At 46.0% G+C, this 115343-nt stretch carries 112 protein-coding genes, 15 tRNA genes, 2 rRNA genes, 1 pseudogene and 1 riboswitch (2 of these 131 running past the window's edge); of the genes and pseudogenes, 33 read left to right on the top strand and 97 right to left on the bottom strand.

What is annotated here, in order from left to right; all coding sequences use genetic code 11:
- Positions 1-41, top strand: the 3' end of a protein-coding gene (gene ylbJ / locus MHB46_RS19580; protein ID WP_341163160.1) for a sporulation integral membrane protein YlbJ. Its footprint begins 1258 nt before the window's first position; the window shows 41 of its 1299 coding nt (coding positions 1259-1299); the start codon falls outside the window, past its left edge; it ends in the stop codon at positions 39-41.
- Positions 42-107: 66 nt separating this feature from the next.
- Entirely contained in the window at positions 108-911 is an 804-nt protein-coding gene (locus tag MHB46_RS19575; RefSeq protein ID WP_013372943.1) for an NAD kinase, read from the top strand.
- Positions 912-969: 58 nt separating this feature from the next.
- Here the strand turns inward: MHB46_RS19575 and MHB46_RS19570 are convergent, their stop codons facing one another.
- Both MHB46_RS19570 and lipA read right to left on the bottom strand, forming a co-directional pair.
- Positions 970-1821, bottom strand: a complete 852-nt coding sequence (locus MHB46_RS19570) for a YutD-like domain-containing protein (RefSeq protein WP_341163159.1) — start codon at positions 1819-1821, stop codon at positions 970-972.
- Between the two features lie 24 nt (positions 1822-1845).
- On the bottom strand, positions 1846-2748 hold the full coding sequence (gene lipA / locus MHB46_RS19565; RefSeq protein WP_190297926.1) for a lipoyl synthase: 903 nt from the start codon (positions 2746-2748) through the stop codon (positions 1846-1848).
- Between the two features lie 247 nt (positions 2749-2995).
- Here lipA and MHB46_RS19560 point away from each other — a divergent pair, with 247 nt between their 5' ends.
- From MHB46_RS19560 to MHB46_RS19535, 6 genes and pseudogenes are all read left to right on the top strand, one after another.
- Positions 2996-4102 (top strand): M23 family metallopeptidase, encoded by a 1107-nt coding sequence (locus tag MHB46_RS19560; RefSeq protein WP_341163158.1) that lies wholly within the window; start codon positions 2996-2998, stop codon positions 4100-4102.
- Between the two features lie 87 nt (positions 4103-4189).
- Positions 4190-4759 carry an IS3 family transposase gene (locus MHB46_RS19555; protein ID WP_341163157.1) on the top strand — a complete coding sequence of 190 codons (570 nt, stop codon included), beginning with the start codon at positions 4190-4192 and terminating at the stop codon, positions 4757-4759.
- Positions 4760-5510: 751 nt separating this feature from the next.
- Positions 5511-6263, top strand: a complete 753-nt coding sequence (locus tag MHB46_RS19550) for an SDR family oxidoreductase (protein ID WP_341163156.1) — start codon at positions 5511-5513, stop codon at positions 6261-6263.
- Positions 6264-6401: 138 nt separating this feature from the next.
- Positions 6402-7022, top strand: a complete 621-nt coding sequence (locus MHB46_RS19545) for a TetR/AcrR family transcriptional regulator (RefSeq protein WP_341163155.1) — start codon at positions 6402-6404, stop codon at positions 7020-7022.
- 142 nt (positions 7023-7164) lie between these two features.
- Positions 7165-7488, top strand: a complete 324-nt coding sequence (locus tag MHB46_RS19540; protein WP_341163154.1) for a helix-turn-helix domain-containing protein — start codon at positions 7165-7167, stop codon at positions 7486-7488.
- Between the two features lie 195 nt (positions 7489-7683).
- Positions 7684-8166 (top strand): annotated as a pseudogene (locus MHB46_RS19535) (IS3 family transposase); the annotation flags it as partial.
- Between the two features lie 139 nt (positions 8167-8305).
- Here MHB46_RS19535 and yunB read toward each other — a convergent pair.
- The 14 genes from yunB to MHB46_RS19465 all read right to left on the bottom strand — a co-directional run bounded on the left by yunB (position 8306) and on the right by MHB46_RS19465 (position 22892).
- Complete coding sequence (gene yunB, locus MHB46_RS19530; RefSeq protein ID WP_445667615.1) at positions 8306-9112, bottom strand: sporulation protein YunB; 807 nt, start codon at positions 9110-9112, stop codon at positions 8306-8308.
- A 129-nt stretch (positions 9113-9241) separates the two neighbouring features.
- The gene (locus MHB46_RS19525) at positions 9242-10174 is read right to left on the bottom strand and encodes an aldo/keto reductase (RefSeq protein WP_254326693.1); all 933 of its coding nucleotides are present in this window, start codon (positions 10172-10174) and stop codon (positions 9242-9244) included.
- Positions 10175-10263: 89 nt separating this feature from the next.
- A complete protein-coding gene (locus MHB46_RS19520) occupies positions 10264-10953 on the bottom strand; it encodes a DNA alkylation repair protein (RefSeq protein ID WP_341163152.1) in 690 nt (229 codons plus the stop codon).
- Positions 10954-10972: 19 nt separating this feature from the next.
- Complete coding sequence (locus MHB46_RS19515; protein WP_341163151.1) at positions 10973-11590, bottom strand: DNA-3-methyladenine glycosylase family protein; 618 nt, start codon at positions 11588-11590, stop codon at positions 10973-10975.
- A gap of 63 nt (positions 11591-11653) precedes the next feature.
- A complete protein-coding gene (locus MHB46_RS19510; protein WP_160789237.1) occupies positions 11654-12469 on the bottom strand; it encodes an SPL family radical SAM protein in 816 nt (271 codons plus the stop codon).
- Positions 12459-13001 carry a methylated-DNA--[protein]-cysteine S-methyltransferase gene (locus MHB46_RS19505; protein WP_341163150.1) on the bottom strand — a complete coding sequence of 181 codons (543 nt, stop codon included), beginning with the start codon at positions 12999-13001 and terminating at the stop codon, positions 12459-12461. The genes MHB46_RS19510 and MHB46_RS19505 overlap by 11 nt, the downstream gene beginning before the upstream one ends.
- Positions 12982-13587: a bifunctional transcriptional activator/DNA repair enzyme AdaA gene (locus MHB46_RS19500; protein WP_341163149.1), complete on the bottom strand. Its 606-nt coding sequence runs from the start codon at positions 13585-13587 to the stop codon at positions 12982-12984. Before MHB46_RS19500 ends, MHB46_RS19505 begins: the two co-directional genes overlap by 20 nt.
- Positions 13588-13774: 187 nt before the next feature.
- On the bottom strand, positions 13775-15265 hold the full coding sequence (locus tag MHB46_RS19495) for an alanine/glycine:cation symporter family protein (protein ID WP_341163148.1): 1491 nt from the start codon (positions 15263-15265) through the stop codon (positions 13775-13777).
- A gap of 220 nt (positions 15266-15485) precedes the next feature.
- Positions 15486-17375: a beta-glucoside-specific PTS transporter subunit IIABC gene (locus MHB46_RS19490; protein ID WP_209949699.1), complete on the bottom strand. Its 1890-nt coding sequence runs from the start codon at positions 17373-17375 to the stop codon at positions 15486-15488.
- 250 nt (positions 17376-17625) lie between these two features.
- Complete coding sequence (licT, locus tag MHB46_RS19485) at positions 17626-18456, bottom strand: BglG family transcription antiterminator LicT (RefSeq protein WP_061829908.1); 831 nt, start codon at positions 18454-18456, stop codon at positions 17626-17628.
- Between the two features lie 276 nt (positions 18457-18732).
- A complete protein-coding gene (locus MHB46_RS19480) occupies positions 18733-20172 on the bottom strand; it encodes a 6-phospho-beta-glucosidase (protein ID WP_341163147.1) in 1440 nt (479 codons plus the stop codon).
- A gap of 839 nt (positions 20173-21011) precedes the next feature.
- A complete protein-coding gene (locus MHB46_RS19475) occupies positions 21012-21131 on the bottom strand; it encodes a transposase (protein ID WP_165179240.1) in 120 nt (39 codons plus the stop codon).
- Positions 21132-21359: 228 nt separating this feature from the next.
- The gene (locus MHB46_RS19470; RefSeq protein WP_341163146.1) at positions 21360-22151 is read right to left on the bottom strand and encodes a TrmH family RNA methyltransferase; all 792 of its coding nucleotides are present in this window, start codon (positions 22149-22151) and stop codon (positions 21360-21362) included.
- A 78-nt stretch (positions 22152-22229) separates the two neighbouring features.
- Positions 22230-22892: a potassium channel family protein gene (locus tag MHB46_RS19465; protein ID WP_013311886.1), complete on the bottom strand. Its 663-nt coding sequence runs from the start codon at positions 22890-22892 to the stop codon at positions 22230-22232.
- A gap of 163 nt (positions 22893-23055) precedes the next feature.
- On the opposite strand from MHB46_RS19465, the gene MHB46_RS19460 reads away from it, so the two are divergent.
- Positions 23056-23289: a small acid-soluble spore protein SspI gene (locus tag MHB46_RS19460; protein WP_341163145.1), complete on the top strand. Its 234-nt coding sequence runs from the start codon at positions 23056-23058 to the stop codon at positions 23287-23289.
- A 150-nt stretch (positions 23290-23439) separates the two neighbouring features.
- Here the strand turns inward: MHB46_RS19460 and MHB46_RS19455 are convergent, their stop codons facing one another.
- From MHB46_RS19455 to MHB46_RS19445, 3 genes are all read right to left on the bottom strand, one after another.
- Positions 23440-25020 carry a peptide chain release factor 3 gene (locus MHB46_RS19455; protein ID WP_029518174.1) on the bottom strand — a complete coding sequence of 527 codons (1581 nt, stop codon included), beginning with the start codon at positions 25018-25020 and terminating at the stop codon, positions 23440-23442.
- Positions 25021-25328: 308 nt separating this feature from the next.
- Positions 25329-26885: a glucose-6-phosphate dehydrogenase gene (gene zwf, locus MHB46_RS19450; protein ID WP_023990232.1), complete on the bottom strand. Its 1557-nt coding sequence runs from the start codon at positions 26883-26885 to the stop codon at positions 25329-25331.
- A 187-nt stretch (positions 26886-27072) separates the two neighbouring features.
- On the bottom strand, positions 27073-27837 hold the full coding sequence (locus MHB46_RS19445) for a YwmB family TATA-box binding protein (protein ID WP_134903075.1): 765 nt from the start codon (positions 27835-27837) through the stop codon (positions 27073-27075).
- A 247-nt stretch (positions 27838-28084) separates the two neighbouring features.
- On the opposite strand from MHB46_RS19445, the gene MHB46_RS19440 reads away from it, so the two are divergent.
- Positions 28085-28528, top strand: coding sequence for a hypothetical protein (locus tag MHB46_RS19440; RefSeq protein WP_341163144.1), 444 nt, complete (start codon positions 28085-28087; stop codon positions 28526-28528).
- Between the two features lie 71 nt (positions 28529-28599).
- On the opposite strand, the gene MHB46_RS19435 is transcribed toward MHB46_RS19440, so the two are convergent.
- The 9 genes from MHB46_RS19435 to MHB46_RS19395 all read right to left on the bottom strand — a co-directional run bounded on the left by MHB46_RS19435 (position 28600) and on the right by MHB46_RS19395 (position 35448).
- Entirely contained in the window at positions 28600-29250 is a 651-nt protein-coding gene (locus MHB46_RS19435; RefSeq protein WP_013372995.1) for a response regulator, read from the bottom strand.
- Positions 29228-30307: a sensor histidine kinase gene (locus MHB46_RS19430; RefSeq protein WP_023990236.1), complete on the bottom strand. Its 1080-nt coding sequence runs from the start codon at positions 30305-30307 to the stop codon at positions 29228-29230. The genes MHB46_RS19435 and MHB46_RS19430 overlap by 23 nt, the downstream gene beginning before the upstream one ends.
- 16 nt (positions 30308-30323) lie before the next feature.
- Positions 30324-30971, bottom strand: coding sequence for a cell wall-active antibiotics response protein LiaF (liaF, locus tag MHB46_RS19425; RefSeq protein WP_341163143.1), 648 nt, complete (start codon positions 30969-30971; stop codon positions 30324-30326).
- A gap of 149 nt (positions 30972-31120) precedes the next feature.
- Positions 31121-31825, bottom strand: coding sequence for a PspA/IM30 family protein (locus MHB46_RS19420; RefSeq protein WP_061829898.1), 705 nt, complete (start codon positions 31823-31825; stop codon positions 31121-31123).
- On the bottom strand, positions 31825-32313 hold the full coding sequence (locus MHB46_RS19415) for a PspC domain-containing protein (protein WP_209949687.1): 489 nt from the start codon (positions 32311-32313) through the stop codon (positions 31825-31827). The genes MHB46_RS19420 and MHB46_RS19415 overlap by 1 nt, the downstream gene beginning before the upstream one ends.
- A 7-nt stretch (positions 32314-32320) precedes the next feature.
- Positions 32321-32992, bottom strand: a complete 672-nt coding sequence (locus tag MHB46_RS19410; RefSeq protein WP_013311897.1) for a PspA/IM30 family protein — start codon at positions 32990-32992, stop codon at positions 32321-32323.
- Between the two features lie 86 nt (positions 32993-33078).
- Positions 33079-33390, bottom strand: a complete 312-nt coding sequence (locus MHB46_RS19405; RefSeq protein ID WP_134903078.1) for a LiaF transmembrane domain-containing protein — start codon at positions 33388-33390, stop codon at positions 33079-33081.
- Positions 33391-33523: 133 nt separating this feature from the next.
- Complete coding sequence (locus MHB46_RS19400) at positions 33524-34783, bottom strand: MFS transporter (protein ID WP_341163142.1); 1260 nt, start codon at positions 34781-34783, stop codon at positions 33524-33526.
- Between the two features lie 113 nt (positions 34784-34896).
- Positions 34897-35448, bottom strand: coding sequence for a TetR/AcrR family transcriptional regulator (locus MHB46_RS19395; RefSeq protein ID WP_039272741.1), 552 nt, complete (start codon positions 35446-35448; stop codon positions 34897-34899).
- Positions 35449-35589: 141 nt separating this feature from the next.
- Between MHB46_RS19395 and MHB46_RS19390 the strand changes: the two genes are divergently transcribed.
- Complete coding sequence (locus tag MHB46_RS19390; RefSeq protein WP_341163141.1) at positions 35590-35787, top strand: ParA family protein; 198 nt, start codon at positions 35590-35592, stop codon at positions 35785-35787.
- A gap of 46 nt (positions 35788-35833) precedes the next feature.
- On the opposite strand, the gene MHB46_RS19385 is transcribed toward MHB46_RS19390, so the two are convergent.
- From MHB46_RS19385 to MHB46_RS19365, 5 genes are all read right to left on the bottom strand, one after another.
- Positions 35834-36073, bottom strand: coding sequence for a NifU family protein (locus MHB46_RS19385; RefSeq protein ID WP_341163140.1), 240 nt, complete (start codon positions 36071-36073; stop codon positions 35834-35836).
- A gap of 321 nt (positions 36074-36394) precedes the next feature.
- Positions 36395-37792, bottom strand: a complete 1398-nt coding sequence (gene sufB / locus MHB46_RS19380; protein WP_023990245.1) for a Fe-S cluster assembly protein SufB — start codon at positions 37790-37792, stop codon at positions 36395-36397.
- 43 nt (positions 37793-37835) lie between these two features.
- Positions 37836-39143, bottom strand: coding sequence for a Fe-S cluster assembly protein SufD (gene sufD / locus MHB46_RS19375; RefSeq protein ID WP_445667596.1), 1308 nt, complete (start codon positions 39141-39143; stop codon positions 37836-37838).
- Between the two features lie 23 nt (positions 39144-39166).
- Entirely contained in the window at positions 39167-39943 is a 777-nt protein-coding gene (gene sufC, locus MHB46_RS19370) for a Fe-S cluster assembly ATPase SufC (protein ID WP_061829905.1), read from the bottom strand.
- Complete coding sequence (locus tag MHB46_RS19365; protein WP_341163139.1) at positions 39924-40445, bottom strand: MarR family transcriptional regulator; 522 nt, start codon at positions 40443-40445, stop codon at positions 39924-39926. Before MHB46_RS19365 ends, sufC begins: the two co-directional genes overlap by 20 nt.
- A gap of 219 nt (positions 40446-40664) precedes the next feature.
- On the opposite strand from MHB46_RS19365, the gene MHB46_RS19360 reads away from it, so the two are divergent.
- The 3 genes from MHB46_RS19360 (at position 40665) to MHB46_RS19350 (ending at position 42272) form a co-directional block, all read left to right on the top strand.
- On the top strand, positions 40665-40880 hold the full coding sequence (locus MHB46_RS19360) for a hypothetical protein (protein ID WP_341163138.1): 216 nt from the start codon (positions 40665-40667) through the stop codon (positions 40878-40880).
- A gap of 681 nt (positions 40881-41561) precedes the next feature.
- A complete protein-coding gene (locus tag MHB46_RS19355) occupies positions 41562-42059 on the top strand; it encodes a tyrosine-type recombinase/integrase (protein ID WP_341163137.1) in 498 nt (165 codons plus the stop codon).
- An 84-nt stretch (positions 42060-42143) separates the two neighbouring features.
- The gene (locus MHB46_RS19350; protein WP_258012605.1) at positions 42144-42272 is read left to right on the top strand and encodes a hypothetical protein; all 129 of its coding nucleotides are present in this window, start codon (positions 42144-42146) and stop codon (positions 42270-42272) included.
- Positions 42273-42316: 44 nt separating this feature from the next.
- On the opposite strand, the gene MHB46_RS19345 is transcribed toward MHB46_RS19350, so the two are convergent.
- The 32 genes from MHB46_RS19345 to MHB46_RS19190 all read right to left on the bottom strand — a co-directional run bounded on the left by MHB46_RS19345 (position 42317) and on the right by MHB46_RS19190 (position 62399).
- Positions 42317-42395, bottom strand: a tRNA-Leu gene (locus tag MHB46_RS19345).
- An 11-nt stretch (positions 42396-42406) separates the two neighbouring features.
- Positions 42407-42481, bottom strand: a tRNA-Cys gene (locus MHB46_RS19340).
- Between the two features lie 12 nt (positions 42482-42493).
- Positions 42494-42565, bottom strand: a tRNA-Gly gene (locus MHB46_RS19335).
- Positions 42566-42572: 7 nt separating this feature from the next.
- Positions 42573-42647, bottom strand: a tRNA-Gln gene (locus MHB46_RS19330).
- 10 nt (positions 42648-42657) lie between these two features.
- Positions 42658-42730, bottom strand: a tRNA-His gene (locus MHB46_RS19325).
- Between the two features lie 17 nt (positions 42731-42747).
- Positions 42748-42821, bottom strand: a tRNA-Trp gene (locus MHB46_RS19320).
- A 7-nt stretch (positions 42822-42828) separates the two neighbouring features.
- Positions 42829-42914 (bottom strand) — tRNA-Tyr (locus MHB46_RS19315).
- Positions 42915-42919: 5 nt separating this feature from the next.
- Positions 42920-42995: transfer RNA gene (locus MHB46_RS19310), tRNA-Thr, on the bottom strand.
- A 22-nt stretch (positions 42996-43017) separates the two neighbouring features.
- Positions 43018-43090: transfer RNA gene (locus MHB46_RS19305), tRNA-Phe, on the bottom strand.
- A gap of 37 nt (positions 43091-43127) precedes the next feature.
- Positions 43128-43204, bottom strand: a tRNA-Asp gene (locus tag MHB46_RS19300).
- A gap of 15 nt (positions 43205-43219) precedes the next feature.
- Positions 43220-43296: transfer RNA gene (locus tag MHB46_RS19295), tRNA-Met, on the bottom strand.
- A 26-nt stretch (positions 43297-43322) separates the two neighbouring features.
- A tRNA-Val gene (locus tag MHB46_RS19290) sits at positions 43323-43398 on the bottom strand.
- 68 nt (positions 43399-43466) lie between these two features.
- A tRNA-Glu gene (locus tag MHB46_RS19285) sits at positions 43467-43538 on the bottom strand.
- Between the two features lie 17 nt (positions 43539-43555).
- Positions 43556-43647: transfer RNA gene (locus tag MHB46_RS19280), tRNA-Ser, on the bottom strand.
- Positions 43648-43650: 3 nt separating this feature from the next.
- A tRNA-Asn gene (locus tag MHB46_RS19275) sits at positions 43651-43726 on the bottom strand.
- A gap of 68 nt (positions 43727-43794) precedes the next feature.
- Positions 43795-46722: ribosomal RNA gene (locus MHB46_RS19270) — 23S ribosomal RNA — on the bottom strand.
- A 338-nt stretch (positions 46723-47060) separates the two neighbouring features.
- Positions 47061-48616 (bottom strand): 16S ribosomal RNA (locus MHB46_RS19265).
- Together the 16S and 23S rRNA genes with 15 tRNA genes alongside form the textbook arrangement of a ribosomal RNA operon.
- Before the next feature lie 499 nt (positions 48617-49115).
- The gene (locus MHB46_RS19260; protein ID WP_341163136.1) at positions 49116-49994 is read right to left on the bottom strand and encodes a nucleotidyltransferase-like protein; all 879 of its coding nucleotides are present in this window, start codon (positions 49992-49994) and stop codon (positions 49116-49118) included.
- Positions 49995-50106: 112 nt separating this feature from the next.
- Entirely contained in the window at positions 50107-51825 is a 1719-nt protein-coding gene (locus tag MHB46_RS19255; RefSeq protein ID WP_341163135.1) for a glycosyl hydrolase family 18 protein, read from the bottom strand.
- Positions 51826-52010: 185 nt separating this feature from the next.
- Entirely contained in the window at positions 52011-52442 is a 432-nt protein-coding gene (locus MHB46_RS19250) for a Fur family transcriptional regulator (RefSeq protein WP_013311903.1), read from the bottom strand.
- A gap of 109 nt (positions 52443-52551) precedes the next feature.
- A complete protein-coding gene (locus MHB46_RS19245) occupies positions 52552-53955 on the bottom strand; it encodes a DUF4097 family beta strand repeat-containing protein (protein WP_341163134.1) in 1404 nt (467 codons plus the stop codon).
- A gap of 7 nt (positions 53956-53962) precedes the next feature.
- Positions 53963-54616, bottom strand: a complete 654-nt coding sequence (locus MHB46_RS19240; protein ID WP_069290370.1) for a hypothetical protein — start codon at positions 54614-54616, stop codon at positions 53963-53965.
- Between the two features lie 83 nt (positions 54617-54699).
- On the bottom strand, positions 54700-55413 hold the full coding sequence (locus tag MHB46_RS19235) for an MgtC/SapB family protein (protein WP_341163133.1): 714 nt from the start codon (positions 55411-55413) through the stop codon (positions 54700-54702).
- A 98-nt stretch (positions 55414-55511) separates the two neighbouring features.
- On the bottom strand, positions 55512-55982 hold the full coding sequence (locus MHB46_RS19230) for a GNAT family N-acetyltransferase (RefSeq protein ID WP_341163132.1): 471 nt from the start codon (positions 55980-55982) through the stop codon (positions 55512-55514).
- A gap of 130 nt (positions 55983-56112) precedes the next feature.
- Positions 56113-57558, bottom strand: coding sequence for an Asp-tRNA(Asn)/Glu-tRNA(Gln) amidotransferase subunit GatB (gene gatB / locus MHB46_RS19225; protein ID WP_322174847.1), 1446 nt, complete (start codon positions 57556-57558; stop codon positions 56113-56115).
- 26 nt (positions 57559-57584) lie between these two features.
- The gene (gene gatA, locus MHB46_RS19220; protein WP_023990257.1) at positions 57585-59042 is read right to left on the bottom strand and encodes an Asp-tRNA(Asn)/Glu-tRNA(Gln) amidotransferase subunit GatA; all 1458 of its coding nucleotides are present in this window, start codon (positions 59040-59042) and stop codon (positions 57585-57587) included.
- A gap of 27 nt (positions 59043-59069) precedes the next feature.
- On the bottom strand, positions 59070-59357 hold the full coding sequence (gene gatC / locus MHB46_RS19215; RefSeq protein ID WP_013311910.1) for an Asp-tRNA(Asn)/Glu-tRNA(Gln) amidotransferase subunit GatC: 288 nt from the start codon (positions 59355-59357) through the stop codon (positions 59070-59072).
- 304 nt (positions 59358-59661) lie between these two features.
- Entirely contained in the window at positions 59662-60048 is a 387-nt protein-coding gene (locus MHB46_RS19210) for a hypothetical protein (protein WP_061831452.1), read from the bottom strand.
- A gap of 80 nt (positions 60049-60128) precedes the next feature.
- Positions 60129-60338: a hypothetical protein gene (locus tag MHB46_RS19205; RefSeq protein ID WP_341163131.1), complete on the bottom strand. Its 210-nt coding sequence runs from the start codon at positions 60336-60338 to the stop codon at positions 60129-60131.
- Positions 60339-60580: 242 nt separating this feature from the next.
- On the bottom strand, positions 60581-61210 hold the full coding sequence (locus MHB46_RS19200; RefSeq protein ID WP_061831454.1) for an MBL fold metallo-hydrolase: 630 nt from the start codon (positions 61208-61210) through the stop codon (positions 60581-60583).
- A 3-nt stretch (positions 61211-61213) separates the two neighbouring features.
- Complete coding sequence (locus MHB46_RS19195; RefSeq protein ID WP_061831455.1) at positions 61214-61783, bottom strand: thioredoxin family protein; 570 nt, start codon at positions 61781-61783, stop codon at positions 61214-61216.
- A gap of 1 nt (position 61784) precedes the next feature.
- Positions 61785-62399, bottom strand: a complete 615-nt coding sequence (locus MHB46_RS19190) for a DedA family protein (protein ID WP_013311915.1) — start codon at positions 62397-62399, stop codon at positions 61785-61787.
- 144 nt (positions 62400-62543) lie between these two features.
- On the opposite strand from MHB46_RS19190, the gene MHB46_RS19185 reads away from it, so the two are divergent.
- A complete protein-coding gene (locus MHB46_RS19185) occupies positions 62544-62867 on the top strand; it encodes a hypothetical protein (protein ID WP_013311916.1) in 324 nt (107 codons plus the stop codon).
- Positions 62868-62947: 80 nt separating this feature from the next.
- On the opposite strand, the gene MHB46_RS19180 is transcribed toward MHB46_RS19185, so the two are convergent.
- Together MHB46_RS19180 and MHB46_RS19175 are read right to left on the bottom strand one after the other, a co-directional pair.
- Entirely contained in the window at positions 62948-64162 is a 1215-nt protein-coding gene (locus MHB46_RS19180) for a class I SAM-dependent methyltransferase (RefSeq protein ID WP_341163130.1), read from the bottom strand.
- Positions 64149-64805 (bottom strand): DUF6483 family protein, encoded by a 657-nt coding sequence (locus tag MHB46_RS19175; protein ID WP_103050297.1) that lies wholly within the window; start codon positions 64803-64805, stop codon positions 64149-64151. The genes MHB46_RS19180 and MHB46_RS19175 overlap by 14 nt, the downstream gene beginning before the upstream one ends.
- 395 nt (positions 64806-65200) lie before the next feature.
- Here MHB46_RS19175 and MHB46_RS19170 point away from each other — a divergent pair, with 395 nt between their 5' ends.
- Positions 65201-65767 (top strand): pyridoxamine 5'-phosphate oxidase family protein, encoded by a 567-nt coding sequence (locus MHB46_RS19170; protein WP_341163129.1) that lies wholly within the window; start codon positions 65201-65203, stop codon positions 65765-65767.
- Between the two features lie 91 nt (positions 65768-65858).
- Here MHB46_RS19170 and MHB46_RS19165 read toward each other — a convergent pair whose 3' ends face one another.
- Positions 65859-66653: an alpha/beta fold hydrolase gene (locus MHB46_RS19165; protein ID WP_160789562.1), complete on the bottom strand. Its 795-nt coding sequence runs from the start codon at positions 66651-66653 to the stop codon at positions 65859-65861.
- 88 nt (positions 66654-66741) lie between these two features.
- The gene (yyaC, locus tag MHB46_RS19160) at positions 66742-67332 is read right to left on the bottom strand and encodes a spore protease YyaC (protein WP_341163128.1); all 591 of its coding nucleotides are present in this window, start codon (positions 67330-67332) and stop codon (positions 66742-66744) included.
- Positions 67333-67452: 120 nt separating this feature from the next.
- Between yyaC and MHB46_RS19155 the strand changes: the two genes are divergently transcribed.
- Positions 67453-67680: a DUF1128 domain-containing protein gene (locus MHB46_RS19155; protein WP_013373034.1), complete on the top strand. Its 228-nt coding sequence runs from the start codon at positions 67453-67455 to the stop codon at positions 67678-67680.
- A gap of 194 nt (positions 67681-67874) precedes the next feature.
- On the opposite strand, the gene MHB46_RS19150 is transcribed toward MHB46_RS19155, so the two are convergent.
- Positions 67875-68594: a pirin family protein gene (locus tag MHB46_RS19150; RefSeq protein WP_341163127.1), complete on the bottom strand. Its 720-nt coding sequence runs from the start codon at positions 68592-68594 to the stop codon at positions 67875-67877.
- Between the two features lie 231 nt (positions 68595-68825).
- Here MHB46_RS19150 and MHB46_RS19145 point away from each other — a divergent pair, with 231 nt between their 5' ends.
- The 4 genes from MHB46_RS19145 (at position 68826) to MHB46_RS19130 (ending at position 70947) form a co-directional block, all read left to right on the top strand.
- Positions 68826-69530, top strand: a complete 705-nt coding sequence (locus MHB46_RS19145; RefSeq protein WP_341163126.1) for a phosphatase PAP2 family protein — start codon at positions 68826-68828, stop codon at positions 69528-69530.
- A 137-nt stretch (positions 69531-69667) separates the two neighbouring features.
- Entirely contained in the window at positions 69668-69925 is a 258-nt protein-coding gene (locus MHB46_RS19140) for a GlsB/YeaQ/YmgE family stress response membrane protein (protein ID WP_069011991.1), read from the top strand.
- A gap of 51 nt (positions 69926-69976) precedes the next feature.
- Entirely contained in the window at positions 69977-70378 is a 402-nt protein-coding gene (locus MHB46_RS19135) for a YtxH domain-containing protein (protein WP_023990268.1), read from the top strand.
- 92 nt (positions 70379-70470) lie between these two features.
- Entirely contained in the window at positions 70471-70947 is a 477-nt protein-coding gene (locus tag MHB46_RS19130) for a DUF5665 domain-containing protein (RefSeq protein WP_165179367.1), read from the top strand.
- Between the two features lie 115 nt (positions 70948-71062).
- On the opposite strand, the gene MHB46_RS19125 is transcribed toward MHB46_RS19130, so the two are convergent.
- The 11 genes from MHB46_RS19125 to MHB46_RS19075 form a co-directional block, all read right to left on the bottom strand.
- Positions 71063-72022 (bottom strand): magnesium transporter CorA family protein, encoded by a 960-nt coding sequence (locus MHB46_RS19125; protein WP_165179366.1) that lies wholly within the window; start codon positions 72020-72022, stop codon positions 71063-71065.
- A 120-nt stretch (positions 72023-72142) separates the two neighbouring features.
- Positions 72143-72916 (bottom strand): sigma-70 family RNA polymerase sigma factor, encoded by a 774-nt coding sequence (locus MHB46_RS19120; RefSeq protein ID WP_013311929.1) that lies wholly within the window; start codon positions 72914-72916, stop codon positions 72143-72145.
- On the bottom strand, positions 72913-73365 hold the full coding sequence (gene rsbW / locus MHB46_RS19115; RefSeq protein WP_061831463.1) for an anti-sigma B factor RsbW: 453 nt from the start codon (positions 73363-73365) through the stop codon (positions 72913-72915). Before rsbW ends, MHB46_RS19120 begins: the two co-directional genes overlap by 4 nt.
- Before the next feature lie 18 nt (positions 73366-73383).
- Positions 73384-73722 (bottom strand): STAS domain-containing protein, encoded by a 339-nt coding sequence (locus tag MHB46_RS19110; RefSeq protein WP_220030189.1) that lies wholly within the window; start codon positions 73720-73722, stop codon positions 73384-73386.
- Between the two features lie 99 nt (positions 73723-73821).
- Positions 73822-75492 (bottom strand): response regulator, encoded by a 1671-nt coding sequence (locus MHB46_RS19105; protein ID WP_341163125.1) that lies wholly within the window; start codon positions 75490-75492, stop codon positions 73822-73824.
- A gap of 19 nt (positions 75493-75511) precedes the next feature.
- Entirely contained in the window at positions 75512-76381 is an 870-nt protein-coding gene (locus MHB46_RS19100) for a CheR family methyltransferase (RefSeq protein ID WP_023990274.1), read from the bottom strand.
- A 79-nt stretch (positions 76382-76460) separates the two neighbouring features.
- Complete coding sequence (locus MHB46_RS19095; RefSeq protein WP_341163124.1) at positions 76461-80180, bottom strand: response regulator; 3720 nt, start codon at positions 80178-80180, stop codon at positions 76461-76463.
- Positions 80164-81345, bottom strand: coding sequence for a PP2C family protein-serine/threonine phosphatase (locus tag MHB46_RS19090; protein WP_028541849.1), 1182 nt, complete (start codon positions 81343-81345; stop codon positions 80164-80166). Before MHB46_RS19090 ends, MHB46_RS19095 begins: the two co-directional genes overlap by 17 nt.
- Before the next feature lie 235 nt (positions 81346-81580).
- Positions 81581-81922 carry a general stress protein gene (locus MHB46_RS19085; protein ID WP_023990277.1) on the bottom strand — a complete coding sequence of 114 codons (342 nt, stop codon included), beginning with the start codon at positions 81920-81922 and terminating at the stop codon, positions 81581-81583.
- A 97-nt stretch (positions 81923-82019) separates the two neighbouring features.
- The gene (locus tag MHB46_RS19080) at positions 82020-82538 is read right to left on the bottom strand and encodes a hypothetical protein (RefSeq protein ID WP_028541848.1); all 519 of its coding nucleotides are present in this window, start codon (positions 82536-82538) and stop codon (positions 82020-82022) included.
- 51 nt (positions 82539-82589) lie between these two features.
- Positions 82590-83111 carry a DUF948 domain-containing protein gene (locus MHB46_RS19075; RefSeq protein WP_069290384.1) on the bottom strand — a complete coding sequence of 174 codons (522 nt, stop codon included), beginning with the start codon at positions 83109-83111 and terminating at the stop codon, positions 82590-82592.
- 260 nt (positions 83112-83371) lie between these two features.
- Here MHB46_RS19075 and MHB46_RS19070 point away from each other — a divergent pair, with 260 nt between their 5' ends.
- Entirely contained in the window at positions 83372-83539 is a 168-nt protein-coding gene (locus MHB46_RS19070) for a DUF1328 domain-containing protein (protein ID WP_028541846.1), read from the top strand.
- Positions 83540-83664: 125 nt separating this feature from the next.
- Here the strand turns inward: MHB46_RS19070 and MHB46_RS19065 are convergent, their stop codons facing one another.
- Positions 83665-84831, bottom strand: coding sequence for a C40 family peptidase (locus tag MHB46_RS19065; protein ID WP_061831469.1), 1167 nt, complete (start codon positions 84829-84831; stop codon positions 83665-83667).
- Positions 84832-85022: 191 nt separating this feature from the next.
- Entirely contained in the window at positions 85023-85892 is an 870-nt protein-coding gene (locus tag MHB46_RS19060) for a cation diffusion facilitator family transporter (protein WP_341163123.1), read from the bottom strand.
- Between the two features lie 410 nt (positions 85893-86302).
- Between MHB46_RS19060 and MHB46_RS19055 the strand changes: the two genes are divergently transcribed.
- Entirely contained in the window at positions 86303-86488 is a 186-nt protein-coding gene (locus tag MHB46_RS19055) for a hypothetical protein (RefSeq protein ID WP_029517162.1), read from the top strand.
- Positions 86489-86644: 156 nt separating this feature from the next.
- Here MHB46_RS19055 and MHB46_RS19050 read toward each other — a convergent pair whose 3' ends face one another.
- The 8 genes from MHB46_RS19050 to isdC form a co-directional block, all read right to left on the bottom strand.
- Positions 86645-88273: an ABC-F family ATP-binding cassette domain-containing protein gene (locus MHB46_RS19050; protein ID WP_013311942.1), complete on the bottom strand. Its 1629-nt coding sequence runs from the start codon at positions 88271-88273 to the stop codon at positions 86645-86647.
- 282 nt (positions 88274-88555) lie between these two features.
- On the bottom strand, positions 88556-89335 hold the full coding sequence (locus tag MHB46_RS19045) for an ABC transporter ATP-binding protein (protein ID WP_165179355.1): 780 nt from the start codon (positions 89333-89335) through the stop codon (positions 88556-88558).
- A complete protein-coding gene (locus tag MHB46_RS19040) occupies positions 89325-90308 on the bottom strand; it encodes a FecCD family ABC transporter permease (protein ID WP_069290386.1) in 984 nt (327 codons plus the stop codon). Before MHB46_RS19040 ends, MHB46_RS19045 begins: the two co-directional genes overlap by 11 nt.
- A gap of 14 nt (positions 90309-90322) precedes the next feature.
- On the bottom strand, positions 90323-91282 hold the full coding sequence (isdE, locus tag MHB46_RS19035) for a heme ABC transporter substrate-binding protein IsdE (protein WP_341163122.1): 960 nt from the start codon (positions 91280-91282) through the stop codon (positions 90323-90325).
- 282 nt (positions 91283-91564) lie between these two features.
- Complete coding sequence (locus MHB46_RS19030) at positions 91565-95923, bottom strand: NEAT domain-containing protein (protein WP_341163121.1); 4359 nt, start codon at positions 95921-95923, stop codon at positions 91565-91567.
- 98 nt (positions 95924-96021) lie between these two features.
- Positions 96022-96519 carry an NEAT domain-containing protein gene (locus MHB46_RS19025; protein WP_039273678.1) on the bottom strand — a complete coding sequence of 166 codons (498 nt, stop codon included), beginning with the start codon at positions 96517-96519 and terminating at the stop codon, positions 96022-96024.
- A gap of 32 nt (positions 96520-96551) precedes the next feature.
- Entirely contained in the window at positions 96552-97019 is a 468-nt protein-coding gene (locus tag MHB46_RS19020) for an NEAT domain-containing protein (RefSeq protein ID WP_341163120.1), read from the bottom strand.
- 72 nt (positions 97020-97091) lie between these two features.
- The gene (gene isdC, locus MHB46_RS19015) at positions 97092-97607 is read right to left on the bottom strand and encodes a heme uptake protein IsdC (protein WP_341163119.1); all 516 of its coding nucleotides are present in this window, start codon (positions 97605-97607) and stop codon (positions 97092-97094) included.
- A 399-nt stretch (positions 97608-98006) separates the two neighbouring features.
- On the opposite strand from isdC, the gene MHB46_RS19010 reads away from it, so the two are divergent.
- From MHB46_RS19010 to isdG, 4 genes are read left to right on the top strand one after another with little or no spacing between them, the layout of a single operon-like run.
- The gene (locus MHB46_RS19010) at positions 98007-98987 is read left to right on the top strand and encodes an ABC transporter substrate-binding protein (RefSeq protein WP_341163118.1); all 981 of its coding nucleotides are present in this window, start codon (positions 98007-98009) and stop codon (positions 98985-98987) included.
- 9 nt (positions 98988-98996) lie between these two features.
- The gene (locus MHB46_RS19005; protein WP_341163117.1) at positions 98997-99995 is read left to right on the top strand and encodes a FecCD family ABC transporter permease; all 999 of its coding nucleotides are present in this window, start codon (positions 98997-98999) and stop codon (positions 99993-99995) included.
- A complete protein-coding gene (locus tag MHB46_RS19000) occupies positions 99992-100783 on the top strand; it encodes an ABC transporter ATP-binding protein (RefSeq protein ID WP_341163116.1) in 792 nt (263 codons plus the stop codon). Before MHB46_RS19005 ends, MHB46_RS19000 begins: the two co-directional genes overlap by 4 nt.
- A gap of 1 nt (position 100784) precedes the next feature.
- Positions 100785-101135, top strand: coding sequence for a heme oxygenase (isdG, locus tag MHB46_RS18995; RefSeq protein ID WP_061831483.1), 351 nt, complete (start codon positions 100785-100787; stop codon positions 101133-101135).
- A gap of 219 nt (positions 101136-101354) precedes the next feature.
- On the opposite strand, the gene MHB46_RS18990 is transcribed toward isdG, so the two are convergent.
- The 4 genes from MHB46_RS18990 to MHB46_RS18980 all read right to left on the bottom strand — a co-directional run bounded on the left by MHB46_RS18990 (position 101355) and on the right by MHB46_RS18980 (position 105068).
- Positions 101355-102365 carry an MBL fold metallo-hydrolase gene (locus tag MHB46_RS18990; protein ID WP_341163115.1) on the bottom strand — a complete coding sequence of 337 codons (1011 nt, stop codon included), beginning with the start codon at positions 102363-102365 and terminating at the stop codon, positions 101355-101357.
- 211 nt (positions 102366-102576) lie between these two features.
- Positions 102577-102687 carry a cytochrome bd oxidase small subunit CydS gene (gene cydS / locus MHB46_RS26265; RefSeq protein WP_007432143.1) on the bottom strand — a complete coding sequence of 37 codons (111 nt, stop codon included), beginning with the start codon at positions 102685-102687 and terminating at the stop codon, positions 102577-102579.
- A 6-nt stretch (positions 102688-102693) separates the two neighbouring features.
- Entirely contained in the window at positions 102694-103725 is a 1032-nt protein-coding gene (locus MHB46_RS18985) for a cytochrome d ubiquinol oxidase subunit II (RefSeq protein WP_103050321.1), read from the bottom strand.
- Positions 103722-105068, bottom strand: a complete 1347-nt coding sequence (locus MHB46_RS18980; RefSeq protein WP_341163114.1) for a cytochrome ubiquinol oxidase subunit I — start codon at positions 105066-105068, stop codon at positions 103722-103724. The genes MHB46_RS18985 and MHB46_RS18980 overlap by 4 nt, the downstream gene beginning before the upstream one ends.
- Before the next feature lie 351 nt (positions 105069-105419).
- Between MHB46_RS18980 and MHB46_RS18975 the strand changes: the two genes are divergently transcribed.
- From MHB46_RS18975 to MHB46_RS18960, 4 genes are all read left to right on the top strand, one after another.
- Entirely contained in the window at positions 105420-105974 is a 555-nt protein-coding gene (locus MHB46_RS18975) for a MarR family winged helix-turn-helix transcriptional regulator (RefSeq protein ID WP_165179344.1), read from the top strand.
- Between the two features lie 90 nt (positions 105975-106064).
- Positions 106065-107297 carry an MFS transporter gene (locus tag MHB46_RS18970; protein ID WP_341163113.1) on the top strand — a complete coding sequence of 411 codons (1233 nt, stop codon included), beginning with the start codon at positions 106065-106067 and terminating at the stop codon, positions 107295-107297.
- Positions 107298-107625: 328 nt separating this feature from the next.
- Positions 107626-108759, top strand: a complete 1134-nt coding sequence (locus MHB46_RS18965) for a virulence factor (RefSeq protein ID WP_250260418.1) — start codon at positions 107626-107628, stop codon at positions 108757-108759.
- Positions 108760-108880: 121 nt separating this feature from the next.
- Positions 108881-109083: riboswitch (Lysine riboswitch) on the top strand.
- 134 nt (positions 109084-109217) lie between these two features.
- Positions 109218-110684, top strand: a complete 1467-nt coding sequence (locus tag MHB46_RS18960) for an amino acid permease (protein ID WP_069290395.1) — start codon at positions 109218-109220, stop codon at positions 110682-110684.
- A 118-nt stretch (positions 110685-110802) separates the two neighbouring features.
- Here MHB46_RS18960 and MHB46_RS18955 read toward each other — a convergent pair whose 3' ends face one another.
- Together MHB46_RS18955 and MHB46_RS18950 are read right to left on the bottom strand one after the other, a co-directional pair.
- Positions 110803-112179 (bottom strand): MFS transporter, encoded by a 1377-nt coding sequence (locus tag MHB46_RS18955; RefSeq protein WP_341163112.1) that lies wholly within the window; start codon positions 112177-112179, stop codon positions 110803-110805.
- 47 nt (positions 112180-112226) lie between these two features.
- Entirely contained in the window at positions 112227-113354 is a 1128-nt protein-coding gene (locus MHB46_RS18950; protein WP_341163111.1) for a transglutaminase domain-containing protein, read from the bottom strand.
- Between the two features lie 280 nt (positions 113355-113634).
- On the opposite strand from MHB46_RS18950, the gene MHB46_RS18945 reads away from it, so the two are divergent.
- A complete protein-coding gene (locus MHB46_RS18945; RefSeq protein WP_016820309.1) occupies positions 113635-113880 on the top strand; it encodes a FeoA family protein in 246 nt (81 codons plus the stop codon).
- A protein-coding gene (feoB, locus tag MHB46_RS18940; protein WP_341163110.1) for a ferrous iron transport protein B crosses the window boundary here: on the top strand, positions 113871-115343 show its 5' portion. 537 nt of this gene lie beyond the right edge of the window; the window shows 1473 of its 2010 coding nt (coding positions 1-1473); its start codon is at positions 113871-113873; its stop codon lies off the right edge, out of view. Before MHB46_RS18945 ends, feoB begins: the two co-directional genes overlap by 10 nt.

The raw sequence follows: 115343 nt of genomic DNA, 5'->3' as shown, positions 1-115343 counted from the left end.
GTCGCTTATACGTACGTTTGAGAAGAACACACAGGCAATGAACGATTGTGTTCTTGCTCATAATTGATTATGATCGATATATACCCATGACAAAGGAGCTTTTCATCTTGAGATATTATGTTCTGGATCGCGGGGATCAGCACTCCATGGACTTGAGTCAGCAATTTCACCGTCTTGCCCAAGAAAAGAATTTCAAGCTGGATGCCGAATCGCCGGAAATCGTCGTGTCTATTGGAGGCGATGGTACGATGCTTCATGCGTTTCATACCTTCATCGACCGCATTCCGGATATTGCCTTTGTTGGTGTACATACCGGTCATCTGGGCTTTTATGCTGATTGGCGTGCGGACGAGCTGGAGGAGCTAATCCACCTGATGAGCCAAAGCGGATCTGAGGGACCGCTTAACCCGAGAATCGTTAAGTATCCACTGATTGAGTTGGAAATTCACAAGAAGTCAGGCAATGCTTCTTTTATTGCCTTGAATGAGTTTACGTTAAAAGGGGTAGATGGCACTGTCGTTGCCCAAGTAGATATTAACGATATCACCTTTGAAATGTTTCGCGGTGACGGTATATGTGTTTCTACCCCCTCAGGAACGACCGCCTATAATAAAGCACTTGGCGGAGCTATGGTTCACCCCACCATTGAAGCATTGCAATTGACTGAGATCGCTTCCATTAATAACCGCGTGTATCGGACACTGGGATCGCCATTGCTACTGCCCAAACACCATCATTGTGATATTTTTTCACGGAAAGATCAGCGTCTTTTATTGACAGTAGATCACCTGAACTTTCCTGTCGATGACTTAATCTCTGTTCGATGTCAGGTCGCAAGTCAGAAGATCAGCTTCGCTCGTTACCGTCCTTTCCCATTTTGGGATCGAGTACGCAACGCTTTTCTTAATTAGAACCTATAAAAGAGCCGAATTCGGCTCTTTTTTTACAAACAAAACGGTTCCTGAAAATTCAGGAACCGTTTTGTTGTGGAGCTGTAAATGATTTATTCTTTTTACTACCCTCAGCTCTTTCGGCTTTAGCAGCTGGCTGGGTCTGACGCTGGCCCTCAGGTTCACGAGAGACACGAACTTGCCGTCCCTCCCGATTTTCCTTTGATTGACGCTCATAGCGTGGTCCACGCGATTCCTTTTTATCGAAACTCCCTTGCTGATTGCGCTGTCTACGTGGTTCACGGGTTTGCTGCCCTTCACCCGGATTCCGTCCATCCTTTGCTTCACGTCTTTCTCTGGATGGACGACTTTCGCGAGCTTCACGCGGCTGTCGTTCACGTACTTCCTGGGCATCCTTCGGTTCCCGACGTTGCATCTCACGTGGTTCTCGGGATTCTCGAGGCTGCTCCACTCGCGATTCCTCCGTAGCTGTGGAATCCTGCTGTGGTTGCGGCCACTCCTGTTCTCCAGCTGTATGTTGCAATACTTCTTGCTGCTCTTCGGGTTCTAACGTTCCCGCTTGTTCCCTTTGAGCATCTACCAACTGCTGAATATCTGGAGCAATGATTTCATCATTGGCGCCGTTTTTATTAACCAATTCACGGCTTTTTTGCAACACAAAATAGGCGCAGCCAAAATTGCAGTATTCATTAATGTAATCGTCCAGTACCACTATAGATGTATCCTTATTTGCTTTGGGATGGCCGTCTCGATAAAAGCCCTTCAGACGTAGCTGATTGTAACCCCAATCACCAATAATGTAGTCATAGCGATCCAGCACTTCACTATACCGATCACGAAACGCTTCGGGATTCCATCCGTTCTTGTGATCCTGCAACAATTCATAGTTTTTACCACCGATTTGAAACAAGCTATTCTGACCGCCTTTCCCGGATCAAGCCTGCGAAAGGGCGCTTTCTTCCTTATGCTGAGCGGCTGACTTCACCTGCTCATGCGCTTGGTAGGAGCTGCGGACCAACGGTCCAGATTCGACGTGACTGAATCCCCGCTGTAATCCCTCTTCCTTTAACTTCGCAAAATCTTCCGGTGGATAATATTTTTGCACATATAAATGTTTCTCGGACGGCTGCAAATATTGACCAATTGTCAGAATGTCACAATCGACTTTACGCAGATCATCCATGGCTTGTAAGATCTCGTCCCACTCTTCCCCTACACCTAGCATGATGCTTGATTTCGTTGGAATAGCCGGATTTAATTGCTTCGCACGTTGAAGCAGCTCCAGAGAGCGACGGTATTTCGCTTTAGCCCGAACCTTGTCGGACATGCGCTCCACCGTTTCAATATTATGATTCAGAATATCTGGTTTGGCATCCATGACGATTCGCAGCGATTCAATATCGCCCATAAAATCGGGAATCAATACTTCTACACTGCAAAAAGGTAACCGGCCGCGAATCGCACGAACCGTTTCTGCAAATATAGTAGCGCCCCCATCTTTTAAATCGTCGCGAGCCACACTGGTTACGACACAGTGCTTCAAATTCATGTTCCCAGCCGCTTCCGCGACGCGATCAGGCTCCTGCAAGTCCAGTTCCGTAGGCATTCCCGTATTTACTGCGCAAAAACGACACGCACGCGTACAAGTATCACCCAAAATCATAAATGTAGCTGTCCTATTGGCCCAGCATTCATATATATTAGGGCATCGTGCCTCCTCACATACGGTATGTAATGTCTTGGAACGCATCATGCTCTTGATTTCCTGATAGTTATCGCCTGTCGTAAGTTTAATACGAATCCAGTCGGGCTTAGCTTCCTTTACTTTTCTAGACAATGGCATAGACCTTCTTTCTGATAAGCTTAAGCTGTCATTGCCATACATTATAACATGAAAGCCATGGAAAAACCTCCATTCATTGTTCCCTTTTTGATATGACATTGATGCCGGAAAAAGTAAACTCTTTACATGGATAAAAGCGGCGGATATGGCTCAATCTAAACAAAAGCGCCCCTTTCACGTTATTGAATACGGGCCTAGAATTTATCGGGCGATTAAGCCCTTCTATAGGAGGTCGGTTCACGTGCCTTACCCTACGCGGACAGCCCGAGCTGTTCGTTTGTTATCGCTGCTGTTATGCGCTACTACACTGACAACGGCCTGTCCGCTTCCTGCTCGTGCCTTTGCCAATCACTTACAGTCCTCGTCCGCCAGAAGTAGCCTGACCGCAAATGTAGATGCTTCACATGCTCAGTCTTCGTCGTATACGTCCAGGCTAGCTTTATATCATTCCATCGAAGCCCTGACTGGAGTTCCTTGGTACAGGCTGGCTGCCATCGACCAGTATGAACGCACACTTACAGTGGCCCATCCCAGGGATCGGAAGCATGCGGAACGGATCATAGGTATTTTCATCACGGGACCAGTCTGGTCCGGCCTGATGAACCCTGATTCGGAGGATCAAAATCCGCGTTCCATTGAACTATTTTCCGGGCTGGGACAAGACGGTTCGGGTGATGGAATCGCTGACCGTAATAATGACAAGGATCTGCTGTTCAGCATCGCATCTTATCTCGGAAAGTATGGAAACAACGAGGATGAATTTGGTATTGCCGTTTGGGAATATTACCATAACAGCCGCGCAGTTCAAAGAGTTCAGCAGTTTGCTAAGCTGTATCGGACGTATGGCAAGCTGGATCTGGGCAGTCAAGCTTTCCCCCTTCCTTTAGGCAGCATTTATAGCTACCGCAGCACATGGGGAAGCCGTCGCAGCTGGGGCGGCTACCGGATACATGAAGGAACTGATCTGTTTGCTGGCTATGGAGTTCCAGTTCGCAGTACCTGCTACGGTGTAGTTGAAATGAAGGGCTGGAATCCCTTCGGCGGATGGCGAATCGGGATTCGAGATCTCAACAACCGCTATCACTACTATGCGCATCTTTCCGGCTTTGACAAAACCGTCCACAACGGAGACATCGTTACACCCGGCCAGACGGTTGGCTGGGTCGGAAGCTCGGGCTATGGAAAACCCGGTACCCAAGGCAAGTTTCCACCGCATCTGCACTATGGTATATATCGGGACAATGGTTGGGCAGATTGGTCCTTTGACCCGTATCCGTTATTAAGACAGTGGGAGCAGTCCGAACGCAAAGCGCTCAAAAAAGGAAAAATAAAAGGGACCTCCTCATGATATGATCCCCTCATAGTGGACAGAAAAAAGCAGGCACATTACTCTGTCTATTATGGGGGGATTTTATATGGGGAAAATTAGAAAAACGTGGAAAGGAAGCAGTTCATTTCCACCAAACAGCGCGAGGACGAACAGATCAAAATGAAGATTGCGGAGTGCTGTAGAGAAGTCAGAGGAATTTACGGATATCGACGGGTCAAAGTATGGATCAAGAAGAAATACGGACAGACCGTAAACCACAAACGAGTCCAGCGCTTGATGAACGAGATGGGAATCCAAGCGGTCATCCGCAAGAAAAAGCCTTATTACGGCAAAAAAGAAGCATATGTCATTTCAAGTAATCTTCTGAATAGGGATTTCCACGCTGCAAGACCCAACGAGAAATGGGTCACCGATATCACCTATCTCATATTTAATGGACAGAAACTGTACCTATCCGCCATTAAAGACCTGTATAACAACGAGATCATCGCCTATCAGATCAGTCGTAGAAATGACTTGAAGCTTGTGATGGAGTGTTTTGATCGCTACACTTTCCGAACAGGTGCCGAAGTGAAACATGCTGTCCAACGTTATATCCATTTCTACAACTACCAACGTTTTCAACAAAAATTAAACAACCTAAGCCCGTATGAGTATCGGACTCAGGTTGCTTAATGTTGCTTTTTAATTACTGTCTACTTGAGCATTTTCGCATATTGCTATGTTTGGGAAACTGTTATCTTTCATTTATTCGATTTCGTTCCATTGAGGCGAACAAGATCACCATTTGTCATGCAACTCGAATAATTATCTTCTAAAATCTCCAAGGCTACTCTTGATTGCTTTTACTTCACCAGTTCCAAGAGTACGCAATATATCATTTCGTTCCTAATACCTCTTGCATTTGCAGCCTTGAAAACTTGCCTATTGTCCAATCAGAATCAATTTCTGAAGAATAGCGTCGTTGGACTCCAGGTAGACGTGAACGTAGTCTTGGACAAAAGCTCTAATATCCTCGGTTACGTAGGCAATAAGCTCCGTTATACGATGACAGCTACTTATAGATTTACCCTAATTCGATTGTACGCCCAACTACACTCTCGCAGACAACAGTCTCTTTCGTTGTTTCTTTGCGATGGAAAATCCCCCCCCCAGCTCCTCCTACTTGATAACGATTTTTTCAGACGTTGAACCTGTTTAACTGAGAGCCCCAGCAGGGTTACTCCTTCTCGTTCGTCAGTTGTCCATCCAACACTTTCTCTACAACCAATACCTTCTTCATCACTGCGTTCGTCAATGTCACTGTCTCCTGTCCCATAGTGACATTATCTCAGACGAACAACAGTAACTAAATTGAGTCACTTGACTTAGGATTATTATCACCTTATACTTATCCTCGTAAGTATCTTGCACTGGAGGTTTTGACATGAACAGACTTAATGGTAAACGGGCACTTATCACGGGCGGCACCAGCGGAATTGGCTTGGAAACGGCCAAGCAATTTCTTGCTGAAGGCGCTCAATTGATTGTCACCGGAGTAACCCCGGCAAATGTAGAAAAAACGCAAAAGGAACTGGGAAATCAAGTCCTTGTGCTTCAGGCAGATTCCCGAGACCTCAACGCCCAACGTCAACTGGCTGAACGTGTTGAACAACATTTCGGCAAGCTGGATATTGCCTTTTTAAACGCAGGTGTATCCCACTGGCGTCCATTCGACCAAATCGATGAGGATAGCTTTGACCGCTTGTTTGACATCAACGTAAAAGCTCCATTTTTCTTGATGCAGGCCCTGGTTCCTGTGATGGCGAACCCGTCCTCTGTCGTCCTAATGGGATCGAGTAGCTCGCATGCCGGATATGCAACTTCTAATGCTTACGCGGCTACTAAAGGTGCAATTTCCACCCTGACCAAAGCCTGGAACTCCGACTTATTGTCGTCTCACGGAATTCGCTTCAATACTGTGAGCCCTGGACCGATTGATACACCGCTTTACGACAAACTTGGCGTGTCTGCCGAAATTCACGAGAAAATTATTGACGGCATACGTGCCGGTATTCCAGCCGGACGCATGGGAACAGCCGAAGAGATTGCCAAAGCCGTTGTCTATTTGGCTTCAGATGAGTCACGGTTCACCATTGGCGTTGATTTGCTTCTGGATGGCGCTCAAACCATTCTCTAATGTGTACTCCCTGCTGCCTAAGCCCATCGGGGCCTTGGGCAGTTTTTTCTTTTAAAACACGGTCCTATGTTTTATAGTAGTACAGAGGGTATTCCCCCTCTGAACAGGACTACAAAAATCCAACTTTGGAGTGGCGCTATGGGAACGAAATCAACTTACCATGAACGTATAAAGGAAGAAAAAAAGGCTTGTACGATTGCCGCAGCAACCGAACTTTTTTTTGAACAAGGGTATGCACGCACCACTTTAGCTCAGATTGCCAAGCGGGCCGGGCTCTCCACCGGAACACTATTCAATCATTTCCCAACCAAGGAATTGATCTTCGAAACCATCGTCAAGCATTTTTGGGAGCTTGATCCCGAATGGGCCGATCCACCGGTTCCCGGTTCTCCCCTGCAAGGATTAACAACGCACGGACGAAACTACGCCTGCGTGCTGACACGTGATGGAATGGCCCCCTTGTTTCGAGTCGTCATTGCAGAGGCCACGCAGTTCCCCCAGCTCAGTCTTCTCCATTATCAATTGGGAGAAGGCGCTGTCCATCAGAAATTGACACAATATTTATTAGATGAAGTTCAATTGGGTAATCTAAACCTGCCAGACGCGGCAAAAACAGCCCACGAATTTATGGCGGTAATTGCCGGGCAGGTGCTATGGCCCAAAATGTTGCTGCTCGATTTCAGTATTTCCCAAGAGCAGGCTTTTCAAATATCCGATGAGGCTGCTCGAATGATATGCTCCCATCAAAGTAGACAGTAGAAAAAACAAAACTCTACTTCTACCATGATGGGAGTTTTTGTAATGTCCAAAAGAAGCCCAATTTCATCTGAAATAAAGCTAAGGGCCGTAAGGCGCTGCCTGCAATATGAATCCAACTCGGAAAAGGATAGAAGCCCCTCTTTTGAATAAAGGACGGAAAACGACATACGAAGAACGGATCGAAATTGTACAATTCACTATCGCCAATGATTTAGATTACCAGAAGGCGATCGACAAATACGGTGTCTCTTACCAGCAGGTTTACGCATGGGTTCGTAAATATAAAGCTAGTGGTCAGGAAGCCTTACAAGATCATCGAGGGTGTAAAAAGCCACTAGAGGAGCTAGATGAGCAGGAACGACTAAAGCTTCGGATTAAGGAACTCGAAGCGCGTAATGAGTACCTTGAAATGGAGAAAGCACTTGCAAAAAAGTTGGCAGAGATCCGGCGAAGAAATACACGCTAACCTTAGCTCGGCATGTAGACATCTATCAAGCAATTCAAGAGCTACATGCTGAAAAAGAACTACAACCGCAAACGGTATTACCGTATCATGCGCGCACTTGAACTCAAGGCAGTCATTCGAAAAAAGCGGCCAAATTACGTGAAAGCTCCAGCCCTTCATATCGCTGAGAATGTCATGAACTGAGAATTTAAGGCGGATGCTCCAAATCAAAAGTGGTGCACTGATGTGACCGAACTGAAGTACGGGAATGGTCGTAAGGCCTACCTGAGTGCCATTATTGATGGATATGACAACTCGATTATTTCGTGGGTTTTAAGCCATTCCAATAACAATGAGCTTGTTATGGATACCGTAAAGAAAGCGTGCAGAAGAAACCGAGGTACTAAGCCGCTTTTGCACAGTGATCTAGGCTTTCAGTATACTTCGGTTGAATATAAACGACTTCAAAAGAGATACAAATTTAAGAAGAGTATGTCTCGTGTAAGCCGATGCCTGAATAACCAACCCATTGAACGATTCTGGGGTACCTTTAAAGCAGAAAGCTATTATCTGGAGAAGTATGACACGTACGATGATCTTCTGCAGAGTGTAAAAACCTATATGCGCTATTACAATAATGATCGGTACACCGAACGACTAAACGGTTTATCCCCTAACGAATATCGAGGAACAGCTTAACGACAAAAAACAATCCCCTCGGCTTTGATACCGAGAGGATTGAACACTTTTGTTTTTTGGTCTGTCTACTTGACAGGGTGCACTTCATCATAGGGTGCCTTTTATTTTTCCTGAGCAACTCACGTCACTCCACTCTGCTCTATGGCGTTGGGGGCTGACTAGAGGAGTTTGGGTTTTCCTGTACCTCTGGGACACTTACTATGCTGGAATCTATAGCGCCGTTACTCTCTATGGAATGGGGAGGCAACGCCAACTGCGGAGCAGCTGCACCATTTTTACCCACTGGTTTCCCCTGATTGTCATAGTAGTACATCGGAACGTTGCCTACCACTAATAAATAAGAAACCGGAATTTCCGTCTCCACAATCTGAGGTTGCATCTCAAACGGTATAACCACGGACACTTCCGTCGTAATCCGAATGTACACTTCCACCAAGATCATGTTTATGCCCGCATCCTGTTGACGGGTATTTAAATCCACCTTGATTGCTCCATGCGGCTCCACCTTTAGGGGGACCGTTGGTCCATAAGCTGCCAACAGTGGACTGCCCAATGCCTGACCAATCGGAACGCTCTCATCAAAATGGCTCATGCTGTCCATCGTTGCCTTGACTGCTTTGAGCGTATCTGACGTAATTCTCATATGTTCCGCATAATTCAGAACAAAACCGGAGGTTCTCCCTTGTGCATCCGTTCTCCATTCGATCAGATTATCAGCCGTCTTCCCCTGTTCTACCTGTGCTGTAATTGCTGAATTAATAGCCTCCGTCGCCATTTGTTTAACCCGCACTTTTGCCAGGTGCATCATGGGCGGCTTCAAATGCTGCTCCACATAAGCAGCCATCTGTATGATCCCTACCAGCAGCGCCAGTGCCACAATAAAAAAAAACCTACGTCTGCCGCGTCGCCTTCTGTTGGGTGCGCTGTGCCATTGCGGTCTTCTCATCATCCGATCCCCCCGCAGCGTTGAACTTACCCTACAAGGATATGCGAGTTGTACACGAAAAAGAAGCCGCCCGTCCGGCAGCTTCTCTAGATGGAACAAATATATAATTGCAAATATAAGGTGCACTCATTATTTGAAAATATGGTCAATCTTTTCGATATCAGCCTGACTCAATTGGACATTTAGCGTCTTCAGATTCGCCAGCACCTGCTCCGGCCCCTTCGCCCCTGGAATGAGGGCATCAATCGAATCACGGGTCAAATACCATGCGAGTACAACATGAGCAACCTCTGCATTCAACGCATTGGCAATCTCCCGTACCTGCTCCACTTTGTCCAAATTACGAGCAAATGCATCTCCCTGAAACAATGGATTTTTCGCTCTGATGTCCGAGAAGGTCATGTCTTTCGTATACTTCCCCCCCAGCAATCCCGAAGCTAACGGGAAATAAGGCACAAACGAAATCCCATTTTCCTTGGTATAAGGCAGCAGATCCTTCTCAGCTTCCCGTTGAAACAAATTATATTGGGATTGAAGCACATCTACATAACCGTCACTATTCGCATCCTTAAGTTGTTCAATGGAGAAGTTAGATACACCAATGGCCTTGATTTTGCCTTCGTCCTTGAGCTTCTTCAGTTCTCCGACTGCTTCTGCCTTCGGTGTAGTTTCGTCCGGGAAATGGATATAAAACAGATCGATATAATCGGTCTGCAATCTTTTCAGGCTGGATTCGACGGATTCACGCAAAAAAGCAGGCGAGTTGTCAAAAACGACCTCTCCGTTTACAAATTTGTGTGCACCCTTCGTGGCAATAACAGCTTTATCACGCTGACCACGCTCTTTCAATACCTCACCAATCAACCGTTCCGAGTGCTCAGGTCCATAAATAAAAGCCGTATCCAGAAAATTGATGCCGTTATCCAAAGCTGTGCGAACGACTTCTTTGCCCGTTTCATCATTCAAATCGGAAAAGAGATTATGTCCTCCCACTTTATTTGCACCCAAACCGATTGGTTTTACATATAAATCTGTTTTACCAAGACGTACTTGCTCTGCCAATTCACGTCATCTCCTTTTCGAAAGTTACTTCCATTTTATTATTAGATTCCAAAAAAAGCAAAGTGCGTACCTGGCTGCTGAGCCCCATCCTATTTTCTTTTTCGCTTCATACCGCGAATGGTCGTTTTCGTTGCCTGATCCACCCGATATGATTCCGTGATTTTTTGCAGTGCTTTGTTGAAGGTGAAATCATCCAATGTATTATGACTTAAATACGCCATGGTTACCTCAGGTAGCTTGATATAACAGATCGATATCGCCCATGCTACCGCCATTTGTACATAATAATCCTCGCGATGGGTCTGATCCAGTAAAATAAACACCTGATTCATATACTGTTCCTCAATATAAAAATTCAGAAGCATAACTACACCAAACCGAATTTCATATTCTTTCTTGGAGAATAGATAGGGCTGAATAAACTCCCACACCCGTTCTTTATGATGTTTTGTGATTTTCAATCCGGCACAGAAACTATCACATACGGACCAATTATCAATTTTAGGAACAAACTTGGCGGCATAACTCAAAACTTCCTCTATATCTGTTTTGACAGAACCAATCACCATACCTTGCAGCATTACTTCTTCGAAGTGTTCACTTTCAGCGGTCTCCAGGTAAAGACGCCAATCTCCTTTGGCAATATCTTGAGCTAGCTTACGCAGCACTGGCAGACGTACACCCAGCACATTATTAATCGTCGGAAGCAATGCAGCCGTGAATTTCTGAAAATCCGCATCCACATATGACAGTATCTGTTCTCTGATTGTTTTCTCCATCGTTTCCACTCCCTGATTCTTAACGAAATGAAATACTCCACAAATAAATAGAGGCCACCGAACCATAAGGCGAATAGACTCGGCGGTACTCCTCAAATTGCTGCTTGGTCAATGTATCCAGATGGTACAACTTCATCATTCCCCGTCGAATAGCCATATCACCCCAACTCACGACATCTGGACGCTCCATGCAATTAATCAGCATCATTTCAGCCGTCCAAGGTCCTATTCCTTGCAGCGAGGACAATTTCTGGATCACCTGTGCATCGGAAAGCTCATATAATTCCTGTAAATCCAACAGGCCCTGCTCGATCGTCTGGGCTATATTAAGGATACATGTGGCCTTTTTCATGGTGATACCACAGCTTTGAATATCTAAAGCCGTCTGAACGGCTATATTTTGTGGAGTGATCACGCCTAACTTCTCCTGCATCCTTGCCCATATGGTCTGAACCGCCTTGGCCGATATAAGCTGTCCCACAATTGCATGAACGAGCGCCGCAAACAGGTCAGGAATGATCACACGTTCTACCTTGCCCAATTGCGTCATCGCTGCACCAAGTACGGTATCTACGTTTTTTAGATAATTGATTTCCTTTTCCCCATAGTCAAAGTTTTTGGTCATTACAGTTTGCATTCGTTCTCCCGCTGCCCCCTTATATGGTTCACTCTTGATTCAATGGCATGGACTGCTTTTACATCAAGGTTCGAATCCTTCTTTGCTCACATAGAGCTGCTCTTTCGGGAAAACATGGAGAAAACGCTCATAAACCGCCTTATAGGCAGCAGGATGATACCATTCTTCCAGCCCCAATGACTCGTACAACGCACCAATTTTTAAGCTACGCGTTCGTCTTCCCCCACTGCCGTCTCCCATAAAATAATCATCAATACAGACACGGTTGACCAGAGGCAAAAGCTTGTCTGCAAAATGTTCACTGCTTGGAAGCATCGGAGCAATCGTAGCTTGCGTCGGTACACCTGCCTCCTTTAAGAGATGCAGCGTTTGGAGGCGAGCCTGGATGGGAGGAGCTTCCGGGGTAAAATGTTTGCGTATATCTTCTCGATCCGTTTCTACAGTCATACTCACACGAACACGATCCCCCAATCGGAGCAGTAAATCAGTATCCCGCCGTACCAGTGGACTGCGCGTCTGTAAAAAGAGAAAATCCGGTGGATCCTCCACCATCACCTCCAGCAGAGACCGGGTCACCTCTTCCTTATACTCGGCAGGCTGATAAGGATCTGTGCTTGACGACATGAAAATCGTGACTTTACCTTTGGATTTGGCTCTACGAAGCTCCTTGCGAAGAATATCTGCCGCCTGATTTTTAATATCAACCCATGTCCCCCACGCTTCCTTCCGAAATGTGGAGACTGGCAATTGGCGTACATAGCAATACGAACAACCAAAGGTACAACCTGTATACGGGTTCAACGAATGTGTATATCCTGACAAGAAGCCGGTCCCTTTATTCAAAAGAGTCTTGGGGGATTTGTAATACTCATTTTTCATACTGAACCGATGCCACACTTTCCTTTTCGAGCTGCAAAAGCTTCACCTTCATGCCCAAACCACCACGATATCCGGTCATAGCTCCATTTTTACCGATGACCCGATGACAAGGGACCGTGACCAAAATCGGATTAGCACCGATGGCAGCCCCCACCGCACGAACAGAGGCTGGCTTTTGAATAGCGTTGGCAATGTCTGAATAGGATAGTGTTTCCCCATACGGAATATCACACAACGCATTCCAAACCGCCATCTGGAACGCAGTCCCATGAAAATCAAAGGGCAATGTAAATTGGGCGCGCTTCCCTTGGAAATATTCAATCAACTCCTTGGCATAGGACTGTAAAGCAGCATCCTCTTCAACTAAAGGACTGCCGGGAAATCGTCTTCCCGCCCATGAAAACAATTCCTCTACAGGTTGATTGGGCGAACCTACATAACATAGTCCTTCCGATGTAGCTGCAATATATAAATTCCAATCCTCATGTGTCAACAATGACCAATAGATCGTTTTATTTATTTGCTGTGCCATGCTGTGTACCTCCATTTTGTGTTGCTTTCAATTTGAATTGGCGATATTGCAATGGGGAGTAGCCTGTATTCTTTTTAAATAACGTAATAAAGTAAGGTGTATTGGACAGACCTACGTTCTCCCCCACTTCCGCAACAGATATATCTGAGCAAATGAGCAGCTTCTTCGCTTGTTCCAACCTGGTCTGCTGTATATATTCCATCGGAGTTAGATGCATGATCCGCTTGAAGGTACGATGTAAATGATACGGACTTCCATGGCTTATTTCAGCCAGGATGTGCAATGTTAAGTCCTTCATATAGTTAGAATTCACGTATTCTGTAACCAGTGCGATCCATTCATGATCAGGCAATCGTTGTCCTGTCGGTTTGCATCTTTTGCATGGACGGAAATGCTCGGCCAATGCCTGCTCTGCTGTTTTAAATATACGGATGTTTTCTCTTTTGGGAGGACGGGATTTGCAGGAGGGGCGACAAAATATTCCCGTTGTCTTCACAGCGTACAAAAATACCCCATCATAAGACTTGTCGTTTTCTACAATAGCGCTCCACTTGTCGTCAGTTATGGATAAATCGGATGTTCTCATTCAAATCACCTCTCTGATGCAAATGTGGCCTCCCCACATATCCATGGCAGGACTATTCAAAATCCTTCTGTCTAAATTATAGACTAAATAGTGAACATATGTACCCTTCTTGGAATGTAAAGGCAAGATAACGAAAAAAAGATGACTCCCCGCGGAGTCACCTTTGATCTTACTTAGCTATCATTACTTAGGCTTGAAGTTTGCTCGGTTCAGCGGTGATCGTCAACTCATCTGCAGGAGGCTGATATTCCTTTGACCAATACTCCGCATTTGAAATACCTGCTTTCTCCGGGTTGAACACCGGATCTAGCCCTTGCTTTCGCTGCCGTTCGTAATCCTTAAGCACGCGGAAAGCAGGTTTGGCCAGCAGAATCATGGCGATTAGATTCACCCAGAGCATAATACCGACGCCCATATCCCCCAGTGTCCACGCCAGAGCCGATTCCTTGACCGCCGTTCCGTAGAACGTCGAACCCAGAATAACCAGCTTTAGGACGAACATGGGCCATTTTGCTTTATAATCTGCAACCAGATAGGCCATATTTGTTTCTGCGATGTAATAATAAGAGATAATGGTTGTAAACGCGAAAAAGAACAATGTAATTGCCAGCAGACTGGAGCCGAAGCCCGGAAATACTGACTCAATAGCAGCCTGTGTATACTGGGTCCCCTCTTCAACACCGGGAAGATTGTGCACAATAAAGTCGCCACCGGGTCCCTTCACGTTATACATACCTGTGAACAGAACCATAAAAGCCGTAGACGTACAGACCAAAAAGGTATCTACGTACACGGAAAATGCCTGGACCAGCCCCTGCTTCGCCGGATGAGATACTTCCGCAGCGGCTGCCGGATGCGCACCAGAGCCTTGTCCGGCTTCGTTGGAATAAATCCCCCGCTTTACACCCCAAGCAATCGCCGTCCCTGCCATACCGCCGAACACAGAATCCACGCCAAAGGCACTACGAAAGATTAGCGAAAATACATCGGGAAGTGCAGTAATGTTCGTCATCATAATGTAGAAAGAGACGAGGATGTAACCGAGTGCCATAAACGGAATGACAACCTGAGCCACATTGGCAATCCTTTTTACACCACCAAAAATGATAAGCGCCAGCAACACGACTACTAGAATCCCTGAAACCTTCATATCCATGCCAAACGAACTGTGAAAAGCTACAGCAATGGAGTTCGATTGAGTTCCCGGCATCAGTAAACACATCGCGACCAACGCAGCAACCGCAAAAATGACGGCAAACCATTTTAAGCCTGTCCCTTTTTCAATATAAAAGGCTGGACCGCCCCGGTACTGACCATCTCGCTTTACCTTATACACCTGAGCCAGTGTGGATTCTACAAAAGCTGTAGCCGATCCGATAAAGGCCATGACCCACATCCAAAATATCGCCCCAGGTCCACCCATACCAACCGCCAAAGCAATCCCAGCAATATTCCCCGTCCCTACACGCCCCGATAGTGCCATCGTAAAGGCCTGAAAGGAGGATACACCTGCCTCGGAACTTTTCCCTTTAAATACTAGGCGGATCATCTCTTTGAAATGCCTGATTTGTAGGAAGCGAGTCATGATCGAAAATAATAGCCCCACACCCAAACAGACATATACCACAGGATTGCTCCAAATGACGCCGTTTACTGCCTCTGCCCACTGCTCTAACATTCCTTGTATTTCCCCCTGATCAATCAATTGATTTTCCAGTCTATGTTTTCAGAAAATTTGCATAATTACAAAAAATTATAGATTAGTTTTTACCCCCGTACAAGTTAATTTAATTGACATATTGTCAATTACAAGTGGGCTTACCAGCTACATAAAATGACGACAAAAAAGCTCTGATGATCCGAGAATATGGATCATCAGAGCCTTGTCCTTAAGACATTTAGGCAATGCTTTCTTTCTCATTCAAAGCACTAGACAGTTTCAACAGTGGGGCCTGCTCCGTTACCTCTCCTTGAGCGATTGGAAGGACTTCAGTATATTCGGAAGAATTCGTAATGATAACTGGCGTAATCGTAGGATAACCCTCTGCCCTGATCTGCTCAACATCAAACTCGAGCAGTAGGTCCCCAGCTTTCACCTGATCGCCTTCTTTGATATGGGACGTAAAATGTTTACCGTCCAGCTTGACCGTATCTACTCCGACGTGAATCAGAACTTCTGCGCCATGATGCGAAACAACTGCAAGCGCATGTTTTTTCTTGAACGCCACGGTGATGGTTCCATCGAACGGGGCCACGACTCTGCCCGTTGTCGGTTGGATGGCGATCCCTTTGCCCATAGCTTCCGAAGCAAATGCAGGATCGGGAACCTCCGACAAAGCGACCACAGTTCCTTCAATTGGGCTGAGTACCTCTTCATTAGAAACAACAACTGTAGAGGTCGATTCTTTAGCCGAATTGTTAGTAGTTTCCTCTTCTTCAACTGGATCTTCAAAACCTAAAATATAAGTCAAGATGGCCGACACCAGGAATGAAACGGTAATCCCTAAAATCAATCCCGGGAATCCTTGTCCACCAGGGCCGTAAAAGATCGGCAAGGTCAGCAACCCAGGTGCGCCAGAGGCAAATGCTTGCGTTCCCGCTTGACCGATAATGGCACCACCGGCGGCGCCGCCGATAATACCTGCAATAAACGGACGTTTCAGTGGCAACGTAACCCCATAAACTGCTGGCTCCGTGATGCCGAATAAAGCGGTAAGTGTAGCGGAACCCGCCAGCGTTTTCAGCTTTTTATTTTTCGTTTTCAGCATAACACCGAACGCTGCGCCGGTTTGAGCAAAGACGGAAGCCGAAGCAGCGGGCTTAATGCCATCCCGGCCGTTGACAGCAATGTTATTAATAAATACAGGTATAAGCCCCCAGTGAACACCAAAAATAACGAGCAGCTGCCAGCAAGCACCAAGGATTGCTCCAGCCAGCAACGGACTAAAGCTGAACGCAGCAACGAGTGCGGTAGCGATTGCGTTGCCCACATACACCCCGACTGGACCAAAGACCATCAGGGTCAGAGGAAGCATAATTACAAGTAGAATCAAAGGTGTAATAAAGTTTTTAACGCTCTCGTGGATCACTCGATTGCACCATTTTTCCAGCTTACTCATGACGATGACGGCTAAAATGATCGGAATAACGGTAGATGAATAACTCATCATAACAATAGGAATACCGAAAAAGTCCGTAGGTGTACCTTCCGTTTTTAGTGTGACAATGGTCGGGTAAAGCAACCCTCCGGCAATGGTCAGGGCAACGAAGATATTACCTCCAAATTTCCGTGCCGTTGTAACCGCTAACAAGAGAGGGAGGAAATAAAACAAGCTGTCGGCCGCAGCATACAAAATCATATAGGTAGTGTCTTTCGGTAGCAACCAACCAAGGTTACTCGCAATCAGCAGCAGACCTTTCAAAATACCGGACCCCGCCATAACTCCGAGCAAAGGTGCAAAAATGCTGGAAATTACGTCGATTACGGCACCAAATCCTTTGTTGCCTTTAGCTGAATGATCTTCTTTTCCAGTTTCATTCAAGATATTGGATACATTGCCGATTGCATTATATACCTCTGGTACTTTGTTGCCGACTACAACCTGGAACTGACCACCGCTCTGCTTCACAGTGATAATTCCGTCGGTTTTTTCCAACTTTCCCTTGTCCGCTTTTGCCTCATCTTTTAGCACAAAACGCAGGCGTGTGGCGCAGTGAACGAGCGATACTACATTTTTTTCGCCACCTACCAGGTGTACAATTTCTTTGGCCAGTTTTTCATAACTCATGATGGACACCTCCATGTTCTAAGGGGCTTTTTACATATTTAGGCACACAAAAAACCTAAGCCTTGAAAAATGGTGGGCACTTTAGTCCCGCAATTTTTCATGACTTAGGTTTTGCCTGCATAACCAGTAACAATCCCAGTTAAAACTTATTAAATTCCTGTTACTCTCATAATATAACCAATCTACCATATTTGTCAACAAAAACTTTTAATCGTCTATTCTTGGTCTTTTTTCGTTGAAAACGTTCGACTTATCTGTTCACCACCCGTTCAATATGCACGGTCAGATACAATTTTTCTTCGTTCGTCAATTCGTGGTTGTATTCTTTTTGCACAAAAGCTCCGATTTTCTCTGTACAAGCAGCCGCTTCCTTATGCTTTTCCTTAATCATGTCATACAAATGATCATAGTTATTTTCGTAGTGATTTCCCTTAAATACGCGCTGGGCGAAAAATTTCAGATGCGTAATAAAACGGAAATAGCTCAGAGAGTCCTCGTCGAACTCCACCTTAAAATGATATTTTGCGATATTGATAATTTGCTGGATAAACTTCGTGATACTCATGGTCGTAATGACTTCCTCGTTCATTTCAGCATTCACGATGTGAATCGCAATATAAGCCGCTTCGTCCACAGGCAGTTCAATACCGAGCCTTTGTTTGATTTGTTCCAACGTTTTCAGACCCATCGCGAATTCTTCTTTGTACAACTGCTTGACTTCCCACAATAACGCGTTTTTGATTTCCAATCCTTCCCGGTATCTTTCAACAGCGAAATTGATATGATCAGTCAGCGAAACATAAATATTTTCGTTCAGCTTTCTATTCAGATTATGCTTGGCGTCATTAATGACTTCCTCCACAATCACAATCAAATCAAGCGGTACCTCACGTAACAGCATTTTAAAGTTATCGGACGTCTGCTTGTTTTTCAGAGCAAATACCTTCTGAATTCTGGTTTCGTCTACTTTGTCTCCAGGCTTTTTCTTAAAAGCAATCCCCCGACCCATCACTACGAGTTCGGTGCCGTCCGTCTGGTAGACGCTGATTACATTGTTGTTGATGACCTTTGCTATGTTCATCTTGATCCCCCGTTCCATATGCCAGCAAGAGCCACACTTGCTCCATCCTCTTTATTGTAAACAGAAAAAAACCGAAGCACGCCAAATAAACAAGACTGTAACATCTTCTTATTTGTGGCTTAGGTTTTGCCTGCTACGCAGTAACAATCCTAAAAATGATGGAATTGCGTCAAGTATAGCTTGAAGAGGAACGATTGTCAACGCTTTCAATGAAGAAACGAAGATCGGAAATCCCCGTGGGCCCGGGACGTCCGATCCTATTTACTTGTGGTACGATTATTCGCCCAGATTTTCGCCGTCGGAATGAATTACATTTTTGTACCAGTGGAAGCTTTTCTTTTTAATCCGTTTCAACGAACCGTTGCCTTCGTTATCACGGTCCACATAAATATAACCGTAGCGTTTTTTCATCTCTCCTGAGGAAGCGCTGACAATGTCAATAGGTCCCCAACTTGTGTAACCGATAATTTCGACTCCGTCTTGCAGAGCCTCACCCATTTCGGCAATATGCCGCTTGAGATAGTCGATCCGGTAATCGTCGTTAACTTCTCCTTCAGGCGAAACCACATCATTGGCACCAAAACCGTTTTCCACTACGAACAGAGGCTTTTGGTAACGGTCATGCAATTGGTTGGCTGTGATGCGGAATCCTTTTGGATCGATCGTCCAGCCCCATTCGGACTTGTCCAGATATGGATTGGCCACGGAGCCAAATACATTACCACTGGTCATGTTCTTGACGATTTCCGGGTCTGTGCTGGTCGTCCGGCTCGAATAATAGCTGAATCCGATATAGTCAACGGTATGATCTTTCAGAATGGCTGCGTCGCCTGATTCCATCTCAATGTTTAATCCATGGTCCTTGAAGAAGCGCTTCGCATAACCAGGATATTCGCCGCGTGACTGTACATCAATAAAGAAGTAGGACTCGCGGTCTTTTTCCATGCCCTGATATACATCTTCGGGATTACATGTATACGGATAGAAGCTGCCGGCAGCAAGCATACAGCCAATCTGGGCATCCGGGATAATCTCGTGACACGCTTTAACAGCCAGCGCACTTGCGACAAGCTGATGATGTGCAGCCTGGTACTGAATTTGTTTAACGTTTTCACCTTCTTGAAAAACAAGACCGGCACCGAGAAACGGCAAATGGAGAAGCATGTTAATCTCGTTGAATGTCATCCAGTATTTCACTTTATCCTTATAGCGGGTGAATACTGTTTTGGCATAGGTTTCAAACAGGCCTACCAGCTTCCGGCTCCGCCAGCTTCCATATTTCTCGACCAGATCTACCGGCACGTCAAAATGAGCGAGGGTAACGACTGGCTGAATGCCATGTTTATGTAACTCGTCGAACAAATCATCGTAGAATTGCAAACCTGCTTCATTTGGAGTAGCGTCTTCTCCTGTTGGAAAAATACGAGCCCAGGCAATGGAAACGCGCAGCGCCTTAAATCCCATTTCTGCAAATAGCGCGATATCCTCGCGATAGTGATGATAGAAATCAATGGCTTCGTGGGAAGGATAGAATTCGCTTTCAAGTGGAGTCAGCGAAGGAACATTCCCTTTCATTATGTTTCTTCTCTTCTCTCCGGTAGGCAGCAAATCTACCAGACTCAATCCTTTACCGTCTTCCAAATAAGCACCCTCAGCCTGATTGGCAGCAAGAGCACCGCCCCATAGAAAGTCTTTAGGAAAAATATAACTGGACATAAACATTCTCCTTCCAAATGTGTGATAAAAGGGGTTCCGATGGGTGATAGATAATAAAAAAACCCAAACCAGCCTGTATACACTTACAGTGTAAACAAGCCAATTCAGGTTATGCCCTATCGGTAACATCCCATGAAAAGGTTATACGTATTTGATTGAAACTCTAACAAAGATTTGGGAACCTGTCAAATTCATTTGATATAATAACACGCATTTAACTAACCAACAGCATTACTTCAATCTATTGGGTAATCAATAGAAAGACCCAACCCAAGGTGGCGATAGACATGAAGAACGAAGAAATCGGTGATCTACTCAGTTGCTAATTTAAAATATTTTGTTGCAAGAAATTTAGAAAATCCCTTTGCATAGAGCCAAGAGGAATAATTTTTTTGATTATCTTGAACCTCCAATGCTGTCCTTTACTGTTAAATGACCATATTGCAGAAGAGAGATATATGGAATGATATTTTTGTTCTTGTAAATCAGCTACTTCAAATTCAACTTTTTGTACTACTTTAGTGGAAAATAGATTGAGGAAAAGGATAATAATTTTATCATTATTTAGGAGTAATATAGCCCGACTTGACCAAGCCGAAAGGCTTTGAGGAGTTGAATAGCAGATAAGCATGTTAGGTTCTCTATGCGATTCAGTTAGCTTATTAATAGTTTTTTTGTTAATGAATATCATAACCAAAAACCTTTCTATTTGGATGTTCAAATAAAATAGCTTTTTAAAGAATATCTTTCAAAATATTTAAAATTCTAATTGTTTCCATTGTTTGTTTATTGATTCGTTTCATAAACTCGCCGACATGAAGCTTAATCTTATAAAACCTCTAAAAAAACACGTTATTCGCCACATTGGATTTAAGCCACAGCCATAGCCCCTCGACTGGATTCAGATTGGTACTATAGGGCGGAAGAAAGACCCGGTGCAGGCGTAGATGTTCCTTCAGGAGGAGTTGTAACCCAGTGGCATATAGTTATTAAGTTGTCCTCAGGAGAGTGTTTATCTTACAACATCATATAGAAAATATCCTGCCCTTTTTTACTATAAAAACAAGAAACCTCCATCAATTTATCCCCATTCTTACTGGGTTTACTGGTAGATAGTTTGTCTCATTTAGATGTTATAAGTAGTCTTATTTGATTTTATAAACCACATAGACAGGAATTATTTTAGTTTAAAAGTTTCGTTGTCTCATCGTCTCAAATAATAGCACCGTAGAAGCCATAGCTGCGTTCAGTGATTCCGCTTGCCCCTGCATCGGAATGAATACCGACTCATCCACCATGCGCGCGGTAGCAGCAGAAATCCCTTGGCCTTCGTTTCCGATTACAAGCCAAGTGGAAGCGCGCAAATCTATGGCATAGCATGACAAGCTCGCATCCAGTGAGGTGCTGAGCAGGCGGGCACCTTTACTTTTGGCCTGCGGTAAAAGCTCCTCCAGACTGCCTTCAATCACCGGCAGGTGAAACAACGATCCCATCGTGGAGCGGATCGTTTTGGGATTGTACAGGTCGGCGCAGCCATGACCCAATATTACGCCTGCGGCTCCCGCAGCGTCCGCGCTGCGGATGATGGTGCCTACATTGCCGGGGTCCTGCACCCCGTCCAGCACCATCACCAGTGCATCCGGCTGCTCCAGCAATGCCGGGAATGCGCTGCGCTCCTCCTTACGCACGATGGCAAAGACCGACTGCGGCGTCTTCGTATCGGTGCATTTTGCAATGACCGCCGCTGACACGGGAACCCATTCCACCGGCTGGTCGGCTGGATCTAGGCCATTCAGCTCAGCGGGAATGCCCTTGTCCAAATCATAGGCGACGGTTTCGACAGCCGCGTCCGAACGCAGCGCTTCCTGCACCAGATGAATACCTTCGACAATATATTTATGCTGCCGTGTGCGATGCTTTTTCTCCAGCAGTTGCGCCCACTCTTTTACACGCGCATTATTCGGTGAAATGATTTCCATTCGTTTAACCTTCCGTTTCTTTGGTCCTTTTCTTTAAACATAAATGATGTATCACTTTTGCTTTAACACCAAGCCTCATTAGGCTGCAAAAGCCAGCTCCAGCTTGGTCAGATCATCCTTGTGGCCTACAATGACCAGCACATCACCCGGCTCCAGACGATCTTCGGCATAAGGTGAAATGTTCATTTCCTGATTTCTGCGAATCGCCATCACATTGCAGCCGAAGCGTGCACGTATGTCTAGCTCCTTCAGGTTTTTTCCAATCATGGAATCGGCGGCTCTCATCTCCAAAATACTGTAGTCCTTGGACAGCTCGATATAATCCAAAATGTTGGGAGATGTCAAATGATGGGCTACCCGCAGCCCCATATCCCGTTCAGGATAAACGACTTTATCTGCACCTATCTTTTGCAGCACTTTCCCATGCAGTTCATTTTGTGCCTTGACCACAAGAGCGGGTACGCCCATGTCCTTGAGAATCAATGTCGTCAGAATGCTGGCTTGTATATCTTCACCAATTGCAACTACGATTACGTCAAAATTGCGGATACCCAGCGCTCGCAGTGCTTCCTCATCCGTCGAATCGGCAGACACCGCATGCGTCACAATATTCGACATTTCCTGTGTACGCTGCTCGTCCGAGTCAATAGCCAGCACATCAAAACCCATCTCACTCAGCGCGCTAGCAACACTGGAACCAAAACGGCCCATGCCAATGACCGCATACTGTTTTTTTGCCATTCTTTCTTTACCTCCCGATCACCATACTGTTCGTCATAGTATAGCATATCATGCTACAAACATAAATTTTGACATACTTATGCCAAATGCTTCTCCATGTATACTGGGCAACAGCCCAAGCCATAATACACTCGACCACTACTACAACATACGGGAGGTACACATGCCCATTACAATGGATTTACGACAAGCGATTGTCCACAAAGTTCACGGCAAATCAGAAGCTGATCTTACGGATATGATTATTGGATCAGTGGACGGACCGGAGGCCGCTTTGCCTGGATTGGGTGTCATTCTTGAAATCGCTTGGAAGCACATGAGCCCAAACCAGCAGCAGGAGTTCGTCCATTTGGCACATGAACAAATCGATAAAATCAAACCCGTACCCTTAACCTAGCTCTGCTATTCAAGTCCTTGTTCAGGTTTAATTGTGCTCATTATTTTACCCGTATTCGAAAATGAGAATAGTCCACTCGCATTAACATCGAGTGGACTATTCGTTGTATACATCAAATGACTGAGATCAGACTGCTCTGCTTATTAAATCTTATGGAGCCATTTCCAAAAACTTAGCTGTCGGATTTTTCTCCATAGCCGTACGCATGGCATACTCGTTTTCGAACAAGGCGACATAATTGCCCTTCTTATCCTTTACCAGCGTGGAGTTAATACGGAACTTACTCGGATCAATCTGTTCATCCACAATCCATCGAGCAAATTGGAACGGCATACGTTGAAGCTGTACATCAACTCCATATTCACCCTTCATGCGATACTCAAATACTTCAAATTGCAGTTGGCCGACAACACCCAGTAGCGTATCGTCAAAGCTTACCGTACGAAACACCTGAATCATACCTTCCTCGGTCAACTGGTCAATACCCTTCAGATACTGTTTGTGCTTCAAGGCATTTTTCACCGTTACCTTGGCAAAAATCTCAGGCGAGAAGGTCGGCAATTCATCAAACACAACCTCGCTACCTTGGCTGAGTGAATCACCAATACGGAAAATACCCGGGTCAAATAATCCTATAATATCGCCAGGAAAAGCCTCCTCGACAATATCACGGTCCTGTGCCAGGAATTGCTGTGGCTGAGACAGCTTAATCTCCTTACCCATCCGTACATGCTTAACACTCATCCCGCGTTGAAACTTACCGGAGACAATACGCAAAAATGCAATACGGTCACGGTGAGCCGGGTTCATGTTCGCTTGAATTTTAAATACATAGCCGGTAAACTTTTCGTTTGTTGGCTCAATTTCCCCAGCTGTACTACGGCGCGGCTCCGGTTTAGGAGCAAGCTGAAGGAAGTTTTCCAAAAATGTTTGTACACCAAAATTATTAATCGCACTGCCGAAGAATACAGGCGTTAATTCTCCGCGCTGTACTTTCTCCATGTCAAAAGGGTCACCCGCGACATCAAGCAACTCCAAGTCTTGGCATAATTGGTCATGCAAATATTCGCCCGCCATCTCACGAATGATCGGATCATTGTAATCTTCCACTTTTTGTACTTTGATCGTGGAATGGTCATCTCCCTGAAACAGCTCGACCTGATTTTTGACACGGTCATAGACACCGCAAAGCTCGCGTCCTGTACCAATCGGCCAATTCATAGGCACCGAACGGATGCCAAGCACCTGCTCCAGCTCCTCCATCAAATCAAAAGGACTACGTCCCTCACGATCCAGTTTGTTAATGAAGGTGAAAATCGGAATTCCACGCTTCGCACAAACTTGAAACAGCTTAATCGTTTGCGCTTCCACACCTTTCGCTACGTCAATCAGCATGACTGCACTATCTGCTGCTGTTAATGTACGATACGTGTCTTCACTGAAATCCTGGTGACCTGGGGTGTCCAGAATGTTGATGCGGTGACCATTATAATCAAATTGCATTACTGAGGATGTTACAGAGATCCCCCGCTGTTTTTCAATCTCCATCCAGTCACTCGTGGCGTGTTTGCTTGCTTTACGTGCTTTAACTGAACCCGCAAGACGAATCGCGCCCCCGAACAGCAGCAGCTTTTCCGTCAGTGTCGTTTTACCCGCATCCGGGTGAGAAATAATCGCAAACGTACGCCGTTTGTCGACTTCCTGTTGAAGTATATCTGTTGTTTTACTCATTTCACATATCCCTTCATGATCAAATCCATTGCATTACTGCTCAAGCTATTCATAAAAAGGCCATGATGCACGCCTGTTTTCATAAGTTCATCGGCTCTATCGGCTACATTGCCGTTAGCTCCAGTATTCGGCGTACTCCGTTACCATATTCATTATAAATACGATCTATTTACATGTTTTAGCCTGCCTTTAACTTATAATCAGTTGCAAACTGAAAACCTGAGACTAAGCTATTATAGCACACTCCGAACGCAAAGCATCCCCTTACGTCCTGAACAGGACATAGGGGGATGCTGGACAAATCGGGATTACTGAACGCCGCCTACTCGCCAGATGACATTATCTTCATCCTGACCGCTAACCGGCCACCACTTGAAGCCATCCTGCTCCAATAGCTTGTGAGCACCTTCCGGTCCCCATGAGCCTGCAGCATAGGTTTCCAGCGTATCCGGGGTCTGCTGCCATGCTTTGGCGATTCGATCGACGAATCCCCATGCCGTGGCAACCTCATCCCAACGCGTGAAGTACGTCGAATCACCCTCAATCGCATCCATCAACAACCGTTCATAAGCCTCCGGTGAGTTGATACCCACCATACAGCTTTGGCAAAAATCCATAGCCAGTGGCTCAATATCTGATTCCGAACCAGGTTTCTTGGCATTGATTTTAATGTAAATGCCCTCCATTGGATTGACTCGAATCACGAGCAAGTTCGGTTCCAGCTTATGCTTTTGACCGAGGTACACGTTCGTTGGCATGCTCTTAAATTCCACAACAATCTCCGTTGTTTTTACAGGGAGACGTTTGCCCGTACGAATATAGAACGGTACGCCAGCCCAACGGAAATTATCAACAAACACGCGTGAAGCAAAATAAGTCTCTGTGTTCGACTGTGGATCAACCTTGTCTTCTTGGCGATACCCCGGCAACTGCTGACCGCGATAACTGCCTTCGGTGTATTGACCACGCACCACATTGGTTTTCACATCCTCAGACGTTTCAAAAGGGCGCAGCGAACGCAGCACTTTTACCTTTTCATCACGGATATCCTCAGGCAACAAACGACTAGGTGGCTCCATCGCAATCATCGTTAGCATTTGCAGCATATGGTTCTGTCCCATATCCCGCAAGGCGCCGGAATGATCGTAGTAACCTCCGCGTTCCTCCACCCCTACCGTTTCACTAAGCGTAATTTGCACATTGGCAATATGCTTATTATTCCACAGTGGTTCAAAGAAGGCATTCGCGAAGCGGATCACCTCAATATTTTGTACCATTTCCTTACCAAGATAGTGATCAATCCGATAAATTTCTTCTTCGGCAAATACTTCTCGTATTTCAACGTTCAATTCTTGTGCAGATTCGAGGTTATAACCGAATGGCTTCTCAATTACAAGACGATTCCACCCCTTGCCATCCATCATACCGCCATCTTTCAAGCTCTTCGACACGCTTCCGAATAATTCAGGAGCCAAGGCCAAATAAAACAACCGATTTCCCGGTATGTTAAACTTGCTTTCTATAGACTCCGTCTGCTGTCTCAGCTCATGGAACCCTTCGACATTGTTGATATCTAGCGATTTATATTCAAAATGCTCGGCAAATGCCTGCCATTCTTGATCATTTTCTGCTTTGTAGCGACTAAACTCCTGTATGGAAGCGTACAGGTCATTACGGAATTCTTCCTCTGTGCGAGGACGCCTTGCTACACCAATAACAGCAAAATCTTCAGCAAGTTTGCCTTCGCGGTACAAGCTGTAAATAGCAGGAAAAAGCTTGCGACGAGCCAAATCGCCCGTAGCGCCAAAAATAAACAGAACTGCGCCTTGCGTCACAACAGATTCTTTAGCAGGTATGTCAGCCATGAAGTACCTCATTCTTCCCATGTCAAGATTCCGCAATCCACAATCCCCGAAATCCGCATGTAGTATTGTGTATATTTATACAAGATCATACTTGATTTTCGAAAAACATGGAACTAAAGATTTGATGATATTTTATCATATCCTACATGGATAAGCTATCCGATGAATCATAAATTTACCTTATAAGTCAGTATTCAATCGTGATGAGCGGGAAACCGAGTGTTATACGTGTATCCTGCTGCTCCCTATCTTCATGTACAGCCATCTGCATCTGGACCTGATGCTCACCGCTTTGAATCATTAACGGCAGCTCTGGAGCTTCATAGGATATAGCCACAGTAGTCGCATCCGTATATCTTTCTTTGGCCTGCATGGAGATGTTCCCTGCTAAGCTCGCCTCTGTCAGTTTCAACAGTTGATCTTTGGATTCCTTTGTATGCAGCGAACGCTGAAGGGCCGTGTTCCACTGTGCTTGAATTCCCATAGACTTTAATTGCTCAGCACAAAGCTTATGAAGCTGAATCAACCGCTCACGTCCTGCATCATTGCTCTCCAGTTGAACAACTACATACCATTGTCCAGTTTGACGTTCCATCACATTTAAGCGGATTCTTAGATCCTCACTATCACGAACAGAACGATAAACCGTGTGTCCATTTTCTACGAGTTTGTTTACTGTGGGTATATTCAGCTGATCAGCTATCTGTGCCGCCACATCTGCTGGCTCTTCATGGTTAGAAATCCAATCGCCTTGCCACTTCACAACCAGCTTATCCAACGTACCCGGGGTCTGATCCGAGATGATTAACAATGAGCGTAAAGCCGTTTCTGCCTCGCGGGAGTCATTTCGGTTTGTCTGAAGGGTTCCGTAACGCCAGCCAGCTAGTACCAGCACCGTTCCTAATACCAAAATTGCAATAATCCCCTTTTTAATCAGCTCTGCTTTTAACATTATCGTTCCCCCCGCTCCACAACCATCCGATTCCCACACCTAAGCTCTGGATACTTTCTTTTTCGGCTGGATTGAAATCTATGAATCTATCAATAGCATTCCCATTGTCAGAGGTTTTATACACACAGCACTACGGCAAAGCCCTTCTAAAATATTCATCTGCCTACTGGGTGTTCGACCATACATCGTAGGCACCGTAAGAATAGACTATGATCACAATGCATCTTACACCAAAAGAGGTGAAATCATGTTTCCCATTTATCCTGTAAATGAAGCCAGTGTGGCACCTCATGGTGGACGTCTGGTCTGTGCCGTTATGCGTGATGGTACACGACACATCGGCATCTTAAGTGGGTGTAGCAAAGGCAAGCTGATGTTGAACGGATATCCACCCTCCTTTCCTGGCAGTCTCTACGCCGGGAGCTACAGTAACAAAGGAAAACAATCCCCAAAAAAGAATTCCTCTAAAAAGAAAAAAAGGAATCCTAAAAACAAAGCTCGTACCTCTGCCAAACTAAATGCCTTAATTAAGCCGCCTAACGAACCTCTGAGTCCATCCTTTCCTTATGACGCAGGCGGCTTTGCTGGAAATGGCAGAACAGGCTATCGCGGTGGGTACGGCGGATATGGATACGGGGCAGGGCTTGCACTAGATCTGGCTTTAATCGCCTTTTTATTCCTCCTGATCTAAACATCTACAGAACGCAAAAGAACCGGAGGACTATTGTCGTCTCCGGTTCTTTGTATTCGTTTATTCTACTTCTACTCTGCTAATCCGTTCTTATAGGCATAGATTGCCGCCTGTGTACGGTCTTCCACTCCTAATTTAGCGAGAAGGTTCGTGACATGGAATTTTACCGTCTTAATCCCGATAATCAGCTCATCTGCGATATCCTGGTTAGACTTCCCTTGTGCCAACAGGCGAAGCACCTCCATCTCACGATCAGTCAGCTCCGTATGCGCGGGTGCCTCAGCCTGTGGCTGGCGGAATCGATTCATCATCTTGGAGGCCACCTGTGACTCTAGTACGGACTGTCCGCGTGCAGCTGCACGGATGGCATCCGCTATCTCGGAAGCACGAGACGTTTTGAGCAAGTAGCTGAATGCCCCTGCCTCAATGACCGGATACATTTTCTCATCGTCCAAATAACTCGTCAGCACAATCACCTTGGTCTCTGGAAGCAGGCGAGTTACTTGGCGTGTCGTTTCGATGCCATCCATGCCATCCATGACTAGATCCATCAAAATCACATTTGGCTTGTATTCAGAAGCCAACCGTATGCCTTCTTCTCCGCTTCCGGCCTCGCCGACCACTTCAATACCTTCTTCCGTCCCCAGCACCGCCGCAAGACCAATCCGTACCATTTCATGGTCGTCTACCAGCAGTACGCTAATCGGTAATTCCGTTTCCATGATCATCGTTCCTTCCGCTTTCATCATTAATAACTGGCACGGACACCTCGATCCGTGTTCCTTTTCCCGGAGCCGTTATATACTGAATAGCTCCCCCAATCTCACTGACCCGCTCCTGCATTGTGGATAATCCATATGAAGTCTGCTTTTTCTCATCCAGTTCAAAACCAATACCGTTGTCCCGAATCGTCAGCCTGATGGAATCTGGACGTTGCACGATACGAATTTCCATACGGGTTGCTTTGGCATGACGCAATGTATTAGACATCGCTTCCTGAACAATACGAAACAAGTGGTTCTCAATGCCTTTAACCAACTGTACTCCGCTTTCAATCTCAAAATCAATCTCCATCGGTACCTTTGCCTGCAACTCTTGTACCAAATCACGCAAACCCTGCTCAAGCCGTTTCCCTTCCAGATAGACAGGCCGCAGATGAAGTAGTAACGCCCGCATTTCGGATTGTGCCACGGAAGACATTTCTTCAATTAGCGCAACTTGACGCTGCGCTTTATCAAAATCCTTATCCAGTGTCCTCCCCACAGCCGTTGCCGTCATTGAAATAGCAAATAATTGCTGTGATACGGCGTCATGCAACTCTCTGGCCAGCCGCTGCCGCTCCTCCACAATCGCAGTCATCCGTGCCTGTTCTGCCAGCTGAGCATTATCCGTAGATAAGCGTTGTAAAGACGTAACTTGTTCCTGCCATTTACGCCCAATCCGTTCCAGCTGCTCACCCAGCCTGCCAAGCTCATCATGCCCTAGGGGCGGCAACTCACGTGCTGGCGTTCCCTTTTCCCACATCAGCAACGTCTCTCTCAACATTTCCAGTCTGCTTTTAAAGCGGTAGCTTTCATAAAATCCGTACATTGCCCCTGTACCAATCAACACCAATATAACGGCTCCTGCAACTTTCAATATCATTCCCCAGGTTGGGAACGACTTCACATATCCATATGTATACAGCATATAAAAGACAACTACGCCCACAACAACACACAGGAGGATACCTTCACCCATACTGCGGGTTACCATGTTGGACGTTTTTTTATGATTCATCCCGGCTCCTCCTGATTCAATAAAATCGGACGCGGACATCGCCCGCCAAGTACGAAACGACAAACTTCACTTTATACTCACTCTGCTCAAAATGGGGAGACTTCCAAACCAGTCGATTGAGCATCCCCGCCTCATGATCCCGGTCAAACTGAATCTGTCCGAACAATATGAACATCTCCACCTCTACACCGTAATTATCCGGTAGGGTGATGTCAATGTCACCGAAGATCCCCTGTAAAAATATAACGGGCTCACGTTCCTCTGGGAGAGCCAACGTCAGGTCGGCATCCACGTCCCCAACCACATGCCATATGCTTGTGCTGCGCAGGCTCCAAGGCACTTCATCCCATTTATGATTGGATATAAAATTGTGCTTGAATATGGAGCTTTGACCTTTATGCAGCTTCCTTGAACGTGAATAGAATACAGCTAATGATGCTAGTGTAACTACCACAAACAGGAACAAATGATCCAGTACTAACAGTCCAGCACCCATCGCGAGCATCGTGTAGCCCTTTTTGATTTTGGAATTGCGGATCTTATATATTCCGGCCAACATTAGGATCAGTGCAACCACGGAGAGGAACCCAATCCACTGACCGAATAAAATGATGATCCCGATGCCAATCCCTGCCAGTGCCAAGGCTGATTTTCTTCTCTCCATGCTGCACCCCCTTTTTGTTTATACAGGACGGAAAAGCCATAGTGGCGCAACATTCCGCCATATGGCTTTCCTGAACCATACAGATTAGGCACGATCATCGACCAATGTCCATTCCATACAGCATATCATAATGTCTTGTTTCCGAGTAGTCAGTCCTTCTTCATATCGACTGGTTTAGCACCTGTCTGAATTTTGGACTTAAGCTGTTGAAGCTGCTCATCCACTTTAAACTGTTTTTCAGCCTCAGCCGGATTAACATATGCTTCTCCTGGAGCTTGACGGTAAGGAGCACGCAGTACGTCAGCTTCAGCTTCCATTTGCATGATTTTTTCTTCCATACGGTGGAAGCCCAGTGAAGCAGACCCACTTTCAATCGTGTGCAAACTATTGATTTGAGACATTTGCTTTTTAGCTTTCGCCATTTGAGCACGGGATACCAACTCATTGCGCTTGTTGCGCATTTTATAGAATTCATCTTTCATGTCGTGAAGCTGCTGTACCAATTCTTTTGCTTGAAGCTCAGCTTGTGTATGCAAGTCGCGGTATTCGTCCTGCTTCTGCACAAAATAAATCTTCTCTCCCAACAACTTGCGCGCTACTTCTTCCTGACCATTTCGCAATGCGGATTCAGCTTGTTTCTCACGCTCATTGGATACACGTACCGCTTCCTCCAAACGCTGTTTCATACGTCGTTCATTCGCCATTTGCTTGGCAACCGTTACCTCAGCCTCGTGAATTTCCGCCTCCATATCGCGCAGATATTGATTCAACATAATAATCGGATCTTCCACTTTATCCAACACTTCATTCACCGATGCTCTTGTCATATCCTTCATTCTTTTAAAGATCCCCATTATTTACGATCTCCCTTCTCAAATTGCTCTACTTTTTTGCGTAACTCTGCCAATTCTTTTTTCATTGCCTTTTTCTCGATATCTTCCATCATGGAATCCAGGTCACTGTTCTGACCTGTGTTAAATTTAGATGAGTTGCGGGCATCTTGACCAAAAAACGGGTTCGAATTGCCATATGCACCGCCCTGGTTGTAACCAGTTCCCGGCCCATACTGCGATCTTGTATTGTTACTGCCATAATAGCGTGGATCCTGTTGATTGTAGGGTCCGCTGTCAGGGCCAAATCCTCCATCGAAAGGAGATCTCGGCTCCTTGGAGATAACTAGGGCCGCAATCACATAAATCATAAATGTGGTTCCTGCTGTAATAAAGAAACTGATCACAACCAGAATACGAATCCATGTTGAGTCCATTCCTGTTGCGTCAGAAAGACCGCCACATACACCTGTTATTACTCTATCCCGGCTTGATCTGTAAATTCGGGTCATTATCAAATTACTCCTTCCCGCTGTTGTTCAGCTTGCTTTTCAGTCTCGCCCACTCTTGTTCGAGCAGCGATCCACCGCCTTGGGCATCCTGTGCATGGTCGCCCTCACCCCGACGTAAATCACGCAGACTCATCGTTTCTGCTTCCATATCGGCTACCCGGTCTTCCAAGCGGTTGAACATTCGGGGAACATTCCGTCCACCGTATGTACCAGCCCGTTCGTTCATTTGCTGCTGGAGTCTCAACGTCTGTACACGTGCCGCATAATACTGACGCTTGCTGTGTACCGTTTGATATTCTGTCTTTAATGTATCTAGCTGTTGTTCTAGCTCACGTAGTGATTCACGGCTCTGCTCCCACAGTTCTCTATACTGCTCTTCTTTTTCTGCATATAGCATTTTCTCCTGAAGGGCCAGCTTCGCGATATGTTCTTCATCAGCCTTCAAAGCCAGTAGCGCCTGTTCCTCCCGTTTGGTCTGCATGGACAATGCATGATCCAACTGCTGCTTCATCTGTCTTGTATGCATCGCATACTGTTGATGGAGTTTTTCCGCTTCGGCAATTTCCTGGCGGGTATTATACAAGAACTGGTCAATCAGTTGCACTGGGTCTTGGCTTTGTTCCAAATGCTCATTGAAGGTCGCTACCGTGATATCGCGCATTCTTCGAAAAACACTCATTTGCGTCTGCTCCTTTCACAATTCGTATTCCATAATTCAACACTTAGTTACTGAAATCTTTCTTAATTCTTGCTAAACTGCTAAAATCAGTAATGTCTTCTGCGGTCACTCAGCAGGGAAACACCAAATATGATTAACCCGATTGCCAGTAGCGGTCCCAGAAGCCAGGACAGTTTGCCAAGCAAAATCAGTACCCCGAGTACGAGTACGATCCAGCCGAAGAGCGCATTTCCTTTTTTCACACCGTAGTAGCCTAGCATCACCATAGCTATCGGAATTAAGTAACCAATCAGATGTCCTAAAAAGTGACCGAAAAACGGAGTAAACTTACCGAGCAGCATAATCGAACCCAACACGATCAGTACAATGGCTAACCCATTCCCTTTGTTAACTCTCATCATCTCTCACCGCCTTTCACTGTGTCTTGCTTATGTCCTTATTGTACGCTGAACTAGCGTTTGACAAAACGGACCCCAGACGGTTTTTGAACCTAGACCTAAGTCGGGGATGAGTATAGACCTGCGGCTATCCTCATTTACGCTGTTCTGCTGTACGGGCTATCGAGTGTTGCTCACCCGCTTGCTTGGAACGTAGTGAAAGGACGAGACAAGCCAGTAACGCTATAGCTGCAACCATATAAGGCAGATTAATATGAACATCGAACAGCAATCCCGCAACAAGCGGTCCAATCACATTACCCAAGCTGGTATAGGACGAGTTCATGCCTGCCACAAAGCCTTGCTCATCTCCAGCCTGCCGCGATAGAGAAGTGCTTACTGCCGGACGAAGGATATCCATAGCCAGAAAAATGATGAAGGTCGTCAGCATAATCATCACGTACTGTTCAGCAAATAGGGTTAGAAAAATGAACAGGCCCCCAATAGCCAAACAGAGGTGAATTACTTTTTTCTCTCCAAAACGATTAATGATCCATCCAAATATAGTCGCTTGGACAACTGCTCCCAAAATGGAGCCTGTCGTTATGATGATGGCAATATCCATCGGTGTAAAACCATATTTATGGTCAACAAACAGTCCAAATACTGTTTCAAAGTTCGCTAACCCAAAAGCAACGACAAATACAATGAGTAAACCCATGAAATATGGAGATTGATATGACTTGGAAAATTGCTGCAAAAGATTTTCTTTTTGACGTGGAAGCTCTCTATTATATTGTTGCTTTTCCTTGCTTAAAGACTCAGGCAGTACTAACAGAGACAAGATAGCTGCTATTCCCGCAGCTCCTGCTGCCGCAAAAAAGGGAATGCGTATTCCATATGTGGCAAGCAATCCGCCAATCCCTGGCCCGATTATGAAGCCTGTGTTGATCGCTGCATTGATCATGCCCATTCCCTTGCCTCTTTCCTCAAACGAGGTCACGTCAGCGACATAGGCCATAATAGAAGGAGTAAGCAACGCTGCCCCTGCTCCACCCATGATTCGTGCTATGAACAGGGTAGGAATGGAATTCGCCAGTCCAAAAACAAGCTCTGATAACATGAAGATGAACATCCCAGAAACAATCAACTTTTTACGTCCATAACGATCAGACAACTTTCCTGACAATGGTGATAACAAAAGCTGTGTCAACGCAAAAGCTGCAACCATCAGTCCCATCGAGGAACCATTCATCCCTAGCTCACTTATAAACTTAGGTAACACAGGGACAACCAATCCAATCCCCATGAATGCCAAAAAAATGTTAAGCATCAATAACAGCATTGCTCCTCGATTTCTTGTGAGTATAGACATATTTCCACCCTTCCTTTTCCGTATCTCTTTATTCAACATTAGGTAAACTTCATTATTCTTTTTCAAAAACAATTGAAACTAAAATTGTTTTCTTAGTTTTCATATAAAAAAATGGCCTCTTCAAATATGCAGCATATTGATGAGGCTATTTTTTATTTTTCGACCAATCCGAACAACAAAATATCTACAATAGAATAAGTTGCTTCCTCTACCGTCACACTGTTATCCAGAAAGAAACGCTGATCAAGCGTTAAATTTACAGATTCAATAATAAGCTTCATGATCAGAGCCTCATTTTTGTTCACAATAATTCCTTCTCGGATGCCTTCCTGAATTAATGTTCTAATCGGAGACCAGTCATTTAAATCGGCATGTACCCTTTTCCATTGCTCAGGATAATACTTTTTCATCTGGTCCAATATTCTTAAATCGTAAAACTTATAATACAGAGGCATGACCCTAATCGACTGCTTAATCTTATCTAACAAAGATAACTCATTATTTTCGATAATCTGCTCAGTTTTTCGAATCATATCATCATTTGTACGCTCAATAAGTGTTTCTAAAATAAGCGTCTTAGACGAAAAATTTTCATACAATGTACGCTTACTAATAGCGAGTCTTTTCGCAAGATCATCCATCGTAAATTTCAATCCATTTTCATGAACTTCATCTACAAAAGCCTCCAAAATTCTTTCCTGCATATTCGTCCTCATTTCTCTTGTACTTAATAAACTAAAAATGTTTTTTCAGTACCACCATCTTACTATAAGATCAAAGACCTGGTCAAATCCATGTTAACCTTGTTGCCAAAATCATGAATACATAATAAAAAGGATGATAAAATGCCTTTAAGCATTTTATTATCCTTTTGTGTATACCGGCGAGAGGACTCGAACCTCCATGGTTTCCCACTCGATACCGAATACAATCTTTCTAATACCTTGTTTGATGAAGGAAAAAAAGTGCTGCTCGTCGATTTCGACCCGCAAGGTAATCTGTCGATGTACTTTAGTATTGAGCAGCGGGATCAACTTCCGTAGCTATGGTCTGCGACAGGACTAACTCAGTTGCTCAGTATCAAGGAATTTAGAATACTTGTACAACTTCTTTAATATCATCAATTTCCTCAAGAATTGCGCGCTCAATAGCAACCTTTAACGTAATCGTAGCACTTGGGCAACCATTGCAAGCTCCCAAAAATCTTAATTTTGCTATACCGTTCTCAACCTCGACCAGTTCAGCATCTCCACCGTCACGCAGTAAGAAAGGACGTAGTTTGAGAAGAACTTCCGATACTTCATCGAATAAAAATCCATTTTCATCCATTATGTCAACTCCTCCCATTGTTTTACCAACCGTCAATTCAGACCTTTTTTCACCCTAGATCGTCTGAGTGATCCTTTGCTTTTTGCCTAAGAGTGACCTCTTGATCCGAAAGTTCCCTTATAAGCGTATGAATAGAGTCTAAAGGTATCATCACACCACAACTTGCGCTCAATCCTGACAGCATATTGAAGCAGAACTGAAGTTTTCGTATCTCTCGGGTAATTTGAGCTAGTTCTGAATCGTCCGAATTATTTTTCTTCATTACTAGCACCTCGCACTTCTTTAAAGAATGATAAAGGTTTGATCTATTAAATTAATGAATCAACCGATGCTTCCTTCCATCTCAAATTGAATTAACCGATTCATTTCAACGGCATATTCCATTGGCAATTCTTTGGTAAACGGTTCAATAAAGCCCATTACAATCATTTGTGTAGCATCTTGTTCTGTAAGCCCGCGGCTCATTAAGTAAAACAATTGTTCCTCGGACACTTTGGATACTGTTGCCTCGTGCTCCAAAGTAATCTGATCGTTTTTAATTTCATTGTACGGAATCGTATCTGATGTTGACATGTTGTCCAATATCAACGTATCGCACTTAATATTGGACTTGGACCCTGCGGAATCGCGGCTGAAGCTGGACAACCCTCGGTAGTTTACTTTTCCGCCCTGCTTGCTGATGGATTTGGATATAATCGTAGATGTTGTCTCGGGAGCAAGGTGAATTACCTTCGCGCCAGCATCTTGATGCTGATCTTTACCGGCTACGGCAATAGACAGGATGGACCCCTTGGCTCCCCGTCCTTTCAATAATACTGCCGGATACTTCATTGTTACCTTGGAGCCGATGTTGCCGTCCACCCATTCCATTGTGGCATTTTCTTCTGCCACAGCCCTTTGGGTTACCAAGTTGTAGATATTAGGAGCCCAATTCTGAATGGTCGTGTAACGGACACGGGAATCTTTCCGGCAAATAATTTCAATAACTCCACTATGCAGAGAACTGGTACTATAAATAGGTGCTGTACATCCTTCAACATAATGGACAAAGCTACCCTCTTCGGCAATAATTAATGTCCGCTCGAATTGACCCATATTTTCAGAATTAATACGGAAATAACCTTGTATAGGAACCTCGCACTGAACACCCTTCGGAATGTATACAAAGCTACCGCCTGACCAAACCGCACTATTAAGCGCCGCAAATTTATTGTCGGCGGGAGGGATGATCGTCCCAAAATGTTGCTTAAACACTTCGGGGTATTGCTTTAATGCACTATCCGTATCAAGGAAAATAACGCCCTGATCCTCCAGTTCTTTCCGCATGCTGTGATAAACTACTTCCGACTCATATTGAGCGGATACGCCCGCCAGGAACTTTTGCTCCGCTTCAGGGATTCCCAGCTTGTCAAAGGTTGCTTTGATCTCGGAAGGAACCTCCTCCCAGGTCTTTCCCTGTTTTTCAGAAGGGCGAACGTAATACTGGATGTCATCAAGATTTAGCCCGGTCAAATCCGCTCCCCATTCAGGCATCGGCATTTTGTAGAATTGATTCAAAGCTTTCAACCGAAAATTGAGCATCCACTCCGGCTCTTCCTTGATTCGGGAAATTTCCCGGACAATCTCTTCCGTCAGACCTTTTCCAGATTGAAAAATAGACTGGTGCTTGTCGCGAAACCCATATTTATATTCGCCCATATCTGGTGCTTTTTTAGCCATTAGTATCACTCCTTTTTAACCTTTCAAGATTCATTTTGATTTGCTATGATCTGCCGAGCTTGCTTTCCACTAAATCTTTTAGGCGACTGCGAACACCTTCCAGCGGGATCTCCGAAATGACAGGAGCGAGAAATCCGAAAATAACAAGATGTTCGGCTTCACTCCGTGATATCCCGCGCGACATCAGATAATAGATTTGCTCTGCATTTACTTGCCCCACGGATGCAGCATGACCCGCGGTTACATCATCCTCATCTATCAGCAGGATCGGATTGGCATCGCCGCGAGCTTTAGGACTTAGCATAAGCACGCGTTCTGTTTGCTGACCATCACAATGGGTTGCACCTTTTTCAATCTTTGTAATGCCGTTGATAATGGCCGTAGCTTCTTCAAGCATGACTGCACGCGTAATCATCTGGCTTACCGAGCTTCTGCCAAAATGCTGAGCTTGAGTTGTATAGCTCGATTTTTGATTGCTCGTGCCAATAGCAATCACCTTATTGTCGGAGACCGCCCCGTTGCCTTGTAGCAAAGTCTTGGTATCGCTGGCGGTATAACCATTGTTCATCTCACCGATAATCCATTCCACACCCCCATCAGCAAGAACGACCGCCCGTCGCTGGGTGAAATCTGTTGTAGTTGCAGCAAGCTGATGAACCGAAGCTACTTGCACCTTTGAGCCCGCCCCCGCGAAGACCTCCGTCACACCGTTATGCAATACCTTGACATCATCACCACTCGATACACAATTATCCACATAAGTGATCTTGCTGTTGCTCCCTGCCACAATTAAGACGTGAGGAGCAAAACACACACCGCTTGTATCGTTAAGAAAGATCGCTTGAATAGGTGCTTCAACCTCTACACCGTCTGGGACATATAGAAAAACGCCACCACTCCATAAGGCACTGTGTGCAGCAGATAAACGATGTTCTTCTGGCTTTACTGCCTGAAAGAGATAACGTTGAACCAGCTCCTCATGCTCTTTTGCCGCAGTATGCAAATCCGTTAAAATGACTCCCTGGGCGGCTAAGCTCTCGGACAATTTCGTATACACTACATCCGAGTTGAACTGAACGATTAGTCCGCCTTTCACCGGAGAAGCAACCAAACCTCGAACAACCTCCGGCGCTTCCTCCAAACTAGACCACGCATTCTCGGCTTTGTAATCTCCACTTTCGTAGATATCCCATTTTTCGAGATTGATTTTCTCCACTTTAGGCAACTCCAGCGTCCCTACCAGTTCGAGTGCGTGAACGCGGCGTTCAATCAGCCAACGAGGTTCATTCTTAGCGCTTGACCATGCGCGTAAATCGTCCACATTCATTGAAACTCTAGCTTGTATATCCACGTGCTGTTCCTCCTCTCCGGCTTTTAAGCTTCCCTTACCGTCTCATCCGTAATCCCAAGTTCCTCCTTCACCCAATCGTACCCTTCAGCCTCCAAACGGTGTGCAAGCTCCGGACCGCCAGATTTAACTATCCGGCCTTGCATCATGACATGCACAAAATCCGGGGTAATATAATTCAACAGTCGTTGATAATGGGTGATGATTAAAAAGCCTCTATCCGGGCTGCGCATCTCATTTACGCCATTGGCCACAATACGCAGTGCATCAATATCAAGCCCTGAGTCCACTTCATCCAGGATCACAAACTTGGGTTCAAGTAGCATCATTTGCAAAATCTCATTCCGCTTTTTTTCACCGCCAGAGAATCCCTCATTCAAATAACGATGCACAAATTCCGGGTTCATCTCCAGCCCCTTCATTTTGCTCTCCATTTCACGGATAAAACGGATTAAGGATATCTCATCGCCTTCTTCACGCCGTGCATTGATGGCACTTCTGAGAAAGTCCGAGTTGGTCACGCCAGCAATTTCACTTGGGTATTGCATAGCGAGGAACAAGCCTGCCTGGGCACGCTCATCCACCTCCATCTCCAGAAGGTCTTCATTGTCCAATGTCACCTTACCGCCAGTAACCTCATATTTGGGATGGCCCATTAAAGCTGAAGCCAATGTACTTTTTCCCGTCCCATTAGGCCCCATAATCGCATGAATCTCTCCGCCATGAATCTCCATTGTGAGCCCTTTTAAAATTTCTTTCCCTTCAATCTTGGATCTTAATTCCTCAATCTTTAATGTCGTCATTTATCGTAAACTTCCCTTCGGAGTATTCTTCGGCACGCGCCACCAAATCACTCATAAATTTTCCAATAGTCTGCAGTTCAACCTCTGAATAGGATTCAATGAATTGGTAAAACCTTTCTTCTTTTTCTTTGTGCAGTTCTTTATGCAAATGATAAATGTGTCTTCCCTTATCCGTTAAACTAAAGTAAATCTCCTTACGATTGCTGTTCAGTTGACTTCTCATAATGAAGCCCATTTCCAGCAGCTTTGCACTAATTTTAGTAATGCTAGCTTTGGACAACCCCATCTTCTCCACAATCCCGGTATGATTTATCGGTTCATAATCACCAATGCAATCAATAACGTGTACACTAGTAATATTGTTGGAGAGCATGTCAATCTCATACTTTCTGGCCTGTTGCCGAAACGAGTTAAATTCTTGTTCAGTATACAGCTCATTCAGATGTAGCATTTTAATATATTGCTCGTAAAGATGACCTTTAAAATGATTTTGAAACTCCAATTTCCCAATCTCCCCTCTCTTGTAGTAGTTGCAGATCAAGTTCAGTGTCACCATTAGATTATTTTTTGTTCACTAGTGAACAAAATCATATTAACACAATTGATATTGATAATCAATATCAATTGTGTTAATATGACGCAATTTTGGAGGCGCTTTTCATGGGTTTGTTGTCATTGTCATCGGCCTCATGCTGTGTTTTGACTAGGGCACGTCCTGGAAATGGTTTTGCCTACCTCTGATCAATCCTGCTTTGCGGGGGTTGAACAATGGAACCAATTCGGCAGCACCCGGATGGATCTGGTAACCAAAGCCAAGTCCAATACCGTTGCCTATGAACGTCATGGTACACCTGCCACAGACCGGGGGCGCTACCGTAAAAAGAGGACAAAGGTGGTGCTTGGCCGAGCTGTTTTAAAGCCGTATCGCCGCGTTTGAGTACGCTATCGTGAGCATGTATGGCAAAGAATAATCCGTCAATTACCTGTGTCTGGATATGGTATGGGGCCAAAGAGTATACCAAAAACTGTGGTTTTTGCTGGTGAATCCGAACAGGCGATGCTCCATTCTAGCCAGCACCGATCTGACACTGGAGGCGACTTAGATCATCGAACTTTATACCGCCCGGTTCAAAATAAAATGCACCTTCTGGGCGCTAAAGCAATCCATCGGCGGATTCAGCTACCACTTTTGTAGCAAATCCATTCGGAAGCCCAACCGGTATTTGAAAAAGGATCGGGTTCACCCTCTGGAGTTGTTGGAAGAGGAGAAAGCGCAACGGGACATCCGCCTAACTGTAAAGATAAGAATGGTAAACGATAACCAAAATGGATCCCTACGGGGCTTAAGATAAAAGGAACCAAGAAAAGAGCCGAAATCTTGCTTCAGGAAGCCAGGAAGAATTATCATATGGAAGGACAAGCACTCGCGGTTGAAAACGAAGATATGCTGTAAGAGTAAAAGCGGCTACTCCATCCGGTAATAGCAAAAGGCTGTTCGCAGACTTTATGCTTCAATGGCTAGAGATGATGAAAAACAGTATCGGGCTTATCTCCTATATCTCCTATTCCGACACTGTAAAAGGCCACGTAGATCCTTTTTCCGAGAGAAAGGGATGTATTGCTTGATGATTTAACTACAGAAGATTTTCAGACCTTGTATACCCATGAAATGAATGTGCAAGGTGTCAGCGCCAATACCGTTATTCATTACCACGCGAACATTTGCAGAGCCCTTCAGTATACCGTGAAAATAAAGCCGATTGTGGCGAATCTCCCTGACTCAGTTGAAAGCCCAAAAAAGAACAATTACGTCGTGAGCTTCTACAATGCCGAGGAGCTGAATCAACTCCTCGCAGTAATCCGAGGCGAAAGAATTGAGCTTTCCGTTATCCTGGCTGCCTTTTATGGGCTAAGCCGAAGCGAGGTCGTAGGATTAAAATGGTCGGCTATTGATTTATTGAATTGGACTATTAATATTAAACATACAGTCACATCGGGCAATTTGAATGGTAGATATATTGAAATTGAAAAGGACCAAATCAAGAATAAAGCCAGTCGCCGTATACTGCCACTGGTGGACACGTTCTATGAGCTTCTGATTCGTATGAAGGAATAACAGGAATCCTATCGCTTATCTTCTGACAATTCTTATTGTCTTGAATACCTGGAGTATATTTATGTAGATGTATTAGGGGTAAGCATGAAAGAAGTTCAGGAATGGTTAGGCCACAGCGATTATGCAACAACGGCAAATATTTATTCGCATTTGGAATACAACTCAAAGGTGTCTTCAGCTCAAGCAATGAGTGGGGTACTAAAGCTCAAATAAAAAAAGCCCACTAGAGATTATCTCTAATGAACTCTTTTAGTTAATACCGGCGAGAGGACTCGAACCTCCACGGTTTCCCACTCGATTTTGAGTCGAGCGCGTCTGCCATTCCGCCACGCCGGCGTATTAAATTATGGAGGCGCCACCCAGATTTGAACTGGGGAATAAAGCTTTTGCAGAGCTTTGCCTTACCACTTGGCTATGGCGCCAGAGTATAACAAAGCGGACGACGGGAATCGAACCCGCGACCCTCGCCTTGGCAAGGCGATGCTCTACCGCTGAGCCACGTCCGCATAAAGATGGCTGGGGATATAGGATTTGAACCTATGCATGACGGAGTCAAAGTCCGTTGCCTTACCGCTTGGCTAATCCCCAATAAGTAAAGGGCGGCCGATGGGGCTTGAACCCACGAATGCCGGAGTCACAGTCCGGTGCGTTAACCACTTCGCCACGACCGCCGCAAGTTATGAATAATTGGCAGGGGCAGCAGGAATTGAACCCACACCAACGGTTTTGGAGACCGTTGTTCTACCTTTAAACTATGCCCCTATAAAACTGGTGGAGGATGATGGATTCGAACCACCGAACCCGTAAGGGAGCAGATTTACAGTCTGATGCGTTTGGCCACTTCGCTAATCCTCCAAAAATGGTGCCGGCGAGAGGACTTGAACCCCCAACCTACTGATTACAAGTCAGTTGCTCTACCAGTTGAGCTACACCGGCACATAAAATATTCAATTAAAAGTGGCTCGGGACGGAATCGAACCGCCGACACGAGGATTTTCAGTCCTCTGCTCTACCGACTGAGCTACCGAGCCTTATTCTAAGGCTCATCATTAAACGTTGTATTACTAATGGCGGAACTGACGGGATTCGAACCCGCGATCTCCTGCGTGACAGGCAGGCATGTTAGGCCTCTACACCACAGTTCCATAATAAATTTTAATTGGTTGCGGGGGCAGGATTTGAACCTGCGACCTTCGGGTTATGAGCCCGACGAGCTACCGAACTGCTCCACCCCGCGACAGTAATAAATATTTATTTTTCAAATGGTGGAGGCTGAGGGGCTCGAACCCCCGACCCTCTGCTTGTAAGGCAGATGCTCTCCCAGCTGAGCTAAGCCTCCACAATTGAGCACTTCTCATATTATACCATAATGAACTTTTTATTGCAAGCCCTTTTATGATATTTTTATGACCCGTAGGGGATTCGAACCCCTGTTACCTCCGTGAAAGGGAGGTGTCTTAACCCCTTGACCAACGGGCCATGCAATAAAATAATTCTGGCGGAGAGAGAGGGATTCGAACCCTCGAGACGCTTTTGGCGCCTACACGATTTCCAATCGTGCTCCTTCGGCCAACTCGGACACCTCTCCATATGGCTCCCCGAACAGGACTCGAACCTGTGACAACTCGATTAACAGTCGAGTGCTCTACCAACTGAGCTATCAGGGAATATTAAACATTTATATCAAGGTTACACCCTGAAAACTGGATCCGAAACTCATTTACGTTTTATTTTTTAGGATAAGCCCTCGACCGATTAGTATTGGTCAGCTCCATGCATTACTGCACTTCCACCCCCAACCTATCTACCTCGTCGTCTTCAAGGGGTCTTACTAATTGGGAAATCTCATCTTGAGGGGGGCTTCACGCTTAGATGCTTTCAGCGCTTATCCCTTCCGTACATAGCTACCCAGCGGTGCTCCTGGCGGAACAACTGGTACACCAGCGGTACGTCCATCCCGGTCCTCTCGTACTAAGGACAGCTCCTCTCAAATTTCCTACGCCCACGACAGATAGGGACCGAACTGTCTCACGACGTTCTGAACCCAGCTCGCGTACCGCTTTAATGGGCGAACAGCCCAACCCTTGGGACCTACTTCAGCCCCAGGATGCGATGAGCCGACATCGAGGTGCCAAACCTCCCCGTCGATGTGGACTCTTGGGGGAGATAAGCCTGTTATCCCCAGGGTAGCTTTTATCCGTTGAGCGATGGCCCTTCCATGCGGTACCACCGGATCACTAAGCCCGACTTTCGTCCCTGCTCGACTTGTAGGTCTCGCAGTCAAGCTCCCTTCTGCCTTTGCACTCTTCGAATGATTTCCAACCATTCTGAGGGAACCTTGGGGCGCCTCCGTTACTCTTTAGGAGGCGACCGCCCCAGTCAAACTGCCCACCTGACACTGTCCTCGCACCGGATCACGGTACCAAGTTAGAACCTAGATACGATCAGGGTGGTATCCCAAGGATGCCTCCTCTCAAGCTGGCGCTCAAGATTCTACGGCTCCCACCTATCCTGTACAGATCGTACCCAAATTCAATATCAAGCTGCAGTAAAGCTCCATGGGGTCTTTCCGTCTTGTCGCGGGTAACCTGCATCTTCACAGGTATTAAAATTTCACCGGATCTCTCGTTGAGACAGCGCCCAAGTCGTTACGCCATTCGTGCGGGTCAGAATTTACCTGACAAGGAATTTCGCTACCTTAGGACCGTTATAGTTACGGCCGCCGTTTACTGGGGCTTCGGTTCATAGCTTCGCCCCGAAGGGCTTACCACTCCCCTTAACCTTCCAGCACCGGGCAGGCGTCAGCCCGTATACTTCGCCTTGCGGCTTCGCACAGACCTGTGTTTTTGCTAAACAGTCGCTTGGGCCTTTTCACTGCGGCCCCCTCGGGCTATTCACCCTACCGAGGCACCCCTTCTCCCGAAGTTACGGGGTCATTTTGCCGAGTTCCTTAACGAGAGTTCTTCCGCGCGCCTTAGAATTCTCTTCTCGCCTACCTGTGTCGGTTTGCGGTACGGGCACCTTCTCCTGGCTAGAGGCTTTTCTTGGCAGTCTGAGATCATGACCTTCGCTACTACAATTTTCGCTCCCCATCACAGCCCAGCCTTACGATGTGCGGATTTGCCTACACACCAGCCTCACTGCTTAGACGGACATCCATCAGTCCGCGTCACTACCCTACTGCGTCACCCCATCGCTCATAACGGATTACGGTGGTACAGGAATTTCGACCTGTTGTCCTTCGACTACGCCTATCGGCCTCGCCTTAGGTCCCGACTTACCCTGAGCGGACGAACCTTCCTCAGGAACCCTTAGGCTTTCGGCGGATCTGATTCTCACAGATCTTTTCGTTACTCATACCGGCATTCTCACTTGAATGCAGTCCAGCGCTCCTTACGGTACACCTTCAACCCGCATTCAACGCTCCCCTACCCCTGATGCAAGCATCAAGCCATAGCTTCGGTGGTGTGTTTAGCCCCGTTACATTTTCGGCGCAGAGTCACTCGACCAGTGAGCTATTACGCACTCTTTCAATGGTGGCTGCTTCTAAGCCAACATCCTGGTTGTCTGTGCAACTCCACATCCTTTCCCACTTAACACACACTTGGGGACCTTAGCTGATGGTCTGGGCTGTTTCCCTTTCGACAATGGATCTTAGCACTCACTGTCTGACTCCCGGAACTAAATCTATGGCATTCGGAGTTTGACTGAGCTTGGTAACCCTTGCGGGCCCCGCACCCAATCAGTGCTCTACCTCCACGATTCTTTTTTCCGAGGCTAGCCCTAAAGCTATTTCGGGGAGAACCAGCTATCTCCGGGTTCGATTGGAATTTCTCCGCTACCCCCACCTCATCCCCGCATTTTTCAACATGCGTGGGTTCGGGCCTCCAGTGCGTGTTACCGCACCTTCACCCTGGACAGGGGTAGATCACCCGGTTTCGGGTCTACGTCCACGTACTCAAGTCGCCCTATTCAGACTCGCTTTCGCTGCGGCTTCAGCTCTTCACCTTAACCTTGCACGGGAACGTAACTCGCCGGTTCATTCTACAAAAGGCACGCCATCACCCATAGATCGGGCTCTGACTTCTTGTAAGCACACGGTTTCAGGATCTATTTCACTCCCCTTCCGGGGTGCTTTTCACCTTTCCCTCACGGTACTGCTTCACTATCGGTCGCCAGGGAGTATTTAGCCTTGGCAGATGGTCCTGCCGGATTCATACGGGGTTTCACGTGCCCCGCACTACTCGGGATCCGTCTCGGAGGGAACAAGTTTTGAACTACAGGGCTTTTACCTTCTCTGGCGGGCCTTTCCAGGCCTCTTCATCTAACCGGTTCCTTTGTAACTCCATGTGAGACGTCCCACAACCCCAAGGAGCAAGCTCCTTGGTTTGGGCTAATCCGCGTTCGCTCGCCGCTACTGACGGAATCACTATTGTTTTCTCTTCCTCAGGGTACTTAGATGTTTCAGTTCCCCTGGTCTGCCTCTATTCTGCCTATGTATTCAGCAGAAAGTGACTGTCGATGAAGACAGCCGGGTTTCCCCATTCGGACATCCCCGGATCAAAGCTTGCTTACAGCTCCCCGAGGCCTTATCGTTGTTCGCCACGTCCTTCGTCGGCTCCTGGCGCCTAGGCATCCTCCGTGTGCTCTTTGTAGCTTAACCTAGTATTTACATGGTAAATACGATCGCTTTGAATTTCGGTTCAACACTTACGTGTGAATGGAATTCAAGGCAGCTACCTTTATTTCACTTGTTTACACAAGATCAGCTTAAAGGAATATTCTAAAACGCAATTTCGTTTCGGTATCCAGTTTTCAAGGTGCAATACAGTTTCATCGAAACTGTAGCCTGTGTGAATATCGGTCTAACTCAACCGAGTAGATGATATTCATGCAGTATGTTGAGAGTTTGAACTCTCAAAACTGAGCAACGAGTGAGTAATTTTTGAAGCTTATGCTTCATATTTGAATGTTTCCATTGCAGGAAACGATTCTCCATAGAAAGGAGGTGATCCAGCCGCACCTTCCGATACGGCTACCTTGTTACGACTTCACCCCAATCATCTACCCCACCTTCGGCGGCTGGCTCCCTTGCGGGTTACCCCACCGACTTCGGGTGTTGTAAACTCTCGTGGTGTGACGGGCGGTGTGTACAAGACCCGGGAACGTATTCACCGCGGCATGCTGATCCGCGATTACTAGCAATTCCGACTTCATGTAGGCGAGTTGCAGCCTACAATCCGAACTGAGACCGGCTTTTCTAGGATTGGCTCCACCTCGCGATTTCGCTTCCCGTTGTACCGGCCATTGTAGTACGTGTGTAGCCCAGGTCATAAGGGGCATGATGATTTGACGTCATCCCCACCTTCCTCCGGTTTGTCACCGGCAGTCTGCTTAGAGTGCCCAGCTTGACCTGCTGGCAACTAAGCATAAGGGTTGCGCTCGTTGCGGGACTTAACCCAACATCTCACGACACGAGCTGACGACAACCATGCACCACCTGTCTCCTCTGTCCCGAAGGAAAGGTCTATCTCTAGACCGGTCAGAGGGATGTCAAGACCTGGTAAGGTTCTTCGCGTTGCTTCGAATTAAACCACATACTCCACTGCTTGTGCGGGTCCCCGTCAATTCCTTTGAGTTTCAGTCTTGCGACCGTACTCCCCAGGCGGAATGCTTAATGTGTTAACTTCGGCACCAAGGGTATCGAAACCCCTAACACCTAGCATTCATCGTTTACGGCGTGGACTACCAGGGTATCTAATCCTGTTTGCTCCCCACGCTTTCGCGCCTCAGCGTCAGTTACAGCCCAGAGAGTCGCCTTCGCCACTGGTGTTCCTCCACATCTCTACGCATTTCACCGCTACACGTGGAATTCCACTCTCCTCTTCTGCACTCAAGCTCCCCAGTTTCCAGTGCGACCCGAAGTTGAGCCTCGGGATTAAACACCAGACTTAAAGAGCCGCCTGCGCGCGCTTTACGCCCAATAATTCCGGACAACGCTTGCCCCCTACGTATTACCGCGGCTGCTGGCACGTAGTTAGCCGGGGCTTTCTTCTCAGGTACCGTCACTCTTGTAGCAGTTACTCTACAAGACGTTCTTCCCTGGCAACAGAGCTTTACGATCCGAAAACCTTCATCACTCACGCGGCGTTGCTCCGTCAGGCTTTCGCCCATTGCGGAAGATTCCCTACTGCTGCCTCCCGTAGGAGTCTGGGCCGTGTCTCAGTCCCAGTGTGGCCGATCACCCTCTCAGGTCGGCTACGCATCGTCGCCTTGGTAGGCCTTTACCCCACCAACTAGCTAATGCGCCGCAGGCCCATCCACAAGTGACAGATTGCTCCGTCTTTCCTCCTTCTCCCATGCAGGAAAAGGATGTATCGGGTATTAGCTACCGTTTCCGGTAGTTATCCCTGTCTTGTGGGCAGGTTGCCTACGTGTTACTCACCCGTCCGCCGCTAGGTTGTGTAGAAGCAAGCTTCTACACAACCCCGCTCGACTTGCATGTATTAGGCACGCCGCCAGCGTTCGTCCTGAGCCAGGATCAAACTCTCCATTAAAGACCAACCGAAGTTGGTTTATAGAAAGAGCGATAAGCTCATTTTGAAACTGACGAGATAAAATATCTCATTTTCGCTTCCATTTCATACAGCCTGACGGCATGTACCAAAATCTCAGCGTTGGATTTTGTAAACAAAATCCGTACTCACTCGTTGTTCAGTTTTCAAAGATCAAACCTGCATTTTGTCTTACTTTGTTTCACCACCGCGTCTCAGCGGCGACTTAAATAATATAACACATAACCTCATTTTTCGTCAAGCTTTTTTTTGAAAATTCATTTTTACACTTGATGCAACACGTTTATCCTGCTTTAAACAGTTCTAAATTATTCATGCTGCTTAATGGGGCGAGTTATAACTTAGCACATATTTTATATACTCGTCAACCTAAATTAATAATTTATATTTTTTAACTATCTATAAATACTAAATCACGTACAAAAAAAGGAAGAAAAGTCGATTTAACAACCTTTCTTCCTGACAAATCAACCCCTGCACATCAAATAAGGGAGTAACGCAGTTCACGATTTTGCCCACGATCCCTAAAATCCCCGGCAGCTGTTTCTCTAATAAGTGAACGATATACCAGTTTACGGAGCACGACGGTAAGATCCAATTGAAGATTCTTTAGCTCTGAATGGTTAATAAGTTCATTTATAGACCAGGGTTCCCGTCTGCTGCCTAATATACGGAATAGCGGAGATGAGCACTCCTCCATTTTTGACATCACTGAAAATTCACAAGCAAGCAATACTAGTTCAACCCGTTGTTCCAAGGTTTCTGTACTTAATGTGAGTTCGTTATACAGTTTGTCAATCGTTCGATCCAGAGGCTGTACCTGAACCCATAAGTGAGTCTTTGGATAAATCCCCCGTTCAATGAGTTCAATAGATGCCCAATGATCCAATGCTTTCAGAACACTTTGATAAGCGTCAATGATCCGCCCTTCTCGCACCGCTCTTTTACCATGAACGTAATTGACCAGAAAGCGGGAGAACTCATGAAATCGCTTCTGCTCCCGTAGTGGATCGTTAAAATCAACAATTTCCTGTCTTAAAAGACGGACCCCGTCATCCCGTTCCCAGACAATACGACCTTCTAGCACATAATCTATAATGTTGGCTTGTTCACCAGCGATAATCCATTCCTTCAGACAACTGAGCGTTGCGTACAACACTTGGCATCTTAAGCCATTCATAAATAAGTGTTGAATAGAACGAACCGGCTTGGTGCCTTCTCCAATAATTAGAATGAGTTCATCAAAGTCATACAACATCGAACCGTGAAAATACTCTCCCGGCTTTCTGTACGAAATAATACCTATTGAATCTTCCTGCAACATTTCATCATACATTAGGTTTAATTTGGTTAGCTGCACTTCTCCCTCCATACCTGCAAGGCGGCTATGACCGCAAATTGGATATTTGGATACATGTGATCATTTCTACATAAATAAGAAACTTCCTTCTTCAATTGTATAAATTTTTATCTTATTCACTTATTTTTTTCAGTGTTACCCAAGCGTTTTCATCTGCAAAGGTTCGATTCCACGCCCCAATTCCTCCGAGCTTCAGCGATTTGGCAAGTTCTACTCTTGCCTTCAGAGATACCTCATCCTCTAGCCAAATCTTTTTGACCACGCCGTCTTCTGTATACTCGACATAATTCTGGCCTTCAGCAGCTCTAAACTTGGGCTTCAACTTAAATTCGGCTATGATACCGGCTGCTGACTTCATACCAAGTGATTTAGAGGTGACCTTAATCTTCCCTTCTTTGGGAGTCTCGGACCACACGCGAGTATATAACGGAATACCTAAAATCACTTTTTGAGGCGGCACTTCATCTTCCTGAATAATTCGCTTAATTGACGCTTCCGTCCATGGTAGCGAGGCGACAGAACCAGCCTTTGGACTAGCCGCCCAATGCTCATCATATGCCATTACCATGAGGTAATCTGTGATGGTGCCCAATGATTTTCGATCCAAAAAAGCTGACCACATTTCACTTTGAGATTTAGGCGTAACATCAATGGACAGTATCAAATCATGTTCCCGAGCCATCGGTTTAAGTTCCCGCAAAAATTGGGTGACATTGGGGCCATCCTTCGTATGAACATTTTCAAAGTCAATATTAATACCATCCAGATCATTTTCTAGGGCAAATGAAATCATCTGATCTATAATCGACTTTCGACGTTCAAAGGTAGACAATGCTTCAGTTGTTAATTCGGGATTAAAGCTGTTGCTCAACAAGCCCCAAACCTCCATCCCCTTGCGATGTGCCCAGCTGACATAGGCAGGATCTGCCTTGCTTTCTACAGTGCCCTCATGATCGACGACACTGAACCACGTAGGACTCACCACATTTACTCCAGGCATAGGATCAAACTTGGAAGGATCGGGCTTACGATTATAGACAGCTTCCCAAGCGAGGTTTACTGGCCTACCCTCCCAATGTTTTTCCGAGATGGACAAATCGTCTTTAGCCGAAGGGATCACAAGCTCTTCTCCTTCAGCGATATGGTCTGACTTAATGTATCCCGCATAGCCATTGTCTAATTGAACAAAATACCAATCTCCTTGTTTGGACCAAATACGTACCTTCGTCCGCTGAGATATATCTGTCAAAATAAAAGATAGGTTAGAGGCTTCTTTACGTAAGGCAATTCTAGCATCCTGTGAGCCATCCTTCTTTTCTACACTCCCCAGCCTGACCTTCTCTCCAGCTTTCATTAGGATGACAGCACCAGTTACAGGGTCTTCGTGTATAGAAACGCCGTATACTTTACGTACAGCCTCTATCGGGATATATACCTCTCCACTGATCACCTGAGGGGCTACGCTAAGCGCATATGTCTTACCATTCAGTTCCCCTTGTGCCTTCGAAACCTTCATATAGAGCAGGCTTTGTCTCGTCGCCATAATGACGGTTTGGCTATCATCCTCATAGCGAACCGTAGGATCAATTTGACTTTGCACCAATTTAAACGGCATCAGCATGTTCTTGCCCGAGCTTTGAGCTTCATACCCAGTCAACTTGCCCTGCATAAAAATAGGACGGACACTGCCCTGCCAATCGGGTTTCTCGTGAAGGGGATTACCAAACCATACGACAGTAATTGCGCATATAATCGCTGCAAATAATAGCAGGCTTGCCGCTCCTCTGAATCGCGAACGTTTACGGCGGCGTCTGGAATGATTTCTGGCCAATATTGAACCTCCATTGTATGAACTTTGAATTCTCGTATTTTGTAACCACAACAGATTACTTAAAACAAAAATACAGTGATTTAAATAAAAAAACGCGGTAAATCCCCGCTTATGGGGAATTCCTCACGTTTCCAATCCATTACAATATATACATACCGCACAAAAAACTTCTATTCCTTGTTTCGTTACGTTTGTTTGTTACTACAAGCTTTGCATACTCCGTGTAACTCCATTCGATGTCCATGCACCTCGAAGCCTGTTTCCAACGCGGCATGGCGTTCCACATCAGCCAAATAGGGATAACTGAAATCTTCAATTTTTCCGCATTTTTCGCAAATGATGTGATAGTGCTCCGAAATATTGGCATCATAACGACTGGCGTTATCTCCATAGGTCAACTCATGTACCATACCCGCTTCTATAAACATCTTTAAGTTATTATAAACCGTAGCCACACTCATACTTGGAAACTTGGACTCAAGCGCTCGATATATTTCATCTGCAGTCGGGTGCCCCATAGTTTCCATTAAATAGTTTAATATGGCATGACGCTGGGGTGTTATGCGTACACCTGTCTTCTTCAGAAGTTCCAAAGCATGCTGGACGCGTGCCGCCATATATGTCCACCGCCTTATCCCTTACTTACGATCCTATCAATTACCACGCATCTATTTTACAACTTACTTCTAAACCTACTCACATTGTACGGTCTACTCAAGTTTCTTGTCAACGCGCCGTATTGTCGCCGGATGTTCCTATAGAAGTATCTGACTCAGGAGCTCCGGGTTCAGCCGGAGAGCTTTCAGATGTATCGGGCGCAGTCGTACCCCCGGAATCATCCAAGTCAGGTAACGACGGCATCAGTAACTTTTTAATGGTTAAATTACTGTTACCCTCTACGTTGATCGCATACTTGCCTGTCCCGTTTTGGCCTGAAATACTTTTACTGTCTATTTTAAATGGAAAATCGGATTGAAGATTACCATAACTGCTTGAACCCTCTAACTGAAAATCTCCATTCGACGGAAGATCCAATACAATATCACCGACAGCACTGTATATTTTCCAATCTCCGCCCACCTGCTCGCTATGCACTTTGATAGAGCCATTAAGCGAATTTGCATTCAGCTTGGCTGTAGAATTCAGCACATTCATGTCACCATTCTGAGTATCTACGGTGATGTCCCCTTCCGAACGAGCGAGCTGAATATCACCTACCATGGTGTGTAGTGTCACAGCTCCTTCAATATCTCCTGCCTGCATATCGCCACGGTTCGTGCGCACATCTACATCTCCAGAAATCCGATGCAATTTAACCTGACCGTTCAGCGTGCCTCCCTTGACATTGCCGATAGCGTCATTAACGGTGAGATTTCCATTACCGCTCTCGAGCCGAATGCTATCAATAGCATCAACTCCATTCAGGGTAATATTCCCGTTGGAGGTTCTAATCTGCACATTGAACCGCCGGTCCTCCGGCACGGTGATCAGCATGTTCACACGGGGCTGACGTTTGCTTGAAGCTCCGTATGACTGTGCCTCCGGACGAATCTGGATGGTCTTGCCGTCGGTAGAAGTCAGTGAAGAAGCTTGAGCAATCTTGTCCGCTTCGGCAGCAGGCGCTTGATCCACCCATAGAGTCCCACGTACCTCTATATTGGACACAGGCCGTCTGATCAGTGTTACATCACCATTAACCGAATCAACTACTAAATCGGACGTCTGCATAGTTACAGGTACCAGTACACCACCCATATCATACCGATTCTCTTTAGCCTGACTAAAATCCATAGAGGCTGACGTCAGATTGAGACTGACCCGGTTCCACAGATACATATAATGATTTTGCTGGGTCACGATAAAAACCGAGGCTGCCACTACCAAAGCGGACAGAATCCCCTTTAGGTCAGGTCTGAATCGCCTTCCGTTGTCAGACTTGCCTTCTTTCCGATAGTACACAGCAAAAAAAATCAGATATTCCAGTCCCCAAAGCACGAAGATTACGGGCCACCAAACGAGGAGCTGAAGCATATATTCAGTATTTTGAAACACATCTACAATAAGCAAAATGCCTACAGCCATCAACAGAAGCGAAGAGGTGTAGCGACCGACTCTTATTTTACGGTGCACGCCAGCTTCACCCTCTTTCTTTCAACTTTTTACGTTTAAAGGACAGAAAGGCTTCCCTTAGAAAAAGGGATAAACCGATCATCATTAATAAAATGGCCAGCGTCAGGAATCCATAATCCTCAAAGAAATTGCTCAACCAGCGAGGTTTCATGCGAAACAAAATCATAAGCCCACCGCCTGCCACCATCAGCACAGCAAAAGCAAAGCCTCTCTCCCATGCATAAAAAGGACTACTTTGCTGGCCTTTAGCATCCATTCGTGCATAACGATCTGGCTTACGCCGATAACGAACCATGTAATCTGCTGACTGTAAGACATCATATACATTATAAAAATATAAAACGGGTATGAACAATCCAAGCAAAATAAGTAATGGGATGTTAATCCTCAAGCCATCAGAAGAAACATACAGCATCGCAAAAATATCTAGCAGGAGCAACACAATAAAACTAAGCCCCCTAATAAACAGCCCTAAAAAAAGATGTCCCAGTCCGGGTAACAATGCGGCCATGATAATGGCAATCACTTTGCGAAATTTAGCATATTTTAGACGCTTCCCCTGTCTGGGTTGTTCCCGCTGTTCCGGCGCTTGTAGCTGCCCAGCCTCTCCAGACGGTAACGGTTGTTCCGAGTTCATGCCATCCTCCCCTTTGAATCCCATGCGTGGCTCCGCTGAAAAATACTTCAATGCTTACATAGTACCCCAATCGGATTTAAGAGTAACTGTTAAAAAAAGGTAGGCTATTACTCAACAGAGACTGCAGCTATATCTTCCCATTGTCGTAAATCAGCGGCAATACGTACGGGATTAAAATCATGACGGGACAGCACCTCTAGGGAAACCTCCATACTCTGCCGATCTGGATGTAATTCGTGAAATGGGACATTTTCATGTTCTTTAATCATTATTTTACGTATTTCCACTTTTTCTTGCTCTAAATAAGTGGAAATCTGCTCCAGCAATCCGTGAGACGACAATCCGTACAATATAATAAGATGACGCTTGCGTCCACGCATATACCGAAGTTCGACTTTGTTAAATACCCATAAATTTAAAAATACGAGCACTGTCGCCGCTATAGACGGGAAATAAAAGCCTGCTCCGACCCCAAGACCAATGGCAGCCACGACCCAAATGGAAGCCGCAGTCGTTAGTCCGGTAATGGATTTACCTGTGAACATAATCGTCCCTGCACCCAAAAAGCCTACGCCAGTGATTACAGCCGTAGCCAAACGAGCGGGATCTATGCGTACATTAGCTTCTTTAATAAAATCGGCAAAGCCGTAAATGGAGAGTAGCATAATCAGCGTCGAACCAAGACTGACCATAATATGAGTCCTCAAACCAGCTGCGTGATTGGAACGTTCGCGTTCAAAGCCAATGAATCCACCGAGAAGCATGGACAGCAAAAGCCGTAAAATGATATGTGAATCGTCTATAATCCACGGATTATTCATTCAAGTTACTCCTCCCGGTTATGTCGTGCTTCCCACTCCGGGTGCGCGGTTTGTGGGCTTATGTGCATTTTTAATGCCAATTTAATGATAACTCAATGCTATTCCAACTTATGCAGATGGTAGGTGGTTAATTCCACGCCTGGGGCGACCTCCGCCGCAGATACGGGGCGAAAGCCATGTTTTCGATACAATGTCACGGCAGGAGTATTTAAAGTTCCTGTAGAGACGATAAACAACGGGATATTTTGATATTCATTCAAAACATGCTTCATTAAAGAGTCTGCAATACCTTTTCGAAAATGATCTGGGTGAACCATCATACGTGTAAGAGTAAGCGAATCGGGCGAATCGGGCGAATCAGACTGCACAGCCAGTGCCCCTAGCAATTCACCTTCCTCCAGCCACCCATAAAAAGACTCTCCACAGCTTCTCAGCGTATCCAATGTATCCATCAGTGGAGGAATCTCATCAAACCCAATCAGCTCAGCTTCCAGCCTATAGGCAGCGTGCTGGAGACGCCATATCTGACTGACGATATCATCATCTTCCAATGAACATAGGGTAACCATGCTGTTTTCCCTCCTAAGGAAACTCATAAAATGCCATCAGGATTCTAAAGCTTGTTCGCGCCAATCGTTCTCAGCGTCTATGCAAAAGGGGCCTGTCCCTAAAAGACAAGCCCCTGTCAAATCTATGCCATTAGCGGTTCAGCACTTCCGTCAGCAACTTATTAGCAAGGCCAGGGTTTGCCTTTCCCTTGCTCTCCTTCATCACTTGACCGACTAGGAAGCCGATGGCCTTTTGCTTGCCGGCTTTGTAATCTTCGACCGATTGCGGGTTAGCTGCTACAACTTGTTCGACAATGGTCAAGATTGCACCCTCATCACTGATCTGTACAAGCCCTTTTTCTTCAACAATTTGCTGTGGCAGTTTATCACTTTCCAGCATTTCCTTGAAGACCGTTTTGGCGATTTTGCTATTGATCGTTCCCTTCTCCAGCAGTCCGATCATTTCACCCAAGCCCCGTCCGGTCAATTTAACCTGCGACAGCTCCACACTGGCACTGTTCAAATAACCAAGTAAATCCCCCATAATCCAGTTGGATACTGCTTTGGCATCCTTGGTGAATTGAAGGCTATCCTCAAACAAATCGGCCAATGGCTTGGAGGACGTAATCACCTGGGCATCATACTCAGGTAATCCATATTCCGAAGTGTAGCGTGCTTTACGCTGGTCAGGCAATTCAGGAATCGAAGCACGGATGCGTTCTTTCCATTCCTCATCTATATGCAGTGTAACGAGATCCGGGTCTGGGAAATAACGATAGTCATGGGCCTGTTCCTTACCACGCATGGATAAGGTTTTACCTTGTGCCTCATCCCAACGACGTGTCTCCTGTACAATCGTTCCGCCTTCGTCCAACGTCTGCTCCTGTCGGAACTGCTCATATTCCAGTCCGCGCTGTACGCCACGGAAGGAGTTCATGTTTTTCAGTTCCGCTTTAGTTCCCAGCTCTTTTTGTCCATGCGGACGAAGACTGATATTCGCGTCGCAGCGAAGTGATCCTTCCTCCATCTTCACATCGGATACATCACAATACTGCATAATGGCACGTATTTTTTCCAGATAGGCCTTGGCTTCTTCCGGCGAAGATATTTCCGGCTCCGAAACGATCTCGACCAATGGTGTGCCGACCCGGTTAAAATCGACCAAAGATGCGTAGCCACCATCAACATGTGTTAATTTTCCTGCGTCCTCTTCCAGATGCAGTCGGGTAATACCGATACGCTTTGTCTCACCATTCACTTCAATATCAATCCAGCCATTTTCGCCAATGGGTTGATCGTATTGTGAGATTTGGTAAGCCTTAGGTGAATCGGGGTAAAAATAGTTCTTACGGTCAAACTTGCTCACATCAGCAATGGTGCAATTCAGCGCCATTGCTGCTTTCATTGCATAATCAACGGCCTGACGGTTCAATACCGGCAATACCCCTGGATGACCGAGACAGACCGGACATGTATGAGAGTTGGGTGGTGCTCCGAAGGATGTCGAGCATCCACAGAATATTTTAGACTTCGTATGCAATTCCACGTGCACTTCAAGTCCGATGACCGTCTCATATTTGGATGTAGTTGTAGACATGAATAGGTTCCCTCCTTTTTAGCAAATTACAGCTGCGGACGCTGCTTGTGAAATTCGGTATTTTGTTCAAAAGCATGAGCTACGCGTAGCACGGAAGACTCGTCAAAGGCCTTTCCAATAATTTGTAGTCCGACTGGCATTCCATCCGCAAGACCACACGGAATGCTGATGGCTGGCACACCAGCTAAGCTCACCGGAATCGTCAAAATGTCGTTCAAATACATCGTCAATGGATCATCCACTTGTGAGCCGATTTTGAAGGCAGTTGTCGGTGCAGTAGGTCCGATAATTACATCATATTGTTCAAATACACGATCAAAATCCTGTTTAATCAGTGTGCGCACTTTTTGAGCTTTCAAATAATAAGCATCGTAGTACCCAGAGCTGAGTGCATAGGTACCCAGCATAATCCGACGCTTCACCTCGGGACCAAAACCCTGCGTACGGGACTGATGGTAAAGATCAAGCAGGTTGTCCGGATTGTCAGAACGCACACCATAGCGCACGCCGTCAAAGCGGGCCAGATTGGACGACGCTTCGGATGAAGCCAACAGGTAGTATGTCGCTACCGCATATTCCGTGTGCGGAAGAGATACCTCTTCCCATACCGCGCCCAATCCTTCCAGCGTTTTCAGTGCGTCGAGCACCTTTTCCTTTACCTGTGGATCTACGCCCTCACCAAGATACTCTTTAGGCACAGCGATACGAAGTCCTTTTACATCCCCGGTTAAAGCGTTCAAATAATCAGGAATGTCTACCTTTGCAGAAGTGGAGTCCTTCTGGTCATAACCTGCAATGGCTTGTAGGACATAGGCCGAATCCTGAACATTTTTAGTAATAGGTCCAATTTGGTCTAAAGAGGAGGCAAAAGCCACCAGTCCAAAACGGGATACTAGACCATAGGTTGGTTTCAGGCCAACTACACCGCAGTAAGAAGCAGGCTGGCGAATGGAACCACCTGTATCCGAACCGAGCGTGAAATAAGCCTCACCCGCTGCAACAGCCGCAGCCGAGCCGCCACTGGAACCGCCGGGAACACGTTCTAAATCCCAAGGGTTACGTGCAGGGAAAAAGCTGGAGTTCTCGTTAGAGCCGCCCATGGCGAATTCGTCCATGTTCATTTTACCGAGTGTCACAGTTTGCGCTGCGCGCAACTTGCTAACAACTGTGGCATCGTAAACGGGATCAAAATTTTTCAAAAACTGACTGCCACATGTTGTACGCAGCCCTTCTGTCACAATATTATCCTTAATACCAACCGGCAGACCAAACAACAACCCTCTTTCCTCTCCGGAAATCAGCTGATCATCCAGCTGACGTGCGGATGCACGGGCCTGTTCCTCGTCAACGGTAATATAAGCTCTGATCTTGTCTTCCCGCGCACCAATCGTCTCCAGAGCGTGTCCCACCAGATCACTCACGGAAATTTCCTTTTGATGCAGCTTGTTATGTATCTCGGGCAATGTGTTATTGAACAAGCTCAATTTGCATCCTCCTTTCAAATATGAGATCTATTCCAGAACAGCAGGAACCTTAAACTGTCCGTCTTCTTCTTCAGGTGCATTGCGCATCACTTGCTCATGTGTCAAACTTTCACGAACTTCGTCGTCTCGCATGACATTGCTGACGTGCAGCACATGAGTGGTCGGTTTTACCTGCTCCGTATCCAGCTCATTCAGCTTCTCCGCATAATGGAGAATGGCGTTTAATTGTCCTGTCATCGTTTCTTCTTCAGCCGCGGTCAGATTCAACCTAGATAGCTTGGCTACGTGACGGACATCTTCCGTGGAAATGTTCATACAAAACCCTCCTCATGTATATGAGGATTTTGCAAAAAGTCCAATAAGCGACTGGAATCGAATTTTGCAAAATCCTGATATTAAAAAATGCTGCACCGAACTTTGAAATAACGTTTTTAATTATAGGATAGAACCCTTTACAATTCAATCTTTGACGCGGTACAGAAGCAAACTGTACATCAATGAGGGAAATGTTGCTAAAAGAATATAAAAAAAGCACCTCTCGGTGCTCTTTCGAGATAACTATAAGAGCTGAGATTGTGCCCTTTATATATTTTTAAAAAGAGTCGGCAGTAGCCGACCCCTATATCCAAGCACGCAAATTGACTTGTCTGATAAAATCAGCCTGTGACAACAACTCTGCCGCGGTTTCTTCTTCTTCAGTCTCTACCGAATCAAGACCACCGTTCATTACATGCTTGAACAGTTGCTCATTATGAGTAGCAAGGGCATAATCTATCAGCGCTTCACGCTCAATCCGCTCGGCTTCAAGCTTGAGAATACTCTCTTCCAGCTCGATGTCCCCGGATGGTACAAAAAAATTGCGGTTCACCTTCGGTACGCGAATGACATAGTCAAAAGCATTGTCCGCATTACGGTCGTAAGCAATGATATAACCATGTTCGCCCACAGGAAGATTCTGCTCAAAAGCATCCGCGACGATCATAATTCTAGCTCCTAAATGATGCATCGTTAGCCCCCCCGTTTGTCTGAACTTATCTGCTAAGTCTACTAAAAAAAAAGTAGCTTGTCTATATCATCTATGTATCTTCATAATCGACCGTCTCCACGTCCCAACCTGTGTTCATTCAGTCTCACATGCCAGTTTTGTGAAGGGATTCTGCCCCGTCGTTTCACCTTTTTCCAAGTTATGATCTTCGGTTTGGAACCTACCACAGAATCTTCAATATCTATTATATTGGGAACACGGAAACTACCTCCAATCTCACGTTGTACCCCATGTATATGTTTTCTTTTCATTCTTGCTCCCCCTTGTGATCTGACGGCCTCATGCCTCTTTATCCTCATAATGGGCAAAAAAAAGAACGCAAACCGGGATTCATCCACAGCTTGCGTGCTTCGCGAGTTTAGTATGTAACTTTAATAAATTTATGTTAACAAAAATAAAAACCTTTGTCTATACATAATTTATAATTTGTTGTCGAATTGGGGCAAAACCTGTCACACCTTTGATTTTGCCCCTCCTGAAAGGTTCATCACATTTACCGGATATACGGATTGTTAGCTTTCTCATAACCGATGGACGTTTTGGGACCGTGACCGGAATAGACTGTAACGTCATCTCCGAGCGGAAACAATTTGTTTTGAATAGAATCGTATAGATCCCGTTCCCGCCCACCCGTCAGATCCGTGCGTCCAACGCCCTGACGGAATAGCACATCCCCGGAAAAAAGATCTTTGCCACACAGAAAGCTGACACTTCCGGGTGAATGGCCCGGTGTATGGAACACCTTGAACGTGTGCCCGATCAGGTTCAATTGCTGACCTTCCGCCAAATCATATTCGGCAGGACCGGTTGAGATTGGTGGAGATGCCTCTGGCCACATCAAGGAGCCATTCAGCTTAGGAGATGTGAGCCAGTCTTGCTCCAAGGCGTGCAAATACACCGGGCATCCTTTGGCATTGCGAATCTCCTCCACCCCACCAATATGGTCAAAATGGGCATGGGTCAGCAGGATAGCTTCAATAGTCAGAGACTCAATCGCCCTCAGCAAAGGACCCGGATTCATTCCCGGATCAATAATAATGGCGCGCTGTGGATCATCCCCTTGAAGCAAATAAGCGTTCGTCTGAAGTGGACCGAGATTAAAGCTGCGAATAGATAGCACCATAAGTTAAAATCCCGAGATCAGCTCACGTAATTCCTGAACAATCACAGGATGGACCTCGGTTCCCTCCCCATATTTTTCAGCCATTTCTTTACGAGCAACTGCAATTTTTTCTTGATAATCATCGGCTTCCCGATCTGGATTTTCACGTTTGAATTCGATCATAATTTGTTGGACATGTGCAGGGCGTGGTCCCCAGTGGCCAAGTACGTGACCTCCTGTATCCGCAAAAATCACAATCGGTACAGCACGTCCGCCCATTGTCAGGAAGTCATCCATCAGCGCCTGATGGTTTTCCAAGATTAATACTTCGGTCGGAATCCCGCTATTCTCCAGCGCACGGAACACAACTGGCACATTACGTACCACATCCCCACACCAGTCGGCAGCCAAAATAAGCACGCGCAGATCATCCCGATGGTTCAGGCTTTCAAAATACTCTCGATCCTCTTCGCGATTCCACACAAACTGATCGTACCCAGAGCGGAAGGCTTCTTTGTTCTTTTCCATGCCCTCCATAAACTGTTCAGGGCTTAAGCCCTTTCCGAAGTATTGCGATACATTAGTACGGCTCATGTTATACACTTCCTTTTTTGTTTTTGGACAAAATCCATTTGATAACAAAATAAATGATCAAGAGCGCAAGGGCAACCAGCAAAATCGGTTTGATGTAAGGTGCTGCCACTTCGTCAATTTGCTCCCACTTGTCTCCTAGCAGCATACCTAAATATATAAACAAAACAGACCAAGGTATAATCGCTAGCGTTGTCAAAATAGTAAAACGCCACACGTTCATTCGAGCCAACCCGGCAGGGATTGAGATGGCATGACGCACAACAGGAATAAAGCGAGCTGTGAAAATGACCCCTGTGCCGTATTTGTTAAACCAGGCTTCAGCATGGTCGACATGACTTTTTTTGATAAGTATGTATTTCCCGTACTTATCTAATACCGGTCTGCCGCCATAGCGTCCAATCCAGTAAATGAACAACTGGGCCAGAACCCCGCCAATCGTTCCAAAAACGACTGCGCCAAAAAAATTAATATGACCCGAGGATACTAAAAAGCCACCGTAAGCGAGGACAATTTCGCTTGGAATGACCTCAACCATCAAGCCTAGCATAATACCAAAATACCCAAGACTACGAATGATCTCAAACAAATAATTAATGATACTAGATATTTGGTCCAATTCTCTTCCCACTCCCTGCCTGTTTCTCTATTTTCATTAGTGTATCACAGCGGCAGAACAAGTCGCCACTTCGCCCAAATAGGGAGGTCAGTGACCCCGGCTCCTCTGCCCGCATAAGTTGAGAGAGAGAGGAGGGGGTACAATATGCCTCCCGGCAAATTCCCCAAACATGACAATTCACAATCCCGTTTACCCACGGCTCGTGGTATCCGCCGCGCATGTACCAAAGAGTTGTATCGAACCTGCAAACGTCTGCCTGTTCACATTGCTCCTGATCTGGTCAAGCAGGGCGAGGAGCTATACTGCCGCAAGGTCGTCGGACACCTTATCTGGATTGCGGAAAACCATAGTAATCGCAAACTACTATGCGACTGGTGGGACGAAGATGTCAGCGAGGAGCTCGCGGCATTGTGGAAGGTGGATCGCGATGTCTTGTGCACCGCTTTTAGAAGCGCCTATGGCGGATAGATATTGGCGTACTGCAACCATGAACTGTAAACTACAAAAAAGTGGAGCCACCCCGCAGTGGCTCCACTTTTACTATATTGTTAGCTATGTGTCTGCTTCTTCCCCGCTCCTTCGGGAAGCAAATCCGCACAAGCGCATTCCAAATAAGGATCAGCATGAATAAAATCCCGAAATGCTGTGTATTCACGCCACAAAACGGATTGTTCTCCCGCCTGCCCTTTGACGGCACGAATCAGAATATTTTTAGGTGTATGCTCCATGTCGATAAATTCCAATAGCTGTGTCCGATATCCCATCATATCCAGCAGTTTGGCCCGGATTCCATCCGTTGCCAGTGCAGAAAAACGCTCCTTTAAAATACCGTGAGATAGCAAAGGCTCCAATACCGGATTTTCTAGTTGGCTGAACAGCTCATGCTGGCAACACGGAACCGACAAAATAACGGATGCTCCCCAGCGGACGGCCTTTTCCAGCGCCGCATCTGTTGCTGTATCACAAGCGTGCAAGGTAACAACCATATCCACCTGTTCCAGTTCGTTATAGTCTGCGATATCACCGACCAGAAACTCCAACTGTCGATATTGCAGCTTTTGAGCCAGAACATTACAGGTTTCAATGACATCTGCCTTCAAGTCCAAACCAACGATCTGCAATGGTCGCTTTTGCTGTACAGCCAAATAGTGATACAGCGCAAAGGTCAAATACGATTTGCCACAGCCAAAATCTACAATCGTCAATGGGCGGCCTACCGGAAGGCTGGGCAATACATCCTGCACCATTTCGAGAAACCGGTTAATTTGACGAAACTTATCATACTTGCGGGCCAGTACCTTACCATCCTCATTCATAATCCCAAGCTCAATCAGGAAAGGAATTCGCTCCCCTTCTTCGAGCACATATTGCTTTTTGCGATTATGAGACAGGTCGGCTTTACTTTTGCTCGGTGACTTTGTCAGAATGGATACTTTATATTTTTTACTGATCAGCACTTGGTAGTCTGCATCCTTGGCGCATAGAAGTCCTTGGCGGAACGTGTCCTCAAACAAGGCAGTCATACGCTCATTAGCTTCGTCAGGGGTCAGATTTTCATGAATGACTTTGTTGCTATAATGAAAAGCAAACTGGTAATACAGCTTATTTTTCAATTCTACAGGTTTGATTTGCACTTTAGTAAAAGAAGCATCCTCCCGTTTGCGAAGCTGACTCAGCGTGGCTGTTATGAGGGATCCTCCCGTGGTCAATTGGTATATAAGTTCGCGCAGTGAATCCAAAAGGTACATCTCACTTTCTTTCATGTAATTGGGTGATCTCGGTCAAACCCTCGGTGACTTCCTGGCGTGAAATTCCACCCAGCTCCAGCTCTGCATTGGTCTTATCCAGTAATTGACTATAAAACGTCTCCGCTTCCGCTAGCAGCTCTGGCTGCTCCCATGCCAATCCAAACCAGACATCGGCGGCTTCGTCCAGCCTGTTTTCCCGCTCGTAATGAACAGCCAACAGTTTGCTGGTTTCAGGGGGAAGCTCATATTCACGCACCAGTTTCACGATACACGCTATTCGTTCAGGCAAGACCTGCAGATCACGAGTCGCGCCATTCGTATCGCTGTACAAATATAAATGAAGAGATTTCATCAAGATTCGTATGCCCTCGTCTGTTCTGCTGGTTTCCAGGTAAATCACGGCTTCTTCCTCTAAAATGCGAGCCACCTGCTGAAGCTTATCCGCTTCAATTCCAGGGCCCAATCGGAAAAGCTCAATAATTTGTTCCGGCGGCAATCGTCTGAGCAAATCTGAACGAAGACGAAACTGCTTGTTGAGCAGGTCATCTAGTTGTTTCAGCGCTTCGACGTGTTTATTTTCACGCCTTAGACCGAGCACCGATGCTACTGCGGATGTCAATTCTTCCATCATACTGAGCAAATAATCTTTTCTAAGCAAGCCGTTCCCTTCCTTTCATCCCGATGCCTAGACAACCAGAAACTCTGTCTTCTGATTGTATGACATCCTTGTCTAAAAGCCAAATGCCCTACCATGCAGAAATACCACTTATAACCTTCACCCTCAGTTAACAACATCAATGATCAGGAAGTCAGAATGCTCACGCATGGCAGTGAATTCCTACGGTACAGCACTTTGTAGCAGATCATGTGACTAGCGAATGACGTTTTTTTTAAATCAATATTGCTTCTTCATTAGTGTTGTGATATTTTTGTTTCATACGAAACAAAAAAATTAATCAGTATATTTAAACATTCCATAAAATTATTTATAATAATTATTTTCTTCAGAAACAAAATTTATATGAATATTTTTGTGAGAAAGGATGATGGAGTTTGGGTAAACAATTTAGCTCGATATTACCGGAACATCAAGAGTTTATACAGCGGCAGCACATTTTCTTTGTAGGATCAGCACCGCTATCCAAGACAGGGCACGTTAACCTTTCCCCCAAGGGATATGATTCCTTTCGTATTCTATCGGACCAAAGGGTAGCCTATCTCGACTTGGCGGGAAGCGGCAACGAGACAAGCGCCCACATTATCGAGAACGGACGGGTAACAATCATGTTTTGTGCATTTGAGGGCGCTCCCAGTGTACTAAAGCTCTATGGTACTGGTACCGTCGCGCTGCCCGATACTAAGCAATGGAATGAACTGTACCCTCTCTTCAACCCGCTTCCCGGCGCAAGACAAATCATTGTTGTGGACGTTCACATGGTGCAGAATTCATGTGGTTTTGCGGTTCCCTTCATGACATACACGAACGAACGGGAAAAGCTGAAGGAAGTCTCGATTCAGATGGGAGAAGAAGCACTTAAAAAATATGCCTATGAGAAAAATCTGGAGAGTATTGACGGTTTGCCGACAGCGTTTGCCTTTAACAAAAGCAATATAAATTAGACACCTTACACACCTAAATAATTGACTACCCAAAAACCGGAACCTTCTGTTTATCACATCAGAAGGTTCCGGTTTTTGGGCTTACCTTAGTCTACCTTTTCAAGTTTTGCTCTAAAAATGTCAAGATGGTGTTCGCTAATAACTCCGGTGCCTCGAACAGGCTCATGTGACCTGCTTCCGGTAGGGTAACCTGAGTTACTCCGGCCCGATCTGTTGTAAACGTCCGCGCTGGAGGAACCGCCTGATCCTGCTCACCCGCTACTAAAAGGGCTGGCAATGCAGAAGCCGACAACACATCCCGCCGATCAGTACGCTCGCGCATAGCCAATGATGCTCCTACGGCTCCTTGTGGTGGTGTTTTGTAGCCAATTTCTTTGACTTTAAGTAATTGGCTGGACATTGACTCCACATGATCAGGAGCAAACAGTCCCGGTACGAGTCCATCTACAAAGGTCGTAATCCCCTCCGTTTGGATGGTGGATACAGCCTTATTCCGCTTTTCTTTACCTTCATCCGTATCTGCATATGCTGTAGAATGAATCAGTCCAAAGGCTGTCAGGCGCTCTGCATGTCTCTGCACTGCCGAAAGGGCAAGATAGCCTCCTAGGGAGTGACCAAACCAGGCAGCCTGAGGAATGTCCAATTGTTCTTGAAGTTTAAGCACATCATCTGCCATTTGATCAATAGTATAGGCTCCTAGTGGAGCATCGCTGCGTCCGTGTCCACGCAAGTCTGGAACAATACAACGATAGCTTTGGGATAGCAAGGGAACAACCTCATCCCAGTAGGAAGAACTTCCGCAAAATCCGTGCAATAGAATGATCGGATCTCCTTTTCCCTGTTCGGCATAGCAGATCGTCGTTCCTTCGCATAATACCTTTTCCATGTGGAACCCTTCCTTCTCTGTATATAATCTATTGGATCTGAATATATTAGTGAGTAGAACATGCTGATGTATATTATTAAGCAGACCATCAATATCTGAAACGGTAACCCTCTGGAAAATCTTGCGAAGCTGTTTTTAAACCAAATTCATAAGCCGCCGCATTAGCAATATGCGCAGCCATGGTCATGACCAAGTGAAGCGACGTCATTTGGAGTGTCCAATAGGGTTTGGGACTGCGCTCATTCACAATCGCTGCAACACTATAATGACCAACAGACGGCAGAGACAGCCCCACCGATCGCGCAGGAGTTAGCGGTTCACGCGCAATAAGAAACATTCCCGTTGAGCCGTGCTGTCCAAGACAAGCATCTATGGCGATCACATGATGATCTTGGGGAATGCACTCCAAGTATGAAACCAGATGATCTGCATCGCAGGGCTCCGTCATTGTGCCAATCACGTGCGGAAAGCCTTGCTCCTTGAGCATGGTGCCTACCAGTGGCCCGAGTGAATCACCCGATGAGCGATCTGTACCGATGCAAACAAAAGTCAACTTATCTATAGCATGCTGTTGATAAATTTCTCGGAAAAACGGCGCGAGTCCATCTCGATCTGTTTTCTTTACATTATGTTCTAAGGACGAGCGACCGGGTGCGGAAGCTCGATTATACAAAGACAACTTTGTCCATCCTCCTTGATTCGGTTGTATATCAGTAATCTGGCTTTCAGTACATTCTACAACAAAAACATGATACAATACAGGCAACTTCCCCTGTTATGAAAGGATGGAAAATTAACGATGGATTTGTCTGTACCGTCTCATGCCAACATTGAGTATATGATTGAGGGTATTAAAACCAAGCTCCGTATGGCGAGTGGTGCTGCTATGCAGGCATCCGCTTTCTCGCTGGAGCAATACGAGGACATCCATGATGTCTATGATATGGTGATAAGCAAGCCTAACCTGAGCATTTCAGAGGTTGAAGCTATTGTTTCTGAACTGGGCAGATTACGCAAATCCTCCTGAATAGCTTATAGGAATACAGCTTAGCTGTATTACAACCTATCATCATGAACAACAGCCTTCATGATAGTGCCCTGTCACCGTAAATAAAGCTCGTATCTCCGGTCGTCTCAACAGACGTGCAACGGGATACGAGCTTTATTTTCTCGATTGCATATACGGATTTTCATACACTTCTTCACTCACTCAAAGATGCTTCAAGGCAAATCCGCTAACACCAATTCAGATATATCCTCATTACCTGTAGCTAGTATTTTTAAGGAACAGCTTTTTTGAATTCGCGCGGCGTCACCAGGTCCTAACTGAAAATCTCCATCCTGGCACGTAATTTCCACATGACCGCTAACTACATAAATATGGGTGCGGCGCTCCTCTTGCTGCGGATATTCAAGCTGCTGTCCTTTTTCCAATCTGCTCAGATACAGATTTATATCCTGCGCGATGGATAACGCTCCCTCCACTTCTGAACCAGACACAACAGGCTGAAGCCGATTTAGACGTTCACTGTGCTTGAATCTTTGCACCTGATAAGAAGGCTGAATGCCAGGACTCTCGGGTAAAAACCACATTTGCAAAAAACGAACCGGTCTTTCATCCCCAGTATTTCGCTCTTCATGTTCAATTCCGGTGCCTGCACTCAGAACCTGGATCGAGCCGCTTTTCAAATCCTGCTCATGTCCTAAGCTGTCGCTATGATGCAATTGGCCTTCAATCACGTAGGTGACGATTTCCAAATCGTGATGCGGATGTCTTTTGAAGCCTTGCTGCGGTTCAAGCTCGTTATCATTATGGGCTAGCATACAGCCAAAATGGGCATTGCTCGGATCTTCATAATCGGCAAACGAAAAGCTAAACTCACTATGAATCCATCCTTTATTTGAGGTATGTCTTTCTGCCGATGTCACTATTTTAATCATCCTTAACACCTCCATGGATTACAGTTCCGTAAAGCAGCTTTGCTTCGTGATGACTATTCCACTTCCGGCCCTGGCATTACAAACGCTGTGATACGATCCCTTTACCCCGGGCTTATATGCCTCAATCAGCCTGTCGTCTCCGTCGGGTTTTGCTCTTAAGTTCATTATTAGTTAAGTTAATAGTACGAAAAATTGAATCTATCACAGCCATAAGGAGGAGATTTATTACATATGCTATCTCATGAACCCCAACCATCCCGGTTCCTACCAAGCTATTTGCGCCGTAGTCTGTATGCATCTATTATCATGATCGCTGTGTTGCTTCTCATCGCCTACTCTGTGAAGTGGATTGGCACAGCTCCTTTTCTATATTGGGATGAACGCATACAGGATGCCATTTTTCCAGACACTGCAGCTGCTCGTTACCAACTCCTAACCATCGCTATATTCATTACATCTTTCGGTTCATTCCGCATGTCGTTGATCATCGCCCTCGGTGCCGCTACCTTGTGTTGGGTCAGTCTTCGTTCAAAAGCTTATTCCTTTGCGATCCTAAGCAGCTTTACGGCGATGTGGGTGCTGAATACGCTCATTAAGGAAATTTTGCAACGGGAACGCCCGTCACTTCAACATTTGGTTGAAGCCGGGGGTTATAGTTTTCCCAGCGGTCATGCGATGATTTCCATGGGATTTTTCGGAATGATATTTGCCATTTGGGCCATAGAACGAAAGATTCGTGGGCGTTCGCTCTTTCTTCCGTGCGCTCTGGGTGTACTACTGATTCTCTTGATTGGATTAAGCCGCGTATATCTAGGCGTTCACTTTCCTACAGATATTGTGGGTGGCTATATTGCAGGTATAATTTGGCTGGTGTTTACCGTTCCTGTGATCTATTGGCGAGCGCGCATGCAGCTTCCTTCCACTCCCCACCGGTAAATGTCTAAGTCGGCTTTTTGTTTCACTCCGGGTCACGACGTTTATATACGAAGTAAGCAAGGCTCAGCAATATCGAAGCTCAGCATTCATCAAAAACGTTATGGTTTTGTGAACTTAGGATAAGGGAGGCGATCCTTGTGTGGGGAATTGTACTAAGTATTGTAATGGCTATTATTATCGGATTGATTGGCGATGCACTGGCTGGTCATGAAATGCCTGGCGGCATTGCGGGCTCTATGATTGCTGGATTTGTAGGAGCTTGGCTAGGTGTCATGCTATTGGGAGACTGGGGCCCGGTCATCGGAGATTTTGCAGTCATTCCAGCCATACTCGGAACAGCATTGTTCGTGTTCTTGCTCGGACTGGCGTCCAGGCTATTAAGAAGGGCTACCTAAAATTTTATATATATTTTTTATTCTTTAATTCTATAAGAGGAGTGATATAACATGAGTAACATTGACAATCAAAATATGGCAAGTACTTCAGGTTTTGCAAAAGGTTTATTTATTGGAGGTTTGATTGGTGCTGCCGCAGCCCTGCTGTTCGCGCCGAAGCCGGGTCGTGATTTGCGTAGTGATCTGTCTGATAAAATTACAGTCGTCTCCGATAAAACAAAGGACGTGGCATCTGTAGTGAGCAGCAAAGCGACAGATTTGGCCAAAACCGTTTCCACCAAAACAGCAGATGTAGCCAAAACGGTATCCGAAAGTAAAGACAACATCGTATCCAGCGTAACCAAAGCTTCTGCAGATGTCGCTAATGAAGCAGCCAAAGCGGATAAAGAAGTTATGGATGCAACGGCTCAGGCGGCCAAGGATACACAGAAACAATTGAATGCTAATTCCTAATAGCTACACATTCTGATGGCAAAAAAATAAGCCCTACACTGAACAGCCAGCATGCAAGAAGCTGGCTGTTTTTAAATGATAGAAAGGCTGGGATGACAATGAACAAGCCAAATTCATATGGAGATGATCTTACCGCGAACAACAAAAGAACCTTTCATCCCCTACAGGCTCAAGATCAGCCAGATGAAGTTTCATCCAAGCAGACTTCTTCTACTCATAATCATGTTAAAACACATGATCAGGAGAGAGACTTTGATGTAAATGAGCATCCTTTTGAGCTGCGCCATGAGGTCAAGCGGCTTAACAAACGCTTAGATCAAATAGCAGATACGCTCGAAAGAGCAGAATTCAAAGATATTCTGGAGAACTACTCCAGCACTAAAAGAAGAATTATGAGCAATCTGACCGCAGGCATTGCACGTGGTCTCGGTCTTACGCTGGGTACAGTGGTCATACTCGCCTTGCTCGCTTGGTTGCTCAGTTTCCTAGTGCAATTAAATCTTCCGGTCATCGGAGATTTCATCGCCGAATTATTAGGATATATCAAAATGAGCCAAGGTACTAAGTAATTATCCCTATCACATTTAAAAACGATCCATCGTAACCGGTAATAGACTCCTCAAAGAGCCTCCAGTTACGATGGATCGTTTTTTATTTTTAAATTGTAACGACTGTAATCAGCCGCTACAATTTGTTGCGCTTGTTAGCCTTCAATAAGTCTCCTGTCCACCCCTTCATCATCAGCCAGCCGTACATTCCCGCCATACTTAGCAATGTGGCAATAATCACGGTGGTAAAACCCCAGCCTGTTTTAATCCAAGGCATATTTTCAAAGTTCATGCCCCATATAGCGCCCACTACGGTTGCTGGTGTAAATACGGCGGTGACAATGGTGAGCGTCTTCGTAATCTCATTCCCTCTAAATGCGGAAATGGCGTCGTCAATGGAGATCAATGTGTCGATTTCCTTTTCATAATGCAGGAAAAGTCCTTCCATCCGAGTAACACGGTAAAGTAACTGCTTAAAAAAACGATTCTCCTCCAGTTGATCCAGATATGCCTCCCGAGAAGCCGTCACCAGCTCTGAAAAAGGAATGAACATATTGCTCCAATACAACAGCTCGAAACGTGCATTCAATATAGAATCCATCAGCGTACGGGCATTCCTTTTCTCCATCTCCTCTTCCAGTCTTCTCAGGTTGATCTCGAACTTATCCATACCTGTATGAAAATAATGAAGCACGGCTCTCGCCAATACAAACATGCCATCAGCGGCATCCTCACACTGTTCCAGCATTTTTTGGCGTTCCGCGGTGTGCATGATTTCACGGGTATTTTGATCCAAATTTAAAGTCACTAACTTTTGGTTTAGAACCAGAAAATAAAACTTATTGCAATTACGCTGACTGTCGATCTCCTCCTGAACGGAGTAAATCAACGACCCGTACATTAAGGGCTGATTGCCATCTGGAAAGCGCACAGATATAAAGCTGGATGGAATGTCCTCTACCTTGTCCAGCCATTCTGCGGCTTCTGGGAGCTTCTCCTTCAAGTGCTGTATGACCGAATCTTGCCAATTCCCAGCACTGATGTCCCACCATTCCCATCCTCCACGAAAGGAAGAAATCTGTTCAAATGCTGTCATGGATTCCAACCTTCCTCCCAACCTTTTTCGCTTTATAAAAAGGACACGCTTCCCATATCGGAATAACGTGTCCTTACGATGTGACGTCAAATATGTTAAGCCAAGAATTCCGCGGTCTTCTCATGAAATAGAGGAATTAGACATAATCTGCTTCAGCTTTTCCGTTGCCCGCTTCTGAATACGGGAAACGCTCATCTGCGATACGCCCAACGTCTGTGCAATCGCACGTTGAGATTGACCGTCCTGAAATGCCAGAAGAAGCACCTTTTGTTCCTGCTCCTTCAGTTGGCTTAAAGCCTGCTGCAAATCCATTCGTTTTTCCACAGTGTCATAATCGTTAGCATCCGAACTAATGAGCTCGCCTAACGTAGCTGCACTCTCTTCCTGGGATAAAGGCGAGTCCAGTGAAACATAGTGATAGCACTCACGGCCTGCAAGCACCTCAATCGTTTCTTCCACGGTAAGATCCAAATAGGTCGCAATCTCATCCACATTGGGTGAGCGTTCCAATTTAACGGTTAGTTCATCAATAGCATGTTGAACAAGCGCACCCTTTTCCTTAATACGGCGAGGAACCTGGATGTACCAGGATTTGTCGCGCAAATAATTTTTCATATGTCCCAACATACTTTTCATAGCATACGGTTCAAATGGGATACCCAAGCTGATATCGTATTGCTGAAGCAGACGTATCAAAGCCATCTGACCGGTCTGATATAAATCCTCGTATAAGTCCGGACGGTTACGGGAGATCTTCCCGGCAGCCATCTTGACCATTGGCTCATACTTGCGGATCAGCACGGTAGCAATCTCGTTATCTTTTGTTTGCTGGTACTCCCAGATTAGACCAACGGCTTCATCCATCGACTCCGGGGGAGTTACCTTTTCATTCATACTCTTTCCTCACTTCTGGTCAGGCGCTTTACCAGCACCACTTCGGTGCCTTTTCCTGTCTCATTCAAGATATGGACATCGTCCATAAGCGCCTGCATGAGATAAAAGCCTAATCCGCCTATCTGCGCATCATTCAACTCCTTGTCATGCAAGGATGCGATACGGGACGGGTCCTCCACACGTTCAAAGCTCTCCCCTTCATCTTTGACACGAATGGACAACGAAGCTTCATCAAATTCGAATGTTACTTCCACGACTCCCCCCTCATGACCATATGCATAAAGGACAGAGTTATTACAGGCTTCCGATACAGCCACTTTCATGTCTTCAATATCCTCATAAGAGAATCCCATTTTCGCGGCAATACCGTATAAATTTAATCTTACAATATCAACAAAGTCAGCAGTTGCCGGTAAATTAAGAACTACTTTTTGAATTTGAGCATTCATTTCTTTTTCTTTCCTTTCCTATTGGGAATTCTCCTGGGGGACAAAGAATTTGGCAATACCGGTCATATCAAACAGCTTTTGAATTTGAGGCGGTACCTCTTGAACAGCAAAGTGAGACTCCATCCCATGCCTTGCTTTTAAAATGGATAACAAGATACCAATACCCGTGCTGTCAATGTATTTAAGGTCTCTCAAGTTAATAATCAAATCTTGGCTGGACTCCCCCACCAAAGGCTCCATCACCAGACGAAAATCAGGTGCTACCGAAAGATCCAACTCTCCACTCAGATAAACGGTATTTACGCCATCGGTTGTTTCTGTAATTGCATTAAATTTCTCATTTTTATTTGTATTCATAGGCCTACTCTCCCGAAAAAAGATTTCCCTACATACTAACCCATTATACGAGCGTTTGAATCACGGTATAACTTTTTAAATACTACCAAATGCCACCATCTAGGCTTCATTGATTTGATCTTTACCCGGCTGCATTGGAAAATGGTCCGGAGAATGCCGTAGCAACGCCTGTTTTACACTGCTGATTTTAACGGGCTTACTAATATAATCGTTCATCCCAGCTTCAATACATCGAGGCTGAATACCCTCCATGACGTTAGCCGTCATGGCGATAATGGCAGGTTGGGATCTTCCCGCCAATTGTTTACGCATTCTACCCGTACATTCCAGACCGTCCATCACGGGCATCTGCAAGTCCATAAAGATATAGTCATAGTCGTGATTCGCCATGACCATATCAAGCGCCTGTTGCCCATCTGCTGCCACATCTGAAGCTAAACCGAGCTTATCCAGTATATTAACCATTAGCTTCTGGTTGATCGGATGGTCATCCACCACCAGTACAGGTTTACGACTTGGAGACTCCTGATGTGGAATTTCCCAATCGTGGCTGGACTCCCCCTCCAGTTCATTTTCCTCAGCAAAACCAAGCTTCATTGTAAAATGAAACGTCACGCCTTGTTCTCCGCTCGTATCTACGCGGATATCTCCGCCCATCATATTCACTAAGGTTTTACAAATGGCGAGTCCTAACCCGGTTCCACCATATTTACGCGTCATCGAAGAATCCAGTTGGGAAAAGGGCTGAAACAGCCTTCCAACCTTAGCGGGATCAATACCAATGCCTGTATCCTTCACAGAAAACTCAACGGTAAGTCCATTGTCGCTTTGCTCTTTGACAGATGCGAAGACATACACCCCGCCCCGATCTGTAAATTTGACGGCATTGGATACCAGGTTAATCAATACTTGACGCAATCTTCCCATATCTCCATATAACACAGGAGGCATCTGTTCATCGAGGAAATAAACCAGTTCCAAGTTCTTTCGGTTCACCTCTACCGTAAATAGGCTGAAAACTTCCTTGATACAGGAAACCAGATCAAAAGGATATTCCTCTACCTCCATTTTGCCTGACTCCAGCTTAGTGAAGTCCAGAATATCATTAATGACTGCTACCAGCGCGTCTGCACTACGACGGATGATATCGGCATATTCCTGTTGGTCGCTTTGCAGCTCCGTCTCCATCAGCAAATCAATCATGCCAATGACGCCGTTCATAGGTGTGCGGATTTCATGGCTCATCATTGCCAGAAATTCCGTTTTGGCATTGGCAGCAATCTCTGCTGCCTCCTTGGCGGCAATCAGTTCGCTGTTCATCTTCTCAAGCTCCTGCGTCTTGTGGTGAAGCAGCATGGATTGTGTCTTCAAGCGTTTGTTTGTCAGATACATTTGCACGAAGCCTTCAATTTTGGACTTGAGAATTTGAGGGATGAACGGCTTCACCATATAATCAATACCACCGGCTGAATATCCCGCAAACAAATGCTCAGCTTCCTTGCTGTTAGCTGAAATAAAGATAATCGGAATATCCTTTGTTTTCTCTCTGGCCTTGATTAACTTTGCAGTCTCAATTCCATCCATACCCGGCATCTGCACATCAAGGACTACAAGTGCGAATTCATCTTTTAATAGACATCGCAGCGCTTCTTCCCCGGATGTGGCTTTTACCAGATTATATTGTTCACTCTCCAGCACCGCCTCAAGAGCGAGCAGGTTCTCAGGTCTGTCATCTACCAGCAATATATGAATCGGTTCATGAAGCCCCATGGAATCCTCCTAAGCATCTCTATTTAATCTTCCGGTATATTTTTTCTATCCGGTCCAGCGGCTCGTAGGAATCACTATAATCGGTAAAATGTATGGATTCCTTGGCCCCAAGCACCAACACACCAAAATGACTTAAGCTATCATAAAACAACCCATGTACATGGTTGCGAAGTTCGTCGTTAAAATAGATCATGACATTCCGGCAAAAAATCACATTGAACTCGTTAAAGGACCGGTCTGTCGCTAAGTTGTGCTCCGCAAAAATAATATTCTTCCGTAAAAAAGGATGAAACATCACTGAATCATACTTGGCTGTATAATACTCAGAGAACGATTGTGTTCCCCCGGACTCCAAATAATTTTTGGTATACAGCTTCATTCGGTCGATCCCGTATACGCCTTCCTTCGCCTGCTGTAAAGACAGGTTATTCATATCCGTCGCATAAATGCGAGCCTTATCATATAAGCCTTCTTCATGCAGCAAGATCGCCATAGAATATACTTCCTCACCAGTGGAACAACCTGCATGCCAGATTCGAATGTACGGATACGTTCGCAAAATAGGAATGATTTTCTGCCTGAAATTTAGAAACAGCTCCGGGTCACGGAACATCTCGGTCACCGGAATGGAAAGGCTTTGTACCAGTCTATCGAAGGCGCTGCGATCATGCAGCACCTTCTCCTGAAGTCCTGATATCGTGCTTACGTTCTCGGACTGCGCATGATAATAAACACGCCGCTTAATCGAAGGCAGAGCATAGTTACGAAAATCGTAGCCGTACAGCCGATGTATACCTTCCAGCAACAGCTCAATCTCAATCAATTCCCGCTCAGTATCATTCGATTTCACTTCATTAGCAGCATTATCCGCCATATCCTTAGATGTCATAATCTCTCTCCAATTCCTAAATAGGTTTTGCCTATGCCGCTCCAATCATGTGTCGATTTATATTACCCATTTTTTTGGGTTACGAATACAACCACACCCGCATTAATGATAAAAGCTGTTCGGTTTGAATCGGTTTTTTCACATAATCGGAAGCGCCTGCCTCAATACACTTGGAACGATCATCCTTCATGGCCTTGGCTGTCAGGGCAATAATAGGCATCTTCTCGAATTGTGGCATTAGCCGGATACGTCGCATCGCTTCATATCCATCCATTTCCGGCATCATCATATCCATCAGCACCAGATCAAAATCAGGTGTCTGTTCCAGCAGTTCCAGTGCTTCTCTTCCATTTTCCGCAAAGGTAACCTCCATACGATAGCTTTCCAGCACACTAGACAGAGCAAATACATTGCGAATATCATCGTCTACCAACAATATTTTCTTACCTTCAAACAGCTCTTCCTTGTTGTATAGCTTCTGCAAAATTTTGCGTTTGTCCTCAGGAAGGTTCGCCTCTACACGATGCAAGAACAACGTTGTTTCGTCCAAAAGCCGTTCCGGCGATTTAACATCCTTAATAATAATAGACTCTGCATATTTACGAAGTTGCGTTTCTTCTTTGCTATCCAGATCTTTGCCTGTATAAATAATGATCGGCAGATCAGTTAGCTGCTCATTCTCTCGAATACGATCCAGCAGTTCAAAACCAGTCATATCGCTCAGCATCAGATCCAGTACCATGCAGTCATACCGCTGGGTAGCCAGCTCATTTAGTGCTTCCTGACCTGTCGATACCGCCGTAATGGCAACATCATCATGATCGATCAGCTCAATAATGGATTTACGCTGATTATCATCATCTTCAACCACAAGGAGACGTTTGACCATTTGGTCCGTATACGATTTGATATGTGAAAATGCTTTATCCAGACTTTCCTTCGAAGATGGCTTTTTGAGATAGGCAATCGCGCCCATCATCAAGCCCTGCTTCACATCATCTATGACCGAAATAACATGCACTGGAATATGACGTGTCGATGAATTTCCTTTTAGCTCGCCCAAAATAGACCAGCCATCCATCACAGGTAATTGAATATCTAATATAATAGCGTCCGGCAAATAAGACTGAGCCATGTTGAGCCCATCGTCTCCTTGGAGAGCGATCAGGGCCTTAAAGCCCCGGCTACGGGCCATATCGTACAAAATATTAGCAAAATTAATATCATCCTCAATAATCAGCAGCACTTTATCCTGTGAGGTAATCTCGTTTCGGTCGTCCCCCGGATGAATAATGTCCGCCGCTTTGTTTTTCGAAGGCATCTGATATAATGGCAACCGTTTAGCAGGCATAATCATGGGAAGATCCGTTTCTGCCGAGTCTGCGACATTCTCAAAATCCGAATTCACAACCGTACCGTTAAATTCCTCTCTCGAATGAGAATCCATATCTTCAGCCGTTGGCGTTTGTTCCGGCAAATACAGTGTGAAGCAACTGCCCTGTCCCTGCTCGGATTCTACCGTAATAACGCCGCCCAACAATCTGGAAAGCTCGCGGCTGATCGACAGACCTAGTCCTGTGCCCCCGTACTTCCGGCTGGTTGTACCGTCTACCTGCTGGAAGGCTTCGAAGATCAGATCCGTTTTATCGGAAGCAATCCCAATGCCCGTATCACGCACAGATAGAGCCAGATAGGATCTTCGTGGATTTAGCAGACCAGGAAGCTGCTCTCCGTTTGCACGGGATACATTGAAACTAATAGAACCTTCCGTGGTGAACTTAAACGCATTGGACAGCAAATTACGTAAAATTTGTTTGAGACGATAACCGTCACTGATAATGGCATCTGGCAGGTTCTCTTCGATTTCGGTATGCAGTTGAAGCTCACGTTGGGCTGCGACCGGAGCAAAATTCTGCTCCACAAACAGTTCCAGTTCCTTCAAGTGGACCGCTTCATGGTTAATATCCATTTTTCCAGCGTCCACTTTGGATAAATCCAGAATTTCATCAATCATTTTCAACAAATCGGCGCCTGACATATAAATGGTTTGTGCATATTCCACTTGCTTTGGCTTAAGATTGCCTTCCTTGTTCTCAGACAAGAGCTGAGAAAGAATAAGCAAGCTATTTAGCGGAGTACGCAGCTCATGAGACATATTGGCCAAAAACTCGGATTTGTATTTGCTGGTGATTCCTAGCTGCATTGCCTGTTGCTCCAACTGAGCTCGTGCACGTTCGATCTCATCGTTCTTTTCTTCTACTTCTCGAACCTGTTCTTCTAGCGCTCTAGTTTTGGCAATCAGTTCAGTATTAAAATGCTCCAATTCTTCTTGTTGACGTTGTAACAATTCCTCTGAACGCTTGAGTTCTTCTGTTTGCTCCTCCAAATTTTCGTTGGAGCGCTTGAGTTCCTCTTGCTGAGTTTGTAGTTCTTCGGATTGGCATTGCAATTCCTCAGTAAGTGCCTGAGATTCGCGCAGCAATTGCTCTACACGCATCCGTCCCTTGATGTTGTTCAGAATGATCCCCAAGCTCTCTACTAATTGAGCAAACAGCTTCGTTTCCAGATCACTGAAGCGATCCAGTGACGCTATTTCTACAGCACCGATACACTCATCCTCGAACAAAATAGGAAAAATCATAATTCCCACGGGCTTACTTTCTCCTAAGGCAGAGCCTATGGACAAATATCCGTCAGGAGCCTCTGTAATCAAGATCGGCTTACGATCCAGAACACATTGTCCGAGCAAGCCTTCGCCCACATGGATAACGTCCCTAATCGAATTTTCGCCAGTCACCTTTGCATAGGAACCGTATAACTTAAAACGGTTGTCTTCTACATCTTTCCCTTGCAAATAGATGGCTCCATAGCTACCTCCCAAGATGGGCGTAAACTCACTAATGAACATCTGAGCAACCTGCTCCAGTGAATTCACACCACGGAACAGCTCAGTTACCCGAGCAGTATTGGCATTAAGCCAAGTTTGATCCTTCTGCGTTTGAAGGACAGAATGCTCAAATCTCCGCTTTTCTTCCAAGTCTCCGGCCATTTGTTGAAATACACGAGCGACCTCCCCGATTTCATCCTTGGAAGAAACACTCATTCGGCTAATGGCCCTGTATTTCCCCTTGCCAAAACCATTAATCATGAGATTAACGATATTTAGACCTTTGGCAATGCTTGGGAGCACCCACAAAATAACCAGTAAGCCCATGATCAGACCGGCGGCCATCAGAATTGTGGTAATCTGCACAGATTCCTCATAAGCCTGGTTGGCTTGCTTCATGTCGTTATCAATCTCCCGATCCTGAAAAACGGCAAGGGCATTAATGCTATCCATTGCCTCCTCTTGAGCAGGCAAACCAGTACTATTGCGGAAAGCGTTAGCCTCATCAATGCGATCTTGTCCCAGTAAGGAAACTAACCTTTGTTCGTAACTTAGAAATTCATTCCAGGCGACGGCTACCCGATCAACCTGCTGCTGCTCTTCACTGGTGCCTGAATTTGTTTGCAAACTTGCCAGCACTTTCGTTCCAGTAGCAGAAATATCATCAAGCTCACGTTTGGCCTCGCCGACGGAGGAGCCCGGATTTAAAATCAGGTTGGCCATAACTTTAGCCATATCATTCACCTGACCACGAATAGCCGTTGTTTTCCGGACCTTCACATATCGGTCCTGGTAAACCTGATTCAGCTGCTCATTCAGGTTCCCCATACGGTCATAGCTGATTAGCGTCAGCACAAGGAGGATCGCCATAAGCGATCCAAAGCCGATCAGCAGTTTATTTCTGATTTTCATGCAAGCTCTCTCCCTCTTTCAATGAAATCCAGATCAGGCACTTATCATCATCGCGATCCTGTGGCGTCTCATTACGAAAAAATGCATCCAGCATCGCTTCTTCGTTCCATTCCTCATACTTACGTAGACACTCAGTCAGATACTCCAACTGCTCCTCATATTCACCTTCCACCGCTTCCAGCAAACCATCCGTATACAAAGCGATATGTCCAGTTCCTTCATAATGAATCGTGTGCATTTCTGCATCAATCTTATCAAACAAACCAACCGGGCTACATGCACGGTCAAATTTGGTAATGCTGCCATCCTGGTTGAACAGCAAACCGGGAGGATGTCCCGCATTTACATAGTCAATTCGCCGTGAACGGGTATCAATCACCATATAAATCGCCGTAAAATAATACTGTACCAGCTGCTTGCCCAGATCCAGTTGGTTAAAACGCCGATTCAGCTCTTGTATGACTTTCTCAGGCTCCACATATGTGGTCACCGTATCCTTAAGTACAGACGCAATGAACATGCAGAACAGCGAGGAAGAAATGCCATGCCCCATCATATCAAGCAAAATGATGGCATATCGCCCCTCCCCTAACGGATACCATGAATATAAATCCCCTGCCAGTTCAAAGGAAGGCTGATAGAGCGCATTCACTTGCAGCACTGGGTCATGGATGGCAGGGCTAAGCACCGCCTGCTGCACCATCGCGGCCAGCTTCAACTCATCCTGAATTCGCTGATCCCGATCCTTATGCCAATCCTTCTCCTGTTTGAGACGCAAGGCAGACCGGATTCGCGCCATGAGCTCTACCTTGTTGATTGGCTTCGTGACGTAATCGACGGCTCCCACATCTAGAGCTTCGGCCAATTTTTTGGAATCGCCTACCGCCGTTACCATAATAATCGGGATATCTTTTAAATGCTCATATTCCTGTACAATACTGCAAGCTTCAATGCCGTCCATTTCAGGCATCATCATATCCAGCAACACCAGATCAATATCTGAAGGACGGGGCCTGAGACTAATGGTACGGTCGCCGATTCCCAGATGCTCCAACATTTCTGCGGCCGAGCTAGCAGAGATCACATCCCGATAATTTTCTTTTTTCAGTATTTCACGAATAATAATGACATTCGTCGGGTTATCGTCAACAATTAGAATTCTCATTGGCCTCTCCTTATCTGTAACTCATGTATTATACTATACCTGCTTATACGGCAACACCCTTGTTGATTGGAAGTAGTGTTTCCGTAAGAAGGCATTCCAAAAACATAGATAAGGAATGAGGCTAAAACCCCATTCCTTATCTATGTTTTTGGAGGACCCGCGAAACACTTGTGGTGCGGTCAACTTCCTCTTTTTCGAATCTAATGTCACTCAGCTTTTATGGTGAACAGCAATATCACGCTTTTTTAGCAATGACCAGCACTTTACCCTGATCCAGTTCTTTTTCATAAAAGTCAGCTTCGGTATCTGTAAATCCCAAAGAAGTAATTTTAGCGCGAAGCTCATCGCCACGGGAACGGAACAAGTTGGCTAATGAATCGAAAACGCCCTCTTCCTTAATCCCGATTTCCTTAGCATCCACCGTATCGGCAATACGATCTGTCCGATCCTGATCATGAGCGAGCACGAACACATCCTCATAACGATAGCCCGTGTTACGCAACTCATTTACTGCTTCAACGGCTTGTACACCGTTATCTACCACTTTGGCATAAGATTTATGATTGGTCTGATTCATGTTTCTCACGCTCCTTTAAGGATTGACTTCTCTGACTATTACACTTCACATATCCATTTGAAACTTCCATGTTATGTCACGCCTCAAAAAAAATCGATTACCACTCCGTTTCATCAAAAAACTCAACATACTTAGGTTTATCAGACGTCTCATCCATAAACACTTTGATTGCACGTTGTCCGCGTACATAGACCTCTCCGTCTTCCGCCGTGAATTGCGAGCCACCCAGCGCCTGATCCAGCGTTTTCCGTTGCAGCGGCAGCCACTTATCATTTACCTTGATTCGACCAGCAGCAGGATCTACATGCACATAAGAAACGACGTCCTCACGCATACCTACAACAACATCTGGATATTGGTATTCTGTAGAAAGCAGCAGCATATCCTTTTTGACTCGTTGTGGCTTGCCTAGCTTCTTCAACACATCCGCACGGGTGTCATCCAAAGATATGCCATTTAAGGTATGAAAATCTGCTGGTACAGCATGTGGAGCGGGTATCGTCTGTACAGTCCTAACCATATGCCCCGCTGTTTGCGGGGAAACGGTTTGCTGAACCGTATCCTGTCCGGAAAAGGGAGTGAGCAAACCAGCAGCTAGTAATAACGTCTTCATCATAAATCTCACCCTTTCAATGAATTTCCTGTAGTTTACGGTTCAGCCACTATGCTACTGACGCATTTTCTGCCACACTCCAGCAGCGATGTCTACATAACCCAACCAGTTTTTACCCGGTTTGGCCGCAGGCTCCTCATAAGTCGCATTGTAGCTCTGAACCGTCCGCTCCGTTGCGGTCAAAGGTCTATTCGGTGTCGTTGCCTTGATCGCGTGATCTGTTCTGGAAGTATTACTCGCAGCGCTATGCGATTTCTGAAACCGTGTCATTAACGCTGTTGAAGCCTGCTTGGCAGCCAGCGTCACTTCACTGAGTACCTCTCCCAAGTTTCTAACCGATTCCATCACTGGCTCCACTTGCTTCAATTTATGATCAACGTCTGCGGTGATGTCATTCGCATGTCGAACCGTTTGTTTTACTTCATAACTCAGTTCATCTATCGTTTTTTGTACATCCTGCAAGGTTTGAGTCACCTTATCCAGAGAGCCTTGTGCTGCTTTTAACGTTTTGATGAGGAAAATAACGAGAACTGCAAATGCGATAGCAATAATAAAAATGCTGACCTGTGTTAACATAGCGTAACCTCTCTTTCGTCTTTCACGATGATGTTTATGATTACTGCATAGTTACCCTTTAGATTCAGACACGAAACAACGTCCAGGCTGGCTTCTTCTCCGCTCCAAACGTTATGATTCACGGACTCTCGCACCGTTTAAAACACCATATAACGATGGCACAGCCACGAATAATCTATAGAAGTCATTGTCATCTGCAACCACGCTCTATCGGAGCGTGAGTATGCCACATTATATACAATTAAAGGAGGATACAGAACATGCTAAAATGGTCCGCTTTATTCTTAATTTTTGCTGTGATCGCCGGGATCTTAGGTTTTTTTGGTATCGTCGTGTCCATAGCTGCTACAATCGCTAAAATATTATTTGTGATATTTCTGGTATTGTTCGTCATTTCACTCTTTACCGGAAGAAAACGGGTTTCATAGTTATCGGATGCTAGCTGCACAAAAGTAATATTCTAAATGTTTATAAAAAAAGGATGTTCCCACCCTGGTTAACAGGGCTGTGGAACATCCTTTTTTGATGCAGCTTTTTAACATTTAGCAGCGCTCTATTGAATCACGCTGCCCCCAAACAGGAAACGATCCTGCCAAGGCTTGCTGAAATCCGTAACTTTTACACCGCCACCCGCTACAGAAAACGTATGGAGAAGCTTGTTGTCTCCCAAATATACAGCTACGTGTGTAATCGTTTGGGAGGAATTATCCAAGGACGTGTACGCCCCGGAAGATGCATTATAATTTGTAAAGAAGAGCAAATCACCACGCTTCAGCGTAGTCATGTCCGTATTCGGCTGACTGTTTTGCTTGATCCACTCACCCTGTGAACGAGAATCTGCCGGAAGCTGGATACCTACAGCCTGACGGAAAATTTGACGAGTAAATGCCGAGCAATCAAAAGTAGCCGTACTGTTGCGATCTGAACCATATTCATATGGAGTTCCGAGATAAGTCATCCCCGTGTTAATAACCTGCTCTATTGCAGCCGCTGCATCACCGGAAAACATGTTCATAGTTGACACAGGAGAGGCTGTCGCAGGTATTGCGGTAGTATCAGGAGTGGTTGTCACCGGAGCAGACACAGGCTGCTGCACAACAACGCCCTCACCAATACGAATATACTGTGGAGACGAGCTGACGTAGCCCACCGTACCATCAGCATTGGTAACCTTGAACCAATAAGCATTACTTGGGTCGGTAATCGTAACGACATCCCCTGCATTCAAATAGCCCAAAACCTCGGAAGAAGTGGATGCCTCCGCCCGCAAACGAACGGACGTTTGAATCGTGGCTTTCGTTTGACCGGCAGAACTATTCACTGAGGCCACTGCCTCTTTAGCTGAAACATTTTTAACTGACTCTGTGGCTTCCGATTTACGAGTGGTAGACGGGGTGACAGCAGCAGCGACGCTGGTAGCGCCAATTTTTATGTACTTGTCGGAGCTGCTAGTGTATCCGGTTACTCCATCAGAAGTCTTGATCTTATACCAATAGCTGTTCGTTTTCTCCAATACCGTTACGGCCTCTCCCTGCTTCATAAAGCTGACTACATCCCCTGTAGTCGAAGGACCGGATCTAAGCTTTACAGCCGCCTGAATAACCGCCTTCTGTCCTGTGGATGCTGTTGATGCCGCTGCGTCAACTTGACCCGGCGCCACATGAATTGCTGCCAACAGCGCGGCTGACGTCATGAGCATTCCCATCACGCGTCTTCTCAATGTTGCACCTCCTGGCTGTTTTTACGAATTTGAAGAGCATATCCAATTCCGACGAATATAGCCGGACATGCCTTCATTATAGTAAAAGCAGCAGGAAGAGAGATATAATCCAAACGTCACAAAAGGAAGCGTATACGGCTTTTGCATATAGGTCTAAAGTCACTTTTAATACTAACTATTCAATAATTAATCTATAATTTGGGTTCTACATGGACATGGACATGCATCGTGTTATGAACCTCTTGCAGGCGCTCCTCAATCCGGTCGCTGATCCGATGCCCTTCAATCAGGCTGAGTTGCGGATCCACCTCAATGACCACATCCACCAGCGCATGATTGCCGTGTACACGTGCCTTAACGTCCCGAATCCCCTCTACTCCAGGTATACAGGCAATCGTACTCCGTAAGTCAGACAGTTCTTGCTCATCAAATCCATCGGTCAAGCTGTGCGTGGAATCCTTAAAAATATCCCATGCTGTTTTACAAATGATAAATCCTACCGCGATCGCAGCTACAGTATCCAGCCAGGGTAGCCCGAACTGTGCGCCGATAATGCCAACTGCTGCCCCAACACTGACAAGTGCATCCGATAGATTATCCTTGGCCGCCGCCAGCAAAGCCTTATTGTTAATTTGCCGTGCCAGTCTGTTATTGTAAAGGTACACTCCCAGCATAATCACTGCACAAATCACAGCTACACCCGCGGAGGTGATATCCGGTATTTGCTTTCCGCCCTTGAAAATGCTCCCTATCCCATCAATAAGCACCTGCAAACCGACGACAGCCATAATAAAGGACGCCAGCAGCGCCGCGATCGTTTCTGCGCGAAAATGTCCATAGGCATGGTCAGAGTCCGGTGGTTTTTGGGAAATTCTCAGTCCAACCAGTACAGCGACCGACACTATAATATCGGTGACATTGTTGAACCCATCCGCCCGCAACGCGCTAGAAGCAAATATATATCCGCTAATCAGCTTAAAGGCGGATAGCAAGAGATAAGCAGCAATGCTCACCCACGCCCCACGCTCGCCTTTTCGTATTTCTTCATAGACATTTACCACAACGTAGGACACTCCTTCAAATATATAGTTTCCAGCAGAACGATCTCACCGGGCCTAAAATAAAAATAGCAGCGTTGCTGCCCTGAATAATAACAATTTTTCTTTGGTTAACTGTTATTTTCAGGATAGCAGACGAACTTTGTGTGGGTCTAGAGAAACAGTCTTTCCGCTCTGCATCGCTGTAGTAACAACGAAAAAGTATTGCCAGGCCTCATTCCTGTAGGTTACACAAAACATTTTTTCCTTCACACAAAAAACAGACGTTTTCTCTTCCACCCCACCCCAGATGTGTGTTATCATTGTTGCCCTTGTCCCTTCTTTTAAAAACGTATAAAATGAGGAAACAGCCGCGTTTTTCTTCAATCCAGCATGATTGACATGAATCTGGCGGCAACAGGAGGAATTTATTCATGAGCGATGCCAATGAACCACGTAAAGTTAATCTCGCAGATGCCATTCGGGAAAAGCTGGCACAAAAAAAACAGCAGTCCGGCGCTTCACAGCAGGGCGGCTTTCAAGGCGGTTCCACCAAAACACTGAAAAGCCAAAATACGAAGAAGCCGAACAACCAACGCCGTCGTACAGGCGGATCATAATCCACCTCATAGCCTTTATAGGGTATCAAAGGTCTGGCGTACCTCACTGCCAGAACCAAGTAAGCTATGGGCATGGTACAAAAACGAAAAAGAGGAGTCTCCCTGCCATCTTAATGGCCTGAAGGAGCTCCTCTTTCGTTTATCTAGTTGCTGAAGTTAGCCAATTTCTACCGGATACATACGTTCACGCAATTTCGCGATTTCTTCATTTTCCAAGTACTCATCATAACTCATCGTACGGTCAATTACGCCGTTTGGTGTAATTTCTACGATGCGGTTCGCGATCGTTTGAATAAACTGGTGGTCATGAGATGTGAACAATATAGTACCGTCAAAGTCGATCAGACCATTGTTCAGCGCTGTAATGGACTCCAGATCCAAGTGGTTGGTCGGTTCTTCCAGCAGCAACACATTGGCACCGTTCAGCATCATTTTCGCCAGCATACAGCGAACCTTTTCGCCCCCGGACAGCACACTTGCTTTCTTAAGCGCTTCTTCTCCAGAGAAAAGCATACGTCCCAAGAAACCGCGCAGGAACGTTTCGTCCTGATCCTTGGAATATTGACGGAGCCATTCCACAAGATTCATATCCACGCCTTCAAAATAGGTGGAATTATCTTTCGGGAAATAAGCCTGGCTAGTTGTAATCCCCCAAGAGAATTCTCCGCTATCCGCTTCGATCTCGTTCATCAACACCTGGAAGAGCGTCGATTTAGGCAAACCGTTCGGGCCAACAAACGCGATTTTATCGCCTTTGTTCACAACCAGACTGAACTCATTCAGTACTTGCTCGCCTTCAACGGTTTTACTGAGGCGGTCTACTGTCAGGAGTTGTTTGCCTGCTTCGCGTTCAGGCTTGAAGTTCAGGAAAGGATATTTACGGTTCGATGGACGGATATCGTCCAGCGTAATTTTATCCAGTTGTTTTTTACGTGAAGTTGCCTGTTTGGATTTGGAAGCATTCGCGGAAAAGCGCTGAATAAAGGCTTGCAGTTCCTTGATCTTCTCTTCCTTTTTCTTGTTGGCATCACGAGTCAAGGCAAGCGCAAGCTGGCTAGACTCATACCAGAAGTCGTAGTTTCCGACGTACATCTGGATTTTACCAAAATCGATATCCGCAATATGCGTACATACCTTGTTCAGGAAGTGACGGTCATGGGATACAACGATGACGGTGCCTTCATAGTCCATCAAGAAATTTTCCAGCCATTGAATGGATTCGAGATCCAAATGGTTGGTAGGCTCATCAAGCAGCAAATTGTTCGGACGACCAAACAACGCTTGAGCCAGGAGAACACGTACCTTGTCATTACCACTCAGCTCAGACATGTTCTTGTCATGCAGGTCGCGGGGAATACCAAGACCGATCAGCAAGGAAGCTGCATCTGGCTCGGCATCCCATCCGTTCAGCTCCGCAAATTCACCTTCAAGCTCACCGGCACGTAGACCATCCGCTTCGGTAAATTCCGTTTTGGCATACAGCGCATCCTTTTCCTTCATGATTTCATACAGACGCGTGTGGCCCATAATAACGGTTTCCAGAACCGGGAATTCATCGTATTCATAATGGTTCTGCTTGAGGACTGCCATCCGTTCACCCGGTGTCATGTGAACCTCGCCAGAATTGGCTTCAATTTCACCGGAAAGAATTTTCAAAAAGGTGGATTTACCCGCGCCATTCGCCCCAATCAGGCCGTAGCAGTTCCCAGGAGTAAATTTGATATTTACGTCTTCAAAAAGTGGGCGTTTACCATAACGAAGCGTTACGCCGCTTGTACTGATCATATAAGCATACCATCCTTATCATTAGTAAAGTGCTAAACACAAAATTACCGACGGCAATAGTATAACACACAAAAGATCGGATTCGAACCGTAGTATAAGCATAACCGCCCCTGAATCTCATCCAATATCTTATAAATAAAATAAAAAATGCTTCTGTCTCCACGATTGTCACCTGACAAACACATGGACCAGAACCATTTTCATGTTTTAAATTCGTTGAGATGCCGTGAGGACAGACGCGTTATTCAGTCGCAGCATTGATGTTCCGTGCGCTTGTAAATGTCAGGAAACCCCGACACCTATCGGAATGAGGTACATGCCCGCTTCATCATCCTGTTTGATTAAGACCTCCACGTCATAGACCGCCTGGATCAGCTCAGATGTAACGACCTCTGTAGGTGGGCCGTTCGCTATAATACGCCCTTCCTTCATGGCAATCATCACATCGCTATACCGAATAGCCTGATTGATATCATGCAGCACCATCACGATGGTCAGTCCATGTTCCTGGTTTAACTGCCGAATGAGCTCTAAAATTTCAAGCTGGTAGTACATATCCAAATAGGTAGTTGGCTCATCCAAAAATAAAATTGGCGTCCGCTGTGCCAAGGCCATTGCAATCCATACACGCTGCCGTTCTCCTCCTGAGAGCTGATCCAACGTGCGAGTTCTACGTTCGTTCAGATTAGTACAGGCTATCGCCCACTCGATCGCTTCCTCATCCTCATCACGTCTCGCTGTGAACATGTTCTTATGGGGCAACCTGCCGAAGCTGACGAGTTTTTCTACAGTCAAGTCGGAAGGTGCCTCATTCTGCTGATGGACTACCGCCAGTTGACGGGCCAGCTCCTTGGGCTTGTAGTGGGCTATCTCCTTGCCGTCCAGAATCACCTGGCCCAAGCGGGGAACAGCATTGTTGGACATCACGCTGAGCAGCGTCGATTTGCCGCATCCGTTGGGACCAATTATGGTCGTAATCCGTCCCGACTCAATAACAGCATTAATAGCGTGCAGACGATCCGTTTTCCGATCATATGAGAAGGTTATATCCTTAATGTCCATAGGTGCGATCCGCCTTTCTGATCAGGAATATCAGGAACGGCCCGCCAATGACGGCCATAATAATAGAAGCCGGGATTTCATTGGGAGCAAGCACTGTCCGCCCCAGTGTATCCGCGAGCAGCAACAGCAAGCCGCCACATAATGCGGAAAATGGAATCAGCCACTTATGATCCGAGCCAACCAGGTAGCGGGCACAATGCGGAACGAGCAGGCCGATAAAGGCAATTACTCCTGCGATGGCTGTAGCCGTTGCTGCAAGCAGCACTGCAATCACAGAAATCAAAAGTCGTGCGCGCGTTACATTGAATCCTAGATTTTTAGCTGTTTTATCTTGAAGGGACAAGAAATTGCACCAAGAGAACACGAGCATGGCTAAAATTAGCCCAATCCCGCCATAGGTCACAATAACCTCGACATCTACCCATTTTTTCATAGACAAGGTTGAAGTGGTAACCTGATTAATGCTGGTGACTGCATAACTGCCTCGATAGTTAAATGACTGACCTAGGCCGGAAAAAATGGCGTTCACAGCTACCCCGATCAGAATGAGACGAATCGGATGCAAGCCAGATTTCCATGAAAATCCATAAACCATTAGGCAGGCTAACGCACCGCCAATAAATGAAAAGAACGGCATCCAGAAATAAAGCGCCGGAAAGACCGTCACCGCAATCAGCGAGATCAATGCCGCTCCCGAAGAAATGCCGATAACCCCAGCATCCGCCAGCGGATTTTTCATGACGGCTTGCAGTAAAACACCCGCTACTGCAAGGGCTGCACCTGCCATTACGGACACGAAAATTCTCGGTAGTCTCAGGTCCTTGACCACATTCACCTGATCATCTGTACCTGTCCACAATCCGGTCACCAACTGACTCAAATCCACCTTGAGACTGCCTGTCATCGCTGAATACAGCATGACGCCAACGAGCAAGACAATTACAACAATAAGGCTCCAACCTTTTTTGGACATGTCATCAGCTTCCTTTAATTCGAAGGATACAGCATTTTCATCAGCTCATCCAGCGCCGAGTTTGCCGCTAAATTCCCTGTTGTGCCAAACAACGGTTCAGGCAGATCATAGACATGCCCATTTTTCACAGCGTTGAAATGCTTCCAGATATCGTTAGTTTTGAACTCTTCATCGAACATTTTCACTACTTCATCCGGCATCCCGTGTGCAGCGCGCAAAATGATATCGGGGTTGGATTGCTGCAAGGCTTCGGTATTGTGGGCAATGAACTCCACCTTCTCGCCCTGAACCACATTGGTTCCCCCTGCAATTTTAACCAGATCCCCAATATAGGAATGCTCGGTAGCCACCAGATAGCTTCCCGGTACTCCCAGCAAAATCAATACTTTAGGGGATTTCTTCCCTTTGATCTTTTGTTGAATCTCGGCTACTTTCGCATCCAAAGCTCCATTAATCTCTTTGGCCTTATCGGCTTTGCCAAACGTGTCTCCCAGCTTTTGAATTTCTTTTTGCATATTCGCGAGACTTTCAAAATTTAAAAATTCGGCATTGATTTTCAAATCTTTAAATTTAGGCTCCAGATCATATTTCAGTGTCGTCACCGACAGTACGTCCGTCGGCTTCAACGACATCACTTTTTCCATATCAGGACTCATCGGATTACCCACATCAGGCACATCCTTGTAACGGTCAGGCAGCACTTTTGTGCTTGTCGGCTTGCCTGCCAAATCCAGGCCCAGTGCATTCGTGATTTCCGCAATGGCTACCGTAGTCGCCACAATACGAGGAGCTTGAGCTTTACCGTCAGACGACTTTCCGGTTGCATTAGATGTTGCCGCTGATTTCGAACCATCGCTCTGATTCTGCCCGGCCTGTGCCCCTCCCGAACATCCAGCCAGCAACAAGATCACGATGCCGATTAACATATATAAACCAAATGTTTTTCCTTGAGCCAATGCTATATACCGTTTCATGAAAATCCAGTCACCTCAATTCAAAATATAGAAAAACAGTAGGAGCCCCAACTTTTCGGGTATCAGGATTTTGCAAAATTCGATCCCAGTCGCTCCAAGGTGCAATATATAGACGAACTAGACCATTTCGATCTACATATTGTTCATTAGAAGTCGCTTATTGGATTTTTGCAAATTCCTCGGGTATGTAAATGCTGACAAGTCTTGATGCCGGGGCACCAAGACTTGCTTGCGTACAAACTTTGCTGTTATTCAGACTACATTGATTATCACAACCTGAGGCTACTTCGCTTTTAGGCTTTCTTCATCAAATTGGAACTGAACTGTATACCAGTGATCATACGGCACTCCGCCAAGAACCAAACCAGGCACAATGACGTGTGTGTAAGCACCAATTTTCTGAGACAAGTCCCCTACCTCGAATTGAACGACACGTGTATCGCCGGATGTCGAGATTACTTCCACATCTTTCAGGGTACCGTTTTGCTCTACTTGGAGAGCTGGCATCCAGGAACTATTTTTCAAAGTAATTTGAATATAGCGCTTGTCTCCCTTTTCAATCAGTGTAGCTGGCTTGTCGAGATAACCGTCCATAACGGAAGCTTCACTCGTTTTGTCTTTAAATACGTTGTAATTAATCGTGTATTGCTTCTCAGGAGCCGTTTGAACCGGTTGCTCAACTACTGGTTTTGTTTCAGCCACAGGTGTGGTCGTTTCTGCTGCCTTGTCCGTAGAGGCCGCTGTCGGTTCAGTAGCGGTTGCAGTTGTAGCTGCATTGACTCCCTCACCTTTAAGCGATGCACGGTCAAATTGAATCTGTCCGCCGAATTTCTCATTTAGAATGTATTTCTCAGGCAGATATACCTGTGTGTACACACTCAACTTTTTATCCAGATCAGGCACTTCGAACGCAATAGTGTGCGTATCACCTTTGGTGTCCGAACCCATAATCGTCGGATTGGCATAACGGCCTTCAAAATCCGTTTGGAATAGCTTCAAAGCCTGGTTGTCCGTAACGGTTACATGGGCCTGAACCTTACCATTTTTCACAATCAATTTCGCTAGATTTTGTACAAAAGGAGCCGCTAGAGATTCCTTGTCCGTTCCGTTCGCAAGCACACGGAAGTTCGCAGTGTACTCTCCATCCGCTAAGTTGTTTTTCCCTTTTTCTGCTTCAGCCGACTTCTTGTCGTTGTAATAAGCTACATTACTGGTATCGAATTTAAATTCAAAATCGTATACCTTCTCTACCCGATCCTCAGTCTTAAAGACCATCGGAGTGGCACTTGCCACTTTAGGGGCTTCATAGACAACTAGTTGGCCTTTTACATTGTTTTTAAAGTCATTTACGCTAAAACGAACGTGCTTCGTATTGCTTGCTGCATCTTCCTGGGTCACTTCTGCGTCTCGGTAGTCCCCGCTTGCGTTGTCCCAAATGCGCAACGCCTTCACTTCATTACTGTTTTGCAGCTTCAGACCTACAAACCGTTTGTCGCCTTCCACGACCAATTGCGCTGGTTCATTAGTGATAAAGCGTTGAGCTGGAGAATCCACTCCTGTGGAACCATCCGACAACAGAATGCTGAATTTCAAGGCATATCTCCCATTGACAAGCTTGTCAAAATCCAATTTTACGATAGGATCTGTAGCTCCTGTAGAGGAAGGCTCGACAAAGCTGCGAATAGTAGCAGGCTCGAATTGAAATTGCACATCATATACGTGATCATATGGGATGCCGCCCAAATCCAATCCAGGTACGATCACATGCGTATTCACTGTCACTTTATCCGAGAGATTTGGCACTTCAAATTGTACTGTTCTTGTATCTGCGGAGGTCGATTGCTCAACCACCGGAGCTTCTGCACCATTTACTTTAAAGGTTTTGATCCAGCTGCTCTTGTCCATTTTGATCTGAATCACATTTTTACCGGACTGTCTTAGCAGCGTGGCTGGTTTCTGCATATAGCCATCCATCACAGATATTTCATTGCTTCCGTTTTTAAGTACAGAGAAATCAATGCTGTATCTGCCGTTTTCAGTCACGGGAGTTGTGCCGCCGTCTGTTCCTTTTACCGCAATGCTGCTGCGGTCAAATTGAAGACGAAGCTTATGATCCATCTCATAAACCCCACCTGGATAGGTCGTGCTCACATGTACCTGTGCATTCATAATAGCGTCCAAATCGGCCACTTTGAATTTCACAACACGTGTGTCCGCTTTCTTGTCCACGCTTACGATATCTGCATCTGTTAACGTTCCGTTTTGTTCTGTTTTGAACTCCGTCACTGTGGCGCTGTCTTTGATCGTGAAGGAAGCTTCATACTTGCCTTTTGATACCGTCAGTGTTGCCGGAGATAATAAATATTGCGCCATTGCCGATTTTTGATCTTTTGTTGCGTGCAATGCATTGAACTGGATCGAATACGTTCCATCAGCTAAAACTTTTCCAGGCGTACCTGGCGTCCCAGGATCAACCGGGGATGTTGCATTAGTGATGCTACTCTTATCAAATTGCAGACGAAGTTTATGATCCATCTCATAAACCCCACCTGGATAGGTCGTGCTCACATGTACTTGTGCATTCAAAATAGCGTCCAAATCCGCTACTTTGAATTTCACAACACGTGTATTAGCATTCTTGTCCTCACTTACAATATCCGCATCCGTTAACGTTCCGTTTTGTTCTGTTTTGAACTCCGTTACTGTGGTGCTGTCTTTAATGGTGAAGGAAACTTCTTTTTGCCCTTTCGATACCGTCAAAGTCGCTGGAGACAACAGATATTGTGCCATGGCTGACGCTTGATCTTTTGTGGCATGCAGTGCGTTAAAGTTAATCGAGTACGTTCCATCCGCCAAATCTGATGGTGCGGGTACAGAAGCCAGCTGAAGATCTACATTATAAGTATGCACGTAGCCCAGCTCAGGCCAGTTGATGCTTACCCATGCGCTTAACTTAGCAGGTATTTCTTTAACCTCGAATTCAATAACTCGTGTATTCGCAGTTTTGTCTTCACTTACTGTAGCAACATTAGTTAATAGTCCATTTTGTTCTACCTTAAAGCCATCAATTTGCTTACTGTTTTTCAATGTAAAACGTACATACTTCTTGCCATTACGTTCAATCAAAGCGCCTGGTTTCTCTGTATAACCATCCATCATTGACTTTTCATTGGTTCCATCCTTTAAAAGGGTGAAATCCAGATTGGAACTTGTTTCTGGAGAGGTTCCATTTCCTGTAATACTATTCTTATCAAATTGCAGACGAAGCTTATGATCCATCTCATAAACCCCACCTGGATAGGTCGTGCTCACATGTACTTGTGCATTTAAAATCGCGTCCAAATCCGCTACTTTGAATTTCACAACACGCGTATTGGCTGTCTTGTCCTCACTTACAATATCCGCATCTGTTAACGTTCCGTTTTGTTCTGTTTTGAACTCCGTTACTGTGGTGCTGTCTTTAATGGTAAAGGAAACTTCTTTTTGCCCTTTCGATACCGTCAAAGTCGCTGGAGACAACAGATATTGTGCCATGGCTGACGCTTGATCTTTTGTGGCATGCAGCGCGTTAAAGTTAATCGAGTACGTTCCATCCGCCAAATCTGATGGTACGGGTACAGAAGCCAGCTGAAGATCTACATTATAAGTATTCACGTAGCCCAGCTCAGGCCAGTTGATGCTCACCCATGCGTTGAGCTTGGCAGGCAGATCTTTTACTTCAAACTCGATCATTCGTGTATTCGCAGTTTGATCTTCACTTACAACAGAGGTGTCGGTTAACACTCCATCTTGCTCTACCTTGAAACCATCAATCTGCTTACTGTTCTTTAATGTAAATTGGACATATCGTTTACCACCACGCTCAATTAGAGAGCCTGGTTTCTCCGTATACCCATCCATCATTGACTTTTCGTTGCTTTCATCTTTCAAAAGGGTAAAGTCCAAATCAGCGAGTTTCTCTCCTGTATTAGGAGGCGTTACCGGTGGTGTTACAGGTGGAACCGTTGGATTCTCCGTTGAGTTTTTAAGTCTCAAACTGGAAGGATCAAACTCAATCCATTCCTTCACTGAACGGTCTGGATCGGTATCTACATACCATGGAGAACTGCTATTAAATCCAAACTCCGTATTTACATTTTGATGAAAATCATAAACATCGAAGCTTACAGTCCCGGAAGTTTTCCCAGAATCCACCTCTATTTTTGCGGGAACTGTTTCCCCGTTTTGTTCAACTAAAAATTTCGAAAGACCTTGAGATTCCGCAAACTTAAATGAAAAATGGTATTTTCCATCCTTAATGATCAAATCTCCAGGATAGGTATAGTTTGTTTTGAAGCTTGAATCCCTAGTGTTACCGCTGACTGTCTTTCTTAAAGGTTTGTAATCAATCAGGTATTCTCCATCTGCATAGGTCGCATCAGTAGTGGTCACAGTATTGGTAGGCTCAGCATATGTGCTGGGCACTTCTACCGGAATCTCATAAGTAGCATAAGTAGCACTAGTGACTGTAGTGCTTAAATCGGGCAAATTCGACGAAGTGGACTCACCCTCAGGTGTTGCTCCTACGTATGGTGAAAATAAAGAAAACAACATTAGAATAGCAGCAAATGTCGTTATAAATTTGTTAAATCGGCTTTTCAAGGTGATGTATCCCCCTACTTAAAATATACTCATTTGGAGCTTTGAAACTAAGCTCCAAATGAGTATTCAATTCAAAATTATATTTTCAAAAAGAAGTCTTAGATATCGCTGTCGTCGAATTGGAATTGAACAACATAGTCGTGATCGTACGGAATGCCACCAGTGTATTCTGCAGGCACACTTACATGCAGTTTAACGTTCAATTTTTGAGACGGGCTAGTTACAGGGAATTCGACTATTCTTGTATCCCCTGATGTGCTTACTACAGTCGCATTCACATACTGACCGTTTTGTTGAGTTTTGAATTCAGTAACCCAAGCACTTTTGGTAATAGCTACTCTCACTTTATATTGACCATTCGTAACAATCAGTGTGGCTGGTTTTTTCACATAACCATTTGTATCCATGTAAGATGGCTGAGTCGTTCCATCTTTATAAACGGTATAAGGCAATTGATACGTTCCATTAGGCAAAGCCGCGTTCGCTTTATTGGCAGAAAATGGAGCTAATACCACAAAAACAAGCGCTGCCATCAGTACAGTAAGCATTACTTTTTTCAAAGACAATTTTTCCATACGATTCATAATCATGTTCATGTTCTTAATCTCCTTTTACGTTTTATTTTGGATTAGATTTCGTCGAATTGCAGTTGTACATCGTACTTGCCTGTGTAGCCGATTACTGGAATTGTGATTTCAGCGTAAGCATTCACTTTTGCATTCAGATCAGCAACTTCGAATTCCACTACACGAGTGTTGTTCGCAGTATCTGTGCTTACCACAGTCGCATCTTGCAGTACGCCATTTTGCTCTACTTTGAACGTTGTAATCAGATTGCTGCTTTTCACAGTCAGACGAACGACATTTTTGCCATTAGCTACCGTAACCTGAGCAGGCTTCGTCAGGTAGCTATCCAATCGAGAAGTTTCATTGGTTTGATCCTTCAGAACGGTATAGTCTACGTTATACGTGCCGTCGGCTGCTGCCGCTTTAGCTGAGAATGGAGCAACAAGTGCAAAAACAAGCGCTGTCATGATCAATGCTACAAATACCTTCTTAAAAGAAAATTGCTCAAAGCGATTCATTGCCATATTCATATCTACACACACTCCTCAATTTTTTATGCTTCAATTTGTGTTGATTTTATGAACGATAAAGATGGCTTGAATTTACTTCTTGGAAGATTTAGTTGATTTTGCTGACTGGACGGCTGCTATTTTTTTGACGCTTTTGGAATCAAAAGCGAAGCGGATCGTATAATCATGATCGTAGTTATACGCAGGGACAGTAACATGAATTTTAGAGATTAGCGGGCTGTTCACACTCGTAATTGGAAATTGTACGGTGCGGGTATCGGTTTTGGCATCCTTATGGATGACCTTTGTATCGATGATTTTGCCTTTGTAATCTACTTTAAACCCAGTTGTCCATTCGCTATGATTCAGCTTAATTTGCATGGTCATTTGACCTTTTTTTACATACAACTTAGCTGGTTTTTCAAAATAATCATTAGCCATGGACACCGAATCATTTTCTGCCTTGAGAATATTGTATTTGAGCGTGTATGTACCATCCGCCAATTTTGGAGAAGCCGCAGCGGCTACTACAGATGACGAAGTTGGCCAAAAGTTCAGCACACTCACCAGCAGAAACACAGCAATAATTGCAGAATACCCCTTCTTCATTTTGACAGCAGTCCCTCCCCACGAGAATAAACTAATTGATTATCATTCTCAATTAATAATTTAAAAAAAATAGCTCTTTTCGAGCTTGTCTCCCCACCTCTCTATTCCATAATTTCGCAAAATAAAGTAAACCCATCACCAATATATCTTACACTTTTCGAAAATGTCAATATGTATTTGCATGTACATAATCCCTTGATATATGCTATTTTTTAAGAAAAATTTGTAGTTCCTTCTTCTATAATTCGAATATAGGCCCTTTTATTTTTAGTTCAAAATTTATTTAAAAATTTGCTTTTTTCAATTGACAATCCCCAGTGATATTCATTATCATTCTCTTATACATAATTGAAAATGATTATCATTATTGTTTAACTCAAAAATTGCAGGAGGAATAACATGAAATCTTATATGTTGTGGTCGTCCGCAGTGCTTTTATTGGCAGTTACCGGATGTAGTAATGGTGCCTCGACCGCAGATCATAAACCAACCAGTGCATCCGTATCTGCCACTTCTGGTACGACAAGCGGTGCGGCGATTCAAGTTACTGATTTTTCAAAACGGACGTTGGCGTTTCAAAAGGTCCCACAACATATCATTGCGCTCAGCAATGGCGATCTGGATATCATATACGCATTGGGTGGAAGTGCCGTGGGCAGGCCCAACTCCAATGGACCTGCCGTCGTACCTGCTGCTGAGAACGTCCAGCAAATAGGCTCCACTCATGAAGTCGATCTGGAGAAAATTACGATGCTCAAACCGGATGTCGTGCTAGGCAATTATCCTATGAATGAAAAAGACATTCCAGCCATTGAAGGAGTCGGTTCACAGCTGCTGCTGACAGGAGCCAATTCAGTTCACGATATTCAGTCGCAAATTACGCTGTTCGGGCAATTACTGCAAAAGCAGGCTCAGGCCGTGAAGCTGAACCAGCAAATTGACCGAAAAGTAACCAAGCTGCAAAAGGAAACCGCTTCTGCCTCCAAACCGAAGGTGTTGCTCGTCTACGGAGCCCCGGCCACGTACATGGCTGCACTGCCGAATTCATTGAGTGGAAACATTCTGGAAGCTGCGGGTGGCTCTAACATCGCCGCTGATTTTCCGGGCCTGCAAAATTTCCCGCAATATGCGCAGCTGAACACAGAACGCATCATACAGGCTGACCCTGACTACATCTTCATCATGACTCATGGCAATACGGAAGATGTTAAAGCTGCATTTATAAAAGAAATGCAGGAAAATGCAGCTTGGAACGGAATCCGAGCAGTCAAAAATAATCAGGTCGAGGTTTTACCTTCAGATCTGTTCGGTACGAATCCGGGCACACGTGTCACTAAAGCGCTGGATTTGATGCATCAAAAGCTGTATCCGGCGAAATAGGCGATGGAGATGAACAAACTACAGCGCGCCAGAAGACGCACCATCGCCTGGATTACCCTTCCGATTCTACTGCTGGCCGTCTCTGTGTACGGTCTGGCCTACGGTTCGGTGTCGATTCCACTTCAAGAAATCTATCATGTTTTGCTACATAATGATGAATCTACATATCGCACGATCCTGATGGATCTCCGGCTACCTAGAGTATTAGTAGGTTTACTGGTGGGAGCTTGTCTTGCAGCTTCCGGAGCACTTCTTCAAGGTGTGATGAAAAATCCATTGGCTGACCCTGGCATTATTGGTGTATCGGCTGGAGGTGGACTTGCCGCCGTCATTACGATGGTGATGCTTCCACAGCTCAGCTACCTTCTTCCGATAACCGCCTTTTTGGGAGCCTTTCTGAGCGCAATCGTCATTTATCTGCTGGCTTGGGACCGAGGGGCATCGCCTGTTAAAATTGTGCTGGCTGGCGTTGCGATCAACGCGCTGCTGGGCGCACTCACCAACGGCGTAATGGTCATGTACAGCGACCGCGTACAGGCCGTTCTTCCTTGGCTATCCGGCGGATTAAACGGAAGAAGCTGGCATCATCTGGAGTTCATGGCGCCTTACGCCATCATTGGATTAATCGCCTCTTTCTTTGCGATTAAACCTGCTAATTTACTGCTGCTGGGCGACGATTCAGCACAGCTGCTGGGCCAGCGAGTGGAGCTTCAACGTATGCTCATTATCCTGCTTTCTGCCCTGCTTGCCGGTACAGCAGTCAGTGTAGCCGGGTTGATCGGCTTTGTAGGACTGGTTGTTCCCCACGTCATACGACTGCTGATCGGGGAAGATTATCGTTTCCTCCTTCCCCTTTCCATTGTGGGCGGCGGAACGCTGGTTGTTCTCGCAGATACGGTGGCACGATCCTGGTTTGACCCGATTGAACTGCCTGTAGGTATTTTGCTGGCCGTCATCGGGGCACCGTTCTTCTTAATCCTGCTCAAGAAACGGGGGAGTTTCGGATGACAGCCATTCAGGGTGAGCATATCTCCTTACAACATGGGTATTTCAAGCTGGACGATGTGAATATCACCTTGCCCGCTGGTCAGCTCACTGCGATCGTCGGACCGAACGGTTCAGGCAAGTCCACGCTTTTGCGGATTATGACCCGGTTGCTCAAGCAGGATCAGGGTCAGGTTTCCGTCCTCGGCAAGCCCGTGCAGGAATACAAGCGGCGTGATTTTGCCCAGACGATTACAATGCTACCGCAAATGAAGGATATGCTGCCGTTATTGACGGTCCGCGAGCTGGTCGCTTACGGAAGATCTCCTCATGCCAAGGGCTTGAGGGTACGCCATACCGGACAGGACCAGCAAATCGTGGACCATGTCATGAAGATCACGGGCATCCAGCCCTATGCAGATCGGATGTTCCATACTCTATCGGGAGGTGAACAACAAAAAGCACGAATTGCAATGGCCTTGGCCCAACAAACGGATATTCTTTTGCTCGATGAACCGACCACTTTTCTGGATATCGCCCACCAATTTGAAGTTATGGATATGCTGCGGCGTATCAATCACGAGTCCAGCTTGACGATTGTTATGGTACTGCATGATTTGCAGCAAGCTGCGGCCTATTGTCATCATATGATTGCGCTTAAAAAGGGACGAATCGCCGTTGCCGGCGAACCCCGTGAGATTTTGACGTCTGCTTTTCTTCGCGACATTTATGAAATGAACGCTACCATCAAATTTGAGAATGGCTATCCGGTTATTATACCGACCATACCACATCATTCAGGAGGAATTTAATATGGTTATCGTTACAAATACATCTAAAATCACACCGGGCAATGCACATCTACTCATCGAAAGATTTAACAAAGAAGGAAAAGTTGAAAAAATGGAAGGTTTTCTCGGTCTGGAAGTGCTGCTGACTGAAAACACGAAGGATTATGAGGAAGTAACGATCAGTACACGCTGGAAAGAAAAGGAGAACTTCCAAGGCTGGACGAAAAGCGAAGCATTCCGCGAATCCCATAGCCACCGTCAAATTCCGGACTATATTATTGAAAATAAAATCACGTTCTATGAAGTTAAAATCGTTCGTCATCCCATCGCCAACAGCGATTCCTCTTTGGCGAGTGATTCCGAAGCAGTTTAATCCTGCATTATAGCTAAAAACCAAAAAAAGCGGCTTGGCAGGCAAAATTAATTGTCCGCAGAGTCGCTTTTTTTATCAGGATTTTGCAAAATTCGATTCCAGTCGCTCCGAAGTACAAGATATAGACGAACTAAAACATTTCGATCTATATCTTATTCATTGGAAGTCGCTTATTGGATTTTTGCAAAATCCTCTTATATAAGGATTATGTCGAATTCCTCAGATTGTAGTTGAGCAGCGACGTCCAATTTTCAGCGTCTCTCCGTGCCCCAGAACATGAATGCGTTCCTTCGCAATACCCATACGCTCACGCTCCGCTTCGAGACGATCCAGCGCCTCTCTTGGCGTATCATCCGCCAGCTTGAAGGCTCCGTAGTGCATCGGAATCATCTGATCTGCGCCGCAATCTACAAACCCTTGCAATGCCTCCTCCGGTGTCACGTGCTGCGAGGTCATGAACCATTCCGGTTCATACGCACCAATCGGCATAAAGGTCAGGTCAATGGCAAAGCGCTCGCCAATCTCCTTAAACCCACGAAAATATCCAGTGTCTCCCACAAAATACAACGTCGGTGTATGCTCTGAATCTGTATTCGAATGAGGATGGGATTCCGTGACGGACGTGGCAGAGCCAATCACCTGCTGCTCATTTTGCAGAACGTATCCCCCCCAATGTGAAGTATTGGTATCAAACGGCGTGCGTCGTGTCCAATGCTGGGCTGGAACAAATGTGAAGCGTACCCCTCCTACCGTAAAATGCTCCCACCATTGCAGCTCATGACAGTTTCGAAAACCTTTGCGGATCATTTTCGCCTTTAACCCCGAAGGTACGAGCATCAGCGTATCTGCACGATATAATTTCCGCAACGATTCTAAATGTAAATGATCATAATGTGAATGAGACAGCAGAATGATGTCCAGTGGTGGTACATCCTGAATACGAATGCCAGGCGGAGCCAACCTTTTATCAAAAGCCATACGCTCTGCCCATACCGGATCGGTGACGATATTCAGCCCAAGATACTGGATGAAAAAGGTGGAATGTCCCACCCAGGTCGCTGTCGCCATCTCCCGATTGCTATGCAGGAACTCCAGCTCCGGGGGATGGTTTGGCACAACGAACGTATAATCCTTTATTTTGCTGCGTCGCTCTTGCCTCCATTGTCTGAATTGCTTGATTGTTTTATCGGTATTTACATGATCCATATTGTTAAAACGCACTTTGGGCATGATGCAGCTCCCTCCCTGATGAACCCGTTCTCCAAAAAACACAGCGGTTCCATTTAACTATATATTGTCACTCGAGTGTGAACATGAAATGATGCAACATCCTGATATATGTAAAGTATAATTCAATCACGTCTGTAAAGGAAATTCTGCGATAATACAGCAAAAACAGACCTCCCGCATCAATCAGGAAGGCCTGTTCCACCTGTAGTTGTCAGTCCTGTGGATTTTTAAAGCGTGCCGAATAAATAAACAAAAACACAATCGCCACGACAATAATGATAGGTGACTCGTACATAATCGTAAAATGCTCGAAAGCAGCCACTCTAACTCACCCTTTCTTCCCTTCATGTCCGCGCACATATTTTGCATCGAATAGAAACAATCTTAATATCAGAATCAGCGAAGGGATCAGCACCAGCAGACCCGCAACAAACGCCGTAATCAACGCATACGCCATCGTAGAATTTGTAAAGCTGTCGTAGACATTAATGTAGGGATACAGAACATACGGGAGATGCGAGCGGCCGTAGCCATACCAGGCAAATGCAAATTGCAGCATCACCAATATAAATGAAACCCCCAGATGCCGCCGCTGCCATACCAGATAAACTGCTCCCGCGAAGCATATGAAGGATGCAACAAACATCCAGGCTATGTTCAGCATATTGGTAAAATGATCTGGATTTTGTTTGTTAATCTGAAAAAATGCGAGCAGACTCGCAACAATCGTTGGACCGCTCCAAAGCAGCGCATATCCCCGTACAATTTCAAAAGCGACCTTGTCTCCCGCCCTTTTGGCATAATAGGCCAAAAACATCGCCGAGATATACAGCACGCTCACCAGCGCCAGAATAATAACCGCCCACGTGTAGGGATTACTTAATAGCTGACCCCATTGCAGGTGTACACCTGTACTGTTTTCCACAATAATGCCGCCCTCCGAAATAGCGAGAACTGTGGACAGTGCCGCCGGAATCAGCAACCCTGTCGCACCGTATAACGCCATGTAGACGATATTATTTTTACCAGAATGCCCATACGTATTGTACGCATAATACACTCCCCGGATGGCGAGAAGCACAATCGCAATACTGCCGGGAACGAGTAACGCCGTGCCATAGTAATATGCCGCATCCGGGAAGAACCCGTTTAATCCCACCACAAAAAAGATGAGAAATACGTTTGTTACCTCCCACACCGGGGATAGATACCGTTGAATAATATTGTGGATTTTGTTCTGGTGGCCTGTTAACACACTGTAAAAGCTGAAAAAACCTGCACCAAAATCAATGGATGCCACAAGCAAATATCCGAACAGGAACGTCCACAAAATGGCGATACCTACAATTTCATAGCTCACTTGCCTTCAGCCCCTTCCAGGCCCAGCTGCCTTATCTCTTCCACCGCATCCTTATTGCGGAATAGCTTGCTGAGTACCTTAATGGCCGAGAAACACAACACCAGATACAAAATAACAAACAACACCAGCATCCACCCGACACTCGTAGAAGTGGTTGCTGCTTCGGACACTTTCATATATCCGCGTAAAATCCACGGCTGTCTACCGACCTCCGCAAACATCCATCCGAGTTCAATAGCTACCATCGCCATCGGCCCCACCAGAATGAGCGCCAACAGTAGCCATCTGGGGTACGGTTTGCGGCCTGGCAAACGCTTACGGATCAGATACAGCAGTGGGATGACGAGAATCAGCACTCCTGTGGTGATCTTGAGGTCAAACATATAATGAATAGACAGCGGCGGACGCTCCTCCACCGGATAGTCATTTAATCCCTTAACCTCCGTACTGGGCAAATTACCAGCCAACACACTAAGTGCATAAGGCACTTTCAAGGCATATTTGATTTCACCGTTCTTATCCATGTATCCGCCATATACGAAGGGGGCGTGCGTCATCGTATCAAAATGCCATTCGGCGGCAGCCAGCTTCTCCGGCTGATATTTGGCCAGAAATTTACCGGATGCGTCTCCAATCATCACGGTGCTGATGGCAAACACAATGGTACAGATGGCCGTCAGCTTTAGCGCCTTTTTAAAATAAGGGTGATTACGCCCTCGCAGCATGCTGTAAGCAGCCAGCCCCATCAGCACACCAGCGCTCAATGTATACGAAGAAGCCAATACATGGGACACTTTGGTTGGCGTAGCCGGATTTAGCATAGCCTCGATGGGATGAATATTTGTCATGACTCCATTTTTGAGTGTAAAGCCTTGAGGTTGGTTCATGAACGAGTTCACAGTCGTAATAAAAACCGCTGAGGCAGACGAGGCAATCGCTACCGGGATGAGCAGCATTAGGTGAAAATATTTGCTTTTAAACCGATCCCAGGTATACAAGTAGATGCCCAGGAATATAGCTTCGATGAAAAAAGCAAACGTCTCCAAAAACAGGGGCAGCGCAATCGCTTGTCCAGCCACCCGCATAAAGGTGGGCCAAAGCAAGCTGAGCTGCAGACCAATGGAGGTGCCTGTAACGACACCCACGGCAACGGTAATGACAAACCCTCGTGCCCACCGTCGGGCCAGCAGTGTATAATGCGGATCACCAGTTCGCAGCCCGCGCCATTCTGCTAGTGCAATCATTAAGGGTACGCCGACGCCGATGGATGCAAATACGATATGAACAAACAGGGTAATTCCGGTCAGCATCCGGCTTAGCAATACAGGGTCCAGTGAAGACAAATGGGTTTCACTCCTTCATTTCACATTTTAAACATCGCAGATCACTCTGGATTACCAACTAAGGAGTCAAGCGAGCTATGCTTTTAATTACGGCATATAGCATGATGGCCGCAATTACTATACATACAATAATGAGCGTTCTTTCCTGCTTGCGGAACATAGGAACGCCTCCTTCACTTATCTATTGGCGCATTTTGGTAACCTATTCACAGTTTGGTTCATTCTATCGAGTTTTAACCCTGCTTCTGCATTGAATGTAGCAGTATTTCTTTTTAGATATTGTTTTATGCATTTCAATACGCTATATTGATATATAGTTAGATAACCTAATTATATGAAAAGAGTGAATGTATGCCACCAAAACAAAGTAAGCGGGACACCGTCCAGCAACCTCTTCCCCGTCTGGGTCCAGAACCTTATCTGGAGTTAATGGATCAAACTGCCCTTGCAGGAACGGATCGAAAACTTGCCCGCATGGGTCTCTTCTTGCTATGGACGAGCGATAACGTGCTCGACGCGATCGATCTAGATCTATCTGCTTACGGCCTCACAGAGAGTAAGCTCGATCTGTTGTTGCTGTTGACACTGCACCAATCTCAGGCTCAGATGAGCCCCTCTATGATTGCCGACCGTCTAGGAATCCGGCGTGCATCTGTTACATCCCTCCTGGACTGGACAGAGCAACGAGGATGGATTATCAGAGAACATAATTCTACAGATCGACGTAAAATTCATGTACGCATTACAGAAGCGGGTTCTCATCTTGTACAGCAGGTGCTCCCTGTTTTTTGGTCTTCCTGTGCTTCACTAGCGAGTATTTTGGAGCCTGAGGAGCAGGTCGTTTTTTCACGGATTATAGAAAAAATCCATCATTATATGGAAGGCAGACTGGGGGTGGGCAGATAAATTTTTTTAAACATATAATTAGGTTATCTAATATATTCAATTGTTTGTATTAACAAGCTGCTTATTTTATGATTAAGGAGTGTTTAATTAATGAGTAAATTACGAACCCATCATACCGTTATACAGAAAGGAAATGTTGCTCTCCCTTATGCATGGATGACTGTAATCCTATGTTGGTCGGCGGTTGTCGTCATGTCCAGCCTGTATGTGACGATCCCTTTGCTCCCTTTCTTTGCTAAAGTATTTGGAAAAACGCTTGCTGAAGCAGCCCTGCCGGGCAGTATCTTTTCCTTAGGCTTTGCGGCAGGATGTCTTGTTTATGGTGGATTGTCTGACCGCTTTGGACGAAAGCAGGTTATCGTCACCGGACTGCTCGCGCTAACGATTATTTCTTTGTCCATCAGTTTAACCAGTCAGTATTCTGTATTGGTTATACTGCGCTTGCTTCAAGGTTTGGCTGCAGCCACCTTTTCTCCCGTTGCTCTCGCATACGCCGTCGATATGTTTCCGGCCGAAAAACGGGTAACAGCTATCGGCTTTATCAGCACCGGTTTTCTAGTAGCGGGCATTGCTGGACAGGTATTTAGTATTGTCATCAGCGAACAAATGGGATGGAATACGGTATTTCGGATGCTAGGCGTTTTGTATGCAATTACCTTCCTAATCGTCCTTTTTTTCCTACCTAAAACCCCTTCCCCTCAACGAGGTATTCGCATTTGGTCAGCTTTCAGTCAATTAGGGACCGTCCTGCGCTCGTATCCTTTATGGTTAACCTACACGGTCGCTTTTGTTCTCCTGATGTCCTTTGTGAGCATGTATACGGTTTTGGGTAGCTATCTTAGCGGCCCTGAATTTGGCCTGAATAGCCGACAGATGCTTTATGTCAGATCCGCTGGTATCATCGGCATGCTTCTTTCACCATTCGCCGGAAAGCTGGGCGAGAAATTCGGTGTGCATATTATATTACGTACAGCCCTTATTCTTGCTATCCTCAGTTTGGCACTAATGGGAATGACGCATTCTCTGATAGCTATCGTAGTATTGAGTGTATGTTTTGTCAGCGGCATTGCCCTGAGTGTCCCTTCACTTATAGCAATCGTCGGCCAGCTCGGCGGTGCAGCAAGGGCTATAGCCGTCTCACTGTATACCTTCGTCCTGTTTGCCGGTACGAGTCTAGCCCCTACGCTTTCCATTCGTTTGATGGGAAATGGCAGTAATCAGACAACTACATTTATGATGCTGGCAGCTGTTCTGTCTGTGGGCTTTATCGCCTCCGTGCTCATTCGCAGCCACCAGAACGATCCGCTGAAGCGGGATGCATAGTACAGCATCAAACTATAAACCGAACTTAAAAGCTACCTATAGTGCCACTGCGTAGTCGGATGGTACTTCCCATCGCCACCGCTACGCTTGGATAGCACCATTCCGCCTACTCCGTTTTCATGTTCATTTTTCGAGTTTGGCTTATATAGCATCCTGTTTTTATTAAAAAACTCCATATTCATCAGACAAGTTTACCCGAATTAGTGTGAGATATGTCATTGTGTTTTTCCTGTATACACGAACTTATCTTTGGAGACATTCGCAGAATGAGTTACAATACAGATAAGCTATATATGGAGAACTTTTGAACAGGAGGCTGTACTGAGCTATGAAAATAACATCTATCGAGCCAACTCCCAGTCCGAACACCATGATGCTGCATCTGGATGAGCGACTGGAAGCGGGTATCCGCAGAACATATACACGGGACAATGAGCGTTCCGCTCCCCCATTTATCCGGCGCATGCTGGGCATTGAAGGGGTCAAAAGTGTGTTTCATACGACTGACTTTGTAGCCCTTGACCGCAAAGGGAATGCAGATTGGTCAACCATTCTGGGTCAAGTCCGGGATCGGCTAGGCGAGGAAGGCGCTGACGCCAATTGGGATTTGCCAGAGGAAACCTCTGGAGAAGCATTTGGCGAGGCACAGGTCTTTGTGCAATTTTTCCGTGGTATTCCAATGCAAATTCGAGTCAAGGCGGGGCAGCAGGAGGAACGAATTTCCTTGTCCGACCGCTTCGTGCAGGCCGTTACCCGTGTAGCGAGTGCAACGCTGATCAAGGAACGCAAGCTGAGCGATTACGGCGTCCGCTACGGTGAACTGCCGGACATTGCACGCGAGGTCGAGCAGGAATTGGAGGCAGCCTTTCCGCAAGAGCGGCTGGAGCAGATTATCCAACAGGCGATTGCCCACGGCGCAAACAACAGCGAATTCGTGGAGGAGCGCCGCGAGTGGAGCGATGCCGAGCTGGAGAAGGCCCTGCAGCACGAGGATTGGCGCACACGCTACGCTGCGCTGGATCGGCTGGAGCCGACGCCTGAGCATTTGCCGCTTATCCGGCAAGCGCTGCATGACGATAAAATGCAGCTGCGGCGGCTGGGCGTCGTCTATCTGGGCGATATTCGCTCACCGGAGGCGATGGATCTGCTAGCCGAGGCGCTACGCGATCCTTCGGCGGCAGTACGCCGCACCGCAGGCGACACGTTGTCAGACATCGGCGACCCGGTCGCTACCAGCGCAATGATCGGAGCCCTGTCGGATAGCAGCAAGTTGGTGCGCTGGCGGGCGGCACGTTTTTTATACGAGGTTGGAACCGAGGATGCACGTGATGCGCTGGAGAAGGCTGTCGATGATCCCGAATTCGAGGTTAGTCTGCAGGCTAAAATGGCGCTGGAACGCATCGAATCAGGCGAACAAGCCGCGGGCACAGTTTGGCAGCAGATGGCCAAGCGGAACTCTTAATTTTAGATTCTACGAGTGATTTTCAAAAAATTGTCGATTGTCAGAAGATGTACAGGTACGATATACTGTAGTTCGCTATACAATAAAATATCATGTCATACACCTCATCAACCCTGTTTTATGATGAGGTAGAGGTCGCGGATGTAATCAGTACACCGGAGGAGACGATAAGAGCCGTCTGAGATTCCAGTGGAAAGGTACACCCGCCGAAGTATGCGGAGCTGACTCTTTGTAAATACTCCGAATGCTGGGGCTGCTAACCGAAAGGAGCAGAACTGTCACACGCTGTCCTAACACAGACACGTGTGTTGAGCTATCTTGTTATAGAAGAAGGTATGGTGCGGAATGCATAGACAAAACCGCAGGCGTATTCCCTGCGGTTTTTTGATTTATATACTCCCCCTCCTTCTGGCTCTTGCCCTGACATGAAATACAATTTCATGAAGGAGTGTTTAAACGTGCAACACAAAGCAACACCTGACGCAACCTTGCGTAAAAGTCTCAAAGCCCGCCATATGACGATGATCGCCCTCGGCGGCTCTATCGGTACGGGCCTGTTCCTCGCCAGTGGAGGCGCGGTTGCCGAAGCTGGACCCGGCGGTGCGCTGCTGGCTTATGCAGCAGTTGGCCTCATGGTCTACTTCCTTATGACCAGCCTCGGTGAGTTGGCTACATTTATGCCTGAATCCGGCTCTTTTAACACCTATGCAGGTCGCTTCGTCGATCCGGCTTTTGGTTTCGCCATGGGCTGGAACTTCTGGTACAACTGGGCGGTGACGATTGCTGCCGAATTAGCAGCAGCGACCGTGCTCATCAAATATTGGTTCCCGGAAAGCCACTCTGCCTGGTGGAGTCTGTTATTCCTAGCCGTAATCTTCGCGTTGAACGCATTGACAGTCAAAGGCTACGGTGAGTCTGAATACTGGTTCGCCATGATTAAAATTGTGACCGTGGTCATCTTTTTGACCGTAGGTGTACTGATGATCTTCGGTATTATGGGTGGCCCTGCGGTCGGCTTTGCCAACTTCACGGTAGGAGACGCCCCGTTCCATGGCGGATTCTTTGCTGTATTGGGCGTATTCATGGCAGCGGGCTTTTCCTTTCAGGGAACGGAGCTGATTGGGGTAGCCGCTGGAGAGAGCGAAAATCCGCGTGAAAATGTGCCGCGCGCCATCCGTCAAATCTTTTGGCGCATCCTGTTCTTTTATATTCTCGCGATTCTCGTGATTGGATTGATCATTCCATACACCAATCCAAATCTGCTGCGGGGAGATATCAGTGACATCGGGGTCAGCCCGTTCACGCTCGTATTTGAAAAAGCAGGGCTTGCGATTGCTGCTTCTGTTATGAACGCCGTTATTTTGACTTCCGTATTATCGGCAGGTAACTCGGGTATGTACGCGGCAACTCGGGTACTATACGCTTTGGCACGGGAAGGTAAAGCCCCGCGTTTCCTCGGACGTATCAATAGACGCGGCATTCCTATGAATGCGCTACTGATCACGACCGCTGTCGGTATGCTAGCCTTTCTCGCCTCCCTGTATGGAGACGGTGTAGTCTATAACTGGCTGCTGAATGCTTCTGGAATGTGTGGGTTTATTACGTGGGTCGGGATTGCAGTCAGCCATTATCGTTTCCGCCGTGCCTTTACTGCACAGGGCCACAGTCTGAGTGAGCTTCCATACAAAGCCCGCTGGTTCCCGTTTGGGCCGTTGTTTGCCTTCGCTCTGTGTATCATTGTCATTATCGGGCAAGGGGCGGATGCCTTCACCGGACAGGAGATTGACTGGAAAACGATGATCGCTACGTATATGAGTGTGCCGCTGTTCCTTCTGCTATGGCTCGGCTACAAATGGATCAAACGTACTAAAATCGTTCCGTTAAAAGAATGTGATTTGAGTCCAGATGCTTCTTCGGATAAATAATAGAAAACAGTAAAAAAAGCCCGTCTCCACATATCAGGGAAAACACGCTGGTAAGCCTGGTCCAAGACCGTTTATCCGCATTTTCACCTGTATATGCCCGGAGACGGGCTTTTTCTGTTTATTTGGAGGAAGGTTCCAATGAAGCTGACAAAGACATGGATAAGGCACGACGACTAAAAACACCGTATATAACAGCAATCAGCGTCAGCACTGCAGAAAACAAGTACAAATTAACGATGCCTAGATGATCTGCAATCCAGCCCATTAACAGGAGCGAAATACAAAAGGTCAAACTTGTCAGTGTGGCCTGGGCAGACAGCACCTTGGGCAAATCTTGTACGGACACACTCATTTGCATCATCGTGCGGCGGGATACGACGGACATTTCCGCAGGTAGTCCCATCAGCAACACGATAAGCAGCGTCAGTGGCGGTAATGTGTTCAGTGCATACCATGCTGTCAGCAGCCCGTAGCCTGCCATCCCCGCCAACATGGCGGGCAGCAGCCTGCGCTGCAAATGCTTGACGCAGGCGAGGACAACGATGCCGCCGCCAATCGCTCCTGCAAAATACGCTGCATTGATGTATCCCCACCATGCCTCGCTCTTGTGCAAAACCTGCTGGGCGAAAGCAAGCGTGAACGCGCCTACCCAAACCGAACCCCCTAGAAGGTCAATCATATCCATAAAAATAAGAGCTTTCAGTCTGCGACTGGCTCCGATAAGGCTCCAGCCTTCACGAAGTATTTCCTTTTTACGTTTGGGAGGTAGTGCATGGCTCTCTGATTCCGGCCCATACAGTGTATCTTCCAACTGTGCAGGAGGCAAGTCATGATGCCCTTGTCCGGGCTCAGTACCAGTTTCGGAAACCGAAACATCTCCACCTCGCACCCTTGTTCCAGGTTGCAGTAAATAATGGGCTTTACCCTCTAATGGATCTCGAATCAAGCTGGTGAAGATCATTGCTACCATATAGAGTCCGCCAGCCACTAGCAGTGTTTTTTCCGAGCCTAGCATGGCTACGAGCACACCACTAAGCCCCCACCCCGCTAATTGCACCGTCTGATCGCTGACCGATACCAGACTGTTTGCCCGCATGAGTCCTTCCCCGGACGCAAGGCGAGGAATCAGCGCATTACGCGCAGGCGTGGTCCAGCCGTCCAGAAAGGACATGGCTGCTACCAACGTAAACACAATCACCCATATCGGCTCCGTACCCGCTGACCACAAGTGGCCCAGCAGAACAGCGAAGAAAACCAGTTGTCCGAACTGAGAAACGAATAAAATAAAAGGAAGCTGGAATCGGGCCAAAATGAGCGGTGCTAAAAAGCCGCTGATCATCTGTGCTCCCATTCGCAGCAACGGAACGAGCACCGAAGAGAAGATGGAGTCCGTTTCATGAAAAACCAGAGACACAAGTGCCATAATGTAAAGAATGTCGGCCGCATTAGACATGGTCTGCGTGCCAAGCAAATAGGTAAAGGAACGCTTGTGCATATAAATAAAATACTCCTTTGTTAATGTAGCTTTTTACAGCAAGATGATCAGGTCCATTTCAGGGTTACACGAAGATTGCCGGTACTTCCTAGATCCGTAATCTGATAGGAAATGGATTTCAAACCGAGTTGATATAAGGATTGTAAATCCTCCTTGAGACTTCGCTCCGTTCCCTGATAGGCAAAGGTAAGTGTCATCCCTCCCTTATTTACAATCTTACGTACCTGTTCCTTAATGTCGGCAGATGATTTAACCAGACCCTTGCCGTCTTGCAGCGGATATTCGAGGGTATTGTACAGTTTTTGATACACAGCAGCCTTTGATCCTCCGGCAGTTACCAGTGCTGATAAGGTTTCCCGATACGATGTATTCGCTTGAGGATAAGGCTTAACCCAGGAGTGATCCCGCCGCATTTCGGTATCCGTCAGCAGATAATATGAAGTGCTTACCTCGTTCGCGCGATCCGGGGTTGGATCATCCCATGTCGTATCCATGTGATACCATCGACCATCTAATAAAACCAGATTCCATGCATGCAGCTGGCCCCCTGCTCTTCCTTCCACAATCCGGTTCGTAATGCCTGCACGTTCCAGCATTTTATAGGCCAGCAGTGAATAACCCTGACAGACCGTGCTTCCCGTTTTCAGGCCATCATAGGCTGTGTACTTTTGCTGTGCTTCATCATACTTCAGGCGAACGACGATCCAATCATGAATGGCCTTTACCTTCTCATGATCCGTCATTCCCTTCGTAATAATATCCCCCAGCACCGCTTTAACTGTGCTATCCACATATGCTGTCTGTTCCTTCGTCTCCCGGTAGCTTAGACGAATCGTAACCTGAGCGGAGGTCGTTGTACCTGTATAGCTGAATGCGTAGCTTTTGATCGTATAATTCACATACGGATCGCTCTCCATGGCCTGTTGGATGGCCGTCTGTAATTGCTGCTTGAGACCGTTCACTCGCCCTTGATATGTAAAGGTCAGCGTTTCACTCCGCGTAGCCATTGCCTGTAAAAGCTTGTTCTGAAGCTGCTGCGATGATACGGATGGAGCCGGCTTAACCGACGTCGCATACACATTGCTGCCCCACTCCACAGCCTGCGGCAGCAACACAGCCAGCGCTGCACCCGCAACCAGACATTTTACAAGCCTAACCCCGATTTTTCTGTTCATACAGAGCGTTCCTGCCCTTCTTAGCATAGTTGTAAACAGCTATATCTTACCATAAAAACAGTTGCCCCAAACGCTCTAGTTTTGTCGGTTGCAGACGAGTAAGGGTGCAGTTCAAGACAGGTTGTGACATCATACTCGGCTATATAACAGATCGGATAATGAGCAGACATGTCGTTCGTAGAGAGTTTTATCACAGCAATCTAGACTTCCTCATGATATGGTACTGGCATCGGAAGTAAATGATATTGATTCTCATTCTAGATCAGAAAGGCTGAGCACCATGCCAGAATGTATCTCACTCCTTCGTACGCCACTGGGTCAGACTGTGCGTTTGCAATCTCTCGCCCCTCTTCATCCCTCATTGCGCCGCCGCTTAACAGACATGGGCATTAACGAAGGTTCCATCATACGGTTAAAAAAAATCAGTTTATTGGGCGGTCCTATTGTCATTGAATGCAACGGCCAGCTGGTCGGCCTTCGCCAAAATCAGGTGAAACAACTGGAGGTTGTTCCAACATGGACATGATCGCTCTATTCGGTAATCCCAACACAGGAAAAACCTCATTATTTAACAAGCTGACTCGTACGTATGCAGAAGTAGGAAACTGGTCCGGCGTCACAGTGGAAAAGAAAACAGGAATCCTGCGTGACAAGTCTGCCGTATTGGTGGATTTGCCGGGCGCCTACTCTTTACTCCCTCTTTCGCTGGATGAAGGTGTCGCAACTCGATATTTGCTGGAAGAACCTCCTACGGCCCTGATCAACATTGTGGATGCCTCCCAGCTCCAGCGTAATCTCTATCTGACCGTACAACTACTGGAGTATGGCCGTCCGCTTGTACTTGGCTTAAACATGACTGACGTAGCCGATGCCACGGGTCTTCGTGTAAACAAGGAATTGTTAGCCGATCAATTGAACGTTCCCATCATTCCTATGGTGGCGCGTACAGGCAGTGGAAGTAAGCAAATGCTCGCTTCTCTTCGGGAGGTAAGACGTACATCCAATGCTTTTCAATTGGACTACGGCCCTACCGTTGAAGCTGCTATTACCGATATTTGCGACTTGCTGCCAAATGCACCTGTGCCGCAACTGCGGTGGGCCGCACTGCAATGTCTGGAAGGCAATCCTGTCGTCATGGAATGGATGACGAATGAGGTACAGCGTGAACAAGTAACTGCACGCATCCACCGTTGCGAGGAAGAACTTCTCGGTGAAGGTCATGCCATCACCCCTGCTCAGCATATTCGTTCTGTACGAACAGCATGGATTGCTGATCTGTGCACCAAGGCACTCGACACCTCCAAACTCAGACCGCACAGCTTGACGGATAGGCTGGATTCACTATTAACTCACCGATATCTGGGGATTCCGATCTTTTTGCTGTTGATGTACGCTACCTTCAAGTTCACCTTCGATTGGGCGGGTACGATCCTTTCAGATATGCTGGATGGATTTTTTTCAGGGACACTCAGCACTTGGATTTCTGAGTTACTCGTTCACTTGAACGCGTCTGCTTTTACGCAAAGTCTAGTCGTGGACGGCATCGTGGCTGGAGTCGGGGGTGTGCTTGTTTTTCTGCCTCAAATTGCTATTTTATTTCTGATAATTTCAGTGATCGAAGACTCTGGTTATATGGCACGGGTCACGATACTCATGGATCGCCTGATGCAAGCCGTTGGCTTGAACGGGAAAAGCTTCATTCCCTTCATCATCGGATTTGGCTGCAATGTCCCTGCGATTATGGCGGCACGCACCATTGAACAGCCCAGAGAACGCCTCATTACCACATTGCTGGTGCCCTTTATGTCGTGTTCAGCCCGCCTGCCGGTATATGCGTTGTTTGCGGGTGTGTTTTTCCCAACACATGCGGCAAGCATCATCATGCTGATGTATGTGTTAGGAATCATCGTTTCACTTATACTTGCCAAAATTTTTTCCAAAGTATCCATTTTGTCGGGTGAGCCCTCCCTCTTCATCGTGGAACTTCCT

It is taken from the genome of Paenibacillus sp. FSL H7-0703, from assembly GCF_038003485.1.
GTDB lineage: Bacteria > Bacillota > Bacilli > Paenibacillales > Paenibacillaceae > Paenibacillus > Paenibacillus polymyxa_B.
The sequence above is the reverse complement of the archived record's forward strand: the minus strand, read 5'-3'. Positions and strand labels throughout refer to the sequence as shown.

Coding starts and splice junctions, on each gene's coding strand:
- MHB46_RS19405 (WP_134903078.1), bottom strand. CDS start 33,390: ATGAGAGTTAACAAAGGGAATGGGTTAGCCATTGTACTGATCGTGTTG.
- zwf (WP_023990232.1), bottom strand. CDS start 26,885: ATGGCTGACATACCTGCTAAAGAATCTGTTGTGACGCAAGGCGCAGTT.
- isdE (WP_341163122.1), bottom strand. CDS start 91,282: ATGAAACGGTATATAGCATTGGCTCAAGGAAAAACATTTGGTTTATAT.
- MHB46_RS19145 (WP_341163126.1), top strand. CDS start 68,826: ATGCTATCTCATGAACCCCAACCATCCCGGTTCCTACCAAGCTATTTG.
- MHB46_RS19480 (WP_341163147.1), bottom strand. CDS start 20,172: ATGTCCAGTTATATTTTTCCTAAAGACTTTCTATGGGGCGGTGCTCTT.
- MHB46_RS19410 (WP_013311897.1), bottom strand. CDS start 32,992: ATGAGTGTTTTTCGAAGAATGCGCGATATCACGGTAGCGACCTTCAAT.
- sufB (WP_023990245.1), bottom strand. CDS start 37,792: ATGGCTAAAAAAGCACCAGATATGGGCGAATATAAATATGGGTTTCGC.
- MHB46_RS19100 (WP_023990274.1), bottom strand. CDS start 76,381: ATGACATCTAAGGATATGGCGGATAATGCTGCTAATGAAGTGAAATCG.
- MHB46_RS19400 (WP_341163142.1), bottom strand. CDS start 34,783: ATGTTGAATAAAGAGATACGGAAAAGGAAGGGTGGAAATATGTCTATA.
- MHB46_RS19430 (WP_023990236.1), bottom strand. CDS start 30,307: ATGAATCATAAAAAAACGTCCAACATGGTAACCCGCAGTATGGGTGAA.
- yunB (WP_445667615.1), bottom strand. CDS start 9,112: ATGAGAAGACCGCAATGGCACAGCGCACCCAACAGAAGGCGACGCGGC.
- MHB46_RS19095 (WP_341163124.1), bottom strand. CDS start 80,180: ATGAAAATCAGAAATAAACTGCTGATCGGCTTTGGATCGCTTATGGCG.
- MHB46_RS19210 (WP_061831452.1), bottom strand. CDS start 60,048: ATGCATCATTTAGGAGCTAGAATTATGATCGTCGCGGATGCTTTTGAG.
- MHB46_RS19240 (WP_069290370.1), bottom strand. CDS start 54,616: ATGGGATTCAAAGGGGAGGATGGCATGAACTCGGAACAACCGTTACCG.
- MHB46_RS18965 (WP_250260418.1), top strand. CDS start 107,626: ATGAAAATAACATCTATCGAGCCAACTCCCAGTCCGAACACCATGATG.
- MHB46_RS19165 (WP_160789562.1), bottom strand. CDS start 66,653: ATGGAAAAGGTATTATGCGAAGGAACGACGATCTGCTATGCCGAACAG.
- MHB46_RS19005 (WP_341163117.1), top strand. CDS start 98,997: ATGAACAAACTACAGCGCGCCAGAAGACGCACCATCGCCTGGATTACC.
- MHB46_RS18955 (WP_341163112.1), bottom strand. CDS start 112,179: ATGCACAAGCGTTCCTTTACCTATTTGCTTGGCACGCAGACCATGTCT.
- MHB46_RS19350 (WP_258012605.1), top strand. CDS start 42,144: ATGAAAGAAGTTCAGGAATGGTTAGGCCACAGCGATTATGCAACAACG.
- MHB46_RS19235 (WP_341163133.1), bottom strand. CDS start 55,413: ATGAATAATCCGTGGATTATAGACGATTCACATATCATTTTACGGCTT.
- MHB46_RS19155 (WP_013373034.1), top strand. CDS start 67,453: ATGGATTTGTCTGTACCGTCTCATGCCAACATTGAGTATATGATTGAG.
- MHB46_RS18990 (WP_341163115.1), bottom strand. CDS start 102,365: ATGCCCAAAGTGCGTTTTAACAATATGGATCATGTAAATACCGATAAA.
- MHB46_RS19440 (WP_341163144.1), top strand. CDS start 28,085: ATGTTTCCCATTTATCCTGTAAATGAAGCCAGTGTGGCACCTCATGGT.
- gatB (WP_322174847.1), bottom strand. CDS start 57,558: ATGTCTACAACTACATCCAAATATGAGACGGTCATCGGACTTGAAGTG.
- MHB46_RS19510 (WP_160789237.1), bottom strand. CDS start 12,469: ATGAAAAATGAGTATTACAAATCCCCCAAGACTCTTTTGAATAAAGGG.
- licT (WP_061829908.1), bottom strand. CDS start 18,456: ATGAACATAGCAAAGGTCATCAACAACAATGTAATCAGCGTCTACCAG.
- MHB46_RS19455 (WP_029518174.1), bottom strand. CDS start 25,020: ATGAGTAAAACAACAGATATACTTCAACAGGAAGTCGACAAACGGCGT.
- MHB46_RS19195 (WP_061831455.1), bottom strand. CDS start 61,783: ATGAGCCGTACTAATGTATCGCAATACTTCGGAAAGGGCTTAAGCCCT.
- MHB46_RS18970 (WP_341163113.1), top strand. CDS start 106,065: ATGAGTAAATTACGAACCCATCATACCGTTATACAGAAAGGAAATGTT.
- MHB46_RS19490 (WP_209949699.1), bottom strand. CDS start 17,375: ATGAGTTATGAAAAACTGGCCAAAGAAATTGTACACCTGGTAGGTGGC.
- MHB46_RS19445 (WP_134903075.1), bottom strand. CDS start 27,837: ATGTTAAAAGCAGAGCTGATTAAAAAGGGGATTATTGCAATTTTGGTA.
- MHB46_RS19545 (WP_341163155.1), top strand. CDS start 6,402: ATGGGAACGAAATCAACTTACCATGAACGTATAAAGGAAGAAAAAAAG.
- MHB46_RS19020 (WP_341163120.1), bottom strand. CDS start 97,019: ATGAATATGGCAATGAATCGCTTTGAGCAATTTTCTTTTAAGAAGGTA.
- MHB46_RS19435 (WP_013372995.1), bottom strand. CDS start 29,250: ATGGAAACGGAATTACCGATTAGCGTACTGCTGGTAGACGACCATGAA.
- MHB46_RS19500 (WP_341163149.1), bottom strand. CDS start 13,587: ATGAGAACATCCGATTTATCCATAACTGACGACAAGTGGAGCGCTATT.
- MHB46_RS19185 (WP_013311916.1), top strand. CDS start 62,544: ATGCCTCCCGGCAAATTCCCCAAACATGACAATTCACAATCCCGTTTA.
- MHB46_RS19025 (WP_039273678.1), bottom strand. CDS start 96,519: ATGAACATGATTATGAATCGTATGGAAAAATTGTCTTTGAAAAAAGTA.
- MHB46_RS18950 (WP_341163111.1), bottom strand. CDS start 113,354: ATGAACAGAAAAATCGGGGTTAGGCTTGTAAAATGTCTGGTTGCGGGT.
- MHB46_RS19130 (WP_165179367.1), top strand. CDS start 70,471: ATGACAATGAACAAGCCAAATTCATATGGAGATGATCTTACCGCGAAC.
- isdC (WP_341163119.1), bottom strand. CDS start 97,607: ATGAAGAAGGGGTATTCTGCAATTATTGCTGTGTTTCTGCTGGTGAGT.
- MHB46_RS18975 (WP_165179344.1), top strand. CDS start 105,420: ATGCCACCAAAACAAAGTAAGCGGGACACCGTCCAGCAACCTCTTCCC.
- MHB46_RS19180 (WP_341163130.1), bottom strand. CDS start 64,162: ATGAAAGAAAGTGAGATGTACCTTTTGGATTCACTGCGCGAACTTATA.
- MHB46_RS19090 (WP_028541849.1), bottom strand. CDS start 81,345: ATGAGAATTCTAATTGTTGACGATAACCCGACGAATGTCATTATTATT.
- rsbW (WP_061831463.1), bottom strand. CDS start 73,365: ATGAATGCTCAAATTCAAAAAGTAGTTCTTAATTTACCGGCAACTGCT.
- MHB46_RS19230 (WP_341163132.1), bottom strand. CDS start 55,982: ATGGTTACCCTATGTTCATTGGAAGATGATGATATCGTCAGTCAGATA.
- MHB46_RS19200 (WP_061831454.1), bottom strand. CDS start 61,210: ATGGTGCTATCTATTCGCAGCTTTAATCTCGGTCCACTTCAGACGAAC.
- MHB46_RS19515 (WP_341163151.1), bottom strand. CDS start 11,590: ATGCAAACTGTAATGACCAAAAACTTTGACTATGGGGAAAAGGAAATC.
- MHB46_RS19110 (WP_220030189.1), bottom strand. CDS start 73,722: ATGAATACAAATAAAAATGAGAAATTTAATGCAATTACAGAAACAACC.
- MHB46_RS19415 (WP_209949687.1), bottom strand. CDS start 32,313: ATGACCCGAATTTACAGATCAAGCCGGGATAGAGTAATAACAGGTGTA.
- MHB46_RS19395 (WP_039272741.1), bottom strand. CDS start 35,448: ATGCAGGAAAGAATTTTGGAGGCTTTTGTAGATGAAGTTCATGAAAAT.
- liaF (WP_341163143.1), bottom strand. CDS start 30,971: ATGGAGAGAAGAAAATCAGCCTTGGCACTGGCAGGGATTGGCATCGGG.
- sufC (WP_061829905.1), bottom strand. CDS start 39,943: ATGACGACATTAAAGATTGAGGAATTAAGATCCAAGATTGAAGGGAAA.
- MHB46_RS19085 (WP_023990277.1), bottom strand. CDS start 81,922: ATGAATCAGACCAATCATAAATCTTATGCCAAAGTGGTAGATAACGGT.
- MHB46_RS19385 (WP_341163140.1), bottom strand. CDS start 36,073: ATGGATGAAAATGGATTTTTATTCGATGAAGTATCGGAAGTTCTTCTC.
- MHB46_RS19075 (WP_069290384.1), bottom strand. CDS start 83,111: ATGTTAACACAGGTCAGCATTTTTATTATTGCTATCGCATTTGCAGTT.
- MHB46_RS19105 (WP_341163125.1), bottom strand. CDS start 75,492: ATGGGGCTTCATGAACCGATTCATATATTGCTGGTAGATGACAGACCT.
- MHB46_RS19460 (WP_341163145.1), top strand. CDS start 23,056: ATGCCCATTACAATGGATTTACGACAAGCGATTGTCCACAAAGTTCAC.
- MHB46_RS19250 (WP_013311903.1), bottom strand. CDS start 52,442: ATGGCGGCACGCGTCCAGCATGCTTTGGAACTTCTGAAGAAGACAGGT.
- MHB46_RS19360 (WP_341163138.1), top strand. CDS start 40,665: ATGGTTTTGCCTACCTCTGATCAATCCTGCTTTGCGGGGGTTGAACAA.
- MHB46_RS19135 (WP_023990268.1), top strand. CDS start 69,977: ATGAGTAACATTGACAATCAAAATATGGCAAGTACTTCAGGTTTTGCA.
- MHB46_RS19505 (WP_341163150.1), bottom strand. CDS start 13,001: ATGGCACAGCAAATAAATAAAACGATCTATTGGTCATTGTTGACACAT.
- MHB46_RS19000 (WP_341163116.1), top strand. CDS start 99,992: ATGACAGCCATTCAGGGTGAGCATATCTCCTTACAACATGGGTATTTC.
- MHB46_RS18945 (WP_016820309.1), top strand. CDS start 113,635: ATGCCAGAATGTATCTCACTCCTTCGTACGCCACTGGGTCAGACTGTG.
- MHB46_RS19120 (WP_013311929.1), bottom strand. CDS start 72,916: ATGAATGAAAAGGTAACTCCCCCGGAGTCGATGGATGAAGCCGTTGGT.
- MHB46_RS19550 (WP_341163156.1), top strand. CDS start 5,511: ATGAACAGACTTAATGGTAAACGGGCACTTATCACGGGCGGCACCAGC.
- MHB46_RS19070 (WP_028541846.1), top strand. CDS start 83,372: ATGCTAAAATGGTCCGCTTTATTCTTAATTTTTGCTGTGATCGCCGGG.
- MHB46_RS19150 (WP_341163127.1), bottom strand. CDS start 68,594: ATGATTAAAATAGTGACATCGGCAGAAAGACATACCTCAAATAAAGGA.
- gatC (WP_013311910.1), bottom strand. CDS start 59,357: ATGAACATTTCCACGGAAGATGTCCGTCACGTAGCCAAGCTATCTAGG.
- MHB46_RS19040 (WP_069290386.1), bottom strand. CDS start 90,308: ATGTCCAAAAAAGGTTGGAGCCTTATTGTTGTAATTGTCTTGCTCGTT.
- MHB46_RS19495 (WP_341163148.1), bottom strand. CDS start 15,265: ATGTTAGAGCAGTGGGCAGAGGCAGTAAACGGCGTCATTTGGAGCAAT.
- MHB46_RS19125 (WP_165179366.1), bottom strand. CDS start 72,022: ATGACAGCATTTGAACAGATTTCTTCCTTTCGTGGAGGATGGGAATGG.
- MHB46_RS19465 (WP_013311886.1), bottom strand. CDS start 22,892: ATGGCAAAAAAACAGTATGCGGTCATTGGCATGGGCCGTTTTGGTTCC.
- MHB46_RS19050 (WP_013311942.1), bottom strand. CDS start 88,273: ATGATCAGTACAAGCGGCGTAACGCTTCGTTATGGTAAACGCCCACTT.
- MHB46_RS19045 (WP_165179355.1), bottom strand. CDS start 89,335: ATGGACATTAAGGATATAACCTTCTCATATGATCGGAAAACGGATCGT.
- MHB46_RS19470 (WP_341163146.1), bottom strand. CDS start 22,151: ATGGAAATCATTTCACCGAATAATGCGCGTGTAAAAGAGTGGGCGCAA.
- isdG (WP_061831483.1), top strand. CDS start 100,785: ATGGTTATCGTTACAAATACATCTAAAATCACACCGGGCAATGCACAT.
- MHB46_RS19055 (WP_029517162.1), top strand. CDS start 86,303: ATGAGCGATGCCAATGAACCACGTAAAGTTAATCTCGCAGATGCCATT.
- MHB46_RS19080 (WP_028541848.1), bottom strand. CDS start 82,538: ATGATGAAGACGTTATTACTAGCTGCTGGTTTGCTCACTCCCTTTTCC.
- MHB46_RS19010 (WP_341163118.1), top strand. CDS start 98,007: ATGAAATCTTATATGTTGTGGTCGTCCGCAGTGCTTTTATTGGCAGTT.
- MHB46_RS19205 (WP_341163131.1), bottom strand. CDS start 60,338: ATGAAAAGAAAACATATACATGGGGTACAACGTGAGATTGGAGGTAGT.
- MHB46_RS19390 (WP_341163141.1), top strand. CDS start 35,590: ATGCCTTTAAGCATTTTATTATCCTTTTGTGTATACCGGCGAGAGGAC.
- MHB46_RS19420 (WP_061829898.1), bottom strand. CDS start 31,825: ATGGGGATCTTTAAAAGAATGAAGGATATGACAAGAGCATCGGTGAAT.
- MHB46_RS19520 (WP_341163152.1), bottom strand. CDS start 10,953: ATGGAGAAAACAATCAGAGAACAGATACTGTCATATGTGGATGCGGAT.